The organism is Pseudomonas sp. TNT2022 ID642 (genome assembly GCF_028656995.1).
In the GTDB taxonomy this organism is placed as follows: domain Bacteria; phylum Pseudomonadota; class Gammaproteobacteria; order Pseudomonadales; family Pseudomonadaceae; genus Aquipseudomonas.
Genome location: NZ_JAMDGW010000008.1, coordinates 1 through 115,343, shown reverse-complemented (window position 1 = coordinate 115,343; position 115,343 = coordinate 1). Strand labels below are relative to the sequence as shown.

Genomic DNA, 115,343 nt, shown 5'->3' with positions numbered 1-115,343 from the left:
AACAGAATGATAGAGCCTCGTCGACAGTGCAGGTCTTTAGGTGTTTTGCTTCCTCTACTAGCTATATTTCCTGATGAAGAGATTCACGCCTTCAAGCATGAGTGATATCCGCTTCCGGTCATTCACCTCATCCCACGTGCCGTGAGCCGCTGCGTTCCGGACTCCACCCCAAGATTCAATATCCTTCACATCCTGCTTGGATATTTTGTCGTCGGTTCGAAGTACCTGGGCATATGTACTGATACTCGGCTTCTTGCCATTTAAATCTATCCCCGCATCCTCCACCCATGTACGTAGGAACTCTTCAAGCGTAGCTCCGACCAACACAGCCGCAGCGGCCGGATGACAGTCATCCCTCGCAAGCAGGGTAGAAGCCTGTGCGAGAAAATCGGACACAACATCGATTTCGGCCTGCCTCTTAGGTGACACGGCACCATGAAGCCCCGCATCAACATAGGCTATGAAGGCAAGGAGAACTTCTCTTGCTCCCTTAGAACCCGTTAAAAAGCCATATCTCTCGAAGGCGTTGACTTGCTTATAGAAGTCGCTTTCCTGCCCAGCGTAAACCCGTAAAAACTCCCGCGCAGCAGAAAGCGCCCCCAGAAAACGTGATTCCCCGTCGACTGCTGGTATTTTGTCCAATAGGTTTATGATCAACCGCGCCTTATCAATCAATTGCTCTGGCGTCATTTACTTCCCTTCCCCAACTTGCGTCTGTTCTTGATCAACGAATGAGATAATCGCGTCAGCAGCGATTTATCAGGACGAAGATACTATATTTACGACGTTCTATAGCAATGGGGAACGTGATAAAGACGTCTCTAACGAACTAGGAGGTGTGGTACATGAATTGCTAACTGCTCAATCTAGGGAAGTATGCACTCTCAAGCAAATGCCCAAAACCCTACCATTTTTTCCTTTTTCCTTTTCCCTTTTCCCTTTCTCTTCATCTGTCGGTGCGACAGGCATCGGCCGATAGCTGCCTGCTGTGGGTAGCTCATGACTAAATTCTTGTATCTCTGTAGTCGGTGCTGCCTTACGTGCCGCGCTCATTGTTGAAACGGGTGAGCAGATCCGTTTCTTTCAGCTCGAAATGCCCCATCAATTGGTAATAGTTGGTCACCGCTCGCTCTAGCAAATCCTTCGCTTCGGACTTCGGCTCAAAATTGACGGTTGAGTCATCGCTACCATTCATGTGTTTTGTCGAGTTCTTCGCATTGTTCATTAGCTTATGGATAGCCTTCTCGGTGGTAGGCTCACCCTCTAGAAACTGCGATATAAGCACAGCACCGTTCTTCATGCTGTTGAATGATGACTCACCACCTTTCGCCTCTACATGCTTGCCCAGTATCTCTTCGGCAGCACCGGCCAAGCATATCGTTGCGAAATACTCTGGTGGCTCACTGAAAAAATGACGCAAGGCGGTATCGAGTAGTTGGGAAGCAATTTCGATTTTTTGCGTGGGGGTAGGCATGTTGATTCACCTAATGGGTTTGGAAGGGAGAGATTAGTTCACAAGTTGAATTTTGTTCTCGGCTGCGGTGTCATTGGATAAATGAACATCTGTGATTTCTCAACCGCAATCGGCAGGTCGCTATTGAGACGCGTCGCATAGAGCTTCTGCATGCAGATAATTCCAGCCTATGTTCAATCGGCTCCCACACCTGGCTCAGGTGTGGGGGCCTTTTTTTGGCAGTGTGGAAACCAGTCCCCCCCTGGCTGGCTTACCACTCCATGACCTTCTGGCGTCGCTGAAAGCGGTGGCCTGAGCGGGTTCAGTGTAGAGCTGTAACCGGTGACAGCTTCAAGGCCATTTGCAACATCCCCACCACGTCGGGTCCGTCTTCATTGATCCACGTCCCATAGTGCTGACGGATCATGTTGCCGTTGGTATGGCCCATCTGTTCGGCGATCCAGTCGATCGACGCCACTCCGGTGGTCAGCAACTGACTGGCGTAGGTGTGCCGGCACTGTCCGGGTCCCCGATAGCGAACGCCGGCGGCGAGCAAATGCGCCTTGAAGAAGCGATCGCGCACCACGAAGTCGTTGGCGTGCGGCAAACCGCTTTTGGTGTTCAGGAACACGAAGTGCAGCTTGTGTTTTCGCACCGTCTTGTTGTCCCGCTCGACCACGTCCACGGTTTCCGCTTTGCGTCTGCGGGTCAACGCATCGATCTTCTGCAGGGCGTCCCAAGCCGGGGCCAGCAGGCGAACTCGGCGCGTCGATCGGCGAGTTTTCGTCACCCGGTAGGCGCCGCGTACCTTGGACCGGCGAAAGGTCACCGTGCCTTGCGCCAGGTCGACATCCTCCCAGGACGAGACGGTGGGTGGTGTGAAAAAGATCGAGGCGTTGGGCGCGCTCAAGCTGATGTCGGGTGGATCCGCGAGCCTGGCGGCGGTGGACAATCTGCATCAGGCGACCGTGCGGGATCTGAATTTGGTTGTGGGTCAGAAGTACAACGCCATGGTGGGTGGGAATCTGCAGGAACGAATTGAGGGTTTACGCCACAGCGTGGCGGGAGTGAGTCAGAGTTTGCAAGCACCGAAAAATTGGATCGGCTCAAAGGACGTAAACTTATTCAAGGTTGTGTGTGAGACGCTTGAACTACTGCGGGAAATGAATGCTCAGCTTGCGGCTCACAACATGTTTCGACTACTCCGCCGGGGAATGCAGGTGTGTTCGTTGCCGCGGCAGTTACGGCAACGCAGCTTGGAACGAAACTGAAACTAATAACGCACTAGCAATGTATCTAAACTGAGCGCTAAAGGCCGCTTCCGGCCTTTAGCGGACCGTTCCCCAGTGTCTTAGCAGGCCTCCGTTGAGGCTTGGAGGTATCTAGTAAATCTGGGGCGACTCAACAAAAGGCTTTATTTGGTGCTTTCTATTATGCCGCGAGCGCGCCTCCAAGAATCCCAGTAGACGGTTTTGCGCATAATTTTATTATCGATGTAGTCTATTACCTCTTGATAAAGCTCACGAATATCCTCAACAGAAGCGGAATCCACTAATTGGGCCTGGGTCCAGCGCGAAAGCGCATCAATTTGAGTAGGTGTTGTTTCAACCAATACCCCATCAGCCTTAGGATTGCCGAGAAACAGAAAGGGAAGAAGTATAAAATTTGGGCTTGTTGCTATGTGTTGAAATAATTTTCTCGCACGAAGTTTTGTATCATGTTTGAGCAGCAGTGGTTTGAAAATGTCTTGAACGCAGAGGATGTACCTTCTGTTGCCGAGTCGAAATGACACCGCTCCTGCCAAGGCAGTTGCGAGTGCACTTTCATCCCAGAGTTCTTGGGGTTCAGTCCGCAATCTATAATGGCTTCGAAGACGGAATCGTTCATTTTGCTCGCGCTGGAATCTCGCTCCCATTGACTCTTCGCACGCGAGTGCTGGCAATGTATCGTAAATTTCATTCGAGCCGATGATTTTTACTGTTCTACTAGGATTGTTACTCCACTCATTCAGTATGATACTTAAAGTTCGGCCGTATCCTGCATCGTCGATAAACAAATCATAGGCCCCGGTGTCCTCTTCTTGATTTGACTGTCTTACGCCGATAGTCCAGTCAGAGCGATTGAAAAGATCTCTAATTGTTTTATCTCCAGTCTTGCAGTCGAGCCATTCATTGTCTAATTTTTTGGATAGAGCAGCCCATTCTCCTTGGAAGACGAGGCTCATGCTTTTCAGGAAGTGCGAGTAAGTAGCGCGTTTATCTTTGTCGTCTAAAAGCCTACAATTTTCCATATCATTCAAATCATCCTTCACCGCATATTGGAGGCAGTCCAGTACCGCTTGCTCGATCGACTCGCGCGCGCTTGATGAAGCTTTGTCACGGTTAAAGTTTAGCCACTCACCGGCTTTGCCCGACATTAAGTCAACAGCGACCCAAACGTTAGGTAAATAAATGTCTTTCGTTTCGAATTCTTGCCCGCGATAAAAAGTCATTATTCCTCGAGGATGGCGAGCGGTTAGAGTTGGCTCATACGAAATTTTCGCTTGAACTTGCTCTGTTTTTATATATTTCCATTCTTCAGCATATGGCTCCTCAGTTTCACTAGAGAGGGCTTCGATCTCAAAGTTCTCTGCTGAGGTACCCATCACTCCTCGAATTGGGATGAGTGACTGCCTACCAAATTTAGATATTTCATCCGCTAGTTTAGCGGCCTCGTATGGAAAACTTTGGTGAAGAATAGGGTCCATTTGACGAACTATTTGAGCGGAAATTGACTCGCTATCTCTACCCTCAGACCAAGTTTGAGCAAATACATCGAGTTCAAATTGGAGGGTGAAAGTTGTACCGTAAGCGCACGTTATGTCATCCTCTAACTTACGGAGTATCACCATGCCTTCTTCGGGACCGGTAGGGCTAAACATCTTCACATCGAAGATCTCATTGGTCAGCAGACTTTTTGTAAGAATAGATACTTCGTTGCAGAGCATGAAAACGCTTTGTAGGCCGATGCCAAACGTCCCGGACGGCTTCATCCATTCGGGCATTTGACTTATCTCAAGCTGACGAGTTTTGTTGTTCTGGGAGCCGCCGATTCTGAGAATGTGTTCAAGATCACTGCGGCTAATACCCGTGCCTTGGTCTTTAATAGTGAGAGTCCAGTAAGACTTCTTATTATAATCGATATTTGCATTGGCTGACTCTATTAGCTCGGCGCTGATAGGGAAGTCACGGAGTAGAGCGTTAATTTCTTTCGTGTCAGGAGAATTCCAGTATTCTGGATCGTATTTTTTTCTATTAATAAGCCAGATTCTTAATAGTGTGGCATCAACCGCATTCTGTAAAAGCTCTCGCACACAGGCAAAATGGCTTTCGTAAAGATTATTTCCTTGCAGCAGCTCAATAGCCTTGTGAGCATCGACTGAAAAAGCCGGGCGCTCCCCAGCTTTTAATATTTGTAAATTTCCGCCAAGGCGAACAGAAACGGGCCCAAGCATAGGTAAAAGCCCAAGTTCGCGGTTCGGCACAATATCGCGCCAGTGCGCCATTTGATCCTGAACTTCTTGTTTTAGCCAGCCAAACCAGCGAAAGGCTTCCAGGTATCCATCTATAGTCTCGCACTCGGCTATTACCTCTATGCGCTCTTTATCTATTCGCAGATGGCGCATGCCAGCGTGCTTATCTTCATGTGCTTTGCTGACTTTAGATCGACCTTCGCCTGCTATCCTTTGCATAACAGGACAGAATCTGTTGTCATCTAAATCTAGAAGATCGCCCATGCGAAGCAAGCAGGCAACGAATCTTGGATGGCAATCATCCTGTGCTAATCCAGCTTCTCTAAAAGGGAGGCCACCTTCAAAAACTATCTCATTGAAGGGCGCTCCATGCATTTGGCAAATTCGGCCCAGCAACTTGAAAAGACGGGCTGGAATTAATTCAGTTCGAGGTGAGTTAATGCCAACAGTTGTCATCGGGGCGCGAACAATCTTCTCAGCACGCTCCGGATGTTTTCTTCGAAACCACTCTGCCATGAAGTCACGGAATTTTGCAACCATCTCTAGCGGTGTGTTTGATTCGAAAATTACTGTTGGGTTTGACTTCTTCGCAAACGCGCACGCTAACGAATGTAGTTCATGGTTTGGCTGGGAAAGAATGGAGTGAATAAACTCTGGAAAAGCGGGGTCATCTATTGCGTTTTGTAAGTCCTCGTATGGAACCACCATTCCTATATCGTGCCAGTAAGCCGATTCAAGTAACAGCCAAGTATCGGTAGCTGTTAATAGTCTAATATTATTGCCCAGCAATCGCTCAATATTGATAAGAATCTGTTTGCTGTGTGACTCATCATGACGGCTATAATGTGGAAAGAGACTGCCGATCGTTTGGAGTGCTTTAGGTATAAGTTTTTCGTCGAAATCCCACTGACTATATAAAGATCGTAGCGCGGAGTGCTCTTCCGCTTTCATTTTTAAATGTTTTACAAGCAGGTCGGCCATAGCTGATCTCGCAATATTTGAAAGTTTCTCATTGTTTGGTAAAAGAAGCTTGGAAGTTATTCCCTAACTGATAACGGACGGTGTCAATTTTTTAGGGTGGCGGATCGCTCTTTCAAACGGTAGAAAGTTGCCTTCATGAGTGAAGCATTTAATTGCTCCAGTTCCTGCTCGATTAGACTAAGGTCAGAAACTGTGTAGCCTGTTGAGGTGTTTTTGGCAAACTCGTTGGCTAAAGTTATGATGAGCTTAAACCTTTCCTCATCGGGGGTTGTAGATTCTGATAACTCGACATATTTTGTCGAGAATTCAAAGTAGTCCGTAGCGTGGATCGTAAAAAGAGTGTGAGTTATTCCCCCTTTTTTTGCCCAAACGTCGTGCTGTACTCGGTTCCGCTTCAATCTAGACGTGTCAAAGCAATCCAAAATTTCTAAAATTGAATCTACTTCGTGCTGATTCAAGTGTTCGGTTGCAAGTTTTCTCATTGCGCTAGCAGTTTTTGCAGCATTATTGTATTTTTTGAGGCGGGTTCGGGATTCCACGAGGGTCGTGTTCAAAAGAACAGCAAATAAACAGTATAAGCTGACTTCTGTTTGTGCCCACAGCGCAGCAATTAGCCCAATTTTCTCAGCGAATTTTGGAGAGTCTTGCATTATATGAGGACCAACTTCCAATAAAAGACTTCCGTCTTGGTCGCGTACTCTAATACCGAATTTTTCCTTTTTCATTTATATCCTTTGATTAGAAAGTATAAGTTTTATTTCATTGAGACTAGCTGAATTGCCTCGAAGTGGATAGTGGCTTAGTAGTACGTCCTCGGGATGAGCTTTGCCATTCGACCCGCGATCACTCCAGTCTATCTGACGCGATCACTCAAAGAGAGGGGCGCAGTCCGCTCTTGGCCGAAAGCTGCCTACGCCCAAAAAAAGAAATGGAAAAAGCACTTATCCCCCTCCCGCCGACGGGCTTTGCGTCCCTTTTTTGTGCAAAGGTCAGAGCGGTGCAAATACCGGCTCTGGCCAGGCCTGCTGCGGGGGCTGCTGGCGTTGCAGCGATTGCACGCAGTGCAAGGTTTTGCAAAAAAGAGCAAAGGCAGTTGCACTGCGTTACGGAGCGTCGAAGAGTTGGCCTTGGGAGTGACACTCCCGGCGTGCAAGGGCTACGACCTGAAAAACCTACTGCACAGGATATTTTCGTTTTCGGAACTGGTCGCACCAGCTCGGAATCCGACACCGTCCAGTCCGTTTGCAAAACGGCTGAAAGGCCCAGCCTGCTTCGCTCTCCGGCATTTTCTGGTATTGCACAGCGTCACCAGAGATTTGCTTGCTATCAATGCCAATTTGCATGATGTGAAAAACGTCGAAAAGGGACTTCGCCTTGGCCATTTTTCAAACGTGGGCTGGGAAAAAGGTAATTTTGGTAAGCGGGGTATAGAAATGGGCTACAGCCTTTGTGGTGCGTGGCCTTCAGTCATTACCTCAAGAGGTAATTTTAGGTAAGAGTTAGGGTAATAATTTCTGAAGTGCCCCATTTTACTGGGTTTGAGGGCTATCAGGGATTACTCATAGGAAAGGTAATTTTCTAACCTCATACTTACCAAATTATTACCTTTGAGGAATTGTCTCAAAGCCCCGATTTTCAAGGCTTGCAGAGGTAGGCTCACGTCGCATTACCAAAATTACCTTTTCCCCATGGGTCAACATGAAACGTCGAAATGTCTTTCGCGACTCTATTTTACAACCTGGTGCGCAAAACCCATGGGACTGACATGGGACTGAGATTAAAAATCTCGCTCCTCTGCAGCCCTTATAAACCGGGGGAGTGTGCTCAAAAAACCGTAAACGGGTAGTTTCGAATCTCTCCTTCACCGCCACATTCAGTACACAAAACCCCTGATTTCGAAAGAAGTCAGGGGTTTTGTGGTTTCTGGCGTCTGGATTTTATTGGCAGCGGCGTGAAGTCTGCTTTGAGCCATTACAATCGCGAATTTATTCATCCTTATAGGAACGGCATCCATGATCATTTCCACCACGCACGCCATTGAAGGCCGGCAGATCACAGCGTATTTGGACATCGTCAGCGCCGAGTCGGTACAGGGCGTCAATGTGATCCGTGACATGTTCGCCGGTATGCGCGATTTTTTCGGCGGACGTTCACAGACGCTGGAGCGAGCATTGAAGGAGGCGCGTATTCAGGCGACCGAAGAAATCAAGGAGCGCGCCCGTGCTCTGCAGGCTGATGCGGTGGTTGGAGTGGATTTCGAGATCAGCATGCCCGGCGGCAAGGGCGGGATGGTGGTGGTGTTCGCGACGGGGACGGCGGTGAAGTTGCGCTGATTTTCGGTCAATAGGCTTGTGAGCCCATTCAGAGGTTGGATGGGCTGTTTTTGTCGGCGATCAGCCCTGCGACTTGAGGATCACGGTTCATCGGTGTGTTTGATTTTTGCAGTCCATTCGTCGGGCGTCAGCTGATCTGAATTACAAGTCCAGGAATGACCGACTAGTCTCAAAAGCATAGGAGGTCGGTATTTTTTCAGGCAAAAGAGTTTTTGCCGGTATCGGTCTGTTGCGAAGGGGAAAAGATATGACTGGTCCGTATATCGAAGACGATGGCGCTGAATTTTCCTTCAATAACTGTGTACGGTGCGGTCAGACCGAATACCAGTCAGGTTTTGGCGAGGATCCGGTGCAAATCGGCAAGATCAAATCCACGGCACCTAAAGGACCGAAGGCTAAATTCCTGCCCAAAGTCACTGCGCGATCCAGAAAATAATCGTTGTCTGAATAACCCCGTCAATCAGCGGGGTTTTTTATGGCTGAACGTTCGAGGAAATATCTTACGGACGATGTTGTGGCGGATGTCGCGGGATTTCACAAACTTTTCACGTCTGCCGCAGTAGGGTGAAGCCATCCGTTAGAAAGCAAGTCTCCAGCCCGTCTCCCCAGCGGGCTTTTTTTTGCCTGTCATAAAACCTTTTCCAGAATCGCTGTCCAATCGGCGCCGAGTGCGCGAAGCCTCTGATTTCGTCTGGACTTTTTCGCGGCGACGGCATTAAATCCCGGCCCTTTTTGTCATCCCAATTTTTGAGGTTTTCGTCATGCGTTTAACACTGCCCGCTCTGGTTCTTGGGCTTCTGGTTGCTCAAGGTGCAATGGCCGCCGGTGATGGCACCGCTGCGCTGGGCGGTGGTCTGGGTGGCGCACTGGGTAATGTCGTCGGCCAGAAAATGGGCGGCAGCACTGGCGCGGCACTTGGTGCTGGCGTCGCAGGTGCGGCAGGTAGCGCAATGGCGGCGCGCAAGGGTAGCCGGACGAAAGCAGCGATTGGCGGCGGCGTTGGTGCAGCCGGTGGTTCGGTGATTGGCAACAGCCTGGGCGGCAAGACTGGCGCCACGATTGGTGCAGGTCTGGGCGGTGCGGCTGGCGGCGCAGTGGGCAGCAATTTGTCCAAAGGTCACAAGCGTCACTAAGACTGATCGTTTGTCAGAAAAAGCCCGGCTCGATGTCGGGCTTTTTCATGGCTGAACGTTTTCCCCGTTTGCGTCTCCAATCTCACATAGGCCCATGTCTGGGCGGACTGTCCCGCTTCGGGAACTGTGAGGTTCATATGCGCTTGTCATTATCTGCACTGTTTTTCGGTCTGCTGGTCGCCCAAGGGGCGATGGCCGCCGGTGATGGCACCGCCGCTGTGGGTGGCGGCCTGGGTGGCGCACTCGGTAATGTGGTCGGTGGACAACTCGGTGGCAGTACTGGCGCGGCGGTAGGTGCGGGTGTTGGTGGCGCGGCCGGCAGTGCCGTCGGGGCGAATAAGCGCAATCGCACCGAAGCTGCCATTGGCGGTGGTCTCGGCGCGGCGGGTGGCTCGGTCGTCGGCAACAGCCTCGGCGGCTCTACGGGCTCGACCATTGGCGCAGGGTTGGGCGGCGCGGCGGGTGGTGCGGTCGGTAATAACCTCGGTGACGATGGCGGATCTCATTCGGGCGGCGGTCACAAGCACAAGAACAAACATAAAAACCGCCATCATTGATGGAGGGTTAAACGGAAACCCGGCTTTTTGCCGGGTTTTTTGTATTTGCTCGTCGGACTTCGGAACGATTGGCTGTAGGGCTTCTCGAACGTAATACACGCCACCAGATGATGAGGTTTGCCATGACTCCTGAAACCGAAGGCAAGGAAGAGAAGGGTTCGAGTGGACTGCCGTTTATCAATGATCCGGGGAATGAAGATCCTGGGTCGTTGATGGATGATGCGACGGTGCCGTTGAATGATTCGGATGAGGCGGATATGGAGTATGAAGAGGATGAGCAGTGATCGGATGTTTGAGAAGATCTGAGCGTCTGAATCCGGTTTTTAAGGGCCTGAGTTCAACAGGTCCTACAAATTTGTTAGCGACTAAAAACGGCTGCCCGCCAGTCATTGAACTGGTGAGCGAGTCTAGGTATAGGCGTTTTTTTTAGTGCTAACAATGTGAGATCTCGGATTTAGAGAATTCCAAATTGTCTAGAATCATGATGAGCAACTGGATGTCGAACTGTTCTCTATTTCTATATAAATTTTTTATGATGCCTCACGGTAACAGAGCACCAGTCGCTCAATACCTTTTAGAAAGGTAACTCTGTTAAATATACGCTAGGTTCTCGCAGTCTTAATGATGATGTGGTAAACGTTACTTTCGAGGTGCTTGATACTGCTGAAATCAGATACGTGTCTCCAATTGGTTGTATGGATAGACTTAAGTTTTGTTGAGTTGGAATATTGGATGTCGTCAACTCTCTGATTTCACCGCATGTTATTCCGATTCGGCAAGCATTGTATCCTATGGACTCCCACTTTTTCGGAGGAGTGTCGGGCATTTCTCTAATATCAAATGCCAAGGTCAATGTTGAAAGGTTGTTGTCCATATTTAAAGCGAATAGCTTGATCTCCCCAACGGGTATATTTCTGCTGAATACCATATTGAAGAGTTTGCTTCCTTCTATTTCATTCCAGTATTTCATGGTCATTCCTTGAATGGATAATGATCGTTCGTATTTTTTACTTTGCCATTGCGTGTGTCATGCGCGGGTCGTATGTTTATGTGAGGACCTTGATCTCCTCGATTATTTATATCTCCATATTTATGTCCCGCTGAGTGGTCTTGGAGTGTCAATATAAAACCATCCTCTCGGGTGAATCTATATTCTCTGGTTATAATCGGCTTTCCACTGCTGTCTAATATATTATTTCCTTTTCTATCCGTCATGTTGACATAGGTGAATTGCTTCTGCATGCCACTCACCTCATCAGTTTGAATGTCAGGCTGTTGCCCTTTCGGTATTCCTGCATCAACTTTTGCCTGCCTGAATGCACCGCGCCTGGAAACCTGTGGAAGCTCAACTTCATCAGGTTTTGGACAATTAATTGATTTTCGACCTTTGGGTGGACAATTGGAATTCAACCCCAACGGATCCACCCACCCCGTCGGATTCGGCACGTACTGGTACTGATTCAACCCACCGGCCAACTTGATCGGATCCGGCGTCAGATACCGCCCCAGCCGCGGGTCGTAGTACCGGTGCCGGTTGTAATGCAGCCCGCTTTCCGCATCGAAATACTGCCCCTGAAAGCGCAGCGGCTGGTTCAGGTAGTCGTCGCCGGCCAGGGTCAGCGCGGCGACTTTGCCGTAGGCGTCGTATTGCGCGGACCAAACGATGTCGCCGCTGTAGTCGGTGAGTTCCTGCGGGGTGCCGAGGTGGTCGAGTTGGTAGTAGAAGGGGCAGGCTTTTTTTGGGCCTTTGCCGTCGAGCAGGGCCAGCGGGCGGAAGGTGCCGGGTTCGTAGACGTAGCTGCGGTATTCGTTTTCGCTGCTTTCGGCGACGAGGTGGTCGCCTTGCCAGAAGAATTCGGTGGTTTGGCCATTGACGGTTTTGCTGATGCGTCGGCCGAAGGCGTCGTAGCGATAGCTGGCGGTCTGGCCGTCGGGGCGGGTCAGGCCGATCAGGCGGTGTTGGCTGTCGTAGCGGTATTCGGTGACCAGTGTCTGCGCGCGGCCACGGCGTTCGCGGATCAGGTTGCCGAAGGCGTCGTAGTCGTAGTGGCGGTCGCCCTGCATCAGCAAGCGGTTGCCTTTGATCTGACTCGGGCCGGGGCGGTCCTGCATCAGCAGGTTGCCGGCCGGGTCGTGGGCGAAGCTTTCCGGCAGTTCGTCGCGTGAGTGACGAACGCGGATCAGGCGATCGAGGGCGTCGTAGCCGTAGGTGCGTTGGCCGTGGCGGCTGTCGGCGATGTGCGCGAGATTGCCGTTGGCGCTGTAGGCATAATCGCGGCGGTACAGCGCATCGCGCTGATGGCCTACGGCGTGGGCGAGTAATCGTCCTTGATCATCGTAGGTATATTCGCTGAGCAGCAGGCCCTGCTGACGTTGTTGTTCGCGCCCGGATTGGTAGACATGACGAGTCAGCGGCGCGCCGTTGAGGTCGATGCCGCTCAGCGCGCCACCCTTGGCGTGGTGGTAGTCGAGCAGGCTGTTGTCAGGGAGGCGCATGCGCTTGAGCTGGCCGCAGGCGTCGTAGCGGTAACGCAGGGTGCCCCAGCCCTGATGCTCGGTGATCAGCCGATCCTGGCGGTCGTACTCGAAGGCCAGCGGGTGTTGTTGGCCGTCGTCGACACCAATCAGACGGCCGAGGCGGTCGTATTGGTAGGTGACCTTGAGGCCGTCGGGCAGGGTCTTGATTAACAGGCGCCCGGCAGCATCTCTTGCATATCCAGTAATCAGCGTCGAGCCGTCATCACCGAACTCGGTCTTCTCCAGCAGATGGCCGTTGAGGTCATAGGCGTACGCGGTGCGCCGGCCGTCAAAACCGACCTCCTGGCGAATCAACCCGGTCGGCGTGTAGTCCAGCCGATACTTTTCCCCGGATTCGTTTTCGATCTCGGTGAGCAGCAGTTGCGCATGGTCGTAGCGATACTGAACTCGCGTGCCGTCGGGGTTGATCCGCCGCGAGACCAGGTGCAGGTCATCATCGTATTCGTAGCGGGTGATGCGCCCCAGCTCATCGCGCTCGGCGGTGACCTGACCGTAGGCGCCGTAGCTGTAGGCGCGGGTGCTGCCGGTAGGAAATGTCGTCTGAATCAGTCGGCCAACGGCGTCCCAGTGCTGACGGGTGACTGCACCGTGTTCGTCCGCAGCCGTGGTCCGGCGCCCCAGCGCGTCGTAGGAAAAACGCCGTACGCCACCGTCGGGCAGGGTTTCCTCGGTCAACTGGCCGAGGCTGTTCCAGACCAGTCGATGCCGACTGCTGTCCGGATAACGGATCGACAGCAACTGTCCACGGGTGTCGTAGTAGTAATGCGTAACCTGGCCGTCCGGGTCGACCGCTTCGGTGACATCGCCCTCGGCATTGCGCCGGTAGATCCATACCGCGTCACCGCGAGAGCGTTTATGCAGGAAACCGTTGCGATACTCGTAGGACGTTGGCGCGTCAGCCGGCGGAATCAGCGCCACCAGCCGTCCGACCTCGTCGTAGCGGTATTCGGTGACCGCGCCTAACGCATCCTGCTCGGCGATCAAGCGACCCGATGAGTCATAGGCCTTGAGCTGCTCGCTACCATCCGCCGAGACTTTACGCACTAGCCGCGCCCGTTCGTCGTGGACGTAGGTTTCTTCGGTGCCATCGACGTAATGCACCGCGACACTGCCGTCGTCGTTCCAGACGTAACGCGTGTCCATCTGCGAAAACGACGCCCAGTGGCGCACGCAGCGCGCGGCTTTCCCCGAACGCTCCCACTCCCAGAAGAAACTCGCGCCACCGGCCAGCTGCCGCTGCAGGATTACGTGAGCGTCGTCGTAGTCGTAACGCTCGCTGTCACCGACGGCGTTGCTGGCTTCGATCAGGTGCCGATAAGCGTCGTAGCGGTAACTGATCAGCGCCTGTTCGGTACTCCAGGCACCGTCGCGAAACACCTGGTAATCCACACCGAGCAACTGCGCGCGGTCATAGCGCAACAGCAGCGAACGCCCGGCGCCGTTGTCCAGTCGCTGCACCCGGTCAGAGCGATCGCGCTGCACCGTCAGACGATTGCCATAGGCATCGCTGATCGCCGTCAGCCGTCCTGCGCGAAAGTGATAGAACCGCGCCGTTTCCCCGGCCAGCGCGAGGATCAGTTCTTCCGGCTCATCACCCAGAAAGATCGCCGCCCGCGACAGGCTGTTGTGAATCGCCGGTCGTTCAACGCTCGGCAACGGAAAACGGGTACGCCGGTTTTCGTGATCGACCCAAACCACCTCATCAGCGAAAAACTCCAGCCGATGCGCCAGCGAATGACTCCAGCCAAACCCCAACCCAACATCGATCTCGGCGGCGCTGGAGCGATACAACCGCGTGAACTCAAACGGCAACACGCCATCGAGCACCGCATCGCTCAGGGTCAGCAGTTCTTCACCGGTGACCATCGATACCGGACAGCCATTGGTGCAGGTGAAGGGCACGCAATCGGCGCTGTCGCCGTTGGGGTTTTTCGCCTGATCCGGCGAGTCGTCGTGCGGCTCATGCCGTTCCAGCCGGCTCGAACCGCCAGGCTTGTCCCGCACAACAGGTGCCGGATTCGGCACCGTCAACACCAGCGAGTCGGCCTGACGAATGTTCAGCGGTATCGACGGTGTCGGTTTCAACTCAACGTCACGCGCGTGAAACATCAGCGGCTTCAACGCGCCCGCGTGTTTGTTCAGTTCCGGCGCTGACGTTAATTCCGCCAGCCGCAACGCCGACGCCGCCAGCCATTCCCGCGCGCGTGGTGACTTGACCTTCGCCAGCACTTTGCTGCTCAGGCGCACCGGCACGCCGATGCCACCCGACAACCCCATCAGCAGAAAACTGACCAGCAGCTCGGCCCGAACCTCGGCCACCACTTCGGCCAGATACTGCGGCGGCAGCATCTTCAGCCAACTGGTAAACGCGGCCATATGAATGAACAGCAGCGGTTCGTCACTGAGGATCAGCAAGCCGTCGGCGATGGCCTCGCTGGAGGCATTCAACAACGCCTCAAGCTCGGCCTCGCTGAGGTACTCCAGCAATTTTTCGCTGTTGGCCTGCAGGTCGGCGAGGAGGGCGAATACTTGTTTGATGTCGTCCCAAACGCCATTCAGTGCTTTCTCGAATCCACGCCAGTCGGCCTGCTGCAACTGACCGTACCGGTCAAGAAACCCGGCGCTGGAAAACTCCGTCCACTGCGGCTGGAATTCGCGCCATTCCCCGCGCAGCCAGCCTTCCAGGCCTGCAATGACACCCTCATAAGAGGCATACAGAGCACGTACATGGTCGGTGGACACATCGGGAAAGAAGGTGATGCGATAACGCTGGCCCCGATCGCAGTCGGTCACTTGCAGAATGCCGCTGGGGCCGATGGTGTGGTGCAGCGGTTCGCCGAAAGTCAGCACACCGCCGACATCGGCAATCACCGGTTCAAGGGTTACCGGGGTGTTGCCGATCGGCACAAACCGCGCGGCCTCGAACATGTGCACCAGCGTCAGCGACCCGCTGGCCGAGCACATGACCACCGATGAACTGAGCGGTTGGCGCGACTTGATCGGCGCGCTGAGGCGCACGTCGTTACCGACGGTGAAGACCTGCTCGACATCCAGCGCGGTGCCTGTCCAGAACTGCTCGGCCCAGGCGTCGTAGTGGTTCAGACACAGGCGGAATTCGCGGATCAGGTGTTCGAAGTCTGGCTCGTCCGGATTCAAAGCAGCAACAACGAGCAGGCCGATGCTGTTGTTCAGGGCCAGCAGCCGATCGGTTGGAAGCATTCGCAGTCTCTCGCGCACATCAAAAAGGTGCGCGGACTTTGCGGGGGATCAATCAGGAAAGAAGTCGGGCGAGTAGGCAATGCCTGTAGGATGTTTCGCTGAATTGTTGCGAGTCGTTCATCGCTGCAATGGACATTGCCCGTTGCTCAATGTCCGTCACGCTCGTTATGCTGCTGAACCCTTTAATCAGATCCGCGTAGCGGCGCCAACTGTGCCGCCCGGGATGTCTTTGTTAACGGATCCGATGATGAATGCACCGCTGAAGGCGTTCGGCCCGATCAAGGCCGTGATTTTCGATATGGACGGTTTGCTGCTGGACACCGAGGGCATTTATACCGAGGTCACCTCGCTGATTGCCCAGCGTTACGGACGCACCTTCGACTGGAGCGTCAAGCAGAACATCATTGGTCGCGGGGCCAACGATCTGGCCAATTACGTGGTGCAGGCACTGGATCTGCCGATCACCGCCGAAGAGTTTCTGGTGATCCGCGAGCCACTGATGCGCGAGCGTTTTCCCACCGCACAAGCGATGCCGGGGGCCGAGGAACTGATCCGCCATCTCAAGGCGCACAACATCCCGATTGCTGTTGGCACCAGTTCCTCGCGTCAATCGTTCGGCCAGAAAACCACGCTGCACCGCGACTGGTTCGCGCTGTTCGATTTCATTGTGACGGCGGACGATCCGGAAGTCGGCGCGGCCAAACCGGCGCCGGATATTTTCCTCACCGCTGCCCGGCGCCTGGGCGTGGCACCTGAGGATTGCCTGGTGTTCGAGGATTCGCCGTTCGGTGTGACCGCAGCGAAAGCCGCAGGCATGACGGCTATTGCCATCCCCGATGCCGCCATGGCCGATGAAAAGTACGCACACGCTGACGGGATTCTTCGTACGCTGAAAGCGTTCACTCCAAGTGCTTGCGGCTTGCCGGCGCTGGAATGGGCTTGAATATTTGACATAAAAAACGCCGCCCCTCTGTAACAAGAGGGGCGGCGTTTTTCGTTCGGGCGACGCGGAGAAATCAGGCGCCGAAACCACCGTCGATGGTCAGGCTGGCACCGGTGATGTAACCGGCTTCCGGGCCTGCCAGATAGGCGACGAAACTAGCGATTTCTTCGGCTTTACCGTAACGACCGACGGCCATCAGCGGAATCAGGCTTTCGGCGAAATCACCGTGCGCCGGGTTCATGTCAGTGTCGACCGGGCCAGGTTGCACGTTGTTGATGGTGATGCCGCGTGGGCCAAGGTCGCGGGCCAGACCTTTGGTCAAGCCGACCAGCGCCGATTTGCTCATCGCATACACGCCGCCACCGGCAAAGGGCATGCGGTCGGCGTTGGTGCTGCCGATGTTGATGATCCGCGAACCTTCGCCCATGTGTTTGGCGGCTTCCTGCGAGGCGATGAACACGCTGCGAATATTGATCGCTACGGTCTGGTCGAAGTCTTCGAGTTTGAAGTCTTCCAGTGGAGCAACGGCCAGCACACCAGCGTTGTTGACCAGAATGTCGAGGCGGCCAAAGGCTTCGACGGTGGAGCTGACGGCGTGGCGGATGGCGGCGGCATCGGCGCTGTCGGCCTTGATCGCCAGGGCTTTGCCGCCGGTGGCGGTGATGCTGTTCTGCAACTCTTCGGCTTTCGCGGCGGAGCTGACGTAAGTGAAGGCTACTGCAGCGCCTTCAGCGGCCAGACGTTTGACGATGGCTGCGCCGATACCACGGGAACCGCCTTGAATCAGAGCGACTTTGCCGCCGAGGTGTTGAGTGGTCATGTTCGATCTCCAGAATGTTCAAGGCGGGAATGCCTTGGTGTTGGTAGCGAGTATCGGCGTGGTATCGACAACTGTGTAGACCATGATTGCTATAGTCTGTGTAAACCAGAAGTTTATAGTGACGATCATGGAAACCTTCAGCAGCATTGAATGCTTCGTGCGCAGCGCCGAAGTCGGCAGCTTTGCCGAGGCCGCACGACGCTTGAGTCTGACCCCGGCAGCCGTCGGCAAAAGTGTGGCCAAACTCGAGGTTCGGCTCGGCGTACGGCTGTTCCAGCGTAGTACACGCAGCCTGACACTGACTGAGGCCGGACAACTGTTTCTGGATCAAGTCAGCGGTAGCCTGACCACCATTCAAAATGCCGTGGCCAATCTCTCCAGTGTCGAAGGGCTGCCCGCGGGAACGCTGAAAGTCAGCATGGGCGCAGCATTTGGCTGTCTGCATATCGTGCCGATGCTCGGTGAGTTCCTACGACGATATCCGGCGATCAATCCGGACTGGCATTTCGATAATCGACAGGTCGATCTGATCGCCCAGGGCTTTGATGCGGCCATCGGTGGCGGCTTCGAACTGCCGCAAGGCGTGATCGCACGCAAGTTGAGCCCGGCGCACCGGATATTGGTCGCGTCTACCGACTATTTACAGGCCAATCCGCCGATCATCGAGCCGGATGACCTTAATCATCACGACGGCATTCTGATTCGCTCGCCGCAAACCGGACGCGTGCGTTCCTGGCAATTGACCGGACGCAATCCACAGAACTGTCAGCCGTTGATGCTCAAGGCGCGGATGACCATGAGTGATTCGGAGGCCGCTTGCAGGACGGCGGCGCAAGGCTTGGGAATTGCGCTGGTGAGTATGCCGTTTGCGGTGGGGTACTTGGAGGCGGGGACGTTGCAGCGGGTGTTGCCGGACTGGTTTGTCGATGATGGCAACATCTCGATCTATTACGCCGAACATAAGTTGTTGCCGGGCAAGACGCGGGCGTTTGTCGATTATGTGATTGAGCAGTTTGCGGAGGAGGGGTTGGCGCGGCGGTTCAGTGCTATCTGAGCAAGGTATCAGACCGAGGTGTGGCCTTCGCGAGCAGGCTCGCTCCCACATTTGGAATGCATTTCCCCTGTGGGAGCGAGCCTGCTCGCGAATGGGGCGACTCGGTTTCCGAGGATGACCTCAGCGGGCGAACCGCCCCGGCCAGCCAATGATGTTCTTCGGCCGTGGCGTTGCATAAGTCCGCACTTTCGACGTCGACAAGCGCAAGCGTACCAGCGATTCCGCAATCGTCACCGCCGCCGTCACCCCATCCACCACCGGCACGCCGGTACGTCGACGAATCTGTTCATCCAGCCCGGCCATGCCGCCGCAACCCAGGCAGATCACCTCGGCTTTGTCCTGCGTCACCGCCAGTTCCGCCTGATGCACGATCGCTTCCAGGGCGCGTTGTGGTTCGTGCTCCAGCTCTAGAACGGCCAGACCACTGGCCCGAACTGAAGCACACCGATCCCACAGACCGGACAATTTCAGCCGATCCTCAATTAACGGCACGGTGCGATCCAGCGTGGTCACCACCGAATAGGCATGGCCGAGAAACATCGCCGTACTCGCTGCTGCATCGGTGATATCCACCACCGGCACATTGAGCAATTCCTGCAAACCTTCACGACCATGCTCGCCGTAACCGGCCTGAATCACCGCATCGAACGGCTGATCGTAGGACATCACCCGATCCATCACCGCAATGGCCGCCAGATAACTTTCGAAGTTGCCTTCAATCGAGTCGGCACCGAAGTACGGTGTCAAACCGACGATTTCGGTACCGGGTGACGCAACAGCCTGCGCCGAACGGGCGATAGCCTCGGTGATGGATTCGGTGGTGTTGACGTTGACCACGAGAATACGCATGGGGAAATCCTTATAGCGGGCAGTTCTGCGGCCCGCAGTCCGGGCCGCGAGGAAGTTAATGGCAGACGTTGTCGACAGCGATCGATTCGCCGCTGATGTCGGCGTAGTGCGCATGGCGTTTGGCAATGATCAGGTAGAGCATTCCGGCGATCCCGGCGCCGATCAGCCAGGAGAACGGCGAGACGCTGTGGAAACCCGGCACGAGCGCCAGGACGATGGCGATCAGCGCCGCAGGAATAAATGCCGCCACCGCACGGAAATTCACCCCACGGCTGTAGTAATAAGCGCCGTCGGGATCTTCGCTGTAGAGCTGCGGGACGTTGATCCGGCCTTTGCGGATCAGCCAGTAGTCGACCATGATCACCCCGTACAACGGGCCGAGCAGGGCGCCGAGGCCGGACAGGAAGTACACGATCACCAGCGGGCTGTTGTAGAGATTCCACGGCAGAATCAGCACGGCGATGGTCGCGCTGATCAGTCCGGCGCGGCGGAACGTCAGGTACTTCGGCGCCAGGTTGCTCAGCACGAATGCTGGCGCGACGAAGTTGGCCATGATGTTTACCGCAACGGTGACGATCAGGAACGCCAGGCAACCGAGCACCAGGAAGAAGGTGTTAGGAATCGAGGCGATGATCTCGGTCGGGCTTTCGATGATCCGGCCATTGATCTGAAATTGCGCACCGCACAGCAGTACGGTAATCGCAGCGAATACCAGAATATTCACCGGCAAACCCCAGAAGTTTCCTACCTTGATGGTCTTGCGGCACGGCGATGAGCGGGCGAAGTCGCAGAAATTCAGAATCAACGTGCCGTAGATCGCCAGCCACAACGCGCCGCCGGCAAAGATGTTGCGCCACATCTCGCCACCGGTCAGCGGCTCGCGAGTCGACCAGGCGATGGTCGCGTTGGCCTGGAAGTACATCCACCCAGCGAGTGCCGCAACCGTCAGCAAAATCACCGGCCCGGCAAACGCTTCGTAACGGCGCACCATTTCCATGCCGTAGGCGAGAATCGCCAGTTGCACGAACCAGATCGCCACGAAGCACACCCAGCCCAAGGTCGACAGACCGAGAATCGAGTTGTGGTCGTATTCGGCGAAGCCCGGATGCACGGCGGTGAGCAGTACACGGAAAACCACCGACGCCAGGTATGTCTGAATCCCAAACCAGGCAATGGCGATAACCGCCCGGATCAGTGCAGGAATTTGCGCGCCGTGGATGCCGAAACTGATCCGGCTGATGACAGGAAACGGCACTCCGGTTTTCTGTCCCATGTAACCGGACAGGTTCATGAAGAAATACACCAGTGCCGCGCCGATCCCCAGCGACAGCAGAATCTGCCAGCCACCCAGGCCCAGGGCGTACAGGCCAATGGCGAACGAGTAGTTGGCGATGTTATGCACATCATTCGTCCATAGGGCGAAGATGCTGTATTTGCCCCAGCGCCGACCTTCGGCCTTGGTTGGCGCCAGGTCGCTGTTGTGCAGTCGCGAACTCAGTTGTAACGGCTCGGTCAGCCCGTCATGCGGCAACGGTTGATCGAGGGCAGAGGCGGGCAGATTCAGCGCGATGTTATTGGAGAGACTTGTACGCATTCCGGCAGGCTCCTGATGTTCAGGGCCGCGATGACTGTGCATGAGCCGTCAGGCTCGACAAATCTTCGTCGCGGCCAGCAAACATCACTGGTTACGGGGCATCTGCAGCCTGTACGGGATAGGGCGCTTCAGGCTTGCGGATCGAAAGTGTTTATGTTTTGCAGTTTTGTATACAAAACATGTATGCACTAAAGCCAGATTTGTGCCAGTTGCGGATCTATGCGCGGCCGTGTTCATTTCGAAAAGTTATCGATGAAAGCTAAGTGGTTGAAAATAATTGGTTAAAAATTGACCGTTCGAACAGGTATTTATTTTTTGCGAGGGATTTTGATGGCGAGCGGAGGTGAGTGGTTTTTGGCAGGGATGTAACTTTTCAGGGCGCCGAAACAAAAAAGTGCACACATAAATGGCACCGATGGTGACATTCCTGTGTACACATTTATTGAGTCGCTAGTGACCTTTGTAGGAGTGAGCCTGCTCGCGATAGCGGTATATCAGCCAAAAAATTCATCGACTGAGACACCGCTATCGCGAGCAGGCTCACTCCTACAGGGGGGAAATCAGCGCGGCAGGGAGTTAGGCCTTGCTGATGATATTCCCGGCATGCAGCCCGCATTCTTTCTGCGTCGCTTCTTCCCACCACCAGCGGCCTTCGCGCTCGTGCTGATTCGGCAGGACAGGGCGGGTGCACGGTTCGCAGCCGATACTGATAAAGCCGCGCTCATGCAGGCTGTTGTACGGCAACTCGAGCATGCGGATGTAACCCCAGATCTCTTCGCTGGTCATCTGCGCCAACGGGTTGAACTTGTACAGGGTGCGCTCGGGGGTGGAGAACGCAGTATCGATTTCCATCACGGCTACAGCACTGCGGGTGCCCGGGCTCTGGTCGCGGCGCTGGCCGGTGGCCCAGGCTTTGACGCTGGACAGTTTGCGGCGTAGCGGTTCGATCTTGCGGATGCCGCAGCATTCGCCGTGGCCGTCCTTGTAGAAACTGAACAGGCCTTTTTCCTTCACGAACGGTTCCAGTTTCGTGTAGTCCGGCGACACCAGCTCGATGTCGATCTTGTAGTGCTCGCGCACCTGATCGATGAAGCGGTAGGTCTCCGGGTGCAGACGGCCGGTGTCGAGGCTGAACACCTTGACGTTCTTGTTGAGCTTCCAGGCCATGTCCACCAGCACCACATCCTCGGCGCCGCTGAAAGATATCCACAAGTCATCGCCGAACTCGGCAAACGCGAGTTTGAGAATGTCTTGCGCGGATTTGTTGGCATAGGTCGTGGCGAGTTCCACGACGTCGAACGTTGCACTCATCAGGGCGGCTTCCTACAGGTCGGTGGCGCTGGGCGCTCTATATGGGGCCGATGGTAACAAAAAGCTGCGAGGCTCGGGGCGCGCTGTGCGTTGCGCGCCTGCTTTTGAGTCGCTAGAGTTCGGCATCGCTCGACTCAAATAATCAATACAAACGGGAGTGTCTTGTGGAAATTGCTTGCCTGGATCTTGAAGGGGTGCTGGTGCCGGAAATCTGGATCGCCTTCGCCGAAAAAACCGGAATCGAATCCCTCAAGGCCACCACTCGGGACATTCCCGATTACGACGTGCTGATGAAGCAGCGTCTGCGCATCCTCGATGAGCACGGCTTGAAGCTGTCGGACATTCAGGAAGTGATCGCGACGCTCAAGCCGCTTGATGGCGCGGTGGAGTTCGTCAACTGGCTGCGTGAGCGCTTTCAGGTGGTGATTCTGTCGGATACGTTCTATGAATTTTCCCAGCCGCTGATGCGCCAGTTGGGCTTCCCGACCTTGCTGTGCCATCGCCTGATCACTGACGAAACCGGGCGAGTGACCAGCTATCAGTTACGTCAGAAAGATCCGAAGCGTCAGTCGGTTCTGGCGTTCAAGAGCCTGTATTACCGGGTGATTGCGGCAGGGGATTCGTATAACGACACGACGATGCTGGGCGAGGCGGATGCCGGGATTCTGTTTCATGCGCCGGAGAATGTGATTCGCGAGTTTCCGCAGTTCCCGGCGGTGCATACCTTTGCCGAGTTGAAGCAGGAGTTCATCAAAGCTTCTAACAGAGAATTGAGTTTGTAATGAATACCCCTGTAGGAGCTGCCGAAGGCTGCGATCTTTTGATCTGGTTTTTCAGGATCAAGATCAAAAGATCGCAGCCTTCGGCAGCTCCTACACGGGTTGTGTCATTCAGAGGTTTTGCAGGGTGTCGAGGAGGATTCTGACTTTGGTAATCGACTCCTGATACTCAGCCTGCCAGTCCGAATCCGCAACAATCCCGCCGCCACCCCAGCAGCACACCTGACCATCCTTGACCAGCAGACTGCGAATTGCGATGGAGCTGTCCATCTCGCCGCGCACGTCCAGATACAGCAATGAACCGCAATACAAACCGCGCCGGGTCGGTTCCAGCTCATCAATGATCTGCATCGCGCGAATCTTCGGCGCGCCGGTGATCGAACCGCCGGGGAAACTGCCGGCAATCAAATCCAGTGCATCGCGATCCTTGGCCAGTTCACCGGTGACGCTGCTGACCAGGTGATGCACGTTCGGATAGCTTTCCAGGCTGAACAGCTCGGGCACTCGTACCGAACCGATGCGGCAAGTGCGCCCGAGGTCGTTGCGCAACAGGTCGACGATCATCAGGTTTTCCGCGCGATCCTTGGGGCTGGCCAGCAGTTCGGCGGCGTTGGCGGCGTCTTCGGCTGGGGTCAGGCCGCGCGGGCGGGTGCCTTTGATCGGGCGGGTTTCCACCTGGCGTTCGCTGACTTTGACGAAGCGCTCCGGCGACAGGCTCAACACCGCGCCGCCGTCGGGCAGGCTCTGGAAACCGGAGAACGGCGTCGGGCAGGCTTCACGCAATTTGCAGTACGCCAGCCACGGATCGCCCTGACACGAAGCGCGGAAGCGCTGGGCAAAGTTGACCTGATAGCAGTCGCCGGCCTGGATGTAATGCTGAATACGTTCGAAGGCCTGACGGTAATCGTCGGCCGAGAGGTCAGCGGTCATCGGGGCGTTCAGTTTGAACGGTGTCAGCGCGTCAGCCTGCGGCTGAGTAAACAAGGCAATCAGGCGTTGTTTTTCGCCGTCTATCACGGACGGATGGAAGACCAATTGGCTGGTGGCCATCTGGTGATCACTGATCAGCGCCCAGGCGTACAGGCCAAAACGTGCATCTGGCAATTGCAGATCATCGCGGGCCTGGCTCGGTAGGTTTTCCAGGTGCCGACCGAAATCGTAGCTCAGGTAACCGATCAAACCTCCAGCGAATGGAAGCTCGAAACTCGTTGGCAAATCAGCCTCACCGAGGCGATTCAGATTGTCGCGCAGTCGTTGCAGGAAATGGCTGCCGCTCTCGTCCGGCAACACCGCCAGTTGTTCCAGCGGCCAAGCGCTGAGCAGGTCATAACGGCCACGGTCGGCACTCGGCCGGCCGCTGTCGAGCAGCACGGCGCCGGGGGCGTTGCGGATGGCCGCGAAGTAGTCGGCGGGATTGGCGCGGTAGGGCAGCGGGTGTACGGAACAGGTCAACATGGGCGGGGCAGATCGGCCGTTGAGGCGGGGAGGGGATTGTAGTCCTCTCCGATGCCAGATCAAAGTCAAAAGCCTCCCCCTCACCCCAACCCTCTCCCCCAAGGGGGCGAGGGGGAAAGGGAGCAGATCGGGGGCTTTTCAAAACTTGGGTTCGGCTCGATATCTTGGGGGAGGGAGCCGATCTTCATGCTTTTCAAGGCTTGAGTTCGACTCAAGACGTTCAGGTCGGCGTACCTCCAACATCCACCTCGGTCAGTCCCCTCTCCCCCCGGGAGAGGGCTAGGGTGAGGGGCTTTTAGCTTTTCAGCTCTTGAGCTATTAGCCCTCAACCGCAGGAATATGCCCAAACATTTCCTGGGTAAACGCCACGCGCTCTTCAACCGTCTCCGTCACCCCACGCGCCTTCAGCTCTTCCAGCCTCGCTTCCACCGCATGGGTACGCAACGTCAGCCCACAGTCATTGGCAATCTGAATATTCAGCCCCGGCCGCGCATTCAACTCCAGAATCAGCGGCCCTTTCTCCTGATCGAGCACCATGTCCACACCGATGTAACCCAACCCGCACAGCTCATAACAGCCCGCCGCGAGTTTCATGAAACCGTCCCAGTAGGGCAGTTGCACGCCGTCCACCGCGTTGGTGGTGTCGGGGTGTTTGGTGATGATGTTGTTCAGCCAGGTGCCGCGCAGGGTCAAACCGGTGGCCAGGTCGACGCCGACGCCGATGGCGCCCTGGTGCAGGTTGGCCTTGCCGCCGGACTGCCGGGTCGGCAGGCGCAGCATCGCCATCACCGGATAACCCATCAGCACGATGATGCGAATGTCCGGCACGCCCTCGTAGCTGATGCTTTTGAAGATCTGGTCCGGGGTCACCCGGTATTCGATCAGCGCGCGATCACGATGGCCGCCCAGCGAATACAGACCAGTGAGGATGCTCGAGATGTGATGCTCAAGCTCTTCGTGGGCAAGGATCTTGCCCGACACCGTGCGATAGCGACCCTCGAAACGGTCGGCGATGACAATGATGCCGTCACCGCCAGCGCCCTGGGCCGGTTTGATCACGAAGTCGCTGCGCCCGCCGATGATCTCGCCGAGCTTGTCGATTTCCTTTTCGGTGGAAATCACGCCATACAACTCCGGCACGTGAATGCCGGCCTTGATGGCGCGCTCCTTGGTGATGATCTTGTCATCGACGATCGGGTATAGGCTGCGCTTGTTGTACTTGAGCACGTAGTCGGCGTTACGCCGATTGATGCCCATGATGCCCCGCGCCTCGAGGGCCTTCCAGGTCTTCCAGAAACCGAACATCAGGCGTCAGCCTTCTTCAGGAAAGCCTTGAAACGCACCAGCTCAGTCAGGCGGTAGCCGCGATAACGACCCATCGCCAGCATGAAACCGACCAGAATCAGCAGGATCGCCGGGAAGGTGAACACGAAGTAGACCAGCTCCGGCACGGTCATGATCAGATGCGCCAGAGAAGCGGCGAACAGCGTGCCGATCGCGACTTTCATCGCATGGCTGGCACCGCGCTCTTCCCAAGTGATCGACAGGCGTTCGATGGTCATGGTCAGAATCACCATCGGGAACAGCGCAACAGACAAGCCGCGCTCCAGACCGAGCTTATGACTGAACAGACTGATCGCCGCGATCAACACCACGACAAAGGTCAGCACCACCGAGAGTCGCGGCAGCATTTGCAGCTTGAGGTGTTCCAGGTACGAACGTAGCGACAGACCCAACGCCGTGATTACGGTAAACAGCAGAATGCCGAAGCCCAGCTGCGTTTCACGGAAGGCGAGGGCGATCAGCACCGGGGTGAACGTGCCGAGGGTCTGCAGGCCGATCAGGTTACGCAGGATCAGAATCACCAGAACGCCGATCGGGATCATCACCATGATCATGAAGGTCTGCTGGGTCTGCAGCGGCAAGCCGTACAGCGAGTACTCGAGGAAATTGGCGTCGGTGTTTTCATCGGTCAGTTTGGCCAGACGAATCGCGTTCATCTCGCTGTTGTTCAGGCTGAAGGTCACGTTGGCTTTTTTGCCGCCGTCGACGGTGATCAGGTTTTCATCGCCGGTCCACCACAGCAGACGGTCGGTCGGCAGGCCTTGTTCGCCGGTTTCCGGGTTGAAGTACAGCCAGTCGTTACCGTTGAAGCTGCGCAACCACAGTTCAGGCATTTGCGGCTGATCGGCGACGAGGCGGATGGTGTGGACTTTTTCCACCGGCACGTGGGCGATGGACAGCAGCAGTTCGACGATTTTGGCTTTGTGCGCGGTCGACGGATCGCCGGCCAGCAGCAGTTTTACGTTGTCGTCGTTGAGGTTGTTAACGCGTTTGATCGCTTCGCCGATGAAGGTTTCGACGTCGGCCGAATGCTGGCGAATCGGCGCGAGCAGGGCTTCGGCGGCGATTTTCTCAGGGCCTTCGATGGCGATGCTGTCGCGGAAGGTCGGGCCTTTGATCTTGGATTTTTCGGCGGTGTAACGCTTGGTCAGCACCAAGCGGTAATAAAGGGTCTGGTTGCCCTTGGCACGGCGCGCCGACCAGGTGACCTTGCGGTTGCCGTCGACGCGGTTCACAGCGACGCCGTAGTTATTGGAGATAAAACTCTCGTTGAGGCTGACGTAATCGCGGCTCAACGGTGGCACGAACATCTGGATCTTCACCGGATCCTTGGTGCTGGCGACGAACTCGACCTTGGCGTCGATGTTCCACAAGTCGTCGGTGGCGTCTTCGGTCACCGGGATGCCGAGCACGAAAATCTGATAGGCCGTAACCGAAACGCCCAGCAGCACCAGAATGGTGATCAGGATTTTCAGGTGGAAGGTTAGAGAACGCATGGAAATTACTCGGCGGTATGAGCGGCGATGGTGCAGGCGGGTTTGCCGGCAGCGTATTTAAGACTGGGGTCGACCAGTGCGTCGAAGCGTTTCAGCGCCTCGGAGCCGATCAAAAGCGGGTATTGGAACGCACTTCGGTCGGTCAGGTTCACTTCGATGCTGCGCATCGCTGATCCCATGCAGATATCCAGCTCGATCACCGGACGGGCGGTGTACTTCTTGCCTTCCTCCGGGTCGTAGTCGCCGGCGCGGCGCTTGATCTTGCTGACCCGCGCCAGCGGCCGTTCGATCGGGTGCGAATGCGCGGCGTCGATGGCCAGGTAGAAACGCACCCAGGACTCACCGTTGCGTTTAAAGCGTTTGATGTCGCGGGCACTCAGCGAGGCGGTTTTCGCGCCGGTGTCGAGTTTCGCCGCGACTTCCAGATTGATGCCATCAAGCGAAGCGTATTCGTTGAGGCCGTACACGGTTTTTTCCCCCGCGGCGGCGAGGCCGGGCAGGCAAAACAGGGCAAAAAATGTGGGAAAAGGCTTGAGTCTCATAAATCCTGGTGCGCAGCGTTCCGTTTTCGGTTCAGGCCCTTGGCAAAACTTGCGCAAGGCCCTTCGTGTGCCTGGCAGCTTTATATGACAAGCCGTACAAATGGCCAGCAAATGCGGGCGGCATTCTAGCACGGTGGGTTTATGGCGCCAGCGCTTGGGCGGGTCTATAGAAGATCAAAAGATCGCAGCCTTCGGCAGCTCCTACATTGGATTTGCGTGCGCCCTGTAGGAGCTGCCGAAGGCTGCGATCTTTTAAGGTTATTAGACGATTGTCGACAATGTCTATTTATCCTTTGACTGATGAAGGCGAATTGGCTAGTTTTTGCCGCACTGGTTTTAAAGGTGTCGACAATCATGCTGGATCAACTCGATCCCCCGGTCATCAGCGGCGACGATTCCGAGACGCTTTCGGAAAACGTCTTCCGGCGCATTCAGGCGGCCATCGTCAAAGGCGAGATCGCCCCAGGCAGCAAGATCTCCGAGCCGGAGCTGGCGCGCACCTACGGCATCAGCCGCGGGCCATTGCGTGAGGCCATCCATCGGCTCGAAGGCCAGCGTCTGTTGGTGCGTGTACCGCACGTCGGCGCGCGCGTGGTCTCACTCAGCCATGCTGAACTGCTCGAACTCTACGAAATCCGCGAATCCCTCGAAGGCATGGCCTGCCGCCTGGCGGCCGAACGCATGAGCGTCGAAGAAATCGACGAGTTGCGCCGGGTGCTGGAAACCCACGAGCGCGACGCCGCGTTTCAGGCCGGTGTCGGCTACTACCAGCAGGAAGGCGATTTCGACTTCCACTACCGGATCATCCAGGGCAGCGGCAACCGCACGCTGACGCAGATGCTCTGCGGCGAGCTGTATCAACTGGTGCGCATGTACCGCATCCAGTTCTCGACCACGCCGAACCGCCCACGCCAGGCCTTTGCCGAACACCACCGGATTCTCGATGCCATCGCCGACCGTGACGGCGAGCTCGCGGAATTGTTGATGCGCCGTCACATCGGCGCCTCGAAACGCAACATCGCCCGTCATTACCAGGACGGCGCCCACAATAAGACAGCCACTGAACGAGGTGAGTCATGAGTTCCAAGCACAGCACTCCAGGCCAGCGTTTCCGCGATGCGGTCGCCAGCGAGCATCCATTGCAGGTGGTCGGCGCGATCAACGCCAACCACGCGCTGCTGGCCAAGCGCGCCGGTTTCAAGGCGATCTACCTGTCCGGTGGCGGGGTTGCCGCAGGCTCGCTCGGCGTGCCGGACCTGGGCATCACCGGTCTGGATGACGTGTTGACCGACGTGCGCCGCATCACCGACGTTTGCGATCTGCCGCTGCTGGTCGACGTCGACACCGGTTTTGGTTCGTCGGCGTTCAACGTTGCGCGCACGGTCAAGTCGATGATCAAGTTCGGCGCGGCGGCGATCCACATTGAGGATCAGGTCGGCGCCAAGCGCTGCGGCCACCGTCCGAATAAAGAGATCGTCAGCCAGCAGGAAATGGTCGACCGCATCAAAGCCGCCGTCGATGCCCGCACCGATGACAGCTTCGTGATCATGGCGCGTACCGATGCGCTGGCGGTGGAAGGTCTGGAATCGGCACTCGATCGCGCAGCAGCGTGCATCGAGGCCGGCGCCGACATGATCTTCCCGGAAGCCATCACCGAACTGGAGATGTACAAGCTGTTTGCCAACCGCGTGAAAGCGCCGATCCTGGCCAACATCACCGAGTTCGGCGCGACGCCGCTGTACACCACCGAGCAACTGGCCGGCGCCGACGTGTCGCTGGTGCTCTATCCACTGTCGGCGTTCCGCGCGATGAACAAGGCTGCCGAAAACGTCTACACCGCGATCCGCCGCGACGGCACGCAGCAGAATGTCATCGACACCATGCAGACTCGCATGGAGCTTTACGATCGCATCGATTACCACACCTTCGAGCAGAAGCTCGATGCGTTGTTTGCCGCGAAAAAATGAAGATCAAAAGATCGCAGCCTGCGGCAGCTCCTACATGAACCGCATTCCCCTGTAGGAGCTGTCGAGTGCAACGAGGCTGCGATCTTTTCGCCACACTCCCTAACAAATTCAAGATTGGAGATAGAAATGGCCGAAGCAAAAGTACTCAGTGGCGCCGGGCTCCGTGGCCAGGTTGCCGGGCAAACCGCACTGTCCACCGTGGGCCAGGCCGGTGCCGGACTGACCTATCGCGGCTACGACGTGCGCGAACTGGCGGCAGACGCACAATTTGAAGAGGTCGCCTACCTGCTGCTCTACGGCGAGCTGCCGACCCAGGCACAACTCGACGAATACCAAGTCAAACTGAGCAAGCTGCGCGACCTGCCGCAAGCGCTGAAAGAAGTGCTCGAACGCATCCCCGCCGACGCCCACCCGATGGACGTGATGCGCACCGGTTGCTCGTTCCTCGGCAACCTCGAACCGGAGAAAGACTTCTCCGAGCAGCGCGACAAGACTGACCGCTTGCTGGCCGCGTTCCCGGCGATCATGTGCTACTGGTATCGCTTCAGCCACGACGGCAAACGCATCAATTGCGTCAGCGACGAGCCGACCATCGGCGGTCACTTCCTGCACCTGCTGCACGACAAGAAGCCAAGCGAACTGCACGTCAAAGTGATGAACGTTTCGCTGATCCTTTACGCCGAGCACGAATTCAACGCCTCGACCTTCACCGCACGGGTTTGCGCATCGACCCTGTCCGATCTGTATTCCTGCGTAACGGCCGCTATTGGTTCGCTGCGCGGCCCGTTGCACGGCGGCGCCAACGAAGCGGCGATGGAAATGATCGAGCGCTTCTCCTCGCCGGAAGAGGCGATCAAAGGCACCCTCGGCATGCTCGAGCGCAAGGACAAGATCATGGGCTTCGGCCACGCGATCTATAAGGACAGCGACCCGCGCAACGAGGTGATCAAAGGCTGGTCGAAAAAACTCGCGGACGAGGTCGGTGACAAGGTGTTGTTTCCGGTTTCCGAAGCCATCGACAAGACCATGTGGGAGCAGAAAAAACTCTTCCCCAACGCCGATTTCTACCATGCCTCGGCGTACCACTTCATGGGCATCCCGACCAAGCTGTTCACACCGATCTTTGTCTGCTCGCGCCTGACCGGCTGGGCCGCGCATGTGTTCGAACAGCGTGCCAACAACCGCATCATCCGTCCGAGCGCCGAATATATCGGCGTTGAACAGCGCAAGTTCGTGCCAATCGAACGTCGCTGAAATGGTGGGCTGACCCGATCCCGAAAGCCACCGCAAAACCCTGTAGGAGTGAGCCTGCTCGCGATGACGGACTGACATTCAACATTGATGTCGACTGATCTACCGCTATCGCGAGCAGGCTCACTCCTACAAGGGGCGTTGTGAATTTTGAGGTCGGTGTCTGGCCCCACCCTTTGCAACCACCGTGACCCGAGTCCTGACCCGATGAACACAGAATTCCGCAAAACCCTGCCCGGCAGCCCTCTGGATTATTTCGACGCCCGCGCGGCGGTCGAGGCGATTCAGCCCGGCAGTTACGACACCCTGCCGTACACCTCCCGCGTGCTGGCGGAAAACCTCGTGCGTCGCTGCGACCCGGCCACGCTCACCGATTCCCTCAAGCAACTGATCGAACGCAAACGCGATCTCGACTTCCCGTGGTTTCCGGCCCGCGTGGTGTGCCACGACATTCTCGGCCAGACCGCGCTGGTCGACCTCGCCGGCCTGCGCGACGCCATCGCTTTGCAGGGCGGCGACCCGGCGCAGGTCAACCCGGTGGTGCCGACGCAATTGATCGTCGACCACTCGCTGGCGGTGGAAGCGGGCGGTTTCGACAAACAGGCGTTCGAGAAAAACCGCGCCATCGAAGACCGTCGCAACGAAGACCGTTTCCACTTCATCAACTGGACCAAAAAGGCTTTCAAGAACGTTGATGTGATCCCGCCGGGCAACGGCATCATGCACCAGATCAACCTGGAGAAAATGTCTCCGGTGATCCAGGTGCGTGAGGGCGTGGCATTCCCTGATACCTGTGTCGGTACCGATAGTCATACGCCGCATGTCGATGCTTTGGGCGTGATCGCGATTGGCGTCGGCGGCCTCGAAGCCGAGAGCGTGATGCTCGGTCGCGCGTCGTGGATGCGTCTGCCGGAGAGCGTCGGCGTCGAACTGACCGGCAAGCTGCAACCGGGCATCACCGCCACCGACATGGTGCTGGCGCTGACCGAATACCTGCGCAAACAAAAAGTCGTCGGCGCCTGGCTGGAGTTCTTCGGCGAAGGTGCGGCGGCGCTGACCCTCGGCGACCGCGCGACCATCTCCAACATGGCCCCGGAATACGGCGCCACGGCGGCGATGTTCTACATCGACCAACAAACCATCGATTACCTGAAACTCACCGGTCGCGAAGACCAGCAAGTGCAGTTGGTCGAGCAATACGCCAAGCTCACCGGCCTGTGGTCCGACAGTTTGAAAGGCGCGCAATACGAGCGCGGTCTGACTTTCGATCTGTCGTCTGTGGTGCGCAACATGGCCGGCCCAAGCAATCCGCACGCCCGCGTCGCGGTATCCGATCTGGCGGCCAAAGGCATCTCCGGCCAATGGGATGACGTGCCGGGGCAAATGCCCGACGGCGCGGTGATCATCGCTGCCATCACCAGTTGCACCAACACCAGCAACCCGCGCAACGTCATCGCCGCCGGCCTGCTGGCACGCAACGCCAACAAGCTCGGCCTGACCCGCAAGCCGTGGGTGAAATCCTCGCTGGCGCCAGGCTCGAAAACCGTGGCGCTGTACCTCGACGAAGCAGGGCTGACCACTGAGCTGGAACAGCTCGGTTTCGGCGTCGTCGCCTTCGCCTGCACTACTTGCAACGGCATGTCCGGCGCGCTCGATCCGGTGATCCAGCAAGAGATCATCGACCGCGATCTGTACGCCACCGCTGTGCTCTCGGGCAACCGCAACTTCGATGGCCGCATCCACCCGTACGCCAAACAAGCGTTCCTCGCTTCGCCGCCACTGGTGGTCGCGTACGCCATCGCCGGGACCATCCGTTTCGATATCGAGAAGGACGTGTTGGGCGTGGTCGACGGCAAGGAAATCCGCCTCAAAGACATCTGGCCGAGCGACGAAGAAATCGACGCCGTGGTGAAGTCTTCGGTCAAGCCTGAGCAGTTCCGTCAGGTCTACATTCCGATGTTCGCCGTCCATGAAGACACCGGCCCGAAAGTCACGCCGCTGTACGACTGGCGTGAGATGAGCACCTACATTCGCCGTCCGCCGTATTGGGAAGGCGCGCTGGCCGGCGCACGGCCGCTGAAGGGCATGCGCCCGCTGGCGGTGCTGCCGGACAACATCACCACCGATCACCTGTCGCCTTCGAACGCGATCATGCTCGACAGCGCCGCCGGCGAATACCTGGCGAAAATGGGCCTGCCGGAAGAGGACTTCAACTCGTACGCCACCCACCGTGGCGACCACTTGACCGCACAGCGCGCGACCTTCGCCAACCCGAAACTGTTCAATGAGATGGTCGTGGAAAACGGCAAGGTCAAACAGGGTTCGCTCGCGCGTGTCGAGCCGGAAGGCAAGGTCATGCGCATGTGGGAAGCCATCGAAACCTACATGGAACGCAAGCAGCCGCTGATCATCATTGCCGGCGCCGATTACGGTCAGGGTTCGTCCCGTGACTGGGCGGCGAAAGGCGTGCGTCTGGCCGGTGTCGAGGCGATTGCCGCTGAAGGTTTCGAGCGCATTCACCGCACCAACCTGGTGGGCATGGGCGTGTTGCCGCTGGAGTTCAAGCCGGGCACCGACCGTCACACGCTGGCCATCGACGGCAGCGAAACCTACGACGTGATCGGCGAGCGCAAACCGCGTGCGGACCTGACGCTGGTGATCCATCGCAAGAACGGCGAGCGCGTTGACGTGCCGGTGACTTGCCGTCTGGATACCGCTGAAGAAGTGTCGATCTACGAGGCTGGCGGCGTGTTGCAGCGCTTCGCTCAGGACTTCCTCGAAGAGTCGGCGGTTGCCGTTTAAATCAACTGATGCGGGCATGGGATTTTAAGTCCCATGCTTTCGGTAAGGAGCAATATGGCTCACGCACCACAGATTAAAATCCCCGCCACCTACATGCGCGGCGGCACCAGCAAAGGCGTGTTTTTCAGCCTCAAGGATCTGCCCGAAGCGGCGCAGATTCCAGGCCCGGCTCGCGACGCTTTATTGCTACGCGTGATCGGCAGCCCCGACCCGTACGACAAGCAGATCGACGGCATGGGCGGCGCGACGTCGAGCACCAGCAAAACCGTGATCCTGTCGAAAAGCATCAAGGCTGATCACGACGTCGATTACCTGTTCGGTCAGGTCTCCATCGACAAGCCCTTTGTGGATTGGAGCGGCAACTGCGGCAACCTCTCGGCTGCGGTCGGTTCGTTTGCCATCAGCAACGGTCTGGTCGATGCCTGCCGCATTCCGCACAACGGTGTCGCGGTGGTGCGCGTGTGGCAGGCCAACATCGGCAAAACGATTATTGCCCATGTGCCGATCACCAACGGCGAAGTGCAGGAAACCGGTGATTTCGAACTCGACGGCGTGACTTTTCCGGCGGCCGAAGTGCAGGTTGAATTCATGGACCCGGCGGCGGAAGAAGAGGGCGGCGGTGGTTCGATGTTTCCCACCGGCAACCTCATCGATGAGCTGGAAGTGCCGGGCGTTGGCACCTTCAAGGCGACCATGATCAATGCCGGCATCCCGACGATTTTCGTCAATGCTGAAGACATTGGTTACACCGGCACCGAGTTGCAGAGCGCGATCAACAGCGATCCGAAAGCGTTGCAAATGTTCGAGACGATTCGGGCTTATGGCGCGTTGCGCATGGGCCTGATATCGAATCTGGATGGAGCGGCGAAACGGCAACACACACCGAAAGTTGCGTTTGTTGCCAAGCCTGCGGATTACGTGTCGTCGAGTGGTAAAGCGGTTGGCGCTGGTGACGTGGATTTGCTGGTGCGGGCGTTGTCGATGGGCAAGTTGCATCACGCGATGATGGGCACTGCGGCGGTGGCGATTGGTACTGCGGCGGCCATTTCCGGCACCTTGGTAAACCTTGCGGCCGGTGGCGTTGAACGCAACGCCGTGCGTTTCGGGCATCCGTCCGGGACGTTGCGCGTTGGTGCTGAAGCCAGCCTGGAAAACGGCGAGTGGATCGTCAAAAAAGCCATCATGAGCCGTAGCGCGCGTGTCCTGATGGAGGGTTACGTGCGCATTCCCGGTGACTCTTTCTGATCCGAGATCTTTTACCCTCATCGGAACGCCGCCCGCCCAGCCCTCTCCCAAAGGGAGAGGGGGCCGACCGAGGTGTCTGGGGTTGTACATCGACCTGAAAGACCGAGTCGATTATGGATTCAGGGGGCCGACCGAGGTGTCTGGGGTTGTGCATTGACCAGATCAATTATGGATTCAACGCAGACCGTTCACGTCGGTGAACCTCCACAGCATCCCCCAATCGGTTCCCTCTCCCTCGGGAGAGGGCTAGGGTGAGGGGCCTCCCACTGAAGAAACACAAAATGAGCAGGCACCCCAGACCTGCAATCAACCAGACCAAACCCGCCAAGCCCTGAGGAAGACCGCACCACTCATCATTCCCGCACAGGAGAACCGCAATGAGCGCCAACGTCGACCTGAACAACCGTCCCGACTACGACCATGTCCTGCAGGACATCGCCGATTACGTCCTCACCTTCAAAGCCCCCTCTGCCGAAGCCCTCGACACCGCCCGCAATTGCCTGATGGACACGCTGGGCTGCGGCCTGCTGGCACTGCGTTTCCCCGAATGCACCAAGCACCTCGGCCCGATTGTCGAGGGCACCGTCGTCCCGTTCGGCGCACGCGTTCCCGGCACCTCCTATCGCCTCGACCCGGTCAAAGCCGCGTGGGACATCGGCTGCATCGTCCGCTGGCTCGACTACAACGACACCTGGCTCGCTGCCGAATGGGGCCATCCATCCGACAACCTCGGCGGGATTCTCGCGGTGGCCGATCACCTTTCGCAGAAGCGCGTGGCCAGCGGTGAAGCGCCGCTGACCATTCGCGATGTACTGGAAGCAATGATCATGGCCCACGAGGTACAAGGTGTGATCGCCCTGGAAAACTCCTTCAACCGGGTAGGACTCGATCACGTCATTCTGGTGAAAGTCGCTTCAACGGCGGTCACCGCCAAACTGATGGGCGCCAATCGTGAGCAACTGTTGTCGGCCTTGTCCCATGCGTTCGCCGATGGTCAGGCGTTGCGCACTTATCGGCATGCCCCAAACGCCGGCTCGCGAAAATCCTGGGCAGCAGGGGATGCATCGAGTCGTGGCGTGCGTCTGGCCGATATTGCCATGCGCGGCGAAATGGGCATTCCCGGCGTTCTCACCGCCAAACAATGGGGCTTCTATGACGTGCTGTTCAGCCACACCAACAGCGATCTGGCATTGAAACCGGAGAATAAACGCGCCTTCAGTTTCTCGCGCTCGTTCGGCAGTTACGTGATGGAAAACGTCCTGTTCAAGATCAGTTTCCCCGCCGAATTCCACGCGCAAACCGCCTGTGAAGCGGCGGTGACCTTGCACCCGCAAGTGCGCAATCGTCTGCATGAAATCGACCGCATCGTCATCACCACCCACGAATCGGCGATTCGCATCATTTCCAAGGTCGGGCCGCTGGCCAACGCCGCCGACCGCGACCACTGCATCCAGTACATGACCGCCGTGCCACTGGCGTTCGGCAATCTGGTCGCCGAGCAGTACGAGGACGATTTCCATAAGGCGCATCCGGTCATCGACGTGCTGCGCGAGAAAATGGTCATCATCGAAGAGCCGCGTTTCACTCGCGAATATCTGGAGGCCGACAAACGCTCGATCGCCAACGCCGTGCAGGTTTTTTTCAAGGACGGCAGCAGCACCGACAACGTCGTGGTGGAATACCCGATCGGTCATCGCCGCCGCCGTGTCGAGGGCATTCCATTACTCGAAGACAAGTTCAAGGCCAACCTGGCCACACGTTTCACCGGCCAGCGTAGCGGTGAGATCTTTGCGTTGTGCAAGGATCAGACGCAGCTGGAGTCCACCCCGGTAAACCGTTTCGTCGACCTACTTGTGATCTGACGAAAAACCTGAGCTGCCGCAGGCTGCGATCTTTTGACTTTGATTGTAAAAAACAAGATCAAAAGATCGCAGCCTTCGGCAGCTCCTACACGGACCGCGTACGCCATTTTTCGATGGGCAATTTGGTGATCGCAAAACCGCTCAACAAAATCGCCGAATAGATCATCAGCTCCCGGGACAGGGTTTGTCCCTCGTACCAGGCGCCGATGATCACGGCGAACACCGGGAAAATGATAAACACGAACGACAGAATGATCGGGCTCAAGCGTTTAAGCAGTAAAAAGTAAACGATGAATCCGCCCACCGACGCCACCAGCCCGAGATAAAGCAGGGCGCCCCAGGAACGTGCCGTCACCTGCGCAAACTCCGGGGCTTCAACGCTTAAGCCGACAATAAATAACATCAGCCCGGCGATACCGATCGGCAGGGTGTTGTAGGTGATCACGCTGATCGCGCTGCCATGTTTTTTCGTTACCACGTAACACAGCGCATGCATCACCGCCGCACACAGAATCGCCAACACGCCAAGCCATTCCGCCTGATCCAGATGCAGACCCTGACTGCGAATAATCATGAACAGACTGCCAAAGCCGATCGCGATACCGAGCATCTGCGACGGGTAGATTTTCTCGCGCAGAAACAGCGCGGAAAACAACAGGATAAACACCGGCATGCAGCTGAACAGCAGCGCTGTCAGGCCCGATGACACGTGCATCTCGCCGTAGTTGAGCAGGTAGTAGGGCAGGCTGAAATACGACAGCGTGACGAACACAAAGAACCCGCGACTTTGCTTTGGAAAAAACAGCGGTTCCTTGCGCAACAGCGCGAAGCTCAGGAACAGCGGAAAAGCGATCAGAAACCGCAATCCGGCAGCCGTCAGCGGTGGCACGCTTTCCACCGCAATCTTGATCCCCAGCCACGTCGTGCCCCAACTCAGGCAAACGATCATAAACAGCGTGCTGGTGAGCAATCCGGCGAGCCAGGGTTTGCTGATATTCATCGGTGTGCTGACAGCGGTCGACATGTGGCGTGCTCCGAGCGGTGGAATTGACCTGATCACGTAAACGGTCTATTTCTGATTGAACCTGTTTTCAGCACGCTATTCGGGGCGAGAATGACTGTCAAAGTAAGTATTGCCATGGTGTCAATCCTCCGTGACGGCCTCGCCAATGGCGTCGGCGTGAAGTACAAACGCTTGGCCGATGCGGTCGCACAGGCCATCGACGAAGGTGTGATCGATGCGGGATGCAAGTTGCCGCCCCACCGATTGCTGGCCGACAGTCTGGGCGTGACCATCGGCACCATCAGCCGGGCCTACGGTGAACTGGAGCGTGTAGGACTAGTCGTCGCCCGTGTCGGAGATGGCACCTACGTCTGTCAGCGCGGGATGGAGCGGCCGCAGGACAAAGGCTTTCGTAATGTCAGCGATGAGCCGTCAGCCTGTTTCGACATGAGCCGCAATCAGCCGATTCCCGCACAGGAAGCGGCGTTCATGAGCCAGAGCCTGCAGGAGCTGGCCAGCGATCCGCGGGTGCTGCAGCAGTTGACCGGCTACACCGCTGAAGCCGGGTTGGCGCGGCATCGTGTGGCGGGGGCGGTGTGGTTGCAGCACGAGGCTTTTGTGCCGCACGCCGATCAGGTGTTGTGCGTCAACGGTGGTCAGCATGGTTTGTTGTGCGCGCTGATGGGTTTGCTCAAGGCCGGCGACACCGTTGTGACCGAGCATTTGTCCTACCCCGGATTGATTGGAGTCGCACGTCAGCTCGGGATAAAACTCATTGGCGCGGCGATGGATGACGAAGGACTTGTGCCGTCGGCACTGGAAGAAATCTGCCGTCAGCATCGCGTTTCTGCACTGTATTGCACCCCAACGATCCAGAATCCTACAGCCGCTGTGATGTCGATCCCACGGCGCGAGGCGATTGCCGATATCTGCCGCCAGCACAATCTGTTGATTATCGAAGACGAAGCCCATGCGGTTCTGGATCGTCAGCGCCCGTTGCCGCTGAGTTATTTCGCGCCGGAACGTTCGGTGTTGATCGGCAGCCTGAGCAAGGCTGTTTCGGCGGGTTTGCGCGTCGGTTATCTGCATGCGCCGCAAGCGTTGATCGGGCGTTTGAGCGCCGCCATCCGCGCAACGTGCTGGATGGCCAATCCGTTATCAATGGAAGTGGCGAGCCTGTGGATAGAAAGCGGTATGGCCGAGCGTTTGCTGGACGAGCAGATCAGCGAAATTGCTCGGCGCAAGGCCTTGGTGGGGCCTGTTCTGCAGGGTTTGAATTACAGGACTCACCCTTACAGCCCGCACTTCTGGGTGGAAGTGCCTGAGTTGTGGCGGGCGTCGCAGATTGCGGCGGAGTTGAAGGAGAACAACTATCTGGTGGCCACCGCTGAGGCGTTTGCGGTCGGGCATTTAGCGGTGCCGCAATTTATTCGGGTGAGTGTGTGCAATGCGGTGGGGGATGATCGCTTGTTGCTGGGGGGCTTTGAGGCTCTGGCCAAGGCATTAACAGACACCGTGTAATCGTTCTTCGCGAGCAGGCTCGCTCCCACAAGGGGTTTGGGGTGAATGCAAAATGTGCAAACACCCGAAAACCCTGTGGGAGCGAGCCTGCTCGCGAAGGCGTCAGCCCAGACACCACAAATCTACTTGAACCGCCGCTCCACACCTTTCTCCACCAGAATCTTCGCCGAAATCTCTTCCACCGAAAAATGCGTGGAGTTGATGTTGGGGATGTTCTCGCGGCGGAACAGGTTTTCCACTTCGCGCACTTCGAATTCGCACTGGGCGTAGCTCGAATAACGGCTGTTGGGCTTGCGCTCGTTGCGGATCGCGGTGAGGCGATCCGGGTCGATGGTCAGGCCGAACAGCTTGTGCTGATGGGCGCGCAGGGCCGTCGGCAGGGTCAGGCGCTCCATGTCGTCTTCGGTCAGCGGATAGTTGGCCGCGCGGATGCCGAACTGCATGGCCATGTACAGACACGTCGGCGTTTTGCCGCATCGCGACACGCCCACTAGTATCAAATCGGCTTTGTCGTAATAGTGCGTGCGCGCGCCATCGTCATTGTCGAGGGCGAAGTTCACCGCCTCGATGCGCTCCATGTAATTGGAGTTGTGCCCGATCGAGTGCGACTTGCCGACGGTGTAGGAAGAATGCTCGGTCAGTTCCTGCTCAAGCGGGGCAAGAAAGGTCGAGAAAATGTCGATCATGAAACCATTGGAGGTTGCGAGAATCTCACGGATGTCCTGATTGACGATGGTGTCGAAGATGATCGGGCGAAAGCCGTCGGTTTCGGCGGCTTTGTTGATTTGTTGTACCATGGCCCGCGCTTTATCCACGCTGTCGATGTACGGTCGCGTGAATTTGCTGAAGGTAATGTTTTCGAACTGCGCCAGAAGGCTTTGACCCAGGGTTTCGGCAGTGATGCCGGTGCCATCGGAGATGAAGAAAGCAGATCGTTTCATTTGCACCTTGGGCCTTAAGCTAGTGACGATTCTTGGATATGATAGGCGCGATTTGCCGGCCGCGACTGGCCCGCATTCTCACTTATTTTCCAGGTCCAGGCCATACAACCGGCCAAGGCTCCCCCGGGCCGCCGGTTTCTGAGCTTTTCCAACACAGTTAGTGGAGAGATCACCTTGGTAGAGTACGTAGTTTCCCTCGATAAGCTCGGCAAACACGATGTTGAGCATGTGGGGGGCAAGAACGCATCCCTGGGCGAGATGATCAGTAACCTGGCAGGCGCCGGTGTTTCGGTCCCCGGCGGCTTCGCCACGACGGCTCAGGCTTATCGTGATTTCCTCGAACTGAGCGGCCTCAACGACCAGATCCACCAAGCCCTCGACGCGCTCGACGTTGACGACGTCAACGCCCTGGCCAAGACCGGCGCACAGATCCGTCAATGGATCATGGAAGCCGAATTCCCCGAAAAACTGAATGCCGAGATCCGCACCGCGTTCGCCGCGCTGTCGGCCGGTAACCCTGACGTGGCCGTGGCCGTGCGTTCTTCCGCCACCGCCGAAGACTTGCCGGACGCCTCGTTCGCCGGTCAGCAGGAAACCTTCCTGAACATCCGTGGTGTGGAAAACGTTATCCGCGCCGCCAAAGAGGTGTTCGCTTCGCTGTTCAACGACCGTGCCATTTCCTACCGCGTGCACCAGGGCTTCGACCACAAACTGGTCGCCCTGTCGGCTGGCGTGCAGCGCATGGTGCGTTCGGAAACCGGCACCGCCGGCGTGATGTTCACCCTCGATACCGAATCGGGTTTCCGTGACGTGGTGTTCATCACTGGCGCCTACGGTCTGGGCGAAACCGTCGTACAAGGCGCGGTCAACCCGGATGAGTTCTACGTGCACAAGGGCACGCTGGAGGCCGGTCGTCCGGCGATCCTGCGTCGCAACCTGGGCAGCAAAGCCATCAAAATGATCTACGGCGACGAGGCCAAGGCCGGTCGTTCGGTCAAGACCATCGATGTCGACAAGGCTGATCGTGCACGTTTCTGCCTGTCCGACGCTGAAGTCAGCGAGCTGGCCAAGCAAGCGATGATCATCGAGAAACACTACGGCTGCCCGATGGACATCGAGTGGGCCAAGGACGGTGACGACGGCAAGCTGTACATCGTGCAGGCGCGTCCGGAAACCGTGAAAAGCCGCACCCAGGCCAACGTCATGGAACGTTACCTGCTGAAAGAAACCGGCACCGTGCTGGTGGAAGGTCGTGCGATTGGCCAGCGCATCGGCGCCGGTAAAGTGCGCATCATCAAGGACGTCTCCGAGATGGACAAAGTCCAGCCGGGCGACGTGCTCGTTTCCGACATGACCGACCCGGACTGGGAACCGGTGATGAAGCGCGCCAGCGCCATCGTCACCAACCGTGGCGGGCGTACCTGCCACGCGGCGATCATCGCTCGTGAGCTGGGCATCCCGGCAGTGGTCGGTTGCGGCAACGCCACCCAACTGCTGAAGGATGGCCAGGGCGTGACCGTGTCCTGCGCCGAAGGCGACACCGGTTACATCTTCGAAGGCGAACTGGGCTTCGACATCAAGAAGAACTCCGTCGACGCCATGCCGGAGCTGCCGTTCAAGATCATGATGAACGTCGGCAACCCGGACCGTGCCTTCGACTTCGCGCAACTGCCGAACGCCGGTGTCGGCCTGGCTCGTCTGGAATTCATCATTAACCGCATGATCGGTGTCCACCCGAAAGCGCTGTTGAACTACGACGGTCTGCCACAGGAAATCAAGGACAGCGTCGACAAGCGTATCGCCGGTTACAACGACCCGGTCGACTTCTATGTCGACAAACTGGTGGAAGGCATCAGCACCCTGGCTGCAGCGTTCACGCCGAAAAAAGTCATCGTGCGCCTGTCGGACTTCAAGTCCAACGAATACGCCAACCTGATCGGCGGCAAGCTCTACGAGCCGGAAGAAGAAAACCCGATGCTGGGCTTCCGTGGCGCTTCGCGTTACATCAGCGAATCGTTCCGTGACTGCTTCGAGCTCGAATGCCGCGCGCTGAAACGTGTGCGCAACGAGATGGGCCTGACCAACGTCGAAATCATGGTGCCGTTCGTCCGTACTCTCGGCGAAGCCAGCCAGGTGGTCGATCTGTTGGCCGAAAACGGCTTGAAGCGCGGCGAGAACGGCCTGCGCGTGATCATGATGTGCGAACTGCCATCCAACGCGATCCTTGCTGAAGAATTCCTCGAATTCTTCGACGGCTTCTCGATCGGTTCCAACGACTTGACGCAGCTGACCCTGGGTCTGGACCGCGATTCCGGTATCATCGCGCACCTGTTCGACGAGCGTAATCCGGCGGTCAAGAAGCTTCTGGCCAACGCGATTGCCGCGTGCAACAAGGCCGGCAAGTACATCGGTATCTGCGGTCAGGGTCCTTCGGACCACCCGGATCTGGCCAAGTGGCTGATGGAGCAGGGCATCGAAAGCGTGTCGCTGAACCCGGATACTGTGCTGGAAACCTGGTTCTTCCTCGCCGAAGGTCAGACACCAGCTTAAAGAGTATGTGAACGGCCCGCTTCCCCTGTGGGAGCGAGCCTGCTCCGGGCGGCGTTCCGACGATGGCGGAGCAACATCCGCCATGGATGTTGGCTGATAAGCCGCTTTCGCGAGCAGGCTCGCTCCTACAAGGGCAGGGCTTTGAGATTGAAGTAGGGCGGGCTCCTGTAGATGCCGCCCTTTTTTGTGCAAGAGCATTATGCAAAGCAGCAGCAACCTGTTTCCTGTCGCCCTGATCAGCGCCGAACGGCGCGGCGATCTGAGCGAAGACGTGTATCGACTGAAACCCGGCAACAGTCCCGACTGGTCCGTGGAAATCGCTGTGACCCGCTTGGGCATGGCCGATGACTCGGCGCCTCGCGGTGTGCCGGTGATTTTGCTGCACGGCAGTTTTTCCAATCGACGCTTCTGGTTTTCACCGAAAGGTCTGGGCCTGGGTGCCTATTTGACGCGTCTGGGTTTTGACGTGTGGATCCCCGAGATGCGCGGCCACGGTTTGTCGCAGCGCAATGAGGAATACCGACGCAATCGGGTCGCCGACTATGCCCGTTACGATCTGCCGGCGATTGCCGCGTTCGTGCGAGAGCAGAGCGGGCAGATTCCGCACTGGATCGGCCATTCGCTGGGCGGCATCACCTTGGCCGCCGCGCTCGGTGGTGAGTACCTTGGCGAACCCGCCGTGGCTTCGGCTGCGTTTTTCGGCACACAAGTCAGCCGCACTTACTGGCCGCTGAAAATTCCGCCGGTGGAGTGGAGCGGGCGCTTTATTCTCAAGCGTTTTGCGCAACTGTCGGGTTCGCGCCTCAAGCGTGGACCGGAAGATGAGCCGATCGGTCTGGCACTGGAAAGCATGCGCTGGTACGGCTTGTTCGGCCGGTTTGGCGACAAGGACAAAGATTGGTGGGCGGGGCTGGCCGATGTTCAAGTGCCAGTGCTGGCGGTGACTGCAGCAGGCGATCATCAGGATCCGGCGTGGGCCTGTCGCAAGTTGTTCGAGCAGATCGGCTCCGAGCACAAGCAGTTCATCAATCTGGGCCGCGAGCAGGGCTTCAACGATAATTTCGGCCATGTCGAGATGTTGGTGAGCAAAGCGGCGCAGACTGAGGTGTGGCCGTTGGTGGAGCGCTGGTTGAACGATCAGCACACGCCATTGCTGGGCGAGAAGCCGGATTTGGCTGCTGCGGTCTGAGAGGGAGGCCCTGAAAAGGGCATTTCGTTCGGGTTGGCTTGCGGCTAAGATATGACGCATTGTGCGGTTCTGGTCATTTTTGGTGGCTGTTTAGCTATTACGTTTCAGGGTTTGTTCAGGTTCGTTCAGCGACCATGGGATGGACTAAGGTAAACAGCGACCGCCGGAGATCGTCCCAAAAGAATGCGTCATCCTTGATCGTCTTCCTTGTTACAGGAGTTTTTCGATGAACCATTACCTTACGCCTGACCTGTGCGACGCCTATCCGGAGCTGGTGCAGGTGCTGGAACCGATGTTCAGCAATTTCGGCGGCCGTGATTCGTTCGGTGGTGAAATCGTGACCATCAAATGCTTCGAAGACAACTCGCTGGTCAAGGAACAGGCTGAACTCAAGGGCAACGGCAAGGTGCTGGTGGTCGATGGCGGCGGTTCTCTGCGTCGCGCGCTGTTGGGCGACATGATCGCCGAGAAAGCCGCTAAAAACGGCTGGGAAGGGCTGGTGATCTATGGCTGCATCCGTGACGTCGATGTGATTGCCCAGACCGATCTGGGCGTGCAGGCGTTGGCCAGCCATCCGATGAAAACCGAAAAACGTGGTATCGGCGACCTCAACGTCCCGGTGACTTTCGCCGGTGTGACGTTCCACCCGGGCCAGTACATTTATGCGGACAACAACGGCGTGATCGTCTCGCCGAGTCCGCTGAAGATGCCTGAATAAGATTTTCGACAAAGGGATGCGGATGTTCGAGGAAGAAAACGCGCAATGGGGGCTGGTGCATGCCCTGGTGCTGGACGGAAAAGGCGGTGCGCGTTCGATAGCCCGGACTGAGCTCGACGATTTGCAGCTGCAGGCCCATGAAAGCCTGTGGCTGCATTGGGATCGCAGCCATCCGCAAACGCAGACCTGGCTGCGCAAATCCAGCGGTCTCAATGAATTCACCTGCGATCTGCTGCTGGAAGAGAACACTCGACCGCGCCTGTTGCCGTTGCCGGATGCCGAGTTGCTGCTGTTTCTGCGTGGGGTCAATCTCAATCCGGGTGCCGAGCCGGAAGACATGGTCTCGGTGCGGATTTTCGCTTCAGCTCAGCGGGTGATTTCCCTGCGTTTGCGTCCATTGCGCGCCACCGATGAATTACTGGTGCAATTGGCGGACGGCAAAGGTCCGAAAACGGCCTCTGAACTCATCCTCTATCTGGCGCAGTTCCTCACCAACAAGGTGCAGGATCTGGTCACTTGCCTCTCGGAAATCGCCGATGAGGAAGAAGAAAAAATGGATGCCGACGAACGGTATACCCCCGAGCATGGCGCCATTCTGCACATCCGCCGCCGGGCCGCTGGGTTGAAGCGTTTTCTTGCGCCGCAGCGGGATATTTTCGGGCAACTGACGCGGATAAAACTGCCGTGGTTTGTCGATGACGATGCCGATTACTGGAACGAATTGAACAACAGCCTGACCCGCTATCTCGAAGAACTCGAATTGACCCGAGAGCGCGTGGGGCTTGTGCTGGAGGCTGAAGACCGGCGCCTGAGCGAGCGCATGAATCGCACGATGTACCGCTTCGGGATCATCACCTGCATCTTTTTGCCGATGAGTTTCATCACCGGTCTGCTGGGCATCAACGTTGGCGGAATTCCATTCTCCAGCAGCCCTTATGGGTTCCTGATCGCCTGCTTGACGGTGCTCGCCCTGGCCTTCGGTCAGTGGTGGTTATTCCGTCGTTTGCGCTGGGTCTGACGATGGCGCATGTGACCCGACCAAATCTGCCCGCGTCTTTCACAGACATCACGAGAGGTGCGTATGCACGATCCGTTTGAACAGTCTTTGCGCGACATGCTCAACGCTTCGCCGTCCAGCCGCGACGACGATGCCTGTCTGGGCCGCGTACTCAAAACCGCCAACCGCCAGGTCGGCGCCGGTGATCTGTTCAGCCTGCTGGGCCGCTGGCTGCCCGCGCTGATGATCGCCCTGAATAACGGATCGGCCCATGTCTCGCCGGTTTCCCGTCTTCGTAAACCTACCGCTCGCACTGCTGATAAGGCTGATTGAATATGGAACTCGACCTCTGGACTCAGAGCCTCGTCACTGCAATGACTGCGTTGTGGACCAAAGTAGCCAACTTCATCCCGAACCTGTTCGGCGCACTGGTCGTGCTGCTGTTGGGTTTCGTCGTGGCCAAGCTGCTCGATACCTTGCTCTCCAAGCTGCTCGCCAAACTCGGCCTTGATCGCCTGATGGGTGGCACCGGCCTGACTAAATTGATGTCGCGGGCGGGGCTGCAAGTCCCGATTTCGACCCTGATCGGCAAAATCGTTTACTGGTTCGTTCTGCTGATTTTTCTGGTTTCTGCAGCAGAATCTCTTGGCCTTGAGCGAGTTTCGGCTACGCTGGATATGTTGGCGCTCTATTTGCCGAAAGTATTCGGCGCGGCGTTGGTGTTGCTGGTAGGTGTTTTGCTCGCGCAACTGGCCAACGGCCTGGTGCGCGGGGCGGCAGAAGGCGTGGGCCTGGACTACGCTTCGGGGCTTGGGCGAATTGCTCAGGGGCTGGTGATCATCATCAGCATCTCGGTCGCGATCAGTCAGCTTGAGGTCAAGACCGACCTGCTGAACCATGTGATTGTCATCGTTTTGATTACCGTTGGTCTGGCCGTTGCGCTGGCCATGGGTTTGGGAAGCCGGGAAATTGCCGGTCAGATTCTTGCGGGAATCTATGTGCGTGAGTTGTATCAGGTTGGGCAACAAGTGCGTGTTGGCGAGGTCGAAGGCCAGATCGAAGAGATCGGCACGGTTAAAACCACATTGCTGACCGATGAGGGTGAGCTAGTCTCTCTTTCCAATCGGATCCTGCTGGAACAGCATGTGAGTAGCCGCTAATCCGGCAAACCCTGCTAATGTATGCCGCCGCAAAATGCCAGCTGATGCTGGTTGCGGTGGACATTGACCTGACTGTCGGCACGACTTGTTTTGAATAAAGCCCAAACGCTATCCACGCGCTACGACCCCCGCGAGCTCTCTGATGAGGAGTTGGTCGCGCGCTCGCATACCGAGCTTTTTCACGTAACGCGCGCCTATGAAGAACTGATGCGGCGTTACCAGCGAACATTATTTAACGTTTGTGCGAGATATCTTGGGAACGATCGCGACGCAGACGATGTCTGTCAGGAAGTCATGTTGAAGGTGCTGTATGGCCTGAAGAACTTCGAGGGGAAATCGAAGTTCAAAACGTGGCTCTACAGCATCACGTACAACGAATGTATTACGCAGTATCGGAAGGAACGGCGAAAGCGTCGCTTGATGGACGCATTGAGTCTTGACCCCCTCGAGGAAGCGTCCGAAGAAAAGGCGCCGAAACCCGAGGAGAAGGGCGGACTTGATCGCTGGCTGGTGTATGTGAACCCGATTGACCGCGAAATTCTGGTGCTTCGATTTGTCGCAGAGCTGGAATTTCAGGAGATCGCAGACATCATGCACATGGGTTTGAGTGCGACAAAAATGCGTTACAAACGTGCTCTAGATAAATTGCGTGAGAAATTTGCAGGCATTGCTGAAACTTAGTTCAGCGCAAATATCTCTTACGTGTAGGCAAGTTCTGATAGACTTGCCGCCGAGTTGTCCCCCGGTTTGCGGGACTGCTTCACAATCACCAGATGGGGATTTAACGGATGAAACTGAAAAACACCTTGGGCTTGGCCATTGGTTCTCTGATTGCCGCCACTTCGTTCGGCGCTCTGGCACAAGGCCAAGGCGCAGTTGAAATCGAAGGCTTCGCAAAGAAAGAACAATTCGACAGCGCTCGTAACTTCAAGAACAACGGCAACCTGTTCGGCGGTTCGATCGGTTACTTCCTGACCGACGACGTTGAACTGCGTCTGGGCTACGACGAAGTGCACAACGTACGTTCCGACGACGGTCGTAACATCAAGGGCGCGAACACCGCTCTGGACGCTCTGTACCACTTCAACAACCCAGGCGACATGCTGCGTCCATACGTATCGGCTGGTTTCTCCGATCAGAGCATCGGTCAGAACGGTTCCGGCGGTCGTGACCGCTCCACCTTCGCCAACCTGGGCGCTGGTGCCAAGCTGTACTTCACCGAGAACTTCTACGCCCGTGCTGGCGTTGAAGCTCAATACAACATCGACCAGGGCGACACCGAGTGGGCTCCTAGCGTTGGTATCGGTGTGAACTTCGGTGGCGGCTCCAAGCCTGCTGCTGCTCCAGTTCCAGCACCAGCTGAAGTCTGCTCCGACAGCGACAACGATGGCGTTTGCGACAACGTTGACAAGTGCCCGGACACCCCAGCCAACGTAACTGTTGACGCTGACGGCTGCCCAGCAGTTGCTGAAGTTGTTCGTGTTGAGCTGGACGTTAAGTTCGACTTCGACAAGTCGGTTGTGAAGCCAAACAGCTACGGCGACATCAAGAACCTGGCTGACTTCATGAAGCAGTACCCATCCACCACCACTACTGTTGAAGGTCACACTGACTCCGTCGGTCCTGACGCTTACAACCAGAAACTGTCCGAGCGTCGTGCAAACGCCGTTAAGCAAGTTCTGACCAACCAGTACGGTGTTGAATCGTCCCGCGTTCAGTCTGTTGGCTACGGCGAATCCCGCCCAGTTGCTGACAACAAAACTGAAGCTGGCCGCGCTGTAAACCGTCGCGTAGAAGCGCAGGTTGAAGCTCAAGCTAAGTAATTAGCTGCCGCTCTGAGAAAAGCCCGGCTTAGGCCGGGCTTTTCTTTGCCTGCGATTTGGCTTTGAAGCTTTAAAAGATCGCAGCCTTCGGCAGCTCCTACATGAAATCTGCATACGTCCTATAGGAGCTGCCGCAGGCTGCGATCTTTTGATCTTCACCAGCCGCCGCCACCGCACCAATCACCAGAATCGCCGGGCTCTTCAATCCGAAAATTCCTGCGTCATCGCTCATGCTCATCAGATCACTCCGGCATTCGCGCTGCTCAGGCAATGACGCATTCTCGATCATGGCCACCGGCGTATCCGCCGCCATCCCGCCCGCCAACAATTGATCGCGAATCTCGCCGAGCTTGGCAACACCCATATAAACCACCAGCGTTGTGCCGCCCTGCGCCAGTGCCTGCCAGTTCAACTGGCTGTCATCCTGAGTATGCGCAGTCACCAGCGTCACCCCGCGCGCCACACCGCGTAACGTCAGCGGAATATCGCACTGCGTTGCCCCGGCCAGCCCGGCGGTGATGCCGTTCACCAGCTCCACCTCGACCCCGCGCTCACGCAGCCACTGCGCCTCTTCACCGCCCCGGCCGAAAATGCATGGATCGCCGCCCTTGAGCCGCACCACACACTTGCCGTGGCGGGCATAGCGCAGCATCAGCCGATGGATAAAGGCCTGCGGTGTCGAACGACAACCGCCGCGTTTACCCACGGCAATGATGCGTGCGCCAGGGCAGTGTTCCAGCACCGCGTCATTGACCAGATCGTCGATCAGCACCACATCGGCCTCGCGCAAGGCGCGCACCGCTTTGAGGGTCAGCAGTTCCGGATCGCCGGGGCCCGCGCCTACCAGCCAGACTTTTGCATTCATGCTGCTTTCCTCATCAGATGATGGCGACCGGCTGCAACTCGGCAGCCAGCAAACGCTTTATTTCCGGGACGCACGAGCCGCATTGCGTGCCGCAGCCCAAATTGTTTTTCAAACCCTGCAGATCCAGACCTTGGCGGATGCCTGCGCAGACTGTGTTGAGGCTGACGTTGTTGCAGTTGCACAGGGTTTTATCCGCGCTGGCCTGCACACCGACGCTGCCCGGTGGCGCACTCATCGGCGCCAGCAACCAGCGCCGCAGTTGTTCGTCGGCCCGGCCCTCCAGCCACAGGCCTTGCAGCCAATGCTGCGCGAGGGTTTCGCCGGCCAGGCGAATCGCGGTGATACGTCCGTTTTCAATGCGTACGCGCTTGCCGATAGCCCGACGTGGATCGTCGTAAGCCAGTACCGGGCCGTCGATCAGTGACAGGCAATGATCGATTTCACTGAGCAATTGCGCATCCGGTGCCTCGCTGCTCGCTGCGCGTATCAGCAGCGCCGACCGCTCACGTCCGACAAGGCTGATACTCACGTAGGAAAATGCCTCACATAGCGGTCGTAGCGTCTCGAAATGCCGTTGAACATCGCCCTCGATCAGTGCGAAAAGCTGCCACGGTAGATTGACCGGCTCCAGGCGCACACCGCTGTGTTTGAGTTCCGGTTGTTTCGACAACGGATCGAAGGCCGGCAGGGTCAGGCTGTTCACGCCGCCCTTGAGAAACCGGTCACCCCAGTGCATAGGTAGAAACGCTTGTCCCGGACGTACGCTGTCATCACTACCGACAGCAACAATTACTGCGCCGCGACGACTTTTCAGATTGACCAGATCGCCCGGCTGCAAACGGTGCCGGCGCATTTCGTCTGGATGCAGACTCAACACCGCTTCGCTGACATGCCCGAACAGTTGCGCCGCCGTGCCGGTGCGGCTCATACCGTGCCATTGATCGCGCAAGCGGCCAGTGATCAATGTCAGCGGAAAGCGTGCATCACGCTGTTCTTTGGCGGCGCGGTAAGGGTCGGCAATGAAATGAGCGCGGCCAGTGGACGTAGGAAAAATACCGTCCCCGTACAGTCGTGGTGTTCCTACGCGGGCGCCGACGGGGAAGGGCCATTGCTGCGGTCCGATCTCGTCGATCAGCGCATGACTGATCCCGGACATATCCAGATCGCGGCCATGCGTCAGCCCTTTGAACTCATCGAACAACTGCGCAGGTTGGCTGAACGCAAACAGGCTCGGTTCAACGGGACGCAGACGTTTCTCCAGACGCTGCGCGAAATCTACCGTAATCGCCCAATCCGGCCGCGCCTCACCCGGTGGGAGGATGGCTTTGCGTACGTGGGAAATGCGTCGCTCGGAGTTGGTTACCGAGCCTTCCTTCTCGCCCCAACTGGCAGCAGGCAGCAGTAGATCTGCGAACGCAGCGGTTTCGGTGGTGCGAAAAGCCTCCTGCAACACCACAAACGGGCAAGCTTCCAGTGCCGCGCGCACCGAGTTCTGATCCGGCATCGATTGCGCAGGGTTGGTGCAGGCAATCCACAACGCCTTGATCTTGCCGCTGCGCACTTGCTCGAACAGTTCGATGGCGCTGAGACCAGTGCTTTCCGGCAGTTGATCCACACCCCAATAAGCCGCCACTTCGGCGCGGTGTTCAGGGTTGGCCGCGTCACGATGACCCGGCAACAGATTCGACAAACTACCGGTTTCGCGTCCGCCCATGGCATTTGGCTGACCGGTGAGAGAGAAAGGTCCTGCACCCGGACGGCCAATTTGCCCGGTGGCCAGGTGCAGATTGATCAGCGCACTGTTCTTCGCGCTGCCAGCGCTGGACTGGTTCAAACCCATGCACCACAGCGACAGAAAACTTCGCGAAGTGCCCACCCATTCGGCGCACTGCTGCAATTGTTCGACGCTGATCCCGCACAGTTGCGAAACCATTTGCGGGGTGTAATCACGCACCAGATTCTTCAGTTCGGCCAAACCCTCGGTGTGGGCCTTGATGAAGTCGCGGTCGATCCAGTCTTCCCACAACAACAGATGCAAAATCCCATGGAACAAAGCGACATCGGTGCCGGGCAGAATCGCCAGATGCAGATCGGCGAGGTCGCAGGTGTCGGTGCGCCGAGGATCAATGACGATGACTTTCATCTGTGGGCGACGGGACTTCGCCTCTTCCAGTCGACGGAAAAGTACCGGATGGGCGTAGGCCATGTTACTGCCGACGATCATTACGCAATCGCTGAGTTCCAGATCCTCATAGCTGCACGGCGGGGCGTCGGCGCCGAGGCTGCGCTTGTAGCCGACCACTGCCGAGGACATGCACAGGCGTGAATTGCTGTCGATGTTGTTGGTGCCGACCAGCGCCCGCGCGAGTTTGTTGAAGGCGTAGTAGTCCTCGGTCAGCAACTGTCCGGAGATATAGAACGCCACGCTGTCCGGGCCGTGTTCGGCGATGGTTTCGGCGAACACGTTGGCGGCATGTTCCAGCGCAGTGTCCCAATCCGTGCGGCTGCGCGCCAGGCCTTTGCCCAAACGCAGTTCCGGGTACAGCGCGCGGGCCGCGAGGTCGCCGGTCAGGTGCAGGGTCGAGCCTTTGCTGCACAGTTTGCCGAAGTTGGCCGGGTGCGCCGGATCGCCGCTGACGCCGAGGATGCGCTCGCCGTCATGCTCGATCAGCACGCCGCAGCCGACCCCGCAATAACAGCAGGTCGAGGCGGTCGTCTGGCGGTTCATCAGATGGCGTCCCGCAGGGCCAGTTGCACACGACCGTTTTCGACCCGCGCCGGGTGATGGTGCGCGCAACCGATGTCAGGCGCCTGCGCTTCGCCAGATTCAAGGTCGATTTGCCAATTGTGCAGCGGACAGGCCACGCGTTTGCCGTAGATCAAGCCTTGCGACAGTGGTCCACCCTTGTGCGGGCAGCGGTCGTCGAGGGCGAAAACTTCGTCGTCGCTCGTACGAAAAATCGCAATGTCACCTTTCGGCCCGGCAATGATTCGCGAACCGAGGGCATTGATCTCGTCGAGGGCGCAGATATCGAGCCAGTTCATGCCAGCACCTCCAGATTTTTCACGGGGATTACGTCGAATTCTTTCTTCAATTGCGGCTGCGCCAGACGTTCTTTCCACGGGTCTTGTTCGAACGACAGGGAGAATTGCAGGCGCTCGTTCAGGGCTTTGCGGCGTTCCGGGTCTTCCAGCACGGCTTTTTTGATGTGCTCCATGCCGACCCGTTGCAGGTAGTGCACGGTACGTTCGAGGTAGAAGGCTTCTTCGCGATACAGCTGCAGGAATGCGCCGTTGTATTCGCGCACTTCTTCGGCGGTTTTCAGCTTGACGAAGAATTCGGCGACTTCGGTTTTGATCCCGCCGTTACCGCCGATGTACATCTCCCAACCGGAGTCGACACCGATGATTCCTACGTCTTTGATCCCCGCTTCCGAGCAGTTGCGTGGGCATCCGGAGACAGCCAGTTTTACTTTGTGCGGCGACCACATGTTGAACAGGTCGTGCTCGAGCTCGATGCCCAGTTGCGTCGAGTTCTGCGTGCCGAAGCGGCAGAACTCGCTACCGACGCAGGTTTTCACAGTGCGGATGGATTTGCCGTAGGCGTGGCCGGAGGGCATGTCGAGATCCTTCCAGACGCCAGGCAGATCCTGCTTCTTGATGCCGAGCAAATCGATGCGCTGACCGCCGGTGACCTTGACCATCGGCACCTGATATTTGTCGGCCACGTCGGCAATTCGCCGCAGTTCCGAAGGATTGGTCACGCCGCCCCACATCCGTGGTACCACCGAGTAAGTGCCGTCCTTCTGGATGTTGGCGTGCGCACGCTCGTTGATCAGGCGCGATTGCGGATCGTCCTTGGCTTCGCCGGGCCAAGTGGAAATCAGATAATAGTTGAGAGCCGGGCGGCACGTTGCGCAACCATTCGGCGTGCGCCAGTTGAGGTAGCTCATGGTGCCGGCGATGGTCAGCAGATGCTGCTCGCGAATGGCTTGGCGAATCTGCCCGTGGTTGAGATCGCTGCAACCGCAGATGGCTTTTTCGCTTTTCGGTTTGACGTCGGCCGCGCCGCCGACGGTGTTGATCAGGATCTGCTCGACCAGCCCGGCGCAAGAGCCGCAGGAGCTGGCCGCTTTGGTGTGTTTCTTCACCTCGTCGACGCTGAACAGGCCGTGTTCCTGAATGGCTTTGACGATGGTGCCTTTGCACACGCCGTTGCAGCCGCAGACTTCGGCGGTGTCGGCCATGACCATGGCTTTGTCCTGGCCCTGATGTCCTACGTCGCCCAAAGCGTTTTCGCCAAACATCAGGTGATCGCGGATCTCGCCGATGGCGTGATTCTCACGAATCTGGCGGAAATACCAACCACCATCGGCCGTATCGCCGTACAGACAGGCGCCGACCAGCACGTCATCCTTGATCACCAGTTTTTTGTACACGCCGCCAATCGGGTCGGAGAGGGTGATGGTTTCCGTGCCTTCGCCGCCCATGAAATCGCCGGCAGAAAACAGATCGATGCCGGTGACTTTCAATTTGGTCGAGGTAACCGAACCCTGATACCGAGCGAAGCCCAGTTGTGCGAGGTGGTTGGCGCAGACCTTGGCCTGCTCGAACAATGGCGCGACCAGACCGTAGGCAATGCCACGGTGGCTGGCGCACTCGCCGATGGCGTAGATGCGCGGATCGTAGGTTTGCAGGGTGTCGTTGACCAGGATGCCGCGATTGCACGGGATGCCGGCCTTTTCCGCCAATTCGGTGTTAGGACGAATACCGGCGGCCATTACCACCAGATCAGCGGGGATGATGTCGCCATTCTTGAATTGCACCGAGCCGACCCGGCCATTGCCGGCGTCGTGCAAGGCCTGGGTCTGCTCGCACAGACGGAAGTGCAGGCCACGGGATTCGAGGGCGCTTTGCAGCAGTTGTCCGCTGGTTTTGTCCAGTTGCCGTTCCAGCAGCCATTCGCCTATGTGCACTACAGTGACGTGCATGCCGCGCAGCATCAGGCCGTTGGCGGCTTCGAGACCGAGCAGACCACCGCCGATGACCACCGCGTGTTTGTGGGTTTTCGCGGTGTCGATCATCGCTTGGGTGTCGGCGATGTCGCGATAACCGATCACGCCGTGCAGGGTGTTGCCGGGGATTGGCAGGATGAACGGCGTCGAGCCGGTGGCGATCAGCAGGCGATCATATTCGGCTTCGGTGCCATCCTCGGCGATCACGCGGCGTTTGACCCGGTCGATCTGCACCACTTTGCGGTTGAGCAGCAACTTGATGTGGTTTTCCAGGTACCAGTCGAGGTCGTTGAGCACGATCTCCTCGAAGGTCTGCTCACCGGCCAGCACCGGTGAGAGCAGGATGCGGTTGTAGTTGGTGTGCGGTTCGGCGCCGAAGACGGTGATGTCGTACAGCTCGTTGCTCAGCTTGAGCAGTTCTTCGAGGGTGCGGACCCCGGCCATGCCATTGCCGATCATCACCAGTTTGAGTTTTTTCATCAGGTTCTCCGGGGAGCTGCGGCTGGCCTCTTGTGGGCAGTCAGGCCTTGCTCGAGAAATTTTGCGCAAACAAAAAAAGGCGTCCCGCTAGTTGCCTAGCGAGGACGCCTTTGTCCTGGTCCCGTTCTCTCGGGAAGCGCAGCCTTCGTCGTTGAAGGTTGGGCTTTATGTGTGTGTTGAGTGAGGTAATGCAGTGGTTGTGCCAAGTGGGGGAATGGCGTGTTTATTGGGCGGGAGCGGTTATTGACGGGGATTTTTTGCACCGAATCGACGCGGGTTGCTCGTTCGTGGGGCATTCAGGCAGACAGAATTGTTGTGATTGGGCTGGCCTCTTCGCGAGCCTGCTCGCGAATGACGCGACGCGGTCTCAGCCGTGAAACAACAAAACCAGCAGCACCAGATTCCCCAGCAGCGCCACGATCGCCATCGTCCGCCACACCTTCAACGGCTCACGCTCCAATAACGGTCTGGGCCGTACACTCAAACTCCGCCGCTCGCCCTGTTCCAACACCAACAACCATTCCTCAGCCGTTTCAAACCGTTGTTGCGGATCCGCCGCCACACCACGCTCCAGACTCTGCGCCAGCCATTCCGGCAGATCCGGCCGATAGCGACTGGCGCTCACCGGCAGACCAAAGCGCGGTCGCTGAAACGCTTCGATCTCGCCGTAGGGAAAATGCCCGGTGAGCAGGAAATACAGGGTCACGCCGGCCGCATACAAATCCTGCGACACACTTGGCGGATCACCGCGAAATGCTTCCGGGGCGATGTAACTGGGTGTCCCGGGTAGCGTCGACGGCGCGTCTTCGGACAGTCCCGGACAATATGCCAAGCCAAAATCCAGCAGACGCAATTCGCCGTCGTCGCCCACGTGCAGATTTTCCGGTTTGATGTCCCGGTGCAGGATCTGCCGCCGATGCAGCAACCCGACCGCACGCAACAGGCGCTCGGCGATGTCCTGCCACTGTGCCAACGGCAATGGGCCTGACAGTTGAAACAGCTGTGCCAGCGTCGCTCCGGAATATTCCCGCATCACGTAGTACAAATGCTGACGCTGCTGGCACGCATGGACTTCAGGAAAGTGCCGGCCGGCTACGCGTTTGAGGAACCATTCCTCGGACAGCAGTGCTTGCCCGGCGTGGGAATCATCGGCGGAACGCGTGGGTAGGGTTTTCAGAAGCCACGTCTGACCTTGTCCATCAAGCACCCGATACAGCAGCGATTGCTGGCTCTGAGCGACAACGTCCAGCACTTGCCAGCCTTCGAACGACTGCCCGGGTTTCAACGGTGGCGGCAGGGGCCATTGCTGCAGATGAATCAGTGCATCGCCGATACTCGTCTCACCGACAGCATCGACCCGCACCAGCAATGCACTGGCATTGTCCTGACTCCCCGCCAGATGCGCGGCATTGACCAGCGTCTGCGCGGCGCTGTGCAGATCCGGCTGATCACGCAGAATCGCCGCAATCGCGGTATCGCCCAGCGTTGACCAGACTCCGTCGCTGAGCAGCACAAAGCTTTCGCCTTCACGCAGTTCACCGTCGAGGAAATCCAGCACCAGATGCTGATCCAGCCCTAGCGCACGCTTGAGCACATGCTGCATGCCCGGCTGATCCCAGACATGATCCTCCGAGATCCGCTGCAAACTATCGTCGTGCCAGCTATACACCCGGCAATCGCCGACGTGGGCGAGGGTAAAACGCCGACCACGCATGACCAAGGCGCTGACCGTGGTGAGCAACGGTTGCCCACCACCGTTGGCCTGCAACCAGCGGTTTTGCGCAAGCAGCAGGCGATCCAGCGCCTGCGCCACACTCCAGGTTTCCGGCGTGGCGTAGTAGTCGAGCGCCAGGGCTTGCAAGGTCGAACGCGCAGCGAGGCCGCCATCGGCGCATTGGCTGACGCCGTCGGCGATGGCGAACAGATAACCTTTGCTCGCCGCCAGTGCCGGAGCCGGTGTCACCGAACGCAAAGCATCCTGATTCTCCGCGCGCGGACCGGTGGCGCTGGCTTCGGCAAAACTCAGTTGCAGGGCCATCGACGCTTCAGACCCGCGCCGCCGTCACTGCCGCTGAACCCCAGGTGGTTCTCCAGCGACGCTTGACGCCGTGCAGGCCAAACCATGCCAACACGCCGAGGCTGGCGAACAACCACAGGGCCAGTTGATAGCTGCCGGTGCTCTGTTTGATCGCGCCCATGCCGGCGGCCAAGGCAAAACCGCCGATGCCGCCGGCCATACCGATCAGCCCGGTCATCACGCCGATTTCCAGACGAAAACGCTGCGGCACCAGTTGGAAAACCGCACCATTGCCTGCCCCTAAACCGAGCATCGTGCAGACGAAAAGCGCCAGTGCCGCGTAGGAACTTGGCAGGTTGAAGCCGACGGCCGCGATGCACACGGCAGCGACGGTGTACATCGCCAGCAATGTGCGAATGCCACCGAAGCGATCCGCCAGCGCGCCACCCAGTGGTCGCATCAAACTGCCGCCGAACACGCAGGCGGCGGTGTAGTAACCGGCGGTCACCGGGCTCAAGCCGTACTGATCGTTGAAGTAGCCGGGCAGGGCGCTGGCCAGACCGATGAAGCCGCCGAAGGTGACGCTGTAGAAGAACATGAACCACCAGCTGTCACGGTCGCCCAAGGCTTTGAAGTAGTCGGCCATGGCTTTGGCTTTCGGCCGCTCAGGGGCGTTTTTTGCCAGCCAGGCGAACAGCACCAGGGTCAGGATCAGCGGGATCAGGGCGAAACCGAAGACATTGCTCCAGCCGAACGCGGCGGCGAGCACTGGTGCAAGCAGTGCGGCGAACACGGTGCCGGAGTTGCCCGCACCGGCAATGCCCATGGCTTTGCCCTGATGCTGCGGCGGGTACCATTGCGAGGCCAAGGGCAGGGCGACGGCGAACGAAGCGCCAGCCATGCCGAGGAACAGGCCGAGGATCAGCGCCTGTTCATAACTGTGGATGCCGAGTTTCCAGGCGCCGAACAGTGCGCAGATCACGATGACCTGACCGATCAGCCCGGCGGTTTTCGGCGACAGTCGATCGGCGAGCATGCCCATCACGAAGCGCAGTACGGCGCCGGCGAGGATCGGCGTGGCGACAACGAGGCCGCGTTGCTGCGTGGTTAGCTGCAGGTCGGCGGCAATCTGCACCGCCAGCGGGCCGAGCAGGTACCAGACCATGAAGCTCAGGTCGAAATAGAGGAAGGCCGCGAACAGGGTCGGGGTGTGGCCGGATTTCCAGAAGCTTGAATTCATCGCGCACCTCAGCTGAAAAGAGTCTCGAAAGGAGTCATGCAACAGCAGGTGGGGCGCCGCCACGGCCGCACCACCGGCCCCGGGCTGTGGGGCCAAAACGCAAAAACGCCGCTACCTGATGCGCCTGTTGGGCGAACGGGTGAGCGACGTCTTTGTCGTAGGTGGGGCAACCGCCGTTGGTTACCTGTGCGTTTTACGTAGCGAGATTTGTGCCAACAGCCGGAAAATCAAAAGCCCCTCACCCTAGCCCTCCCGAAACGTCGGACCGCCCAGAGGGAGAGGGGACTGATTGGGGGATGCTCGAGAAGTACGCCGACCTGTGATTTTCTGCTGTGAATCCATAATCGACTCGGTCTTTCAGGTCGATGTTTGACGCCAGACACCTAGGTCGGTCCCCTCTCCCTCCGGGAGAGGGCTAGGGTGAGGGGCTTTTCAAGCGCTCAGAGCATTTCAGCCAAGCAACTCACTCATGGCAATGATCTGCTCCGCCACCTGAATCAGCTTCTGCTGCCGGCTCATCGCCTGGCGCCGCATCAGGGTGTAAGCCTCTTCCTCGTTGCAATCCTTCATCTTCATCAATAACCCCTTGGCCAGCTCAATGCGCTTACGCTCAGCCAATTGCAGATCACGCGCCTGCAACTGCGCACGCAAGGCCTGATCACTCTCGAAACGCGCCATCGCCACATCGAGAATCGGCTGCAAACGCTGGGCGTGAATGCCTTCGACGATGTAGGCGCTGACCCCGGACTTGATCGCCTGGCGCATCACTCCCGGATCATGCTCATCGGTAAACATCACGATTGGCCGTGGCTGGTCGCGGCTGACCAGCACCACTTGCTCCATGACATCGCGGCTCGGTGACTCGGTATCGATCAGAATTACGTCCGGGCGCACCGTTTCGACGCGCGCGGGCAGGTCGATGGTCAGGCCGGACTCGTCGATCACCTCGAAACCGGCCTCGGTCAACGCAGCCTTCAGGCGCCCGACTTTTTTCGCTGTGTCATTGATCAGCAGAATGCGCAACATATTCGCGGTCTCCTGTCAGCGGCGGGCGAGAAGGGGAGCGTCGTCGTTCAACGCATGCAGCTTGAAACTGCGCGCGTAGCCGGCCGGGTCGCTGCCGTCCCAGACTTTGCCGTCGAGCAACTGGCTGCTGCGCATGTCGGTGCCCCACGCCGCCACGCCGACAGCGGTCGCGGCATCGCGATACAGATCGAGTTGCTGAACCTGACGGGCGACGGCGAGGTAATCCGGGTCTTCGCGCAGCAAGCCCCAGCGGCGGAACTGGGTCATGAACCACATACCGTCCGACAGATACGGCAGATTCACTTCGCCGTTACCGTGAAAGCGCAGCGCGTGCGGATCCTGCCAGCGATTGCCGAGGCCATCGGCATAATCACCGAGAAAACGCGGTTCTATGCAGGAAAGCGGCGCGTCCAGATACTCCGGCGCACTGAGCAACTGCGCGGTGCTGCGACGATTTTCCGGGCTCTCTTCGATAAAGCGGCTGGCTTCAAGGATCGCCATCACCAGCGCCCGCGCCGTGTTCGGGTATTGCTCGACAAATTCACGAGTGCAGCCGAGGACTTTTTCCGGGTGATCGGGCCAGATGGTCTGGCTGGTCGCCAGGGTGAAACCGAGGTCCTGCTGCACCGCGCTCGCGGCCCAAGGCTCGCCGACGCAAAACCCATCGATGCGCCCGGCTTGCAGGTGCGCAACCATTTGCGGCGGCGGCACCACCACACTGTCGACATCCTGCAATGGATGAATGCCCTGACTCGCCAGCCAGTAATACAGCCACATCGCATGAGTGCCAGTGGGAAAAGTCTGGGCGAAGGTGAGTTTTGCGCGGCTTTGGTGCACGTGCCGGTCCAGTGCTTCAGGACTGCTCACGCCGAGGTTTTGCAGGTCGTGGGACAGGTTGAGACTTTGACCGTTCTGGTTCAGCCCCATCAACACCGCCATGTCGCTCGACGCCACGCCGCCGATGCCCAGGTGCACGGCGTAGATCAGGCCGTACAGACTGTGCGCAGCATCCAGTTCACCGCTGACCAGTTTGTCGCGCAAATTGGCCCAGGATGTCTGGCGCTTGAGGTTCAGCGTCAATCCGTAAGGCTGAGCGAAGCCCTGTGTCGCGGCGACGACAACCGATGCGCAGTCGCTCAACGCCATGAAACCGAGGTTGATTGCAGTCTTTTCCGGGGCATCGCTGCCATTGACCCAAGCCAGCGGCCCTACCGAAGGTTCATTCATACACCGCCACCTCGAAAAAAAGCGCCGCCGCGGACTTTGCGCAGGCAAAACCCGGGACGACGCCATTGTCCTTGCCCGCGTGCCGTCATTGGCCTGCGCGCTGATAGCAAGGAAGGTGCAAGGCATATGCCACTGACAGTGATTTGCGCATGCGCCTCGCGCGGTAGGTCGATGCCCGGCTATAATCGCCGCCTCTTTTCGCCGCCCGAGTCATCGCCGCCCATGTATTCCCTGGCCCGTCAGCTGTTGTTCAAACTTTCCCCGGAAACCTCCCACGATCTGTCGCTGGATCTGATCGGCGCGGGTGGGCGTTTGGGCTTAAACGGCTTGCTGTGCAAGGCGCCGGCGAAGAAGCCGGTGACGGTCATGGGCCTGGAGTTTCCGAACCCGGTGGGTCTGGCGGCCGGTCTGGACAAGAACGGCGCGGCCATCGATGGCTTCGCGCAACTGGGTTTCGGTTTTGTCGAAATCGGCACGGTGACCCCGCGTCCGCAGCCGGGCAACCCGAAACCACGAATCTTCCGCCTGCCGGAAGCCGAGGCGATCATCAACCGCATGGGCTTCAACAACCTCGGTGTCGATAACCTGTTGGCGCGTGTGGCGGCGGCTAAGTACAAAGGCGTGCTGGGCATCAACATCGGCAAGAACTTCGATACCCCGGTTGAACGCGCGGTCGACGATTATCTGATCTGCCTGGACAAGGTTTACGCCCACGCCAGCTACGTGACAGTCAACGTCAGTTCGCCGAACACCCCGGGCCTGCGCAGCCTGCAGTTCGGCGACTCGCTCAAGCAATTGCTCGCCGATCTGGCCGCGCGCCGCGCTGAACTGGCCCTGCGTCATGGCAAACATGTGCCGTTGGCGATCAAGATCGCGCCGGACATGACCGATGAAGAAACCGCGCAGGTGGCTCAGGCGTTGATCGAAACCGGCATGGACGCGGTGATCGCGACCAACACCACCCTGAGTCGTGTCGGCGTTGAAGGCATGGAGCATGGCGACGAGGCGGGAGGTTTGTCCGGCGCGCCGGTGCGGGAGAAGAGCACCAATACCGTGAAGGTGCTGGCCGGTGAATTGGCTGGGCGTTTGCCGATCATCGCGGCGGGCGGGATTACTGAAGGCAAGCATGCTGCCGAGAAGATTCTCGCGGGTGCGAGTCTGGTGCAGATTTATTCGGGCTTCATCTATAAGGGCCCGGCGCTGATCCGTGAATCGGTAGACGCAATCGCCGCCCTGCGCAAATAACCCAACCCGATACGGTCAATGTAGGAGCTGCCGAAGGCTCGGGCCGCGTTCGGACGATCTTTTGATCTTGATTCTAAAAAACAAGATCAAAAGATCGCAGCCTTCGGCAGCTCCTACAGGGGTAGTTGCCCGCCAATCGAAAGGTGGGTGACAGTCGAGTTTTCGGGCATAAAAAAGGGCTCCTCGAAGGAGCCCCTGGGCCGCAGCCCGCCGTCCGGGAAGGACGTGCATGGTAAGTCGTTACAAATTCAGATTGTCGTGTCGGAATTAATGCCCTGTGTCAGCCGACGGCGTGAAGTTCGTTGAGTCTGTGGATTCCCGCAGTGCCGGTCATACCGTCCCAGTTGTCGCCGCGTCCTTCTCGCCAGCCGTTAATCCAGGCTTGACGTACCGACGGTAGAGTAAATGGGCAAAGCTCACGGGATTTGCCACCAACGCCATATTGATATCCGCGCAAAAATGCTCTTTCCAACGGATCACGCTTAAGTCTTCTCATAGGGTGTTTCCCTCACTTGTTGACTGTTTGTGTCGCGTTGACCTCAACCGAGGTCGGGCAGAAAACAACCTGCCATGGTGCGGCTCGCTGCCGGCGTGGCGAGCCAAGGTGTTGACGCCGTTGCGACGTCAACCTGTGTTCAGTTCTAACCAATGAGTCACACCGAGGGAATGATCGTTTTGTCATAAGGACGTAACGAAATTAGTGCTACAGCCATAAGTAACGACGGTTTTCATGCACGGTTTTTCAGCAAACCCCGGTATGATCGGCCCCGCGCTGGATGATGGGGTTAATTCTTTAGTGAGAATGACCCACGTTTGCGCTGGGGTATAAAGCGACGAAGGGTCGCTTTAAGACTTTTTGTTTCATCAACTTTTTTATCTGTCCCGGCATCTAAGCTCTTTTAACCCGAGCAGCGGGGATGGAACGGCACACCTTCGTGCCACGCGGGCGTTCTTTTAGAAAAGCGCCTGATTGAAAACCGGATCGGCAATGCGTTGCCGATTCACTAGCCAAAGGCTCTGGAAATACCATGTCCGACCGTTTCGAACTCTTCCTCACTTGCCCTAAAGGCCTTGAAGGCCTGCTCATCGAGGAAGCCGTCGGGCTTGGCCTTGAAGACGCGCGCGAGCACACTTCCGCCGTGCGTGGCATGGCGACCATGGAAACCGCTTATCGCCTGTGCCTCTGGTCGCGTCTGGCCAACCGCGTGTTGCTGGTGCTCAAGCGCTTCCCGATGAAGGACGCCGAAGATCTGTATCACGGCGTGCTCGACATCGAGTGGCAGGATCACATGCTCAGCGACGGCACTCTGGCCGTTGAATTCAGCGGCCACGGTTCCGGCATCGACAACACCCACTTCGGCGCCTTGAAAGTCAAAGACGCCATCGTCGACAAGCTGCGCACCCCACAGGGCGACCGTCCGTCGATCGACAAGCTCAACCCGGACCTGCGCATTCACCTGCGTCTGGATCGCGGCGAAGCGATTCTCTCCCTCGACCTCTCCGGCCACAGCCTGCATCAGCGCGGTTACCGTCTGCAGCAGGGCGCGGCACCGCTGAAGGAAAACCTCGCGGCAGCCATCCTGATCCGTTCCGGCTGGCCGCGCATTGCTGCCGAAGGCGGCGCGCTGGCTGACCCGATGTGCGGTGTTGGTACGTTCCTCGTCGAAGCCGGCATGATTGCCGCCGACATGGCGCCGAACCTGCGCCGTGAGCAGTGGGGCTTTACCGCGTGGCTCGGTCACGTGCCGGCACTGTGGAAAAAACTCCATGAAGAGGCCGTCGAGCGTGCCGCTGCCGGTCTGGCCAAGCCACCGTTGTGGATTCGTGGCTACGAAGCTGATCCGCGTCTGATTCAGCCGGGCCGCAACAACGTTGAGCGTGCCGGCCTGAGCGAGTGGATCAAGATCTACCAGGGCGAAGTCGCGACCTTCGAGCCGCGTCCGGACCAGAACCAGAAAGGTCTGGTGATCTGCAACCCGCCGTACGGCGAGCGTCTCGGTGACGAAGCCAGCCTGTTGTATCTCTACCAGAACCTCGGCGAGCGTCTGCGTCAGGCCTGCCTGAACTGGGAAGCGGCGGTATTCACCGGCGCACCGGATCTGGGCAAGCGCATGGGTATCCGCAGCCACAAACAGTATTCGTTCTGGAACGGCGCGCTGCCGTGCAAACTGCTGTTGATCAAAGTGCTGCCGGATCAGTTCGTCACCGGCGAGCGTCGTACCCCGGAACAGCGTCAGGCCGAGCGCGAGCAAGCGGCTTACGACCAGACCCCGGACGAGCCGCAAGAGCGCAAGTTCAACAAGAACGGCAACCCGATCAAACCGACGCCGGCCCCGGCACCGGTGATCGAGCAACCGCGCTTGAGCGAAGGCGGGCAGATGTTTGCCAACCGCCTGCAGAAAAACCTCAAGGCGATGGGCAAGTGGGTCAAGCGCGAAGGCATCGATTGCTACCGCGTCTACGATGCCGACATGCCTGAGTACGCGATGGCCATCGACCTGTACCACGATTGGGTGCACGTCCAGGAATACGCCGCACCGAAGTCGATCGACCCGGAAAAAGCCTCGGCGCGCATGTTCGATGCCTTGGCCGCCATTCCGCAGGCGCTGAACGTCGACAAGAGCCGCGTGGTGGTCAAACGCCGCGAACGTCAGAGCGGCACCAAGCAGTACGAGCGTCAGGCTGCGCAAGGCAAGTTCAATGAAGTCAGCGAGGGCGGCGTGAAGTTGCTGGTCAACCTCACCGACTACCTCGACACCGGTCTGTTCCTCGACCACCGCCCGATGCGCATGCGCATTCAGAAAGAGGCCGCCGGCAAGCGCTTCCTCAATCTGTTCTGCTACACCGCGACCGCCAGCGTGCACGCGGCCAAGGGCGGCGCGCGCAGCACCACCAGCGTCGACCTGTCGAAGACTTACCTCGACTGGGCACGCCGCAACCTGTCGCTGAACGGCTACTCGGACAAGAACCGTCTGGAGCAGGGCGATGTGATGGCGTGGCTGGAAAGCAGCCGTGATGAGTACGACCTGATCTTTATCGATCCGCCGACCTTCTCCAACTCCAAGCGCATGGAAGGCATCTTCGACGTGCAACGTGATCAGGTGCAGTTGATCGACCTGGCCATGGCCCGTCTGGCAAGCGGTGGCGTGCTGTATTTCTCCAACAACTTCCGCAAGTTCCAGTTGGAAGAAAACCTCGCCGAGCGTTACGCGGTCGAGGAAATCAGCGCGCAGACCATTGATCCGGATTTCGCCCGTAACACCAAGATCCACCGCGCCTGGAAAATCACGGCTCGTTGACGCTTTGCGCAATTGGATCCACAGAGCCTTGATTTTTAAAGGCTCCGTGGATCTGCCCGCGCTAGCTAAATTAGTGGCTAATAGCTATAACTCACACACGGTCAATGGGGTTTTCCCGTAAATGCTGGCGTAGTGTGAGTTGTCTTTATGTCGTTGCACCCCGTGCGCCCAAAGATTCTGGGTTTCATCAGTGAAGACGTCTCGGCCTGGCTGGTCGCGCTGCTGGTATTGCTCGCCGGCGGGATTCTCACGGGGCTGCTCGCCTGGGCCACCCTCAATCAGTTCCAGCAACAGACCCGTCAGCGTTTCCAATTGCTGGCCAACGAACGTTACACCCGCATCGAAGAACGCTTTCAGGATCAGGAGCAACGCCTCGACGGCCTGCGCCGCTTCTTCGCCAACTCCGAATCGGTGTCCCGCACCGAATTCGACGGTTACACCCAACCCTTATTGATGCGTACCCAGGCTTATTCGTTTGCCCTCAAGGTCAATGGAGCCGAGCGCGCCGCATTCGAGCAGCGGGTGCGTGACGAAGGTCTGAGCAACTTTTCCCTCCGAGAATTGAATGCTCAGGGCGAGCTGCAACTGGCTGGCGTGCGCGATGAATACGTGCCGGTGCTCTATAGCCAGACGCAAAGTCGGCTCGGCTCACCGTTAGGCTATGACCTGCTCGCGCAACCTTTGCGTCGCGACACCCTGCAACGTGCCGACAAACGCGGCGGGCTGGCGGTGTCGCAACCGATGCACCTGGTCAGCATTGAGCCGTCCTACGCGCGCGGTGTGCTGCTGGTGGCGCCGGTGAGCCGCAGTGGCGAACGCCAATCCTTTGGCTACGTGATGGCGGTGATCAGCATGCGTCAGTTGCTGGCCGACGGTTTGCCGGACGCTTTCCATGACTATCTGTCGGTGCGCATTCTCGACATGTCGACCAATGATCAGCACGAAGTGTTGTTCGAGTCGACCAACGATCCGGCACCGAGCGACCTGTCGGCCACGCGGTTACTGCGCATGGCTGATCACGACTATCAGGTCGATATTCTGCCGAGCGACGCCTTCGCGCAGGCCAATCATTCGTCGGTCGGCAGCGTGATCATTCTGGGCAGCTTGCTCAGTTTGCTGCTCAGCGCCTTGCTCTACGTGTTGGTCAGTCAACGTCAGCGCGCCTTGCGCATGGTCGAGCTGCGCACGCAGGAGTTACATGCCAGCGAACAGGAACTGCGCGGCACCCACGGTCAATTGCGCGGCGTGCTGAATGCGGCGACGCAGGTGGCGATCATCGCCACCGACCTGCGCGGGGTGATCAACACCTTCAACCCCGGTGCCGAACAAATGCTCGGCTACAGCAGCGCCGATGTCGTCGGGCACATGACCCTGGAAAACCTGCACCTGCCCCGCGAGTTGACGGCCCGCGCCTCCGAGTTGAGTGCGCGCTACGGCAAAAGCATCCCGACCTGCCACGCGATGCTGGTCGAGGGCGGCGAAGTCGGCGGCCACGAGGCCCGCGAGTGGACGCTGGTGCGCAGCGATGGCAGCCATATTCCGGTGAACATGCTCGCCACGCCGGTGCTCGATGAGCAGGGGTTGTGGGTCGGGCACCTGGCGATCTGCATCGACATCACCGAGCGCAAGCGCGTGCACGAGGTGTTGGCGGCGCGGGATGTCTTGCTGAAGAAGCTCAGCGCGCATGTGCCCGGCGGCATTTATCAATTCAAGATGGAGTTCGATGGGCGCTTCAGTGTGATCTACGCCAGCGACGGCATCCGCGAGATCTACGAACTGGAGCCGGACGTGCTGCTGTTCAACGCCGAGGCGATCTTCACGCGTATTCATCCACAGGACGTTACTCGTGTGCGCTCTTCGATTCGCGCCTCGGCTGACAGCCTCAGCCCGTGGCGCGAGGAATACCGCGTGCAGCTGCCCGAACGCGGTCTGCGCTGGGTGCGCGGCGAGGCGACGCCGGAAGAGCTGCCGGGCGGTGGGGTGCTGTGGCACGGCTATATCTCGGACATTTCCGACCTCAAGCGCGTGGAAGAAGAACTGCGCGCGCTGTCGGTGACCGATTCGCTGACCGGCATCCATAACCGCCGTTACTTCCAGGAACGCCTGACCACGGAAATGGCCCGGGTCGAGCGCGGTGGCGGTGAGTTATCGGTGATCATGCTCGACATCGACCACTTCAAACGCATCAACGATCAGTATGGCCACGCTGTCGGCGATCGTGTGCTGCAAGCGGTGTGCGAGCGGATCGGCCATCGTTTGCGGCGCACCGATGTGTTCTGTCGCTTGGGTGGCGAGGAATTCATGGTGCTGTGCCCCGACATCGACGGCGAGCACGCGTACATGCTGGCGGTTGAGTTGTGGCAGGGTTTGCGCAGTGCGCCGGTGGATGTGGTCGGCGTGGTGACTGCGAGTTTCGGGATCGCCAGTTGGCGACCGGGGGAGGGCGCGGATGCACTGTTGCTGAGGGCGGATTCGGGTGTGTATATGGCGAAGCAGCGCGGGCGTGATCGGGTCGAGCAGATGAGCTGACTTCAATACGCCGCAACCCCTGTGGGAGCTGGCTTGCCAGCGATAGCGTCATTTCAGTCAGCATATTCAGTGGCTGACATTCCGCAATCGCTGGCAAGCCAGCTCCCACAGGGTTTTGTGCTGTTGCCTGAACGGCGTTACAGGACCGAAGCGGTCTGCGCCAGTTTCGGCTGCTTGTACAGATCCAGCAGCACCTGATCCAGCACCGACGATGCACCAAACGGCGCCTTGTCGTTGAGGATCGCCACCACCGCCCAGGTATTGCCATTCACATCACGGCTGAAACCGGCGATCGCGCGTACGGTGTTCAGGGTGCCGGTCTTGACGTGCGCCTCACCGCGCATCGCCGTGGTCTTCAGACGCTTGCGCATGGTGCCGTCGGTGCCGGCGATCGGCAGCGAGCTGATGTACTCGGCAGCATACGGGCTGTGCCAGGCGGCTTGCAGCATGCTCGCCATTTCACGGGCGCTGACACGTTCTGCGCGAGACAAACCGGAGCCGTTCTCCATCACCAGGTGCGGCGCAGTGATGCCTTTCTTCGCCATCCACTGACGCACTACGCGCTGCGCAGCCTTGGCGTCGTCCCCGTCGGCGTCGTTGCGGAATTTCTGGCCAAGGCTGAGGAACAGTTGCTGGGCCATGGTGTTGTTACTGTATTTGTTGATGTCGCGGATGATTTCCGCCAGATCCGGCGAGTAGGCACGCGCGAGCAGTTTGGCGTTGCCCGGTGTCGAGGCCAGACGATCCTTGCCTTGAATGCTGCCACCCAGTTCCTTCCAGATCGCGCGCACGGCGCCGGCGGTGTAGGTCGCGTGGTCGAGCAGCGACAGATAAGTCTGCGAACTGCAACCTTCGCCCAACTGGCCGGCCACGGTCACGGTCACGCTGCCATCGGCCTGCGGCACCGGGTTGTAGCGCACGCCGCCGGTGCATTGTTTGGAAGGCAGCGCTTTGACAGTGTTTTCGATGCGCACGCTGGCAATCGGCGGCTCAACCGAGATCAGCACCCGGCCGTTATCGTTACGGGCAACAAAGCGCAGGGCCTTGAGGTTGACCAGCAGCGAATCGGGTTTGACCAGGAACGGTTTGTTCTCGTCATTACCGTCATCGTTGAATTCCGGCAGCACTGGCTGCACGAAGAAGTTGCGGTCGAGGATCAGATCACCGGTGATTTGCGTTACGCCATTGGCGCGCAGGTCGCGCATCAGCAGCCAGAGCTTTTCCATGTTCAGCTTTGGATCACCGCCGCCCTTGAGGTAGAGGTTGCCGTTGAGGATGCCGCCGTTCAGGTCGCCGTCGGTGTAGAACTCGGTTTTCCACTGATGATTGGGGCCGAGCATTTCCAGCGCTGCGTAGGTGGTCACCAGTTTCATCGTCGAGGCCGGGTTGACCGACACGTCGGCGTTGAACACGGTCGGCGTGCCCGGGCCGTCGAGCGGCACCATCACCAGCGACAGGGCGCTGGGCTGCAATTTGCTCGCCTTGAGGGCTTTTTCAACGTTGGGAGTGAGGGAAGTATTGATAGTGGCAGCAGAAACAGGCAGAGCCAGCGGCAGAAGAAGGCCGGCGAGAAGAAGAGGACGCAACGATTTGATCATATGAAATAAAACCCTACAGTCGAGGGGAAAATAACGAGGACATGGATGAAAAAGCCCTCAGCGGTCATGAAAGTGTCGGCATTATGCCCCAAGGTGTTACAGCTTGTGCCTTGTCGGGGCCGGCCAATACGTTATTTTTTTACAGGCGGTCGGCTTCAGGGGCCAGAGAGTCGGGCAATCGACCGCTTAAACTGGTAAAGTGCCGGCCGTTAATACTTAAGAGGATTGTTCCAATGGCGACTAACCGTTCCCAGCGTCTGCGCAAAAAACTGTGCGTTGATGAATTTCAAGAGCTGGGTTTCGAGCTGAACCTGGACTTCAAAGAAGACTTGTCCGACGAAGCCATTGACGCTTTCCTCGAAGCCTTCATCAAAGAAGCCATGGAAGCCAATGGTCTGGGTTATGTTGGCGGCGACGACTTCGGTCTGGTTTGCCTGCAGAAGCGTGGCTCGGTCAACGAAGAGCAGCGCGCTGCCGTTGAAGCCTGGCTGAAAACCCGCTCCGAGCTGACCAAGTATGAAGTCAGCCCGTTGCTGGACGTTTGGTATCCGGAAAAGCCGATCAATCCGGTTGCGTGATACTGAAAAAAACGGCGACCCTCGGGTCGCCGTTTTTTTTCGTCTGGTGTTTGGGTGTTCGGTTTGGGATTTGTGGTGAGGCTACCCCTCACCCCAGCCCTCTCCCGAAGGAGAGGGGGCCGATTTACAGGCTGTTCAAAACCTGATTCGACTCGGTATCACGTGTCGCTATAACTCCCGCATACAACACGGTCAGTCCCCTCTCCCCCTGGGAGAGGGTTAGGGTGAGGGGCTTTTGACCTCAGGCTTTACGCCAATTCAAAATCACCAAGGTCAAAACCCCCGCAACAATCCCCCAAAATGCCGAACCAATGGAAAACAGCGTCAACCCCGACGCCGTGACCATAAAGGTAATCAACGCCGCCTCCCGTTCCTTCACCTCGGCCATGGCAATGCTCAAACCATTAATGATCGAACCAAACAGCGCCAGCGCGGCAATCGACAGCACCAGTTCCTTCGGCAGCGCGGCAAACAACGCCGCCAATGTGGCGCCGAACACCCCGGCAATCCCGTAGAAAATTCCGCACCAGACCGCCGCGGTGTAGCGCTTGTTGCGATCTTCATGGGCGTGCGGCCCGGTGCAGATCGCTGCGCTGATGGCGGCGAGGTTGATGCCGTGGGAGCCGAACGGCGCCAGCAATAGTGAAGCGATGCCCGTGGTGGTGATCAGCGGCGAAGCCGGGACGTTGTAACCGTCGGCGCGCAGGACGGCGATGCCGGGCATGTTCTGCGAGGTCATCGCCACCACAAACAATGGAATGCCGATGCTGATCGTCGCCGCCAGCGAAAAGTGCGGCGTGGTCCACACCGGCGTCGCCACTTCCAGATGGAAACCGCTGAAATCCAGCAAACCCATGAACCCCGACAGCGCGGTGCCGATCAGTAATGCGGCGAGCACGGCATAACGCGGCGACAGGCGTTTGACTACTAAATAGGTGAAGAACATCCCCAGTACCAGCCCGGTACGGTGCTGCGCGGCGACGAAGATTTCGCTGCCGATCTTGAACAGAATGCCCGCCAGCAATGCTGCCGCCAGTGAAGCCGGGATCTTTTTCACCAGCCGTTCGAAGCTGCCGGTCAGCCCGCAAATGGTCACCAGCACGGCGCAGGTGATGTAGGCGCCAATGGCCTCGCCATAACTGACGCCGCCGAGGCTGGTGATCAGCAACGCTGCGCCCGGTGTCGACCAAGCGATGGTGATTGGCGTGCGATAACGCAGCGACAGGCCGATCGAACACACCGCCATGCCGATCGAGATCGCCCAGATCCACGAAGAAATCTGCCCGCTGGTCAGGCCCGCCGCTTGCCCGGCCTGGAACATCAGCACCAGTGAGCTGGTGTAGCCGGTCATCATCGCGATGAAACCGGCGACGATGGCTGACGGCGAAGTGTCGGCCAAGGGGCGCAGTTGAGTGTGGGTGGCGTCGTTCATGACGGCGGTGTTCCTTATACCAATGAAGATGTCCGCCATGACGCAAACCCTTGTAGGAGTTGCCGAAGGCTGCGATCTGTTGATCTTGCTTCTCAAAATCAAAGTCAAAAGATCGCAGCCTTCGGCAGCTCCTACAGGGGAGGCGGTGTTCTGGCGGCGGATTCTGCGAACAAGCCTAAACTCAATCGTAACGGATCGTTGCAATACAGCCGAAGTCACAAACAGCCGTACAGTCGTGTTGCCACCTTCCATTGTGTACAATCGCGCTGTTTTTTACGCGATACTTGCCAGCGACCTACTGTGCCGTATTACAGTCACGGTCTATTCGCCGCAGTTCTCCCGACTCGAGTGCCCATGAACGAACAGTTGCAACCCCTCAAGAAACAACCGCGAGCAGGCAAAGCCGGCCGCAGCGGAACCCAGGACGATATTGTCTACGCGCATATCTTCGAGGCCATCCTCGAACAGCGTCTGGCGCCCGGCACAAAATTGAGCGAAGAAGCGCTGGGGGAAATCTTTGGGGTCAGCCGCACCATCATTCGCCGCGCGCTCTCGCGTCTGGCCCATGAAGGCGTGGTGCTGTTGCGGCCGAACCGTGGCGCCGTGGTTGCAAGCCCCAGCGTTGAAGAAGCACGTCAGGTGTTCCTCGCCCGCCGTCTGGTCGAACGCGCGATCACAGAGCTGGCCGTGCAACACGCCACCGCCGAGCAGATCGCCGAATTGCGGCAGATGGTCAACGACGAGCGCGACAGCTTCTCCCGTGGCGATCGCGGCGCCGGCATTCGTCTGTCGGGCGAATTCCACCTGAAACTGGCGGAAGCGGCGATGAACGCTCCGTTGATCAGCTTCCAGCGCAGCCTGGTTTCGCAGACGTCGCTGATCATTGCCCAGTATGAAAGCGGCAACCGCTCGCACTGCTCGTACGACGAACACACCCAGTTGATCGACGCGATAGAGAAGCGCGACGGCGAGTTGGCGGTGAATCTGATGATGCATCACATGGATCACATCGACAGCAAGCTCAACCTCGACGAGGAAGGCGCGTCGGATGATCTGCATGCGGTGTTCTCGCATTTGTTGCAGACCAAGAAGCCGGGGCGTCCAGCGGCCAAGCTCTAACTAACCAATAGAAAAATCCCCCGCAGCTGAAAAGTTGCGGGGGATTTTTTGTGCCTGCCTGATCGTTCCCACGCTCTGCGTGGTAATGCCTCTGGGGACGCTCCGCGTCCAGTGACGCGGAGCGTCACGGGCTGCATTCCCACGCAGAGCGTGGGAACGATCATGGGGCGGGGAAACTCAGCGCTGATGCACCAGTGCACCCGCCGCATACGTCTGCTGCACCGTGCGGTCATCGCCCAGCGTCATCAACACAAACAACGTCTCGGCAATGTTATTGGCCTGCTTCAAGCGATAGCTGAGCAGCGGCGTAGCGTTGTAATCCAGCACCAGGAAGTCAGCATCAGAACCCGGTTGCAGGTTGCCGATCTTGTCTTCCAGACGCAGCGCCCGTGCGCCACCCAGAGTCGCCAGGTACAACGACTTGAACGGACTCAGTCGCGCACCTTGCAGTTGCATCACTTTGTACGCTTCGTTAAGTGTTTGCAGCAGCGAGAAACTGGTGCCGCCACCGACGTCAGTGCCCAGACCGACATTGAGTTTGTGCTTTTCGGCCATCGGCAAGTTGAACAGACCGCTACCGAGGAAGAGGTTTGACGTCGGGCAGAACGAGATCGCCGAGCCGGTTTCCGCCAGGCGCGCGCATTCGTCGTCGCACAGGTGCACGCCGTGGGCGAATACCGAGCGCTCGCCGAGCAGTTGGTAGTGATCGTAAACGTCGAGGTAGCCCTTGCGCTCCGGGAACAGCTCCTTGACCCACTCGATTTCCTTGAGGTTCTCGCTGATGTGGGTCTGCATGTACAGATCCGGGTATTCGGTCAGCAGTTGCCCGGCGAGGGTCAGTTGTTCCGGGGTGCTGGTCGGTGCGAAGCGCGGGGTGACCGCATAGTGCAGACGACCCTTGCCGTGCCAGCGTTCGATCAGCGCCTTGCTGTCGACGTAGCTCGATTCGGCGGTATCAGTCAGATAGTCCGGGGCGTTGCGGTCCATCATCACCTTGCCGGCGATCATGCGCAGGTCGAGCTTCTCGGCCGCTTCGAAAAACGAGTTCACCGACTGCGGATGCACGCTGCCGAACACCAGCGCAGTGGTGGTGCCGTTGCGCAGCAGCTCCTTGACGAAAATGTCAGCGACTTCGTCGGCGTGAGTCTTGTCGCCGAACTGGCTTTCGCACGGGAAGGTGTAGGTGTTGAGCCAGTCGAGCAGTTGCTCGCCGTAGGCGCCGACCATGCCGGTTTGCGGAAAGTGGATGTGGGTGTCGATGAAGCCCGGGGTGATCAACGCGTCCTGGTAATGCTCGATTTCGATGTCCGCCGGCAGGGTCGGCAACAATTCGCTGGCGTGGCCGAGGGCGCTGATCTTGCCGCCATCGACCACCAGCAGGCCGTCCTCGAAATATTCGTAGGAGGCTTCGATCCCGACTTCGGCGGGGTCGGCGATGCTGTGCAGGATGGCGGCGCGGTAGGCTTTGCGAGTCAGAGGCATGAGGGTTCTCTAATCAGTTTGAGGCTTTGAGTTTGGTCGCCTGACTGCGCCGCGAAACCGGCAGCAGTTTGGCAATCGGTTCGGCGCTGGCAGTCTGCTGGCCGAAGTTGGCGTTGTAGGTGGCGATGATTTCGCCGGCGATGGAGATGGCGATTTCCACAGGCAGTTTGCCTTTGACCTCGCCGATGCCCATCGGGCAGCGCATGCGTTGCACGACGCCGCTGTCGAAACCGCGATCACGCAAACGGTGTTCGAACTTCGCCCGTTTGGTCTTCGAACCGATCAGGCCGAAGTAGGCGAAGTCATTGCGCTTGAGGATCGCAGCCGTGAGTTCAAGGTCGAGCTGATGGTTGTGGGTCATGACGATGCAGTAGCTGCCAGCGGGCAGCTCATCGATTTCATCCACAGGCTCTTCGGCGACGATTTTACGCACGCCGTGGGGGATGTGTTCGGGGAATTCGGCCTCGCGCGAATCGATCCAGCGCACCCGGCAGGGCAGGCTGGCGAGCAATGGCACCAAGGCGCGGCCAACGTGACCGGCACCGAACACAGCGATCTGCGCCTGCACCTGGCCCATCGGTTCGAACAGCAACACGGTGGCGCCGCCGCAGCACTGGCCCAGGCTGGCGCCGAGACTGAAGCGCTCCAGATGGGTGTCCTGCTTGCCGCTGGCGAGTATCTCGCGGGCGATCTGCATGGCTTTGTATTCCAGATGCCCGCCACCGATGGTGTCGAAGCTCTGGTTCGCGCTGATAACCATTTTCGAGCCGGCGTTGCGTGGCGTCGAGCCGAGTTCTTCGATGATCGTCACCAGCACACAGGGCTCGCCCTGGTTCTGCAGGTCGGCGAGGGCGTCGATCCAGTTGTACATAGTTCACCCCTACAACATCGTTGTCTGTTCGGGCCTCATCGCTGGCAAGCCAGCTCCCACAGGATCTGCGGTGTAACGCATATCGGTTAAACACCACAAAAACCTGTGGGAGCTGGCTTGCCAGCGATTGGCCGCGCCTCGGTCGTTAGAGCGGAGCCAATTCGGTTTCAGCCTCGACCGCTTTCACAGTCTTGAGCTGACGCATCTGCTCACACCCCCACAACACGCGCTCCGGTGTCGCCGGCGCATCGATCTGCGGCTGATGCTGGTAATCACCGAGGCTCGCCACCGCATCCTTGATCGCGCACCACGACGCAATCCCGAGCATGAACGGCGGTTCACCAACAGCCTTGGAATGGAACACCGTGTCTTCCGGGTTCTTGCGGTTTTCCACCAGTTTCACGCGCAGGTCGAGCGGCATGTCCGCCACCGCCGGGATCTTGTAGCTGGCCGGGCCGTTGGTCATCAGCTTGCCTTTGTTGTTCCAGACCAGCTCTTCCATGGTCAGCCAGCCCATGCCCTGGATGAAGCCACCCTCGACCTGACCGATGTCGATCGACGGGTTCAGCGAGGCGCCGACATCGTGAAGAATGTCGGTACGCAGCATCTTGTACTCGCCGGTCAGGGTGTCGACGATCACTTCGCAGCACGCCGCGCCGAAGGCGAAGTAGTAGAACGGACGGCCACGCGCCTGGCTGCGGTCGTAGTAGATTTTCGGGGTCTTGTAGAACCCGGTGCTCGACAGCGACACCTGATTGAAATACGCCTGCTGGATCAGCGCTTCAAAGGTCAGGATATGGTCGCGAACGCGCACGTGACCGTTGTGGAATTCGACGTCTTCTTCAGTGACTTTGTAGTGACGCGCAGCGAATTCGATCAGGCGTTTCTTGATGATTTCCGCCGCGTTCTGCGCCGCTTTACCGTTCAGGTCAGCACCGCTGGACGCCGCTGTTGGCGAGGTGTTGGGCACTTTGTCGGTGTTGGTCGCGGTGATCTGCACGCGGTCGATTTCCACCTGGAACACTTCGGCCACGACCTGCGCGACTTTGGTGTTCAGGCCTTGGCCCATTTCCGTGCCGCCGTGGTTCAGGTGAATGCTGCCGTCGGTGTAGATGTGGATCAGCGCACCGGCCTGGTTCAAGAAGCTGGCGGTGAAGGAAATGCCGAATTTCACCGGGGTCAGCGCCAGACCTTTTTTCAGGATCGGGCTGTTGGCGTTGTAGCGACGGATCGCTTCGCGGCGTTCGTGATACTGGCTGCTTTCTTCCAGTTCGGCGGTCATTTCCTCGAGCATGTTGTGCTCGACGGTCTGGTAGTAATGGGTGACGTTGCGTTCGGTCTTGCCGTAATAGTTGGCTTTGCGCACGGCCAGCGGATCGAGGTTCAAGTGACGAGCAATCGCGTCCATCACTTCTTCGATCGCGACCATGCCCTGCGGGCCACCGAAACCACGGTAAGCGGTGTTCGACGCGGTGTTGGTCTTGCAGCGGTGACCGTTGATGGTCGCATCGCCCAAGTAGTACGAGTTGTCCGAGTGGAACATCGCCCGATCAACGATCGAGGCGGACAGGTCCGGCGAGCAGCCGCAGTTGCCGGCCAGATCCATGTTGATCCCGTGCAGGCGCCCGGTGCTGTCGAAGCCGACGTCGTACTCGACGTAAAACGGGTGACGCTTGCCGGTCATCAGCATGTCTTCGACGCGCGGCAGGCGCATCTTCGTTGGTTGGCCGGTGAGGTGCGCAACCACCGCGCACAGGCACGCCGGGCTGGCCGCCTGGGTTTCCTTGCCGCCGAAACCACCGCCCATGCGGCGCATGTCGACGACGATTTTGTTCATCGACACGTCGAGCACTTCGGCGACCAATTTCTGCACTTCGGTCGGGTTCTGCGTCGAGCAGTAGACGATCATGCCGCCGTCTTCGGTCGGCATCACCGAGGAGATTTGCGTTTCCAGATAGAAGTGTTCCTGGCCGCCGATGTGCAGCGTGCCTTGAATGCGGTGTTCAGCGGTGGCGAGCGCAGAAGCCGAATCGCCGCGCTGGTGGGTGTGGCTGTCGAGCACGAAGTGGCGTTTGCGCAGCGCTTCAACCACGTCGAGCACAGGTTCGAGATCTTCGTATTCGATGATCGCGGCCATCGCGGCTTTGCGCGCGGTTTCCAGGTCTTTCGCCGCGACGGCGAGCACCGGTTGACCGACGAATTGCACGTCATCGATGGCCAGCAGCGGGTCGCCCGGCATCAGCGGGCCGATGTCTTTCAGACCCGGCACGTCTTCGTGGGTGATGGCGATGCGTACGCCTTCGAAGGCATAGCACGGCGAGGTATCGATGCTGATGATTTTCGCGTGGGCGCGGTCCGACATGCGTGCGTACAGATGCAACTGGTTCGGAAACTCCAAACGGTCATCGATGTACTGCGCTTCACCGGACACGTGCTTGGCGGCGCTGTCGTGCTTGACGCTGCGGCCGACACCGGAGGTCAGATCCTTGGCGAACAATTCAGCCAGTTCAGCCTGGGTTTTTTCTACGCCGTGATGGTTAGACATAAGCGGTCACCCGAGTCTCGATGTGCGGTGTTTGCAGTTCGATGAAGTATTTGCGCAGCAGGTTCTGCGCACTGAGCAGGCGATATTCCTTGCTGGCGCGGAAGTCCGAGAGCGGCGTGAAGTCTTCGGCGAGTGCGGCGCAAGCGCGTTCGACCACGGTGTTGTTGAACGGCGCACCGATCAGCGCGGCCTCGCAGTGGGCGGCGCGTTTCGGGATCGCGGCCATGCCGCCAAACGCCATGCGCGCATCGGTGATCACACCGTTTTCGACGCGCAGGTTGAACGCGGCGCAGACGGCGGAGATGTCATCGTCCAGACGCTTTGAGACTTTGTAGGCGCGGAACAACTGCTCGGCGCTGGCGCGCGGCACGATGATCTTCTCGATGAATTCACTTTCCTGACGGGCCGTGACTTTGTAATCGATGAAGTAATCGTCGAGGTTCAGGGTGCGGCGGGTTTCGCCTTTGCACAGCACGACCTGCGCGCCGAGGGCGATCAGCAGCGGTGGCGAGTCACCGATCGGCGAGGCGTTGCCGATGTTGCCGCCGAGGGTGCCCTGGTTGCGGATTTGCAGGGAAGCGAAGCGGTGCAGCAGTTCGCCGAAGTCCGGGTACTCGGCGTTCAACGCTTCGTAGCAGTCGGAGAGGGCGGTGGCGGCGCCGATTTCGATGCGGTCTTCGAAGGTGTCGATACGCTTCATTTCCGCGACGTTGCCGACGTAGATCATCACCGGCAGGGTGCGGTGAAATTGGGTGACTTCCAGTGCCAGGTCGGTGCCACCTGCCAATAGGCGTGCTTGTGGATAAGCGTCGTAGAGATCGGCCAGATCAGCGACGGTCAGCGGCACCAGGCAGCGCTTGTCGCCGCTGTTGAGTTCGCCGATATCGGTCGGGGCGATGGCTTTCAGGCGCGCGATGGTGTCTGCTTCGCGGGCATCGAACTGATCTGGTTGCTTGCCGCAGCAGGATTGCTCGGCAGCCGCCAGAATCGGCCGGTAGCCGGTGCAGCGGCAGAGGTTGCCGGCCAGCGCTTCGTGGGCCTTGGCCTGATCCGGTGCATCGCTGTTCTTTTGCAGGGCGAACAGCGACATGACGAAACCGGGGGTGCAGAAACCGCACTGCGAGCCGTGGCACTCGACCATGGCTTTCTGCACGCTGTGCAGTTCGCCTTGGTGTTTGAGGTCTTCGACGCTGATCAATTGTTTGCCGTGCAGCGACGACACAAAGGTCAGGCACGAATTGAGGCTGCGATAGCGAATGTGTTCGCGGCCAGCGTCATCCGTTTGCAACTCGCCGACAACTACGGTGCAGGCGCCGCAGTCACCGCTGGCGCAACCTTCTTTGGTGCCGGACTTGCACACGTGTTCACGCAGGTAATTGAGCACAGTCAGATTCGGGTCCAGGGCGTGCTCGCTACGGAGTTCCTGGTTAAGTAAAAACTGGATCACGGAAGGCCTCGCAGACTCATTATTGTTGTTAACCGACGTGAACCGAATTTAGCAGGTCTGACTTTTCGGTCAATGGTTTTCTGACTTAAAGGTCAGGAAAAAGCATTTCGTCGATCGACAACGTGTCTATTCAGTATTGACCCTCAATGGATCTCCTGCTTTTTTGCGGGAATCGTGCCAAAAACCGCTGAGTGGGCACTCCGCCATGACCGTGCATTTGCGCTACACTGCGCCGCTTGTGCAGATCGATAGAGTTTGAAGGACAACCATGACGTTCAAGGCGCCGGACAGCCTCGCCGAGCAAATCGCTCACCACCTCGCCGAACGCATCATTCGTGGCGAAATGAAGCCGGGAGAGCGCATCCAGGAACAGAAGGTCACGCTGGCGCTCAATGTCAGCCGCGGTTCTGTCCGCGAAGCCTTGCTGATCCTCGAGCGCCGTCACCTGATCGCGATCCTGCCGCGTCGTGGTGCGCACGTCACCGAACTGACGCCGCACAAGGTGCAGAGCCTGTGCACGCTGATGAGCGAGTTGTACATCCTGCTCGGCAACTCGGTGGCCAATGGCTGGCAAGTGCAGTCGGACATGGCGCCGTTCGTGCAGATCCAGCAGCGCCTGACCGCCAGCTACGAGCGTCAGGACATCCGCAGCTTCGTCGATGACAGCTTCGCCGTGATGCGCGCCGCCTATCCGTTCGCCAACAACCCGTACCTGCAAGAGACCGTCGAGAATCTGCAGCCGGCCATGAGCCGTGCGTACTTCCTCGCCCTCGAACAGCGCAAGGCTTCAATGAGCGAGTTCCTCGAACTGTTCGAACGCTTGCTCGCCGCCGTACTCGCCCGTGATTTGCCGCAGATCCGCATCGTGCTGACGGCTTACGCCCAGCGCAGCAGCGATCTGGTGGTTTCCGCCCTGACGGTTGCCTAAGCGTGCGGCTCAAGTGCATCAAACTGGCGGGATTCAAATCCTTTGTCGACCCGACCACGGTGAACTTCCCCAGTAACATGGCGGCAGTCGTAGGGCCGAACGGTTGCGGCAAGTCGAACATCATCGACGCCGTACGCTGGGTGATGGGCGAGAGTTCGGCGAAGAACCTCCGTGGCGAGTCGATGACCGACGTCATCTTCAACGGCTCGACCAGCCGTAAACCGGTGAGTCAGGCCAGTATCGAACTGGTCTTCGACAACTCCGACGGTACCTTGCTGGGCGAATACGCGGCCTACGCGGAAATCTCGATTCGCCGCAAAGTCACCCGCGACAGCCAGACCACGTATTACCTCAACGGCACCAAATGCCGTCGTCGCGACATCACCGATATCTTCCTCGGCACCGGTCTCGGCCCGCGCAGTTATTCGATCATCGAGCAGGGGATGATCTCCAAGCTGATCGAATCCAAACCCGAAGACCTGCGTAACTTCATCGAAGAAGCGGCCGGCATCTCGAAATATAAAGAGCGCCGCCGCGAGACTGAAAACCGTATCCGCCGCACTCACGAAAACCTCGCGCGTCTGACAGACCTGCGCGACGAGCTGGAGCGGCAGCTCGAACGCCTGCACCGTCAGGCCGAAGCGGCGAAGAAGTATCAGGAATTCAAAGCCGAAGAGCGTCAGCTCAAGGCGCAACTGTCGGCCTTGCGCTGGCAGGATCTCAACGATCAGGTCGGCCAGCGCGAGTCGATCATCGGCACTCAGGAAATCAGTTTCGAAGCCTTGGTCGCCGAGCAGCGCAATGCCGACGCGGCCATCGAACGCTTGCGTGACGGGCACCATGACCTGTCCGAACGTTTCAATCTGGTGCAGGGGCGCTTCTATTCGGTCGGCGGCGACATCGCCCGGGTCGAGCAGAGCATCCAGCACGGCCAACAGCGTTTGCGGCAGTTGCAGGACGACTTGAAAGAAGCCGAGCGCGCCCGCCTCGAAACTGAATCGCATCTGGGCCACGACCGCACCTTGCTGCTGACCCTCGGCGAAGAGCTGGACATGCTCACCCCTGAGCAGGAAGTCACCAGCGCTGCCGCTGAAGAAGCCGCTGCTGCGCTGGAAGATTCCGAATCGGTCATGCACGGCTGGCAGGAGCAGTGGGACGCCTTCAACCTGACCTCCGCCGAACCGCGCCGTCAGGCCGAAGTGCAGCAGTCGCGCATCCAGCAGCTGGAAACCAGCATGGAGCGTCTCGCCGATCGGCAAAAACGTCTCGGCGAAGAGCGCGCGTTGCTCTCGGCTGACCCGGAAGACGCGGCGATCATGGAGCTCAACGAGCAGCTCGCCGAGTCCGAAGCGACCCTCGAAGATTTGCAGACCAGCGAAGAAGCGCAGGTCGAAAAACTCGAACAGCTGCGTCAGGAATTGCAGCAAGCGTTGACTGCGCAGCAGCAGGCGCAGGGCGACTTGCAGCGGCTCAATGGTCGCCTCGCGTCCCTCGAAGCGTTGCAGCAAGCGGCGCTCGATCCGGGCACCGGCACCGCCGAATGGCTGAAGGAACACAACCTCGCCGAGCGCCCGCGTCTGGCTGAGGGCTTGAAGGTTGAGGCGGGTTGGGAGCTGGCGGTGGAAACCGTGCTCGGCGCCGATCTGCAAGCGGTGCTGGTCGACGATTTCAGCGGCTTCGATTTGTCCGGATTCACCCAGGGCGATTTGCGCCTGCTCAGCCCGGCCAGCGATGGCGTGCGCGTGGCGGGCAGTTTGCTCGACAAGGTTGATGCGCAGATCGATCTGTCGCCATGGCTGGGTCAGGTCAAACCGGTCGACAGCCTTGAGCAGGCGTTGGCCTTGCGCGGACAGTTGAGCGCTGGCGAGAGTTTGATCAGCCGCGACGGTTACTGGGTCGGCCGGCATTTCCTGCGCGTGCGTCGGGCCAGCGAAGCGGAAAGCGGCATGCTCGCCCGTGGCCAGGAAATCGAAGCGCTGCATCTCGAGCGGGAAGAAAAAGAAGCCACGGTCGAGGCCATGGAAACTCGTCTGCAAACCCTGCGCGCGCAACAGCGTCAGCAGGAAAACGGCCGCGAGCATTTGCGCCGTTTGCTGCAAGACGAAGCGCGTCAGCAGGGCGAATTGAAAGCACAGCTGTCCGCCGGCAAAGCCAAGGCCGAACAGTTGACGCTGCGTCGTACCCGTCTTGATGAGGAGCTGGTCGAACTCGGCGAACAGCGCGAGCTCGAGCACGAACAGATCGGCGAAGCGCGCATGCAATTGCAGGACGCGCTGGATGCCATGGCGCTGGATACCGAGCAGCGTGAGTTGCTGCTGGCCCAACGCGACAGCCTGCGCGAACGCCTCGACCGTGTGCGTCAGGAAGCGCGGCAGCACAAGGATCATGCGCATCAATTGGCCGTGCGTCTTGGCTCGTTACGCGCGCAGCACGACTCTACGCGCCAGGCCCTTGAGCGTCTGGAAATGCAGGCCGAGCGTCTGACGGAAAAACGCGAACAGTTGAGTCTGAATCTGGAGGAGGGCGAGGCACCGCTGGAAGAGCTGCGCCTGAAACTCGAAGAGCTGCTCGACAAGCGCATGACCGTCGACGAAGAACTCAAGACTGCGCAGATCGCCCTCGAAGATGCCGACCGCGAATTGCGCGACGCGGAAAAACGCCGAACTCAGGCCGAGCAGCAATCGCAGCTGATACGCGGCCAGCTCGAACAGCAGCGCATGGAATGGCAAGCCCTGACCGTGCGCCGCAAGGCTCTACAGGATCAATTACTCGAGGACGGCTACGATCTCAACGGCGTGCTCGCGACATTAACCGCGCAAGCCAGTGAACGCGAAGCCGAAGAAGAACTCGAACGCATCAATGCGCGGATTCAGCGCCTGGGTGCGATCAACCTCGCGGCCATCGATGAATACACGCAACAGTCCGAGCGTAAACGTTATCTGGATGCGCAGGACGCCGATCTGGTCGAAGCACTGGAGACGCTGGAAAACGTTATCCGCAAGATCGACAAGGAAACCCGCAACCGCTTCAAAGATACCTTTGATCAGATCAATGGCGGTTTACAGGCGCTTTTCCCGAAAGTTTTCGGTGGCGGGCGCGCGTATTTGGAACTGACGGGCGAAGATCTACTCGATACAGGGGTAACGATCATGGCGCAACCGCCAGGGAAGAAGAACAGCACCATCCATTTGCTCTCCGGCGGGGAAAAAGCCCTGACCGCGCTGGCACTGGTGTTTGCCATCTTCAAGTTGAACCCGGCGCCGTTCTGCATGCTCGATGAGGTTGACGCGCCACTGGATGACGCTAACGTTGGACGCTACGCACGCTTGGTCAAAGAGATGTCGCAGACCGTGCAGTTCATCTATATCACCCACAACAAGATCGCCATGGAAATGGCCGAGCAGTTGATGGGCGTAACGATGCATGAACCGGGTTGTTCGCGACTGGTAGCCGTGGATGTCGAGGAGGCGATGGCGATGGTGGACGCCTGAGTCAGCGTGGTGTCGGAAAGGTAATTTGGTGTTGTAGGACTTTTTTACCGGGTTCGACTTGCTGGCCAATCGACATATTCGCGCAAGCCAATGAGACAGACGGTGTAAAGTTGTCTTTGGTCGTGCTAGTTTAATGTCAATTTTTCGTATACGTGGGCAAAACGCCTGTCAGAACATAGAGTTGGCGCCACGTTTTAAAGCGGTTTGCACAATGTAAACCCCTTATTTTTCAGCATTTTTTATAGAGGCACGGGATTACATGGAAATCGGTCTGCGCGAGTGGCTGATCGTCATCGGCATCATTGTGATAGCCGGTATTCTTTTCGATGGCTGGCGCCGTATGCGCGGCGGCAAGGGAAAACTGAAATTCCGTCTTGACCGAAGTCTGTCCAACCTGCCGGACGAGGACACCAGCGCTGAGCTGTTGGGCCCGGCCCGCGTTCTGGACAACCATAAAGAACCACAGCTGGACGAACACGATCTGCCGTCGGTGAGCATGCCGGCCCGCGAAGCACGCGAGCCTCGCGAATCCGGCTCGAAACGTGGCAAGCGTGGCAGCAATGGTCCGGCGCAGGGCGACCTGAACCTCGACCTGGATCTGGACGGCGGCCCGAGCTTCAGCAGCCGTGATGACGATTTCGCCGAAGACACCAAGCCTTCGCCAGCGGTGGTCGACAAAGACCAGCCACAAGCCGAAGAAGTGCTGGTGATCAGCGTGATCTGCCGCGACGCTGCCGGCTTCAAAGGCCCGGCGCTGTTGCAGAACATTCTCGAAAGCGGTCTGCGTTTTGGCGAGATGGATATTTTCCACCGCCACGAAAGCATGGCCGGCAACGGTGAAGTGCTGTTCTCCATGGCCAACGCGGTCAAACCGGGCATCTTCGATCTGGACGACATCGACCATTTCAGCACCCCGGCGGTGAGCTTCTTCCTCGGCCTGCCAGGCCCGCGTCATCCGAAGCAAGCCTTCGACGTGATGGTGGCTGCAGCCCGCAAGCTGTCGCAGGAACTGAATGGTGAATTGAAAGATGACCAGCGCAGTGTTCTGACCGCACAAACGATTGAGCACTACCGTCAGCGCATCGTTGAATTCGAACGTCGCGCCCTGACCCAGAAGCGCTAAGGCCAAGATCAAAAGATCGCAGCCTCGTTTCACTCGACAGCTCCTACAGGATTGCGATGTCTGTAGGAGCTGCCGAAGGCTGCGATCTTTTGCTTCTGCTGCCACAGATAGATGAATTAGAGCAGCCTCGGCTGCTCTTTTGCTTTATGAGAGAACACCATGACCGCCGCCAAAAACCGCATTCTAGAGCTACGCGCTGAGCTCGATCAGCACAACTACCGTTACCACGTCCTCGACGAGCCGAGCATTCCGGACGCCGAGTACGACCGGTTGTTCCACGAGCTCAAGGCACTGGAAGCGGCCAACCCGGAGCTGATCACCAGCGACTCGCCGACCCAGCGCGTCGGCAGCGTAGCGCTGACCGCGTTCACTCAGGTGCGTCACGAAGTGCCGATGCTCAGCCTCGGTAACGCCTTCGAAGAAACCGACATGCGCGAATTCGATCGCCGCGTCACCGAAGGTCTGGACCTGCCGGCCGGTGATCTGTTCGGCGGCGGCGCGGCGGTGGAATACAGCTGCGAACCGAAACTCGATGGCCTGGCGGTCAGTCTGCTTTATGAGAACGGCGTGCTGGTACGCGGCGCCACGCGCGGCGACGGCACTACCGGCGAAGACATCAGCGTCAACGTGCGCACCGTGCGCAACATTCCGCTGAAGCTGCACGGCGAAGGCTGGCCGGCGACCCTGGAAGTGCGCGGTGAAGTGTTCATGTCCAAGGCCGGTTTCGAGCGGCTCAACGCCTCGCAGCTGGAAGTCGGCGGCAAGACTTTCGCCAACCCGCGCAACGCTGCCGCCGGCAGTTTGCGTCAGCTCGATTCGAAGATCACCGCCAACCGTCCGCTGGAATTCTGCTGCTATGGCATCGGCCAGGTTTCCCACGACATTTCCGATACGCACATCGGCAACCTCAAGCAGTTGCAGCAGTGGGGCATGCCGATCAGTCACGAACTGAAATTGGCCAAGGGCATCGGCGAATGCCTGGACTACTACCGCGACATCGGCGAGCGCCGTAACTCGCTGGCCTATGAAATCGATGGCGTGGTGTTCAAGGTCAACAGCATTGCCGATCAGCGCGAACTGGGCTTCCGCGCCCGCGAACCGCGTTGGGCGATCGCGCATAAATTCCCGGCGATGGAAGAGCTCACCGAATTGCTCGACGTCGAGTTTCAGGTTGGCCGTACTGGCGCCGTGACGCCCGTGGCGCGCCTGAAACCGGTCAAGGTTGCCGGCGTCACCGTGGCCAACGCCACGCTGCACAACATGGACGAAGTCGCGCGTCTGGGTCTGATGATCGGCGACACCGTGATCATCCGCCGTGCCGGTGATGTGATTCCGCAAGTGGTGCAAGTGGTCATGGATCGCCGTCCGGAAAACGCGCGCGCGGTGCAGATTCCCCAGAGTTGCCCGGTGTGCGGTTCGCACGTCGAGCGTACGCAACTGATCAAGCGCAGCAAGGGCAAGGAAACCGTCAGCGAAGGCGCGGTGTATCGCTGTGTCGGCCGTCTGGCCTGTGGCGCGCAACTGAAGCAGGCGATTATTCATTTCGTCTCGCGTCGCGCGATGGATATCGAAGGCTTGGGCGACAAGAGTGTCGAGCAACTGGTTGATGAGGGTCTGGTCAGTTCGCCGGCGGATCTGTATGCGCTGAAGTTTGACGACATCGTTGATCTGGAAGGTTTTGCCGAAGTCTCCAGCAACAAGCTGCTCGCGGCCATCGAAGACAGCAAGAAACCGGGGCTGGCGCGTTTCATTTATGCGCTGGGCATTCCCGATGTCGGCGAGGAGACGGCCAAGGTGCTGGCGCGCTCGCTGGGTTCGCTGGAGCGCGTGCAGCAGGCGCTGCCGCAAGTGCTGACCTATCTGCCGGATGTCGGGCTGGAAGTGGCGCACGAGATTCACAGCTTCTTTGAAGATGCGCATAACCAGCAGGTGATTACCGAACTGCTGGGGCATGGTTTGCAGATTCAGGATCAGGGTGAGCTGGGCGCCGAGTTTGCCGCCAGCACCACATTGGGTGGCTTCCTCGACAAGCTGCACATTCCTTCGGTCGGCCCCGGTGGCGCGCAGAAACTGGCGGACAAGTTCGGCTCGCTGGAAGCGGTGATGAATGCTGACTGGCTGGACATGCGTCAGGCCTTGCCGGAGAAGCAGGCCAATTCGGTTCGCGAGTTTTTTGCCGTTCCGGAGCATCGTCAGTTAGCCGAAGAGTCCGAAAAACAACTGCGCGATTTCGGCATGCACTGGCAGAGCGAGAAGAAAGTCGTCGAAGGTTTGCCGCTGTCCGGCGAGACCTGGGTGCTGACTGGCAAAGTTGAATTGATGAGCCGTGATGTCGCCAAGGAACACCTGGAAAGCCTTGGCGCCAAGGTTGCCGGTTCAGTGTCGGCGAAGACTCATTGCGTGGTCGCAGGCCCCGGTGCCGGCTCCAAATTGACCAAGGCCAATGAGCTGGGCGTGAAGGTGATGGACGAAGAAACCTTTATCGCCTTCCTCAAAACCCACGGTGTCGCTGTTTAAGATCAAAAGATCGCAGCCTGCGGCAGCTCCTACAGGGCTAGTGTTCCACCACGATAGCGCGGGTGTTCACTGATCTCCTGTAGGAGCTGCCGCAGGCTGCGATCATTTGATTTTCCCACGCAGAGCGTTGGAACGATCAGCTCGCAAGAATGATCTAGTCTTGGCAAGCCCCAGGGAGAGATCGCCATGCACCGTTTTTTCGAGCAGCTCAGTTCCCGCATCATCGCGCCGTTCATGGGCGAATCCTCACGCAACAGCAAAGTCTGGCCGTGCCGCTGCGGCCAGTCGCTGTTCTTTCGCAACAGCCAGTGCCTGGCCTGTAATGCCTTGCTTGGTTATCAGCCCGAAGAAAGTCGCCTGACCTCGCTGCAACCGGGGCCATACGCGGGCACCTGGACGCTCGACGCCGATCCCGACTCGGGATTGTTCCGCCGCTGCGCCAACCTCGACACAGCCGCCGCGTGCAACTGGCTGCTGCCGGCCAATGATCACGACAGCCTGTGCATCGCTTGCAGCCTTAACCGCACCATTCCTGACTTGTCTGATCCAGACAACCCTGAGCGCTGGCGCAAAGTCGAAATTGCCAAGCGGCGTCTCGTCGCGCAATTGATTACCCTCGGCTTACAGGTCATCCCGAAAACCGTGGATGAAGACACCGGCCTCGCCTTCGATTTCATCGGCGTCGACCTCGAAGGCAATGCGCCGATGACCGGCCACGCCAACGGCCTGATCACCCTCGACATCAAGGAAGCCGACGACGCCCACCGCGAGCAGGTGAGGGCGGCAATGCACGAGCCCTATCGCACGTTGCTCGGGCATTTTCGTCATGAGGTTGGCCACTATTACTGGGATCGACTGATCGCCAACGGCCCATGGCTCGGATCGTTTCGCAACCTGTTCGGCGACGAGCGCGCCAGTTACGCCGAAGCGCTCGATCGCCACTACCAACAGGGCGCACCGCTGGACTGGCCGCAGCACTACGTCAGCGCCTACGCAACGATGCACCCGTGGGAAGACTGGGCGGAAACCTGGGCGCATTACCTGCACATGATGGACGCCGTGGACACCGCGCTGGGCTTCGGCATGAGCGCGCGGGAAATGGATTTCGACTACCAGCCGTTTCCGACCAGCACGCTGTACGACCCGGAGCATCCCGGTGGCGAGGCGTTTCTGTCGTTCGTCAACGCGTGGATCGAACTGGCCGGGATGCTCAATGAGCTGTCACGCAGCATGGGTCAGCCGGATTTCTACCCGTTCGTGCTCCCGGCCCCGGCGATTGCCAAGCTGCACTTCATTCATCTGGTGATCCAGCAGGCAGGGGGCAAGGCGGATGAGGTTCTGGCCCTGTAGGAGCTGCCACAGGCTGCGATCTTTATGTCCTTGAACCCGTTCATATTTTTAATCTGCAACCAACGGTTGTAACTTCGTCTCAGATAGGTACAATGGCGCGGCTCGCCGACAGGCAAGCGTCGTTATGGTGACCCCATCGGTCCCCCCGCAACGATTACCCGTGAACCTGGTCAGAGCCGGAAGGCAGCAGCCACAGCGGGAACATTGTGTGCCGGGGTGTGGCTGGTGGGGTTACCACCTTAACGAACAATAGAACGCTTCAACCAGAACTGCATGGGTTTCGCCCACTGTGGTTTTTTTGTGCCTGCGATTTACCAAACCGACACATATTCCCCCTATTGAAGATGACCCTGTGGGAGCTGGCTTGCCAGCGATAGCGGTGTGTCAGGTTCATCTATTTGACTGAAAATCTGCAATCGCTGGCAAGCCAGCTCCCACAAGGTTATGGGGTGTTGTCGGAGTGGCCGGTATAGAGCCGGATAATCTCATCAATCTCCCCCGACATTTTCATCCGCAGCAATGTGCGCAATATCCGCTGCACCGGCACCTTCGGATCATTCCTCACATAGCAACCCACTTTCTGCTCCTGCAAAACCGCCACCCCTTGCAACTGTTGCTCAGGGAGCAGGCGCTGGTTAAACCAGTCCAGCGTCCACTGATTACTCACCGCATAGCGATAACGCCCGGCCAGCAGTTTCTCCAGCACCTGCTCCTGATTGCGCGCATCTTCACGTTGCAGCAGATCAGCATCAAACAGCGGTTGCAGGGTAGGGTAGGTGTAGCCCAGGACGGTGCCGATGGATTGGCGGGGCAGGTGCGTGGGGTCTGCGCTGGTCGGCTGATCCTTGCGACTGATCAGCAGATCACGCTGAAACAGCAGCGGGATGCTCCAGATGTAATCCCCCGACTGATTCGGCAGCCACGACTGTGCGGCATAGCAGCGCACATCGATCTCACCGTGCTCCATAGACGTCTGCACGCGGGCGCGGGGCAGGACGTGAAACTCGGCCGGTACGCCGACCTGCGTGGCCAGGCTGAGCATCAGGTCGTAAAGAATGCCTTGCGTCGGTCGGCCGCGTTCGTATTGCACCATCGGCATCGCCCAGCTGTCAGGCATGGCGAAGCGCAACGGGGTTTCCGCTGCCGTCACGTTCAGGCTGATTCCCAGCAACGCCCCCACGGCCCACCGCATAAACGCTCCGGTAATTCCCGATCCCGAGCCGATAAAAGCCTCTGCTCATGCAGCTTAGCCATATTAGACGAGGACACCGGATGCAATTTTGCCCTTGCTCCGCTAGCATTAGCCGCTTCAGCTTCCTTCGTTGCGACGGTTTTCGATGAGTTATCAGGTTCTTGCACGTAAATGGCGTCCGCGCTCGTTCCGCGAAATGGTCGGCCAGACCCATGTGCTCAAGGCTCTGATCAATGCCTTGGACAGCCAGCGGCTGCACCACGCGTACCTGTTTACCGGTACGCGCGGGGTGGGTAAAACCACGATTGCGCGGATCATTGCCAAATGCCTGAACTGTGAGACAGGTATCACTTCCAGCCCGTGCGGCGAGTGCTCGGTATGCCGTGAGATCGACGAAGGCCGTTTCGTCGACCTGATCGAGATCGACGCCGCGAGCCGCACCAAGGTCGAAGACACCCGCGAGCTGCTCGACAACGTGCAGTACGCGCCGAGCCGTGGGCGCTTCAAGGTCTACCTGATCGACGAAGTGCACATGCTTTCCAGCCATTCCTTCAATGCGCTGCTGAAAACCCTCGAAGAGCCACCGCCATACGTCAAGTTCATCCTCGCGACCACTGACCCGCAGAAACTACCGGCAACGATTTTGTCGCGCTGCCTGCAGTTCTCGCTGAAGAACATGACGCCGGAGCGCGTGGTCGAGCATTTGACCCACGTCCTGACCGCCGAAAACGTGCCATTCGAAGACGATGCACTGTGGTTGCTCGGTCGCGCCGCTGACGGTTCGATGCGGGACGCCATGAGCCTGACCGATCAGGCGATTGCTTTCGGTGAAGGCAAGGTGCTCGCTACCGACGTGCGAGCGATGCTCGGCACGCTGGATCACGGTCAGGTCTATGACGTGTTGCATTCGTTGATCGAAGGTGACGCCAAGGCGTTGCTCGAAGCCGTGCGTCACCTGGCTGAACAAGGCCCGGACTGGAACGGCGTGCTCTCGGAAATTCTCAACGTGCTGCACCGCGTGGCCATCGCTCAGGCGTTGCCGGAAGGTGTCGACAACGGGCACGGCGATCGCGATCGCGTGTTGGCATTGGCGCAGGCCTTGCCGGCCGAAGATGTGCAGTTCTATTACCAGATGGGGTTGATCGGTCGTCGCGATTTGCCGCTGGCGCCGGATCCGCGCGGTGGTTTCGAAATGGTCCTGCTGCGGATGCTGGCCTTCCGGCCGGCAGATACCGCGGACGCCCCGAGGCAACCGCTAAAGCCAGTGGGGATCAGCCAGGCCACAGTTGATTCCGCAAACTCCGTGGCTGCCGCGCCTAAACCTGCGCCGGTAGTCGCTGCGGCTGTTGCGCCGACGCCTGCTGCAGCGCCTGCGCCAGTGGCTGCATCTGCACCGGCTCCCGAGCCGGCGCCGGTTGCTCCGGTTGCCGCGCCAGAACCTGAGCCAGCGCCTGTCGTCGCTGAAGAAGTCGTCGACCTGCCGTGGAATGACCCGGTGGAACCCGAGGCCGAGCCCGAACCTGCACAGCAACCCGCCGTCGAGCCGGTACTGGAAACCACCGCCGAGCAACCCGAGTTGCCGCCGATGCCGCTGCCGACTCCGGACAGCGTCGTTCCGGAGGCCCCTGAGTGGGCCGCCGCGCCGATCCCCGAGCCGTCAGTCGCCGACGTCGATGCCGCTACCCCGGGTATGGACATGGACGATGAGCCGCCGCTGGATGAGGATTACATCGAGCCGGACATGGACTCGGCGTACAGCTATCTCGACGAACTGGCCAGTGAGCACGCCGCCGAGCCGGCCCCGGAACCCGAGCCAGAGCCTGCTGCCGCGCCGGCCACCGGTCTGGCGTTGCAATGGCTGGAGCTGTTCCCGAAACTGCCGATCTCCGGCATGACCGGCAGCATCGCCGCCAACTGCACGTTGATCGCCGTCGATGGCGACCATTGGCTGATGCACCTCGACCCGGCGCACAGCGCACTGTTCAACGCCACGCAGCAGCGGCGTCTGAACGATGCGTTGAACCAGTTCCACGGTCGCACGCTGACCCTGACCATCGAGCTGATCAAGCCCGAGCAGGAAACCCCGGCCCAGGCCGCGTCCCGCCGCCGGGCCAACCGTCAGCGCGAGGCGGAGGAGTCGATCCACGGTGATCCGTTCATCCAGCAGATGGTTCAGCAGTTCGGCGCGGTGGTGCGACACGATACTATTGAACCTGTCGATGCCTTGGTCGCCCAAGGCTAATAACTGAAGGTGCCCGACCTCGCTGGCCGGGCGCCGTTTTGATCCAAGTACTTTTGAGGTGATTCCCATGATGAAAGGTGGCATGGCCGGCCTGATGAAGCAGGCGCAGCAGATGCAGGAAAAAATGGCCAAGATGCAGGAAGAACTGGCCAACGCCGAAGTCACCGGTAAGGCCGGCGGCGATATGGTCACCGTGGTGATGACCGGTCGTCACGACGTCAAAAGCGTGAGCATCGACCCAAGCCTGGTCGAAGGCATGAGCGAAGATGACAAAGAGATGCTGGAAGCGGTTATCGCCTCTGCCGTCAACGACGCTGTGCGCAAGATCGAAAAGAACAGCCAGGACAAAATGGGCAACATGACCGCCGGCATGAACCTGCCAGCGGGTATGAAACTGCCATTCTGATTCGCCATTCGGCGGCAGATGAGCTACACAAAATGCCAGGCCTTGCGCCTGGCATTTTTGTTTCTGCTTCATTAACACCGCACCCTGTAGGAGCTGTCGAGTGAAACGAGGCTGCGATCTTTTGATTCTGTTGTTTTGCAAGCAAGATCAAAAGATCGCAGCGTTCCGCAGCTCCTACATGAATGTGGTGCGTGCGAAACATCGAACGCCCCATCGCCTCAACGGTCTGCTCCCTATACCCGCTGAATTCACTATTCACAGGAGACGCTGACATGTCCGATCCTCTCACCCTCAATCAACGTTTCGTCCTCGCCTCACGCCCGGTCGGTGCGCCGACCCCGGAAAACTTCCGCCTCGAACGCGAAGCGCTGCCGGATCTGGCGGACGGCGAGGTACTGCTGAAAACCCTCTATCTGTCCCTCGATCCCTACATGCGCGGACGCATGAGCGATGCACCGTCCTACGCTGCCCCGGTACAAATCGGCGAAGTGATGACCGGCGGCGCGGTCAGCCGTGTCGAAGATTCGCGTCATCCAAAATTCCATAAAGGTGATCTGGTGGTCGGTGCCACCGGTTGGCAGAGCCACAGCATCAGCGACGGGCGCAACATCATTCCGATCCCGGCCGGGCTGCCAAGTCCGTCAATGGCGCTGGGTGTGTTGGGCATGCCGGGCATGACCGCGTACATGGGCTTGATGGACATCGGTCAGCCGCAAGAAGGTGAAACCCTGGTCGTGGCCGCTGCATCCGGCGCGGTGGGTTCGGTGGTCGGCCAAGTGGCGAAGATCAAAGGCCTGCGCGCGGTCGGTGTGGCCGGCGGTGCCGACAAATGCAAATACGTGGTCGAAGAGCTGGGTTTCGATGCCTGCATCGATCACAAGGCTGCGGATTTTGCTGAACAGTTGGCCAAAGCCTGCCCCGATGGCATCGACATCTATTACGAGAACGTCGGCGGTCATGTGTTCGATGCCGTGGTGCCGCTGCTCAACGCCAAGGCGCGTATCCCGCTGTGTGGCCTTATCGCCGGTTACAACGCCTCCGAAGCGCCGCAAGGCCCGGATCGCCTGCCGATGCTGCAACGCACACTATTGACCAAGCGCGTGCGCATTCAGGGCTTCATCGTGTTCGACGACTACGGCGATCGTCAGCCGGAATTCATCAGCCACATGGTGCCGTGGGTGCGCGACGGCAAGGTAAAATTCCGCGAGGACGTGGTCGACGGCCTGGAGCAGGCGCCTGAGGCGTTTATCGGGTTACTGGAGGGGCGCAACTTCGGCAAACTGGTGGTGAAGGTCGCCCAGGACTGAGTATTTGACGCTGGCCAGAGGCGCGGGTATAAACCGCGTCTCGTTGTTTTGTCGGACTTTTTACCCATGAGCTTCAGCCCTTTGATTCGCCAACTGATCGACGCTCTGCGCACTCTGCCGGGCGTGGGTCAGAAAACCGCCCAGCGCATGGCGTTGCAGATGCTTGAGCGTGACCGCAGCGGCGGCTTGCGCTTGGCCCAGGCCCTCAGCCAGGCCATGGAAGGGGTCGGTCACTGCCGCCAGTGCCGCACGCTGACCGAAGACGATCTGTGCCCGCAATGCGCCGATACCCGCCGTGACGACACGTTGCTCTGCGTGGTGGAAGGGCCGATGGATGTGTATGCGGTCGAGCAGACTGGATTCCGTGGTCGCTACTTTGTGCTCAAGGGGCATTTGTCGCCGCTCGATGGCCTGGGGCCGGAGGCGATCGGCATTCCGCAGTTGATGACGCGGATCGAAGAGGCCGGGACGTTTACCGAAGTTATTCTCGCGACTAACCCGACCGTGGAAGGTGAGGCGACGGCGCATTACATCGCGCAGTTGCTGAGCAACAAAGGCCTGATCGCTTCGCGGATCGCTCACGGCGTGCCGTTGGGTGGTGAGCTGGAACTGGTGGATGGCGGCACGCTGGCGCATTCGTTTGCCGGGCGTAAACCGATTTCTCTCTGATAAAAATCAAAAGATCGCAGCCTTCGGCAGCTCCTACATTGGAAATACGCGTTTCCCTGTAGGAGCTGCCGAAGGCTGCGATCTTTTGATCTTCTGCATCTTGTAAACCAAGCAAGCGCTCGGTTAAGTTCGGCGAACCCTTCCGTGGAGCTCGCCCATGCCTGCCTTTCAGGAATACTTCGACCCCAGCCACCAATTGGTCCGCGACAGCGTCAGACGTTTCGTCGAACGCGAGATCCTGCCGGACGTCGACGAATGGGAAGAAGCCGAAAGCTTCCCCCGCGAGCTGTACCTGAAGGCCGGCGCGGCAGGCATCCTTGGCATCGGTTACCCGGAAACGCTGGGAGGCAGCCATGAAGGCGATCTGTTCGCCAAGGTCGCCGCCAGTGAGGAGTTGATGCGTTGCGGCTCTGGCGGCCTGGTAGCGGGGCTGGGATCGCTGGATATCGGCCTGCCACCGATCGTCAAATGGGCGCGTCCCGAAGTTCGCGAGCGCGTCGTGCCGCAAGTGCTCAGCGGCGAAAAGATCAGCGCACTGGCGATCACCGAACCCGGCGGCGGCTCCGACGTCGCCAACCTGCAAACCCGCGCCGTGCGCGACGGCGATGTCTATCGTGTCAACGGCAGCAAAACCTTTATCACCAGTGGCGTGCGCGCCGATTTCTACACCGTTGCAGTGCGCACTGGTGCGCCGGGTTTCGGTGGCATCAGCCTGTTGTTGATCGAGAAGGGTACGCCGGGCTTCACCGTTGGCCGGCAGTTGAAGAAAATGGGCTGGTGGGCGTCGGACACGGCTGAATTGTTCTTCGACGACTGCCATGTACCTGTGGGCAATCTGATCGGCGCGGAGAACATGGGCTTCGCCTGCATCATGGGTAACTTTCAAAGCGAACGGCTGGCGTTGGCGTTGATGGCCAACATGACTTCACAGCTAGCGCTGGAAGAGAGTCTGAAATGGGCGCGCGAGCGTGAAGCGTTCGGCAAGCCGATCGGCAAGTTTCAGGTGATCAAGCATCGCCTCGCCGAAATGGCGACTGCGCTGGAGGTTTCACGGGAGTTCACTTACCGGCAAGCGGCGAAGATGGCGGCGGGGCAGAGCGTGATCAAAGAGATTTCGATGGCGAAGAACTTTGCCACGGACACTTCGGACCGGATTACCACGGAGGCGGTGCAGATTCTCGGTGGGTTGGGTTATATGCGCGAGAGTCTGGTGGAGCGGCTGTATCGGGATAACCGCGTTCTGTCGATTGGCGGCGGGACGCGGGAGGTGATGAACGAGATCATCAGCAAGCAGATGGGGCTTTAAAGGCAAAAGATCGCAGCCTTCGGCAGCTCCTACAGGGAAACGCACATTCCAATGTAGGAGCTGCCGAAGGCTGCGATCTTTTGATCTTGATTATTTATCGGTCAACGCAAACTGCGTCAGGCAGAAAGTAGGAATGCCCATGTCCTCAAGACGCTGCGAACCTTGCAGCTCCGGCAAATCAATAATTGCCGCCGCCTCATGCACCCGCGCGCCCATGCGGCGAATCAGGTTGGCCGCCGCAATCAGCGTGCCGCCCGTGGCGATCAAATCATCGAACATCACCACCGAATCGCCTTCGCACAGGCTGTCGGCGTGCACTTCCAGAAACGCTTCGCCGTACTCGGTCGCGTAACCTTCGGCCAATACGTCCGCTGGCAGTTTGCCTTGTTTGCGGAACAGCACCAGCGGCTTGTTCAACTGATACGCCAGCACCGAGCCGATCAGAAAGCCCCGGGCGTCCATCGCGCCGATGTGGGTGAAGTCGGCTTCGACGTAGCGGTGGGCGAAGCTGTCCATCACCAGGCGCAGGGCCGTTGGCGACTGGAACAGCGGGGTGATGTCGCGAAAGATCACACCCGGTTTCGGGAAGTCGATCACAGGGCGGATAAGCGATTTGATGTCGAAGGAGTCGAAGACCATCGTCGAGGTGTCCTGGCAGGGCTGCAAACGGCGCAGTATACCCGCGGCTGAAACGCTTCGCTCAACCGCGGATCGACATTAACCTTCTAGCGAGCCACCGGCCAGCGCGCAGAGCTGGATCGGGTCGAGGATATGAATCTCTTTGCCCTCGGCGGCGATCAGTTCGTTCTGCTGGAAGCGGGTGAACACGCGAGACACGGTTTCCACCGCCAGACCGAGGTAGTTGCCGATTTCATTGCGCGACATGCTCAGGCGGAACTGATTGGCCGAGAAGCCGCGCGCGCGGAAGCGTGCGGAAAGGTTGACGAGGAAGGTAGCGATGCGCTCGTCGGCGGTTTTCTTCGACAGCAGTAACATCATTTGCTGGTCGTCGCGGATTTCCCGGCTCATGACGCGCATCAACTGGCGGCGCAGCTGCGGCAGTTGCAGGGCCAGTTCATCAAGACGTTCAAAAGGGATTTCGCAGACCGAGGTGGTTTCCAGCGCCTGGGCGGAAACCGGGTGTTTCTCGGTGTCCATGCCGGACAGGCCGACCAGTTCGCTCGGCAGGTGGAAACCGGTGAGCTGTTCTTCGCCGCCGTCGCTCAGGCTGAAGGTCTTCAGGGCGCCGGAGCGAACTGCATAAACGGAATCGAACGTGTCGCCCTGACGGAACAGGAACTCGCCTTTTTTTAACGGGCGGCCGCGTTTAACGATTTCGTCCAGCGCATCCATGTCTTCCAGATTCAAAGAAAGTGGCAGGCAGAGAGGGGCCAGGCTGCAATCCTTGCAATGGGCCTGGTTGTGAGCGCGCAGTTTAACTGGCTCGGACATTTCTTAGATCCTTGTGGGAAAACACACATAAGCCGTAAGGGTAACCCACGGGAGGACATTCAGGCCAGTCTGGGGCGACTTTGCCCTACAGCCATAAAGCCACAAGGCCAGCAGCCGATAAACAGGTAACAAAGTGCATACAAGGAACGATTCGATGGCCGCCATTGGCACGCTGGGCCCCGGTAGCAGCGACGTTGTGGCAGTGCCGGACACGTTTAAAACTTCGTCTGGCAATTCACCCGCCCCAGGCTCGACCGAAGAGGCAACCCCGACCTTGGTCGAGGGCGTCAAAGTGTCGCTGTCCGGTGCATCGATCGAGAAAGCCGCCAGTGTCGGTGGCGAAAACAGTGACATCGAAGACAGTGGGTTGCCTGAGAACATCCAGCAATTGCTGAAGATGATCCGCAAACTGCAAAAACAGATCGCCGAGAAAAAGGCGCTTATCGAAGCGATCATGGCCGACAAGCGCCTTTCCAGCGAAGAAAAAATCATCAAGGTTGCCAGCCTGCGCGGCGCCATTGCCGCGTTGAACACCGGTCTGATCACGGCCAATCTTGCCCTGTCCAAAGTGGTCGGGCAGTCGGGCCTGACTGCGGATCAGAATATGAAAGTCGGTTCGCTGCTGGCGAAGAACTAGATCACCCGCGAGAAACGCTGGCGGTTCTGCTGCTCAAGGTAGGCATCAAACACCATGCATACCGAGCGCACCAGCAGACGCCCCGCCGGCAACACGGCGATCCGCTCGCGATCCAACTCAATCAGGCCATCGTTGGCCATGCCTTGCAGTTGCGGCCACAGCGCGCCGAAATAACCCTGAAAATCGATATTGAACTGCTGCTCGATCTCGGCGAATTCCAGGCTGAAATTGCAGATCAATTGCTGGATCACCGCTCGGCGCAAGCGATCATCGGCGTTGCACACCAGACCCCGGCTGGTCGCCAGTTGCGCGGCGGCGAGGGTGTTCTGATAGGCGTTGAGGTCGCTGCTGTTCTGGCAGTACAGGTCGCCGATCTGACTAATGGCCGACACCCCCAGACCAATCAAATCGCAATGGCCGTGGGTGGTGTAACCCTGGAAGTTGCGTTGCAGGGTCTGCTCTTCCTGGGCAATCGCCAGTTCATCGTCGGGCAGGGCGAAGTGATCCATGCCGATGTAACGATAGCCGGCGGCGGTGAGCTGTTCGATGGTGCGTTCGAGCATTTCCAGTTTCTGCGCGGGCGCCGGCAACTCATTGCCATTGATCCGCCGCTGCGGCATGAAACGCTCCGGCAGGTGCGCGTAGTTGAACACCGAGAGCCGGTCCGGTTGCAGGCTGATGACCTCTTCAACGGTGCGGGCGAAGTTTTCCGGGGTCTGCTTGGGCAAGCCGTAAATCAAGTCGATATTGATCGAGCGAAATTGCAGAGTGCGCGCGGCATCGATCACTGCGCGGGTTTCCTCCAGACTTTGCAGGCGATTGACCGCGCGCTGCACCGCCGGATCGAGGTCTTGCAGGCCGATGCTGACCCGGTTGAAACCCAGTTCGCGCAGCAGGCCCATGGTCGACCAGTCGGCTTCACGCGGGTCGATCTCGATGCCGTAATCGCCGGAGTCGTCATCCAGCAGATTGAAATGCTTGCGCAGGTGCGCCATCAACTGACGCAGTTCGTCGTGGCTGAGAAAGGTCGGCGTGCCGCCGCCGAAGTGCAGTTGCTCGACTTTTTGCGCGGGGTCGAGGTGGCAGGCGATCAACTGGATCTCCTGCTCCAGCCGCTGCAGATAGGGCTGAGCGCGGCCGCGATCCTTGGTGATGACCTTGTTGCAGGCGCAGTAGTAGCAAATGTTCGCGCAGAACGGCACATGCACGTACAGCGACAAGGGGCGCAGGGCTTTGCGGCTGTCGCGCAGGGCATGAAACAGGTCGAAGGTGCCGACCTGACTGTGAAATTGCACGGCCGTCGGATAGGAGGTGTAGCGCGGCCCCGCCAGGTCATAGCGGCGGATCAGATCAGAGTCCCAACGAATGGCGTCGAGCATGCGGGCATTCCCCCGGATAGGCTGGCAGTGTGAGCGAGTCTATCGGGGTGCGGCGATGGGGCTGTTGATTTGCATCAACAGCATAAGATCAAAAGATCGCAGCCTTCGGCAGCTCCTACAGGGAAACGCATTCCAAAGGTAGGAGCTGCCGAAGGCTGCGATCTTTTGATCTTAATGGCCCATGAGCCAATGTTGATGCGGCCCGGGCAATGTCCATATCCCGAACAGGATCACCAGCAATCCACCCGCCATACGCACGCTGCGTTTGCGCAAAATGGCGGTGACGCGTTCTGCCGCAAGGCCCGTGGCGAGCAATACCGGCCAGGTGCCTAGACCAAAAGCGAGCATCAACAACGCACTGTCCAGCGCATTGCCCTGACTCGCCGACCACAGCAACGTGCTGTAAACCAGCCCGCACGGCAGCCAGCCCCACAATGCGCCAAGCAGCAATGCGCGGGGCAAACTCGATACTGGCAACAAGCGATTGGCCACCGGCTGAATGTAACGCCACAGACCGCGCCCGAGGCTTTCAATGCGCGTCAGCCCGCTCCACCATCCGGCCAGATACAAACCCATGGCGATCAGCAACAACCCTGCCAGCACACGCATGAACAATGCGGCTGGGCTGTTCGCGACCGCCCAGCCTGCAAGGCCAATCAGCAATCCGGCGGTGGCATAACTGAGGATCCGTCCCAGGTTGTACGCCAGCAGCAAACGAAAGCGTCGACTGCGCTGTTCCTTGGGAATCGCCAGAGTCAGTGCGCCCATCAAGCCGCCGCACATGCCCAGGCAATGACCGCCACCGAGCAGGCCGAGGATCAATGCCGAGACCAGCAAGGGCGCCAGTTCAAGCATGGGGTGGGGCCTTGTCGTCCGGTTTGTTGGTGTTGGCTTCGTCCACGGCGGCGGTGTGGTTCGGATCCTGATCATCGAACAGGATGCTGTGCGCCGGGCCGTCGAGGTCGTCGTACTGACCGCTGTCCACTGCCCAGAAGAAGATGTAAACGGCGATGGCCACGATCAGCAGGGCGGCCGGGATCATCACGTAGAGAGCTGGCATCTGTACTCCAGGCGCCCGCGCGGCTCAGGCCGGCAGCGGGCGGGTTTGCGATCGGGTGCTGGCGGGCGCCTGACTCGGCAGGCGAGTCAGACGCAAGGCATTGAGCACCACGGTCAACGAACTGATCGACATGCCGACGGCGGCCCACACCGGAGTGATCCAGCCGAGGGCGGCGAACGGCAACATGAGGCCATTGTACAGCGCCGCCCACAGCAGGTTCTCGATGATGACCCGACGGGTGCGCCGCGCGAGGCTGAAGGCTTGGACCAACGCGTCGAGGCGGTTCGACAATAGCACCGCATCGGCGCTGGTTTTCGCCAGATCGGTGGCCGAACCCATGGCCACGCTGATGTCGGCCGCCGCGAGCACCGGCACATCGTTGACGCCGTCGCCGAGCATCAGCACTTTGCGACCTTCCTTGTGCAGTTGTTGCAAGACTTGCAGTTTGTCGTCCGGACGCAAACCGCCGCGAGCTTCATCGATGCCCAGTTCCGCCGCCACACTGGCGACCATCGGCGAGCTGTCGCCGGACAACAACAGCGTACGCCAGCCACGAGCCTTGCACGCAGCGAGCAAGGCTGGTGCGTCGTCACGCAGGCGATCGTCGAGGACGAACCACGCCAGTGGCCCTTGAGTGTCGCCGAGCAGCAACCATTGGCCGGCCTCGTCCGGCATCGACGGTGTTGCAGCGCCGCTGAGGGCGCAGACAAATTCCGCCTGGCCGATGCGCAAACGCTGCCCACCCACCAAGCCTTCAAGGCCAAGCCCCGGCGTGCTGTGGACCTCTTCAGCGGCCAGCGGGGCACGGCCGAAAGCGCGGGCAATCGGGTGTTCCGAACGGTTTTCCAGCGCGGCGGCGAGGCTCAGGCATTCATCGCTGTCGCGCGCGCCGAGTGGACGAATCGAGCGCAGCACCAGTCGGCCTTCGGTGAGGGTGCCGGTCTTGTCGAAGATCACTGTGTCGATCTGATTCAAACCTTCCAGCACATGGCCGCGCGTCAGCAGCAAACCGAGTTTGTGCAGGGTGCCGGTGGCGGCGGTGAGGGCGGTCGGCGTTGCCAGCGACAGCGCGCACGGGCAGGTGGCAACCAGCATGGCGAGGACAATCCAGAATGCTCGCGACGAATCCAGCTCCCACCAGAGCAGGCCGATGGCGGCCGCCGCGATCAGCGATAACAGCAAAAACCATTGCGCGGCACGGTCGGCGATTTCTGCCAGTCGCGGTTTTTCTGCCTGGGCGCGGTCGAGCAAGCGAACGATGGCGGACAGGCGCGTGTCTTGTCCCAGCGCCTGAACTTCCACGGTCAGCGCGCCTTCAACATTGAGCGTGCCGGCGGTGACCGAATCGCCCGGCATGCGCGGTTGCGGCAGGTATTCACCGGTGAGCAGCGATTCGTCGATGCTCGACTGGCCGTCGATGATTTTGCCATCCGCCGGCAGAATCGAGCCGGCCTGCACCAGAATCCGCTCGCCGAGACGCAGCTCGCTGAGCAGGATGCGTTCGCTCTGGCCGGCTGCATCAAGACGCAGGCAAGAGGCAGGCAACAGATTGACCAATTGCGCGGTGGCGGCGGCCGTGCGTTCGCGGGCACGACGTTCGAGATAGCGGCCGGCGAGCAGGAACAACGCAAACATCCCGACCGCATCGAAATACAGCTCGCCAACGCCGGTGATCGAGGTCCAGATCCCGGCAATGTAGGCACTGCCGATCGCCAGCGACACCGAAACATCCATGGTCAGGTGGCGCGTGCGCAGATCGCGCATGGCGCCTTTGAAGAACGGCGCGCAGCTGTAGAACACGATCGGTGTGGTCAGGAACAGGGCGACCCAGCGCAGAATCGTATGCAGCTCGGGGCTGAGGTCGATGTTGAATTCCGGCCAGGTGGCCATCGTCGCCATCATTGCCTGAAACCACAGCAGGCCGGCGACGCCGAGCTGGCGCAAAGCGAGGCGGTTTTCGCTGGCCAGCTGTTCGCTGGCGCGATCGGCCTGATACGGGTGGGCGGCGTAGCCGATGTGGCGCAGTTCGGCGAGCACTTGGCTCAGCGGCAATTGCGCATCGGCCCAGCGTACGTGCAAACGATGGTTGGACAGGTTCAGCCGCGCCTCGGCCACGGCAGGCAGCGTGCGCAGGTGTTTTTCGATCAGCCAGCCACACGCGGCGCAACTGATGCCTTCCATCAACAGGGTGGTTTCGGCCAGTTCGCCTTCGTGGCGGACGAAGGGTTGCTGGACATCGGCGCGGTCGTACAGCGCCAGTTCGTCGGTCAGTTGCACCGGCAATGCTTCGGGGTTGGCCGAGGCTTCGCTGCGGTGTTGGTAGTAGCTTTCCAGACCTCCGGCGACGATGGCTTCGGCCACGGCCTGACAGCCCGGGCAGCAGAACTCGCGGGACTCCCCGAGTACGACAGCGGTGAAGCGGCTGCCGGACGGGACGGGCAGGGCGCAGTGGTAGCAGGGCAGTGGGGTGGTCATGGCATCGTTGAGGGGGTAAGCCCTTGCATTGGGGTTGTCCGCTTGCCCTCACCCCAGCCCTCTCCCGGAGGGAGAGGGAGCCGATCGGTGTGAGCCTGGATTTTCACTGTCATACACAAAACGTGCAAACGCTCGAGATCAGCCCCCTCTCCCGGAGGGAGAAAGAGCCGATCGGTGTGAGCCTGAAAACAGGCTCAGTCGCCTGGATTTTCACTGTCATACACAAAACGTGCAAACGCTCGAGATCAGTTCCCTCTCCTGGGGGAGAGGGCTAGGGTGAGGGGGCTTTTGAAGTTGTTTACTTCTTCAAGTCTTCGGCACCTTGCAGCGGTTCATCACCCAGCAGCAGATCCTTGTCATGGCTGACCAGTTCTTCTTCGAACATGCGCCACACATGGTCATCCTGACTGCCGAGCAATTCAACAAACCGGCGACCTTCAACCTTGTCACCCAATTGCCCAATGTAGCGGCCCGTTTCAGTCTCGCTGCGAGTCAGGACGATCTTGCGATCCTTCTCCGGCTGCGTCGGCGAGATCAAATTCAATTCCAGCGTCTTCGGTTGGCTGTCACCGCTCAAGCGCAGATCGACCTCGCCAGTGACGCCATCAAGATGCACAGCCGCGCGCATCTTCAGATTCTGCGCCAACAACTCACGGTCCAGCGAACGGTTGATGCCTTTACCGGCCTCGTAGTAGTTGTCGTTGACCAGGTTGTCCGGGTTGTTCACCGCGATGGTCACCATGGACAGGGTCAGGGTCACCGAACAGGCCAGAATCCCGATGATGATCCATGGCCAAAGGTGCTTGTACCAGGGACTTGCGGCGTTTGCTGCGGGCATGTTCAGTTCTCTCAACGGATTTGTGGGCCGATGAATCGGCTCTTGGCTTCAACGTGGACGCTGTCGTCATCGGCATCCTTGAGGAGGAATTTCACCTCGTTGGTGCTCGATGGCAGTTGTTCCGGTGCGCTCGACAACTCGACCGGCATGCTGACGATATCGCCTGCCGCGACCTTGATCTCGCGTTTGCCTTGCAGGCGCAGGTCCGGCAAACCGCTGGCTTCCAGCACGTAGGTGTGGTCGCGCTGATCCTTGTTCATGATCTTCAGGCTGTAGACGTTTTCGATCCGGCCTTCGGCGTTCTCGCGGTACAGCACGCGGTCCTTGCTGACGTCGAAACCGACCAGCGAGCGCATGAAAAATGCGGTGACCAGCAGGCTGATCATCGCCAGCAACACCACGGCGTAGCCGATCAGGCGTGGCCGCAGTTTATGGGTTTTCTGCCCGGACAGGTTGTGTTCGGTGGTGTAGCTGATCAGTCCGCGCGGGTAGTCCATTTTGTCCATGATGCTGTCGCAGGCGTCGATGCACGCGGCGCAGCCGATGCACTCGATTTGCAGGCCGTCGCGGATGTCGATGCCGGTCGGGCAGACCTGAACGCACATCGTGCAATCGATGCAATCGCCCAGGCCCTGAGCCTTGTAATCGATACCTTTCTTGCGCGGGCCACGGCTTTCACCGCGACGCGGGTCGTAGGAAACAATCAGCGTGTCCTTGTCGAACATCACGCTCTGGAATCGTGCATAAGGACACATGTAGATGCACACCTGCTCGCGCAACCAACCGGCGTTACCGTAAGTGGCGAGGGTGAAGAAACCGACCCAGAAATACGACCAGCCATCGGCCTGGCCGGTGAAGAACTCGAAGACCAGTTCGCGAATCGGCGAGAAGTAGCCGACGAAGGTCATGCCAGTGACGAAACCAATCAACAGCCACAGCGCGTGCTTGGCGGCTTTACGCAGAAACTTGTTGCCGCTCATCGGCGCCTTGTCGAGCTTGATGCGCTGGTTGCGGTCGCCCTCAGTGACCTTCTCGCACCACATGAAAATCCACGTCCACACGCTTTGCGGGCAGGTGTAACCGCACCAGACGCGCCCGGCATACACAGTGATGAAGAACAGGCCGAAGGCGGCAATGATCAACAGGCCTGACAGCAGAATGAAATCCTGTGGCCAGAAGGTCGCGCCGAAAATGAAGAACTTGCGCTCCGGCAGGTTCCACCACACAGCTTGGTGGCCGCCCCAGTTCAGCCATACCGTTCCGAAATACAGCAGGAACAATGCCGCGCCGCCCATCATCCGCAGATTGCGGAACAGGCCGGTAAAAGCGCGGGTGTAGATTTTTTCTCGTGAGGCGTAAAGATCAACGCTGTTGTTCGCGTTTTTGCTCGGTGGTGTGACGTCGTGTACCGGAATCTGGTTGCTCATCATTGCATCCCACGGCAGTGGAAAAATGCCTCGGTCGATACGTGCCGACCGCGGTCAGAAAGGGCGTTGCAGTGGCGCAATGATACGCCTGTCGCTCTAGATCAAGGGTGCGACCTTTGGTCGCGTTGGGTAAAAATCGTTAATGGTGTAGCGAATGCAGCAAAGCATGATGCAGGTCAATTGACTTGTTGAGTATGGACGCTTTTGGCGTGGCGGCTAATCCATTGCATCAGGGGATGATCGTTTCGATGCCATTGCCATCGCAAGCTTAAAAAAATCAACCGACTTGAGGGGGCAGGGACGGTGCGATCTTCAGGTTTCAATTGCAGTAGTTGCCGCATGAGTGTTTAAAACTGAACTTCAAACGTGCCGCAGGTTCACTGCGACTGAAATATATCTACTTGATTGTTCTTGGTTTGCGCTTTGAGGTTTTCTGTTTTTTCGAATAAGTTCTGTTTTCGTGAAATGTTATTCGCGTGCAATTGATTAATTTAAATGGAATTTCAAGAATGGCTTTTAATAAGTTGGCAGGTGTTGTGCTGAGTGTTTGTTTGTTGACTTCGGTCTCTTCCGCTCAGGCTGTAACGGGCATCCCGAAACACATGGTTTTTGCGTCAGATACGCAATACCCGTGGACAGACAAGACAGATAGCCGGGAACCCGAATCCGATTCGGAATTCGATATTCGCTCGAAGTGGCTGGTTGATACTCAGCTTGAAAGTATTGCCGATTTCAGAAATCAGCATGGCTCACAAGCCCAGGTGCCAGTGATGATCAACGGCGATATAACCGCTTTTGGCCATGGGTGGCAGCGGTCGTTCATGAAGGATTTACTGGATAAGCACTTCAAGGGTGATTATCTCTACGGCTTGGGTAATCACGATTATGAAAACAATGTTGATGATTGTTTTAGTAATAGCTGTGCGGCGGGAAGTATCGTCGAGTTTAAAGAACATCATGAAGGCAAAGTCGACAGCTTTGATCTGAAAATCACCAGTGGTTTTTTGAGTAAAACCTATTCGGGCAGTCTCGCCTATTCAAAAAATATCGGTGAAGTGCATATGGTTCAACTCAATAACGAACCGACTTACACTACCCGGATTTCTCACCCGCTGAACCCGACGACGTTTGAAATCAACGATGCACTGGACTGGCTCGAAACGGACCTCAGACTGGCGCGAGCCTCGGGTTATGCCATCATCATCAATATGCACAAACCTTTGAAACACAAAGGTACCCGGGCGCAACAAAAACGTTTCTACGACATGATCAACAAGTATCAAGTCACGGCAATTTTTGCCGGTCATTTGCATACCGAAGGAGGTGACATGTATTGGGAGGGGAGCGTGCCGATGTATCTGAGTGGCAGTACGTCTCAGCAAACGTATCTGATTGCGAGCTTCACCGAGGATCGCAAGCGGCTGGAAATTTCCTTGGTGGAGAACAACCAGTGGCAGAACCGTAAGCTGATCGATACAGCGACGGTGCATTCAATCTTTGCCAGACGCCCATGAAAAAAGCCCCTGCCCGTGATCTGGCGGGGGCTTTTTACCATCAGTTATTGGCAGCGAGCCATGGGTTGATCAGATGAACGCCGCTGAGTTGAAAATCCGCAACGTTACGGGTGACCAGGGTCAGGCCATGTACAAGTGCGGTGGCGGCGATCAAGGCGTCGCATTCATTGCTGCGATCAGGGACGTGCAACTGAGCGCATCGAGTGGCGACGACGGTATCGACCGAGAGGATCCTTCCCGAGAATGCTGGTTTGACGTGACGCTCGAGCCAATGACGCAGCATCCCTCCTTGCGGTGGGTCGCGGCGTTCAATGCGCAAAATTCCGGTTTCCAACTCCAGTATGGTGATTGCAGACAGGTACAGGCTGGCCGGGACGACGCTGTTTGCCCATGTCACCACTTGCGGGTCGGCTTGGGGTTTTCGCAGTTCGGAAACCACATTGGTATCAAGTAGAAACATCAAGACAGATCCACGCTACGAGGGGAGATGACGGCGCGCTCGGGTTCGAATTCGATGTCAGGCGCATTCGGCATGACCAGAAGATCGACGATGCTGGTCTGGCTACCGGTCAGTTTCTGGTACTCCTCGATGCTCAGCAGCACATGGGCAGGCTTGCCACGATCGGTAATGACGACCGGACCCTGATGCGTGGCTTTTTTGGCAGCACTGGTGTCCTGGTTGAATTCGCGGCTGGAAATGGTCGTGATGGCCATGATTTTCGGCCTCCAGTGATTCGAGTGTAGAAACGTTACTACCTGGGAGTTTGCGCGGCAATCGAAAAGGTGGATTGCGGACGATCGGTTTATCACTGTCATAACGGCACCGGCGAAAGCGCCCCTGCCAAACGGCAGAGGCGCAGGGTATTGGGCAAATGTTCGCTGTGTTTTGCTGCCCCGTGTCAGGGCAATCGCCCGCCGCCGAGACCGTCCAGACCGCCTCCGTTGCCTGGATGGCTCACGGTGTCGGGCGATGCTGAGCGTGCGGGCGCCTCAGGCGTTTTTACCGGCGTCACTTGGTGATCAGGGCGGGGCTGCAAACGTTTTGGCAGTGTGTTTTCGTCATTTTTTGACATGTAGGCTTCATCCTTGAAGGTTGACCCGATGCTGCTCATCGGGGTGGGAAAAACCTACAGGGGACTCCTGTTCAGGTCTATTGAGCAAACGTTTCAAGGCATGAAAAAAAAGGCCCCGCCAATCAACATTGGCGGAGCCTTTTTTGTTTCAAGCGTTGGCCTTATTCGGCGTTCGCCTCCGGTGCTTTTTCACCGTGGGACAGGCTGTAAACATACGCCGCCAGCAGGTGCACCTTGTCGTTGCCTTGCAATTGTTCCTGCGCCGGCATCTGGCCCTGACGGCCGTAACGGATGGTCTGCTGCAGCTGCGCGAAGCTCGAACCGTAGATGAACGCACCCGGGTGGGTCAGGTCAGGCGCGCCCATGGCGGGTGTGCCCTTGCCGGCCGGTCCGTGGCAGGCCACGCAGTTGGCGGCGAACAGTTTGCCACCGTTGGCCGGATCAGCCTTGGTGCCTTCCGGCAGTTTGCGCCCATCCAGGTTGGTCACGACAAACGCTGCCACGTCGGCAACGCCTTGCTCACCGATGACTTCAGCCCAGGCCGGCATCACTGCGTGACGACCGCCCATGATGGTGGTCTTGATGGTTTCCGGCTCGCCGCCCCAGCGCCAGTCGGCGTCGGTCAGGTTAGGGAAACCGTAGGCGCCCTTGGCGTCGGAACCGTGGCACACCGAGCAGTTGGAGGCGAACAGACGGCCACCCATTTTCAGTGCTTGCGGATCCTTGGCCACTTCTTCGATCGGCATGGCGGCAAACTTGGCGAAGATCGGACCGAATTTGGCGTCCGAGCGAGCCATTTCCTTTTCCCACTCGTGCACGCCGGTCCAGCCGGTCTGGCCGTTGGCGAACGCGGTCTGCTTGTCGTTGTCAAGGTAGTTGTAGCCCGGCAGCAGGCCTTTCCAGTTGCCCAGACCCGGGTATAGCACCAGGTAACCCAGGGCAAAAATGATGGTGCCGACAAACAGCATGAACCACCATTTCGGCAGTGGGTTGTCGTACTCCTCGATCCCGTCGAAGGAGTGCCCGACCGTCTCGTCCGTCTGTTCGCTGCGCTGGCCCTTGCGGGTCGACAGCAGCAGCCAGGTCAGCGCGAAGATCGTACCGAGACTGAGGACTGTGACGTACAGACTCCAGAATGTAGTCATTCTTTGTTACTCCTAGAAGCTTGCTCGACGTGCTTGATGGCTTCGGGATCATCCGCAAAAGGCAACAAGGTCGCGTCTTCAAACTCCGACTTGCGCTTGGGGCTGAACACCCACAGCGCCAGACCGATGAAGGCCACCATCACAACAACGGTGCCCAGGCCACGAATCATCCCGATATCCATCCAGATCACCGTTTGCTTTTGATGATGGTGCCCAGGCCTTGCAGATAGGCCACCAGCGCGTCCATTTCGGTTTTGCCCTTCACGGCATCCTGAGCACCGGCGATGTCTTCGTCGGTGTAAGGGACGCCGAGGGTGCGCAAAACCTCCATTTTCTTGGCGGTTTCCTTGCCGTCGAGCTTGTTTTCCACGAGGAACGGGTAAGCCGGCATTTTCGACTCAGGCACCACGTTGCGCGGGTTGTACAAGTGCGCACGTTGCCAGTCATCGGAGTAACGACCACCGACGCGAGCCAGATCCGGACCGGTACGTTTGGAACCCCACAGGAACGGGTGATCCCAGACGCTTTCACCGGCGACCGAGTAGTGGCCATAGCGTTCGGTTTCGGCGCGGAACGGTCGGATCATCTGCGAGTGGCAGCCGACACAGCCGTTGGCGATGTAAACGTCGCGGCCTTCCAGTTCCAGTGCCGAACGCGGCTTCATGCCTTCGACCGGCTTGTTGGTGACGTCCTGGAAAAACAGCGGAACGATTTGGGTCAGGCCGCCAACGCTGACGGCGATGACCATGAAGAAGGCCAGCAGGCCAATATTCTTCTCGACAGCTTCATGCTTCATCAGTGAGCTCCAACGACAGCGATCTGGGCAGCGGCTTCAGCTTCAACCGGGTTCGAGGCGCGCACGGTGCGCCACACGTTGTAAGCCATCAGGAACATGCCGCTGGCGAAGAATGCACCGCCCAGCGCACGGACGATGTAGCCCGGGTGGCTGGCTTGCAGCGCTTCAACGAACGAGTAGGTGAGGGTGCCGTCGTCGTTGATTGCACGCCACATCAGGCCCTGAGTGATGCCGTTGACCCACATCGACGCGATGTACAGCACGGTGCCGATGGTCGCGAGCCAGAAGTGCGCGTTGATCAGGCCAACGCTGTGCATCTGCGCACGGCCGAACAGACGCGGGATCATGTGGTAGATCGCGCCGATCGAGATCATTGCCACCCAGCCGAGAGCGCCGGCGTGTACGTGGCCGATGGTCCAGTCGGTGTAGTGCGAGAGCGAGTTGACGGTCTTGATCGCCATCATCGGACCTTCGAAGGTCGACATGCCGTAGAACGCCAGCGAGACCACGAGGAAACGCAGGATCGGGTCGGTGCGCAGCTTATGCCAGGCGCCCGACAGGGTCATCATGCCGTTGATCATGCCGCCCCAGCTTGGCGCCAGGAGGATGATCGACATCGCCATGCCCAGCGATTGTGCCCAATCCGGCAGGGCGGTGTAGTGCAGGTGGTGCGGGCCGGCCCAGATGTACAGGGTGATCAGTGCCCAGAAGTGCACGATCGACAGGCGATAGGAGTAGATCGGACGCTCGGCCTGTTTCGGCACGAAGTAATACATCATCCCGAGGAACCCGGTGGTCAGGAAGAAGCCCACCGCGTTGTGGCCGTACCACCACTGGATCATCGCATCGGTCGCGCCCGAGTAGGCGGAGTAGGACTTGAACAGGTTCACCGGCAGCGACATGTGGTTGACGATGTGCAGCATCGCCGTGACGACGATGAACGCACCGTAGAACCAGTTACCCACGTAGATGTGCTTGGTTTTGCGCTTGGTGATGGTGCCGAAGAACACCAGACCGTAGGTGACCCAGACAATGGCCAGCAAAATGGCGATCGGCCATTCCAGTTCCGCGTATTCCTTGGTGGTGGTGTAACCCAGCGGCAAGGTAATGATCGCGCCAACGATGACCGCTTGCCAGCCCCAGAAGGTGAAGGCCGCGAGGCTGTCGGAGATCAGTCGCGTCTGGCAGGTTCGCTGCACGACATAGTAGGAAGTGGCAAATAGTGCACAACCACCGAAGGCGAAAATCACCAGGTTTGTGTGCAACGGGCGCAGGCGTCCAAAGCTCGTCCACGGCAGACCGAAGTTCAATTCCGGCCAGACCAGTTGCGAGGCGATGAAGACACCGAGCCCCATGCCAAGGATCCCCCAGACCACCGTCATGATGGCGAACTGGCGGACTACCTTATAGTTATAAGCAGTCGGACTGATTGCTGTGCTCATTCTAAGGTTCCACGGTTTGGGTATTTTATTAGGATTAAAATCGGCCGCAAGTATGCAGAGAGCAGGGGGTCATTGCAACGCGCCATGACCTGGGTCAATGCTTTCCAACGCTGATTCTGCGGCCTTTCCATGCGCCGCGTAAGGACAAAATCGGCCTCGGACAAAATGTCGCAGCGAACGAAAAAAGCGAGGGGTTCAGGTCACTTGTAACGAGGTATGTTCGAACGGCCAGTTCGGCTGATGAATGGCAATCGGCGCGACAGCCGGTATCTACCGGCCTTTGCGGCGAGTCTGTCAGCCAATTCATCGAACACATCGCTCGGGGGTCGACCTGGAACCGGCACGGGCCAGTCCGCATCGAGCAAGCGTAGACCCGAATCCGGGGAACCGAAAGGTGAGGGTGTGAAGGGGTGCGACAATGCGTCGCAAAGGGGCAGGATGCTGCCGCACCGAGAAAGGTGCGGCAGAGGTGTACGCAATGATTACTTTTTGTTGTCTTCAGTAATCAGTTTTTCTGTATGCAATCCGTGCGACAGACTGTACACATAAGCGGCGAGCAATTGCACTTTGTCGTTGCCCAACAGCTCGTTCTGCGCCGGCATATGACCCTGACGACCATGACGAATGGTCTGTTCCAGTTGCGTCAGGCTGGTGCCGTAGATAAACCCGGCCGGGTGCGTCAGATTCGGCGCACCCATGGCTTCAGTGCCGTGGCCGGTTGCCCCATGACAGGCTACGCACGTGGTGCTGAACGCCTGCTGTCCGGCTTGCAGGTCGGCCTTGCTGTCGGCGGGCAATGGCAGACCGGCCAGCTCGTGACGCACATACGCGGCAACGTTCTTCACCCCGGCCTCGCCGAGCACTTCGCCCCAGGCTGGCATCGCCGCCATCCGGCCACCCATGATGGTGGTCTTGATGGTGTCGGCGTCACCGCCCCAGCGCCAGTCGCTGTCAGCGAGGTTAGGGAAACCGAACGCACCTTTGGCGTCAGAACCGTGGCACACCGAGCAGTTGGAGGCGAACAAGCGGCCACCCATTTTCAGCGCCTGCGGATCCTTCGCCACTTCTTCCACCGGCATGGCGGCGAACTTGGCGAAGATCGGGCCGAACTTGGCATCAGCCTTGTTCATTTCCTTTTCCCACTCGTGCACACCGGTCCAGCCATCCTCGTAACCCGGCAGGATGCCTTTCCAGTTGCCCAGGCCCGGATAGAGGATCAGATAACCCACGGAAAACACCAGCGTGCCGGCGAACAGCATGAACCACCACTGCGGCAGCGGGTTGTCGTACTCCTCGATGCCGTCGAAGCTGTGGCCCATGGTCTGGTCGACGCTGCCCTTGGTTTCGCCCCGGCGGGTGCCGATCAGCAGCCACGTCAGGCCGATCAGGCTGCCGATGGTCAGTACGCAGATCCACGTACTCCAGAAGGTGGTCATGGCCGGGTACTCCTTGTTTCAGGTGCTTGGGTAGTGTCGGGTTGCGGTTCATCGGCGAACGGCAGCAGACGTGCTTCGGCAAACTCCGGGGTGCGCTTGCGGTTGAATACCCAAAGCGTTAAACCGACGAAGGCGACGAACACCACGACCGTGCCGAGGCCGCGAATCAGGCCTGCACTCATTTCAATGATCATCGTGCTCACCTCTTGCTCTTGATCGCAGTGCCGAGCACTTGCAGGTAAGAAACGAGGGCGTCCATTTCGGTCTTGCCCTTGAGGCTGGCCACCGCGCCGCTGATGTCGTCGTCGGTATACGGCACGCCGAGGGTGCGCATGGTCTTGAGCTTGGTTTCGGTGTGGCTGCTGTCGACCGCTTGCGTAACCAGCCACGGGTAGGCCGGCATTTTCGATTCCGGTACGACGTTGCGCGGGTTGTACAAGTGCGCGCGGTGCCAGTCATCCGAGTAACGCGCGCCGACCCGGGCCAGATCCGGACCGGTACGTTTCGACCCCCACAGGAACGGGTGATCCCAAACGCTTTCGCCCGCAACCGAGTAGTGGCCGTAGCGCTCGGTTTCGGCGCGGAACGGGCGGATCATCTGCGAGTGGCAACCGACGCAGCCTTCGCGGATGTAGATGTCGCGGCCTTCCAGTTGCAGCGCGGTGTAGGGCTTCATGCCTTCCACCGGTTTGTTGGTGACGTCCTGGAAGAACAGCGGGACGATCTGGGTCAGGCCGCCGATGCTCACGGCGAACACCATGAGCAACATCAACAGGCCGACGTTCTTTTCAATCGTTTCGTGTTTCATGGCGGACTCCTCAGGCCATCTGCGCGGCAGCGACGACGTCAGCAGGCTGCGAGGCCCGCACGGTGCGCCAGGTGTTGTAAGCCATCAGGAACATGCCGCTGAGGAAGATCGCCCCACCAATCAGCCGCACGATGAAGCCTGGGTGGCTGGCCACCAGGGTTTCGACGAAGGAGTAGGTCAGCGTGCCGTCCTCGTTCACCGCGCGCCACATCAGGCCCTGGGCGATGCCGTTGACCCACATCGAAGCGATGTAGAGCACGGTGCCGATGGTCGCGAGCCAGAAGTGCGCGTTGATCAAGCCGACGCTGTGCATCTGCGCCTTGCCGAAGATTTTCGGGATCATGTGGTACAGCGCGCCGATGGAAATCATCGCCACCCAGCCGAGGGCGCCGGCGTGTACGTGGCCGATGGTCCAGTCGGTGTAGTGGGAGAGGGCGTTGACGGTTTTGATCGCCATCATCGGACCTTCGAAGGTCGACATGCCGTAGAACGCCAGCGAGACCACGAGGAAGCGCAGGATCGGGTCGCTGCGCAACTTATGCCAGGCGCCCGAGAGGGTCATCATGCCGTTGATCATGCCGCCCCAGCTCGGTGCCAGCAGGATCAGCGACATCACCATGCCCAGCGACTGCGCCCAGTCCGGCAGCGCGGTGTAGTGCAAGTGGTGCGGGCCGGCCCAGATGTACAGGGTGATCAGCGCCCAGAAGTGCACGATCGACAGACGATACGAATACACCGGACGCTCGGCCTGTTTCGGCACGAAGTAGTACATCATCCCGAGGAAACCGGCGGTGAGGAAAAAGCCTACGGCGTTGTGGCCGTACCACCATTGCACCATCGCGTCGGTTGCACCGGCGTACACCGAGTACGACTTGGTGAAACTCACCGGCAACTCAAGGTTGTTGACGATGTGCAGAATCGCCACAGTGATGATGAACGCGCCGAAGAACCAGTTGCCCACATAAATGTGTTTGGTCTTGCGCTGCATGATCGTGCCGAAGAACACGATCGCGTAGGCGACCCAGACGATGGTGATCAGGATGTCGATCGGCCATTCCAGCTCGGCGTATTCCTTGGAGCTGGTGTAACCCAGTGGCAGGCTGATCGCCGCCAGCAGGATCACCAGTTGCCAGCCCCAGAAGCAGAACGCGGCGATTTTCGGCGCAAACAGCTGAGTCTGGCAGGTGCGTTGCACCGAGTAGAACGAACTGGCGAACAGCGCACAGCCACCGAACGCGAAGATCACCGCGTTGGTGTGCAGCGGGCGCAGACGGCCGAAACTGGTCCAGGGCAAATTGAAGTTGAGTTCGGGCCAGACCAATTGGGCCGCGAGAAAAACCCCGAGGCCCATGCCGACGATGCCCCACACCACCGTCATAATGGCGAATTGGCGGACCACCTTGTAGTTGTAGGCGGTACTGATAGAAGTGTTCATGGTTCCCCATCCACGGTTCAGCCGAAGTGAGCGCGCGCAAGACACGCGGCGAATCCTTCGTCTGGAGTTATAGGCAGACTAAAAGCGAGGCAAGCATGGACAAACAGCACAAGGCCAGTATTGACGGGGATCAATGGGCGCAGTGCGTGCGTGATCATGGGTGGCTTTGGGATGGCGCTGAGGGTAAGGCGTTTGCGACCTTGATCCTCGCCCACGGTGCGGGGGCGCCGATGGATAGCGAGTGGATGACAGATATGGCTGGGCGCCTCGCTGCACTGGGCGTGAACGTGTTGCGGTTTGAGTTTCCTTATATGGCGCAGCGGCGGGTGGATGGGGTGAAGCGGCCGCCGAATCCTGCGGGGAAATTGCAGGAATGTTGGCGTGAGGTGTATGGCGAAGTGCGACGTCATGTCGCTGGGGTTTTGGCCGTTGGCGGGAAGTCCATGGGTGGGCGGATGGCGAGTCTATTGGCTGACGAATTGGGTGCCGATGCGTTGGTGTGTTTGGGGTATCCGTTTTATGCAGTGGGGAAGCCGGAGAAGCCGCGGGTTGAGCATTTGGCTGGTTTGAAGACGCGGACGTTGATTGTGCAGGGGGAGCGGGATGCGCTGGGCAATCGGGAGGCGGTTGAGGCGTATACGTTATCGCCGAGTATCAAGGTTTTTTGGCTGGTGGCCGGGGATCATGATTTGAAACCGCTCAAGGCTTCAGGTTTTACCCATGAACAGCATTTGGCCAGTGCTGCGCAGAAAGTAGCCGAGTTTCTCAGCAACTGACCGAGCCGGGCTGAGATTTTGAACTGTATGAAGATCGGCTCCCTTCCCCCTCGCCCCCTTGGGGGCGGTCCGACGTTTCGGGAGGGCTGGGGTGAGGGGGATCGATTTCAGCAACGACATATTTTTTGGGTACATATCCATTCCTGCGGTAACGGCCACTTAG

General features: G+C 58.7%; 92 protein-coding genes, 1 other RNA gene and 2 pseudogenes. 44 read left to right on the top strand and 51 right to left on the bottom strand.

The features are described 5' to 3' along the window. Nucleotides 1-57 precede the first annotated feature (57 nt). The 3 genes and pseudogenes from M5G26_RS10175 to M5G26_RS10165 form a co-directional block, all read right to left on the bottom strand. Complete coding sequence (locus M5G26_RS10175; RefSeq protein WP_273915220.1) at nt 58-690, bottom strand: hypothetical protein; 633 nt, start codon at nt 688-690, stop codon at nt 58-60. Between the two features lie 346 nt (nt 691-1,036). Continuing rightward, nucleotides 1,037-1,474: a hypothetical protein gene (locus tag M5G26_RS10170; RefSeq protein ID WP_273915219.1), complete on the bottom strand. Its 438-nt coding sequence runs from the start codon at nt 1,472-1,474 to the stop codon at nt 1,037-1,039. A gap of 301 nt (nt 1,475-1,775) precedes the next feature. Continuing rightward, nucleotides 1,776-2,315, bottom strand: a pseudogene (locus M5G26_RS10165) (tyrosine-type recombinase/integrase); the annotation flags it as partial. Nucleotide 2,316: 1 nt separating this feature from the next. Here M5G26_RS10165 and M5G26_RS10160 point away from each other — a divergent pair. Beyond that, nucleotides 2,317-2,741: pseudogene (locus M5G26_RS10160) on the top strand (hypothetical protein); the annotation flags it as partial. A gap of 126 nt (nt 2,742-2,867) precedes the next feature. Here M5G26_RS10160 and M5G26_RS10155 read toward each other — a convergent pair. After that, nucleotides 2,868-5,945: an HD domain-containing protein gene (locus M5G26_RS10155; protein ID WP_273915218.1), complete on the bottom strand. Its 3,078-nt coding sequence runs from the start codon at nt 5,943-5,945 to the stop codon at nt 2,868-2,870. Nucleotides 5,946-6,028: 83 nt separating this feature from the next. Further along, complete coding sequence (locus M5G26_RS10150; RefSeq protein ID WP_273915217.1) at nt 6,029-6,670, bottom strand: hypothetical protein; 642 nt, start codon at nt 6,668-6,670, stop codon at nt 6,029-6,031. Nucleotides 6,671-6,763: 93 nt separating this feature from the next. Here M5G26_RS10150 and M5G26_RS10145 point away from each other — a divergent pair, with 93 nt between their 5' ends. The 6 genes from M5G26_RS10145 to M5G26_RS10120 all read left to right on the top strand — a co-directional run bounded on the left by M5G26_RS10145 (nt 6,764) and on the right by M5G26_RS10120 (nt 10,252). Further along, complete coding sequence (locus tag M5G26_RS10145) at nt 6,764-7,441, top strand: hypothetical protein (RefSeq protein ID WP_273915216.1); 678 nt, start codon at nt 6,764-6,766, stop codon at nt 7,439-7,441. Nucleotides 7,442-7,957: 516 nt separating this feature from the next. Then, entirely contained in the window at nt 7,958-8,278 is a 321-nt protein-coding gene (locus tag M5G26_RS10140; protein ID WP_038366885.1) for a YbjQ family protein, read from the top strand. A 247-nt stretch (nt 8,279-8,525) separates the two neighbouring features. Continuing rightward, nucleotides 8,526-8,714, top strand: coding sequence for a hypothetical protein (locus M5G26_RS10135; RefSeq protein ID WP_077571808.1), 189 nt, complete (start codon nt 8,526-8,528; stop codon nt 8,712-8,714). A 325-nt stretch (nt 8,715-9,039) separates the two neighbouring features. Then, on the top strand, nt 9,040-9,411 hold the full coding sequence (locus M5G26_RS10130; RefSeq protein ID WP_150694833.1) for a glycine zipper domain-containing protein: 372 nt from the start codon (nt 9,040-9,042) through the stop codon (nt 9,409-9,411). A 137-nt stretch (nt 9,412-9,548) separates the two neighbouring features. After that, nucleotides 9,549-9,968: a YMGG-like glycine zipper-containing protein gene (locus M5G26_RS10125; protein WP_007914081.1), complete on the top strand. Its 420-nt coding sequence runs from the start codon at nt 9,549-9,551 to the stop codon at nt 9,966-9,968. A gap of 122 nt (nt 9,969-10,090) precedes the next feature. Beyond that, entirely contained in the window at nt 10,091-10,252 is a 162-nt protein-coding gene (locus M5G26_RS10120) for a hypothetical protein (protein ID WP_163019620.1), read from the top strand. A gap of 290 nt (nt 10,253-10,542) precedes the next feature. On the opposite strand, the gene M5G26_RS10115 is transcribed toward M5G26_RS10120, so the two are convergent. Both M5G26_RS10115 and M5G26_RS10110 read right to left on the bottom strand, forming a co-directional pair. Next, nucleotides 10,543-10,938, bottom strand: coding sequence for an Imm50 family immunity protein (locus M5G26_RS10115; RefSeq protein ID WP_273915215.1), 396 nt, complete (start codon nt 10,936-10,938; stop codon nt 10,543-10,545). A gap of 2 nt (nt 10,939-10,940) precedes the next feature. Next, a complete protein-coding gene (locus M5G26_RS10110; RefSeq protein ID WP_273915214.1) occupies nt 10,941-15,725 on the bottom strand; it encodes an RHS repeat-associated core domain-containing protein in 4,785 nt (1,594 codons plus the stop codon). A 247-nt stretch (nt 15,726-15,972) separates the two neighbouring features. Between M5G26_RS10110 and M5G26_RS10105 the strand changes: the two genes are divergently transcribed. Further along, entirely contained in the window at nt 15,973-16,668 is a 696-nt protein-coding gene (locus M5G26_RS10105) for an HAD-IA family hydrolase (protein ID WP_026000652.1), read from the top strand. 73 nt (nt 16,669-16,741) lie between these two features. Here the strand turns inward: M5G26_RS10105 and M5G26_RS10100 are convergent, their stop codons facing one another. After that, a complete protein-coding gene (locus M5G26_RS10100) occupies nt 16,742-17,488 on the bottom strand; it encodes a 3-oxoacyl-ACP reductase family protein (protein ID WP_273915213.1) in 747 nt (248 codons plus the stop codon). A gap of 127 nt (nt 17,489-17,615) precedes the next feature. Here M5G26_RS10100 and M5G26_RS10095 point away from each other — a divergent pair, with 127 nt between their 5' ends. Beyond that, the gene (locus M5G26_RS10095) at nt 17,616-18,542 is read left to right on the top strand and encodes a LysR family transcriptional regulator (RefSeq protein ID WP_273915212.1); all 927 of its coding nucleotides are present in this window, start codon (nt 17,616-17,618) and stop codon (nt 18,540-18,542) included. Between the two features lie 120 nt (nt 18,543-18,662). On the opposite strand, the gene M5G26_RS10090 is transcribed toward M5G26_RS10095, so the two are convergent. From M5G26_RS10090 to M5G26_RS10080, 3 genes are all read right to left on the bottom strand, one after another. Next, nucleotides 18,663-19,391 (bottom strand): aspartate/glutamate racemase family protein, encoded by a 729-nt coding sequence (locus M5G26_RS10090; RefSeq protein ID WP_007916448.1) that lies wholly within the window; start codon nt 19,389-19,391, stop codon nt 18,663-18,665. 55 nt (nt 19,392-19,446) lie between these two features. After that, entirely contained in the window at nt 19,447-20,985 is a 1,539-nt protein-coding gene (locus M5G26_RS10085; protein ID WP_273915211.1) for an NCS1 family nucleobase:cation symporter-1, read from the bottom strand. A 576-nt stretch (nt 20,986-21,561) separates the two neighbouring features. Continuing rightward, a complete protein-coding gene (locus M5G26_RS10080) occupies nt 21,562-22,296 on the bottom strand; it encodes a phosphoadenylyl-sulfate reductase (protein ID WP_077571815.1) in 735 nt (244 codons plus the stop codon). A 164-nt stretch (nt 22,297-22,460) separates the two neighbouring features. On the opposite strand from M5G26_RS10080, the gene thrH reads away from it, so the two are divergent. Next, entirely contained in the window at nt 22,461-23,078 is a 618-nt protein-coding gene (gene thrH, locus M5G26_RS10075; protein ID WP_108226653.1) for a bifunctional phosphoserine phosphatase/homoserine phosphotransferase ThrH, read from the top strand. A 108-nt stretch (nt 23,079-23,186) separates the two neighbouring features. On the opposite strand, the gene pabB is transcribed toward thrH, so the two are convergent. From pabB to rloA, 4 genes are all read right to left on the bottom strand, one after another. Then, on the bottom strand, nt 23,187-24,530 hold the full coding sequence (gene pabB, locus M5G26_RS10070) for an aminodeoxychorismate synthase component I (RefSeq protein ID WP_273915210.1): 1,344 nt from the start codon (nt 24,528-24,530) through the stop codon (nt 23,187-23,189). 318 nt (nt 24,531-24,848) lie between these two features. After that, nucleotides 24,849-25,835, bottom strand: a complete 987-nt coding sequence (locus M5G26_RS10065; protein ID WP_102900792.1) for an alpha-L-glutamate ligase-like protein — start codon at nt 25,833-25,835, stop codon at nt 24,849-24,851. Then, a complete protein-coding gene (gene rloB, locus M5G26_RS10060) occupies nt 25,835-27,370 on the bottom strand; it encodes an osmotic stress tolerance membrane protein RloB (protein ID WP_134175033.1) in 1,536 nt (511 codons plus the stop codon). The genes M5G26_RS10065 and rloB overlap by 1 nt, the downstream gene beginning before the upstream one ends. 5 nt (nt 27,371-27,375) lie before the next feature. Beyond that, nucleotides 27,376-27,912, bottom strand: a complete 537-nt coding sequence (gene rloA, locus M5G26_RS10055; RefSeq protein WP_016983749.1) for a retropepsin-like aspartic peptidase RloA — start codon at nt 27,910-27,912, stop codon at nt 27,376-27,378. 357 nt (nt 27,913-28,269) lie between these two features. On the opposite strand from rloA, the gene M5G26_RS10050 reads away from it, so the two are divergent. The 6 genes from M5G26_RS10050 to prpD all read left to right on the top strand — a co-directional run bounded on the left by M5G26_RS10050 (nt 28,270) and on the right by prpD (nt 37,039). Continuing rightward, on the top strand, nt 28,270-28,992 hold the full coding sequence (locus M5G26_RS10050) for a GntR family transcriptional regulator (protein WP_172828118.1): 723 nt from the start codon (nt 28,270-28,272) through the stop codon (nt 28,990-28,992). Next, a complete protein-coding gene (gene prpB / locus M5G26_RS10045; RefSeq protein ID WP_034152882.1) occupies nt 28,989-29,879 on the top strand; it encodes a methylisocitrate lyase in 891 nt (296 codons plus the stop codon). Before M5G26_RS10050 ends, prpB begins: the two co-directional genes overlap by 4 nt. A gap of 126 nt (nt 29,880-30,005) precedes the next feature. Then, nucleotides 30,006-31,133, top strand: a complete 1,128-nt coding sequence (gene prpC, locus M5G26_RS10040; protein ID WP_273915207.1) for a bifunctional 2-methylcitrate synthase/citrate synthase — start codon at nt 30,006-30,008, stop codon at nt 31,131-31,133. Nucleotides 31,134-31,337: 204 nt separating this feature from the next. Next, entirely contained in the window at nt 31,338-33,932 is a 2,595-nt protein-coding gene (acnD, locus tag M5G26_RS10035) for a Fe/S-dependent 2-methylisocitrate dehydratase AcnD (protein WP_273915206.1), read from the top strand. 54 nt (nt 33,933-33,986) lie between these two features. After that, nucleotides 33,987-35,177: a 2-methylaconitate cis-trans isomerase PrpF gene (prpF, locus tag M5G26_RS10030; RefSeq protein WP_273915205.1), complete on the top strand. Its 1,191-nt coding sequence runs from the start codon at nt 33,987-33,989 to the stop codon at nt 35,175-35,177. 377 nt (nt 35,178-35,554) lie between these two features. Then, nucleotides 35,555-37,039 carry a 2-methylcitrate dehydratase gene (prpD, locus tag M5G26_RS10025; protein ID WP_273915204.1) on the top strand — a complete coding sequence of 495 codons (1,485 nt, stop codon included), beginning with the start codon at nt 35,555-35,557 and terminating at the stop codon, nt 37,037-37,039. Between the two features lie 85 nt (nt 37,040-37,124). On the opposite strand, the gene M5G26_RS10020 is transcribed toward prpD, so the two are convergent. Next, nucleotides 37,125-38,039: a DMT family transporter gene (locus M5G26_RS10020; RefSeq protein WP_191625214.1), complete on the bottom strand. Its 915-nt coding sequence runs from the start codon at nt 38,037-38,039 to the stop codon at nt 37,125-37,127. A gap of 114 nt (nt 38,040-38,153) precedes the next feature. On the opposite strand from M5G26_RS10020, the gene M5G26_RS10015 reads away from it, so the two are divergent. Then, nucleotides 38,154-39,563 (top strand): aminotransferase-like domain-containing protein, encoded by a 1,410-nt coding sequence (locus tag M5G26_RS10015; RefSeq protein ID WP_273915203.1) that lies wholly within the window; start codon nt 38,154-38,156, stop codon nt 39,561-39,563. Between the two features lie 122 nt (nt 39,564-39,685). On the opposite strand, the gene ppsR is transcribed toward M5G26_RS10015, so the two are convergent. Next, the gene (ppsR, locus tag M5G26_RS10010) at nt 39,686-40,504 is read right to left on the bottom strand and encodes a posphoenolpyruvate synthetase regulatory kinase/phosphorylase PpsR (protein WP_007916411.1); all 819 of its coding nucleotides are present in this window, start codon (nt 40,502-40,504) and stop codon (nt 39,686-39,688) included. A gap of 174 nt (nt 40,505-40,678) precedes the next feature. On the opposite strand from ppsR, the gene ppsA reads away from it, so the two are divergent. From ppsA to M5G26_RS09970, 8 genes are all read left to right on the top strand, one after another. After that, entirely contained in the window at nt 40,679-43,054 is a 2,376-nt protein-coding gene (gene ppsA, locus M5G26_RS10005; protein WP_007916410.1) for a phosphoenolpyruvate synthase, read from the top strand. Nucleotides 43,055-43,253: 199 nt separating this feature from the next. Further along, complete coding sequence (locus tag M5G26_RS10000; RefSeq protein WP_150694844.1) at nt 43,254-44,243, top strand: alpha/beta fold hydrolase; 990 nt, start codon at nt 43,254-43,256, stop codon at nt 44,241-44,243. Nucleotides 44,244-44,469: 226 nt separating this feature from the next. Next, nucleotides 44,470-44,961, top strand: coding sequence for a ribonuclease E activity regulator RraA (rraA, locus tag M5G26_RS09995; protein ID WP_034152872.1), 492 nt, complete (start codon nt 44,470-44,472; stop codon nt 44,959-44,961). A 22-nt stretch (nt 44,962-44,983) separates the two neighbouring features. After that, nucleotides 44,984-45,979, top strand: coding sequence for a zinc transporter ZntB (locus tag M5G26_RS09990; protein WP_160057059.1), 996 nt, complete (start codon nt 44,984-44,986; stop codon nt 45,977-45,979). Nucleotides 45,980-46,042: 63 nt separating this feature from the next. Beyond that, nucleotides 46,043-46,291 (top strand): hypothetical protein, encoded by a 249-nt coding sequence (locus tag M5G26_RS09985; protein WP_008076827.1) that lies wholly within the window; start codon nt 46,043-46,045, stop codon nt 46,289-46,291. A 2-nt stretch (nt 46,292-46,293) separates the two neighbouring features. Next, nucleotides 46,294-47,118, top strand: a complete 825-nt coding sequence (locus M5G26_RS09980) for a mechanosensitive ion channel family protein (protein ID WP_007916401.1) — start codon at nt 46,294-46,296, stop codon at nt 47,116-47,118. Between the two features lie 90 nt (nt 47,119-47,208). Beyond that, nucleotides 47,209-47,799, top strand: a complete 591-nt coding sequence (gene sigX, locus M5G26_RS09975) for an RNA polymerase sigma factor SigX (protein ID WP_011333251.1) — start codon at nt 47,209-47,211, stop codon at nt 47,797-47,799. 107 nt (nt 47,800-47,906) lie between these two features. Further along, the gene (locus M5G26_RS09970; RefSeq protein WP_016985589.1) at nt 47,907-48,941 is read left to right on the top strand and encodes an OmpA family protein; all 1,035 of its coding nucleotides are present in this window, start codon (nt 47,907-47,909) and stop codon (nt 48,939-48,941) included. A gap of 97 nt (nt 48,942-49,038) precedes the next feature. Here the strand turns inward: M5G26_RS09970 and cobA are convergent, their stop codons facing one another. From cobA to M5G26_RS09930, 8 genes are all read right to left on the bottom strand, one after another. Then, entirely contained in the window at nt 49,039-49,806 is a 768-nt protein-coding gene (cobA, locus tag M5G26_RS09965; protein ID WP_127926490.1) for a uroporphyrinogen-III C-methyltransferase, read from the bottom strand. Nucleotides 49,807-49,819: 13 nt separating this feature from the next. Beyond that, nucleotides 49,820-52,534: a nitrate reductase gene (locus tag M5G26_RS09960; RefSeq protein WP_273915201.1), complete on the bottom strand. Its 2,715-nt coding sequence runs from the start codon at nt 52,532-52,534 to the stop codon at nt 49,820-49,822. After that, nucleotides 52,534-52,851, bottom strand: a complete 318-nt coding sequence (gene nirD / locus M5G26_RS09955; RefSeq protein ID WP_016985592.1) for a nitrite reductase small subunit NirD — start codon at nt 52,849-52,851, stop codon at nt 52,534-52,536. The genes M5G26_RS09960 and nirD overlap by 1 nt, the downstream gene beginning before the upstream one ends. Further along, nucleotides 52,848-55,301: a nitrite reductase large subunit NirB gene (nirB, locus tag M5G26_RS09950; protein ID WP_273915200.1), complete on the bottom strand. Its 2,454-nt coding sequence runs from the start codon at nt 55,299-55,301 to the stop codon at nt 52,848-52,850. Before nirB ends, nirD begins: the two co-directional genes overlap by 4 nt. 367 nt (nt 55,302-55,668) lie before the next feature. Beyond that, a complete protein-coding gene (locus tag M5G26_RS09945) occupies nt 55,669-57,339 on the bottom strand; it encodes a bifunctional protein-serine/threonine kinase/phosphatase (protein WP_273915199.1) in 1,671 nt (556 codons plus the stop codon). A 7-nt stretch (nt 57,340-57,346) separates the two neighbouring features. After that, the gene (locus M5G26_RS09940) at nt 57,347-58,558 is read right to left on the bottom strand and encodes a nitrate/nitrite transporter (protein ID WP_095047741.1); all 1,212 of its coding nucleotides are present in this window, start codon (nt 58,556-58,558) and stop codon (nt 57,347-57,349) included. A gap of 450 nt (nt 58,559-59,008) precedes the next feature. Next, a complete protein-coding gene (locus M5G26_RS09935; protein WP_038365449.1) occupies nt 59,009-59,584 on the bottom strand; it encodes an ANTAR domain-containing response regulator in 576 nt (191 codons plus the stop codon). A gap of 15 nt (nt 59,585-59,599) precedes the next feature. Continuing rightward, nucleotides 59,600-60,811, bottom strand: coding sequence for a CmpA/NrtA family ABC transporter substrate-binding protein (locus M5G26_RS09930; RefSeq protein WP_273915198.1), 1,212 nt, complete (start codon nt 60,809-60,811; stop codon nt 59,600-59,602). 222 nt (nt 60,812-61,033) lie between these two features. On the opposite strand from M5G26_RS09930, the gene M5G26_RS09925 reads away from it, so the two are divergent. Next, nucleotides 61,034-62,056, top strand: coding sequence for a quinone-dependent dihydroorotate dehydrogenase (locus tag M5G26_RS09925; protein WP_273915197.1), 1,023 nt, complete (start codon nt 61,034-61,036; stop codon nt 62,054-62,056). A 280-nt stretch (nt 62,057-62,336) separates the two neighbouring features. Here the strand turns inward: M5G26_RS09925 and rmf are convergent, their stop codons facing one another. Further along, entirely contained in the window at nt 62,337-62,552 is a 216-nt protein-coding gene (rmf, locus tag M5G26_RS09920) for a ribosome modulation factor (RefSeq protein WP_003223300.1), read from the bottom strand. A gap of 532 nt (nt 62,553-63,084) precedes the next feature. On the opposite strand from rmf, the gene rlmKL reads away from it, so the two are divergent. Together rlmKL and M5G26_RS09910 are read left to right on the top strand one after the other, a co-directional pair. Continuing rightward, a complete protein-coding gene (rlmKL, locus tag M5G26_RS09915) occupies nt 63,085-65,355 on the top strand; it encodes a bifunctional 23S rRNA (guanine(2069)-N(7))-methyltransferase RlmK/23S rRNA (guanine(2445)-N(2))-methyltransferase RlmL (RefSeq protein ID WP_273915196.1) in 2,271 nt (756 codons plus the stop codon). A gap of 147 nt (nt 65,356-65,502) precedes the next feature. Beyond that, entirely contained in the window at nt 65,503-67,884 is a 2,382-nt protein-coding gene (locus M5G26_RS09910) for a sensor domain-containing diguanylate cyclase (RefSeq protein ID WP_273915195.1), read from the top strand. Between the two features lie 137 nt (nt 67,885-68,021). Here the strand turns inward: M5G26_RS09910 and dacB are convergent, their stop codons facing one another. Next, entirely contained in the window at nt 68,022-69,482 is a 1,461-nt protein-coding gene (gene dacB / locus M5G26_RS09905; RefSeq protein ID WP_016985601.1) for a D-alanyl-D-alanine carboxypeptidase/D-alanyl-D-alanine endopeptidase, read from the bottom strand. 233 nt (nt 69,483-69,715) lie between these two features. On the opposite strand from dacB, the gene M5G26_RS09900 reads away from it, so the two are divergent. Beyond that, nucleotides 69,716-70,060 carry a YggL family protein gene (locus M5G26_RS09900; protein WP_273915194.1) on the top strand — a complete coding sequence of 115 codons (345 nt, stop codon included), beginning with the start codon at nt 69,716-69,718 and terminating at the stop codon, nt 70,058-70,060. A gap of 241 nt (nt 70,061-70,301) precedes the next feature. Here M5G26_RS09900 and M5G26_RS09895 read toward each other — a convergent pair whose 3' ends face one another. Next, nucleotides 70,302-71,492 (bottom strand): benzoate/H(+) symporter BenE family transporter, encoded by a 1,191-nt coding sequence (locus M5G26_RS09895; protein ID WP_038365433.1) that lies wholly within the window; start codon nt 71,490-71,492, stop codon nt 70,302-70,304. A 354-nt stretch (nt 71,493-71,846) separates the two neighbouring features. Between M5G26_RS09895 and M5G26_RS09890 the strand changes: the two genes are divergently transcribed. Further along, the gene (locus M5G26_RS09890; protein WP_007918375.1) at nt 71,847-72,611 is read left to right on the top strand and encodes a GntR family transcriptional regulator; all 765 of its coding nucleotides are present in this window, start codon (nt 71,847-71,849) and stop codon (nt 72,609-72,611) included. Nucleotides 72,612-72,788: 177 nt separating this feature from the next. On the opposite strand, the gene guaD is transcribed toward M5G26_RS09890, so the two are convergent. The 4 genes from guaD to xdhA all read right to left on the bottom strand — a co-directional run bounded on the left by guaD (nt 72,789) and on the right by xdhA (nt 78,956). Continuing rightward, nucleotides 72,789-74,093, bottom strand: coding sequence for a guanine deaminase (gene guaD / locus M5G26_RS09885; protein ID WP_273915193.1), 1,305 nt, complete (start codon nt 74,091-74,093; stop codon nt 72,789-72,791). Between the two features lie 13 nt (nt 74,094-74,106). Further along, nucleotides 74,107-74,964 (bottom strand): xanthine dehydrogenase accessory protein XdhC, encoded by an 858-nt coding sequence (gene xdhC, locus M5G26_RS09880; protein WP_273915192.1) that lies wholly within the window; start codon nt 74,962-74,964, stop codon nt 74,107-74,109. Between the two features lie 145 nt (nt 74,965-75,109). Beyond that, nucleotides 75,110-77,509: a xanthine dehydrogenase molybdopterin binding subunit gene (xdhB, locus tag M5G26_RS09875; protein WP_273915191.1), complete on the bottom strand. Its 2,400-nt coding sequence runs from the start codon at nt 77,507-77,509 to the stop codon at nt 75,110-75,112. Beyond that, nucleotides 77,502-78,956 (bottom strand): xanthine dehydrogenase small subunit, encoded by a 1,455-nt coding sequence (gene xdhA, locus M5G26_RS09870; RefSeq protein ID WP_273915190.1) that lies wholly within the window; start codon nt 78,954-78,956, stop codon nt 77,502-77,504. Before xdhA ends, xdhB begins: the two co-directional genes overlap by 8 nt. A gap of 268 nt (nt 78,957-79,224) precedes the next feature. On the opposite strand from xdhA, the gene M5G26_RS09865 reads away from it, so the two are divergent. From M5G26_RS09865 to ffs, 6 genes are all read left to right on the top strand, one after another. After that, nucleotides 79,225-79,884, top strand: coding sequence for a GntR family transcriptional regulator (locus M5G26_RS09865; protein ID WP_134174989.1), 660 nt, complete (start codon nt 79,225-79,227; stop codon nt 79,882-79,884). A 2-nt stretch (nt 79,885-79,886) separates the two neighbouring features. Continuing rightward, the gene (gene smc, locus M5G26_RS09860; RefSeq protein WP_273915189.1) at nt 79,887-83,375 is read left to right on the top strand and encodes a chromosome segregation protein SMC; all 3,489 of its coding nucleotides are present in this window, start codon (nt 79,887-79,889) and stop codon (nt 83,373-83,375) included. Nucleotides 83,376-83,634: 259 nt separating this feature from the next. Beyond that, nucleotides 83,635-84,498 (top strand): cell division protein ZipA, encoded by an 864-nt coding sequence (zipA, locus tag M5G26_RS09855; RefSeq protein ID WP_007916269.1) that lies wholly within the window; start codon nt 83,635-83,637, stop codon nt 84,496-84,498. A gap of 159 nt (nt 84,499-84,657) precedes the next feature. Next, on the top strand, nt 84,658-87,015 hold the full coding sequence (gene ligA / locus M5G26_RS09850; protein WP_273915188.1) for an NAD-dependent DNA ligase LigA: 2,358 nt from the start codon (nt 84,658-84,660) through the stop codon (nt 87,013-87,015). A 186-nt stretch (nt 87,016-87,201) separates the two neighbouring features. Next, on the top strand, nt 87,202-88,365 hold the full coding sequence (locus M5G26_RS09845) for a zinc-binding metallopeptidase family protein (protein ID WP_134174980.1): 1,164 nt from the start codon (nt 87,202-87,204) through the stop codon (nt 88,363-88,365). 134 nt (nt 88,366-88,499) lie between these two features. Then, nucleotides 88,500-88,596, top strand: an RNA gene (gene ffs / locus M5G26_RS09840) — signal recognition particle sRNA small type. A gap of 211 nt (nt 88,597-88,807) precedes the next feature. Here ffs and M5G26_RS09835 read toward each other — a convergent pair. After that, nucleotides 88,808-89,557 (bottom strand): substrate-binding periplasmic protein, encoded by a 750-nt coding sequence (locus M5G26_RS09835; protein ID WP_134174979.1) that lies wholly within the window; start codon nt 89,555-89,557, stop codon nt 88,808-88,810. 145 nt (nt 89,558-89,702) lie between these two features. Here M5G26_RS09835 and dnaX point away from each other — a divergent pair, with 145 nt between their 5' ends. From dnaX to M5G26_RS09810, 5 genes are all read left to right on the top strand, one after another. Further along, a complete protein-coding gene (gene dnaX / locus M5G26_RS09830; RefSeq protein ID WP_273915187.1) occupies nt 89,703-91,799 on the top strand; it encodes a DNA polymerase III subunit gamma/tau in 2,097 nt (698 codons plus the stop codon). Between the two features lie 67 nt (nt 91,800-91,866). Next, a complete protein-coding gene (locus M5G26_RS09825; RefSeq protein ID WP_016984747.1) occupies nt 91,867-92,205 on the top strand; it encodes a YbaB/EbfC family nucleoid-associated protein in 339 nt (112 codons plus the stop codon). Nucleotides 92,206-92,477: 272 nt separating this feature from the next. After that, on the top strand, nt 92,478-93,512 hold the full coding sequence (locus tag M5G26_RS09820; RefSeq protein ID WP_273915186.1) for an NADP-dependent oxidoreductase: 1,035 nt from the start codon (nt 92,478-92,480) through the stop codon (nt 93,510-93,512). Nucleotides 93,513-93,578: 66 nt separating this feature from the next. Then, entirely contained in the window at nt 93,579-94,181 is a 603-nt protein-coding gene (recR, locus tag M5G26_RS09815) for a recombination mediator RecR (protein ID WP_007918335.1), read from the top strand. Between the two features lie 157 nt (nt 94,182-94,338). Further along, the gene (locus tag M5G26_RS09810; protein WP_273915185.1) at nt 94,339-95,487 is read left to right on the top strand and encodes an acyl-CoA dehydrogenase family protein; all 1,149 of its coding nucleotides are present in this window, start codon (nt 94,339-94,341) and stop codon (nt 95,485-95,487) included. A gap of 90 nt (nt 95,488-95,577) precedes the next feature. On the opposite strand, the gene M5G26_RS09805 is transcribed toward M5G26_RS09810, so the two are convergent. Together M5G26_RS09805 and fnr are read right to left on the bottom strand one after the other, a co-directional pair. Then, nucleotides 95,578-96,126, bottom strand: coding sequence for an adenine phosphoribosyltransferase (locus M5G26_RS09805; RefSeq protein ID WP_007918333.1), 549 nt, complete (start codon nt 96,124-96,126; stop codon nt 95,578-95,580). 78 nt (nt 96,127-96,204) lie between these two features. Continuing rightward, complete coding sequence (fnr, locus tag M5G26_RS09800) at nt 96,205-96,939, bottom strand: fumarate/nitrate reduction transcriptional regulator Fnr (protein WP_038365385.1); 735 nt, start codon at nt 96,937-96,939, stop codon at nt 96,205-96,207. A 154-nt stretch (nt 96,940-97,093) separates the two neighbouring features. Between fnr and M5G26_RS09795 the strand changes: the two genes are divergently transcribed. Next, a complete protein-coding gene (locus M5G26_RS09795; RefSeq protein WP_273915184.1) occupies nt 97,094-97,576 on the top strand; it encodes a hypothetical protein in 483 nt (160 codons plus the stop codon). Here M5G26_RS09795 and hemN read toward each other — a convergent pair. From hemN to ccoG, 6 genes are all read right to left on the bottom strand, one after another. Beyond that, nucleotides 97,573-98,955 carry an oxygen-independent coproporphyrinogen III oxidase gene (hemN, locus tag M5G26_RS09790; RefSeq protein WP_273915183.1) on the bottom strand — a complete coding sequence of 461 codons (1,383 nt, stop codon included), beginning with the start codon at nt 98,953-98,955 and terminating at the stop codon, nt 97,573-97,575. The two genes, M5G26_RS09795 and hemN, sit on opposite strands and share 4 nt — an antisense overlap. 171 nt (nt 98,956-99,126) lie before the next feature. Then, the gene (locus M5G26_RS09785; RefSeq protein WP_016984739.1) at nt 99,127-99,810 is read right to left on the bottom strand and encodes a sulfite exporter TauE/SafE family protein; all 684 of its coding nucleotides are present in this window, start codon (nt 99,808-99,810) and stop codon (nt 99,127-99,129) included. Continuing rightward, nucleotides 99,803-100,015, bottom strand: a complete 213-nt coding sequence (gene ccoS / locus M5G26_RS09780; RefSeq protein ID WP_273915182.1) for a cbb3-type cytochrome oxidase assembly protein CcoS — start codon at nt 100,013-100,015, stop codon at nt 99,803-99,805. The genes M5G26_RS09785 and ccoS overlap by 8 nt, the downstream gene beginning before the upstream one ends. Before the next feature lie 24 nt (nt 100,016-100,039). Next, on the bottom strand, nt 100,040-102,490 hold the full coding sequence (locus M5G26_RS09775; protein ID WP_273915181.1) for a heavy metal translocating P-type ATPase: 2,451 nt from the start codon (nt 102,488-102,490) through the stop codon (nt 100,040-100,042). Nucleotides 102,491-102,788: 298 nt separating this feature from the next. Beyond that, entirely contained in the window at nt 102,789-103,328 is a 540-nt protein-coding gene (locus M5G26_RS09770; protein ID WP_016985336.1) for a FixH family protein, read from the bottom strand. Nucleotides 103,329-103,339: 11 nt separating this feature from the next. After that, on the bottom strand, nt 103,340-104,755 hold the full coding sequence (ccoG, locus tag M5G26_RS09765) for a cytochrome c oxidase accessory protein CcoG (RefSeq protein ID WP_122597590.1): 1,416 nt from the start codon (nt 104,753-104,755) through the stop codon (nt 103,340-103,342). A gap of 509 nt (nt 104,756-105,264) precedes the next feature. On the opposite strand from ccoG, the gene M5G26_RS09760 reads away from it, so the two are divergent. After that, the gene (locus M5G26_RS09760; protein ID WP_273915180.1) at nt 105,265-106,269 is read left to right on the top strand and encodes a metallophosphoesterase family protein; all 1,005 of its coding nucleotides are present in this window, start codon (nt 105,265-105,267) and stop codon (nt 106,267-106,269) included. A gap of 40 nt (nt 106,270-106,309) precedes the next feature. On the opposite strand, the gene M5G26_RS09755 is transcribed toward M5G26_RS09760, so the two are convergent. From M5G26_RS09755 to ccoN (M5G26_RS09710), 10 genes are all read right to left on the bottom strand, one after another. Beyond that, complete coding sequence (locus M5G26_RS09755; RefSeq protein ID WP_150694867.1) at nt 106,310-106,729, bottom strand: type II toxin-antitoxin system VapC family toxin; 420 nt, start codon at nt 106,727-106,729, stop codon at nt 106,310-106,312. After that, nucleotides 106,729-106,983, bottom strand: a complete 255-nt coding sequence (locus M5G26_RS09750) for a type II toxin-antitoxin system Phd/YefM family antitoxin (protein WP_273915179.1) — start codon at nt 106,981-106,983, stop codon at nt 106,729-106,731. The genes M5G26_RS09755 and M5G26_RS09750 overlap by 1 nt, the downstream gene beginning before the upstream one ends. A 520-nt stretch (nt 106,984-107,503) precedes the next feature. Next, nucleotides 107,504-108,487 carry a cytochrome-c oxidase, cbb3-type subunit III gene (gene ccoP, locus M5G26_RS09745; RefSeq protein WP_007917163.1) on the bottom strand — a complete coding sequence of 328 codons (984 nt, stop codon included), beginning with the start codon at nt 108,485-108,487 and terminating at the stop codon, nt 107,504-107,506. Continuing rightward, the gene (locus M5G26_RS09740) at nt 108,484-108,669 is read right to left on the bottom strand and encodes a CcoQ/FixQ family Cbb3-type cytochrome c oxidase assembly chaperone (RefSeq protein WP_003175465.1); all 186 of its coding nucleotides are present in this window, start codon (nt 108,667-108,669) and stop codon (nt 108,484-108,486) included. Before M5G26_RS09740 ends, ccoP (M5G26_RS09745) begins: the two co-directional genes overlap by 4 nt. Nucleotides 108,670-108,674: 5 nt before the next feature. Further along, nucleotides 108,675-109,283, bottom strand: coding sequence for a cytochrome-c oxidase, cbb3-type subunit II (gene ccoO, locus M5G26_RS09735; RefSeq protein WP_007917161.1), 609 nt, complete (start codon nt 109,281-109,283; stop codon nt 108,675-108,677). After that, complete coding sequence (gene ccoN / locus M5G26_RS09730) at nt 109,283-110,725, bottom strand: cytochrome-c oxidase, cbb3-type subunit I (RefSeq protein WP_034152833.1); 1,443 nt, start codon at nt 110,723-110,725, stop codon at nt 109,283-109,285. The genes ccoO (M5G26_RS09735) and ccoN (M5G26_RS09730) overlap by 1 nt, the downstream gene beginning before the upstream one ends. Nucleotides 110,726-111,207: 482 nt before the next feature. Next, nucleotides 111,208-112,161, bottom strand: a complete 954-nt coding sequence (ccoP, locus tag M5G26_RS09725; RefSeq protein ID WP_273915177.1) for a cytochrome-c oxidase, cbb3-type subunit III — start codon at nt 112,159-112,161, stop codon at nt 111,208-111,210. Then, nucleotides 112,158-112,355 (bottom strand): cbb3-type cytochrome oxidase subunit 3, encoded by a 198-nt coding sequence (locus M5G26_RS09720; protein WP_038365514.1) that lies wholly within the window; start codon nt 112,353-112,355, stop codon nt 112,158-112,160. The genes ccoP (M5G26_RS09725) and M5G26_RS09720 overlap by 4 nt, the downstream gene beginning before the upstream one ends. A gap of 5 nt (nt 112,356-112,360) precedes the next feature. Further along, nucleotides 112,361-112,969, bottom strand: coding sequence for a cytochrome-c oxidase, cbb3-type subunit II (gene ccoO, locus M5G26_RS09715; RefSeq protein WP_003223389.1), 609 nt, complete (start codon nt 112,967-112,969; stop codon nt 112,361-112,363). Between the two features lie 10 nt (nt 112,970-112,979). Then, complete coding sequence (gene ccoN, locus M5G26_RS09710; RefSeq protein WP_122597583.1) at nt 112,980-114,404, bottom strand: cytochrome-c oxidase, cbb3-type subunit I; 1,425 nt, start codon at nt 114,402-114,404, stop codon at nt 112,980-112,982. Between the two features lie 95 nt (nt 114,405-114,499). Between ccoN (M5G26_RS09710) and M5G26_RS09705 the strand changes: the two genes are divergently transcribed. Beyond that, the gene (locus tag M5G26_RS09705) at nt 114,500-115,180 is read left to right on the top strand and encodes an alpha/beta family hydrolase (RefSeq protein ID WP_273915175.1); all 681 of its coding nucleotides are present in this window, start codon (nt 114,500-114,502) and stop codon (nt 115,178-115,180) included. The last annotated feature ends 163 nt before the right edge of the window (nt 115,181-115,343 follow it).

Excerpts from the sequence above, each read along its gene's own strand:
- M5G26_RS10090 (WP_007916448.1), bottom strand. The coding sequence starts at position 19,391 with ATGCGTATTCTCGTGGTCAACGTCAACACCACCGAATCCATCACCGAG.
- M5G26_RS09805 (WP_007918333.1), bottom strand. The coding sequence starts at position 96,126 with ATGGTCTTCGACTCCTTCGACATCAAATCGCTTATCCGCCCTGTGATC.
- M5G26_RS09895 (WP_038365433.1), bottom strand. The coding sequence starts at position 71,492 with ATGAACGACGCCACCCACACTCAACTGCGCCCCTTGGCCGACACTTCG.
- cobA (WP_127926490.1), bottom strand. The coding sequence starts at position 49,806 with ATGAATGCAAAAGTCTGGCTGGTAGGCGCGGGCCCCGGCGATCCGGAA.
- M5G26_RS09785 (WP_016984739.1), bottom strand. The coding sequence starts at position 99,810 with ATGCTTGAACTGGCGCCCTTGCTGGTCTCGGCATTGATCCTCGGCCTG.
- M5G26_RS10100 (WP_273915213.1), bottom strand. The coding sequence starts at position 17,488 with ATGACCACTCAACACCTCGGCGGCAAAGTCGCTCTGATTCAAGGCGGT.
- M5G26_RS09970 (WP_016985589.1), top strand. The coding sequence starts at position 47,907 with ATGAAACTGAAAAACACCTTGGGCTTGGCCATTGGTTCTCTGATTGCC.
- prpD (WP_273915204.1), top strand. The coding sequence starts at position 35,555 with ATGAGCGCCAACGTCGACCTGAACAACCGTCCCGACTACGACCATGTC.
- M5G26_RS09910 (WP_273915195.1), top strand. The coding sequence starts at position 65,503 with ATGTCGTTGCACCCCGTGCGCCCAAAGATTCTGGGTTTCATCAGTGAA.
- M5G26_RS09980 (WP_007916401.1), top strand. The coding sequence starts at position 46,294 with ATGGAACTCGACCTCTGGACTCAGAGCCTCGTCACTGCAATGACTGCG.
- ccoN (WP_034152833.1), bottom strand. The coding sequence starts at position 110,725 with ATGAGCACAGCAATCAGTCCGACTGCTTATAACTATAAGGTAGTCCGC.
- M5G26_RS10115 (WP_273915215.1), bottom strand. The coding sequence starts at position 10,938 with ATGAAATACTGGAATGAAATAGAAGGAAGCAAACTCTTCAATATGGTA.
- M5G26_RS09925 (WP_273915197.1), top strand. The coding sequence starts at position 61,034 with ATGTATTCCCTGGCCCGTCAGCTGTTGTTCAAACTTTCCCCGGAAACC.
- ppsR (WP_007916411.1), bottom strand. The coding sequence starts at position 40,504 with ATGAAACGATCTGCTTTCTTCATCTCCGATGGCACCGGCATCACTGCC.
- M5G26_RS09720 (WP_038365514.1), bottom strand. The coding sequence starts at position 112,355 with ATGATCATTGAAATGAGTGCAGGCCTGATTCGCGGCCTCGGCACGGTC.
- M5G26_RS10020 (WP_191625214.1), bottom strand. The coding sequence starts at position 38,039 with ATGAATATCAGCAAACCCTGGCTCGCCGGATTGCTCACCAGCACGCTG.
- M5G26_RS10015 (WP_273915203.1), top strand. The coding sequence starts at position 38,154 with ATGACTGTCAAAGTAAGTATTGCCATGGTGTCAATCCTCCGTGACGGC.
- M5G26_RS10125 (WP_007914081.1), top strand. The coding sequence starts at position 9,549 with ATGCGCTTGTCATTATCTGCACTGTTTTTCGGTCTGCTGGTCGCCCAA.
- xdhC (WP_273915192.1), bottom strand. The coding sequence starts at position 74,964 with ATGTACAACTGGATCGACGCCCTCGCCGACCTGCAGAACCAGGGCGAG.
- M5G26_RS09940 (WP_095047741.1), bottom strand. The coding sequence starts at position 58,558 with ATGAATTCAAGCTTCTGGAAATCCGGCCACACCCCGACCCTGTTCGCG.
- rmf (WP_003223300.1), bottom strand. The coding sequence starts at position 62,552 with ATGAGAAGACTTAAGCGTGATCCGTTGGAAAGAGCATTTTTGCGCGGA.
- ccoO (WP_007917161.1), bottom strand. The coding sequence starts at position 109,283 with ATGAAGCATGAAGCTGTCGAGAAGAATATTGGCCTGCTGGCCTTCTTC.
- prpF (WP_273915205.1), top strand. The coding sequence starts at position 33,987 with ATGGCTCACGCACCACAGATTAAAATCCCCGCCACCTACATGCGCGGC.
- M5G26_RS09935 (WP_038365449.1), bottom strand. The coding sequence starts at position 59,584 with ATGTTGCGCATTCTGCTGATCAATGACACAGCGAAAAAAGTCGGGCGC.
- M5G26_RS09770 (WP_016985336.1), bottom strand. The coding sequence starts at position 103,328 with ATGCCCGCAGCAAACGCCGCAAGTCCCTGGTACAAGCACCTTTGGCCA.
- M5G26_RS10135 (WP_077571808.1), top strand. The coding sequence starts at position 8,526 with ATGACTGGTCCGTATATCGAAGACGATGGCGCTGAATTTTCCTTCAAT.
- M5G26_RS10065 (WP_102900792.1), bottom strand. The coding sequence starts at position 25,835 with ATGTTCGGTTTCTGGAAGACCTGGAAGGCCCTCGAGGCGCGGGGCATC.
- M5G26_RS09990 (WP_160057059.1), top strand. The coding sequence starts at position 44,984 with ATGTTCGAGGAAGAAAACGCGCAATGGGGGCTGGTGCATGCCCTGGTG.
- ccoN (WP_122597583.1), bottom strand. The coding sequence starts at position 114,404 with ATGAACACTTCTATCAGTACCGCCTACAACTACAAGGTGGTCCGCCAA.
- M5G26_RS10095 (WP_273915212.1), top strand. The coding sequence starts at position 17,616 with ATGGAAACCTTCAGCAGCATTGAATGCTTCGTGCGCAGCGCCGAAGTC.
- nirD (WP_016985592.1), bottom strand. The coding sequence starts at position 52,851 with ATGAACTGGCTCGATATCTGCGCCCTCGACGAGATCAATGCCCTCGGT.
- M5G26_RS09845 (WP_134174980.1), top strand. The coding sequence starts at position 87,202 with ATGCACCGTTTTTTCGAGCAGCTCAGTTCCCGCATCATCGCGCCGTTC.
- rloA (WP_016983749.1), bottom strand. The coding sequence starts at position 27,912 with ATGAGACTCAAGCCTTTTCCCACATTTTTTGCCCTGTTTTGCCTGCCC.
- M5G26_RS09755 (WP_150694867.1), bottom strand. The coding sequence starts at position 106,729 with ATGTTTCTACTTGATACCAATGTGGTTTCCGAACTGCGAAAACCCCAA.
- M5G26_RS09705 (WP_273915175.1), top strand. The coding sequence starts at position 114,500 with ATGGACAAACAGCACAAGGCCAGTATTGACGGGGATCAATGGGCGCAG.
- M5G26_RS09760 (WP_273915180.1), top strand. The coding sequence starts at position 105,265 with ATGGCTTTTAATAAGTTGGCAGGTGTTGTGCTGAGTGTTTGTTTGTTG.
- ccoP (WP_007917163.1), bottom strand. The coding sequence starts at position 108,487 with ATGACTACATTCTGGAGTCTGTACGTCACAGTCCTCAGTCTCGGTACG.
- M5G26_RS10080 (WP_077571815.1), bottom strand. The coding sequence starts at position 22,296 with ATGAGTGCAACGTTCGACGTCGTGGAACTCGCCACGACCTATGCCAAC.
- M5G26_RS10170 (WP_273915219.1), bottom strand. The coding sequence starts at position 1,474 with ATGCCTACCCCCACGCAAAAAATCGAAATTGCTTCCCAACTACTCGAT.
- M5G26_RS09750 (WP_273915179.1), bottom strand. The coding sequence starts at position 106,983 with ATGGCCATCACGACCATTTCCAGCCGCGAATTCAACCAGGACACCAGT.
- hemN (WP_273915183.1), bottom strand. The coding sequence starts at position 98,955 with ATGCTCGACGCCATTCGTTGGGACTCTGATCTGATCCGCCGCTATGAC.
- rraA (WP_034152872.1), top strand. The coding sequence starts at position 44,470 with ATGAACCATTACCTTACGCCTGACCTGTGCGACGCCTATCCGGAGCTG.
- guaD (WP_273915193.1), bottom strand. The coding sequence starts at position 74,093 with ATGCCTCTGACTCGCAAAGCCTACCGCGCCGCCATCCTGCACAGCATC.
- M5G26_RS10140 (WP_038366885.1), top strand. The coding sequence starts at position 7,958 with ATGATCATTTCCACCACGCACGCCATTGAAGGCCGGCAGATCACAGCG.
- M5G26_RS09985 (WP_008076827.1), top strand. The coding sequence starts at position 46,043 with ATGCACGATCCGTTTGAACAGTCTTTGCGCGACATGCTCAACGCTTCG.
- M5G26_RS10130 (WP_150694833.1), top strand. The coding sequence starts at position 9,040 with ATGCGTTTAACACTGCCCGCTCTGGTTCTTGGGCTTCTGGTTGCTCAA.
- M5G26_RS09835 (WP_134174979.1), bottom strand. The coding sequence starts at position 89,557 with ATGCGGTGGGCCGTGGGGGCGTTGCTGGGAATCAGCCTGAACGTGACG.
- M5G26_RS09825 (WP_016984747.1), top strand. The coding sequence starts at position 91,867 with ATGATGAAAGGTGGCATGGCCGGCCTGATGAAGCAGGCGCAGCAGATG.
- M5G26_RS10105 (WP_026000652.1), top strand. The coding sequence starts at position 15,973 with ATGAATGCACCGCTGAAGGCGTTCGGCCCGATCAAGGCCGTGATTTTC.
- M5G26_RS09810 (WP_273915185.1), top strand. The coding sequence starts at position 94,339 with ATGCCTGCCTTTCAGGAATACTTCGACCCCAGCCACCAATTGGTCCGC.
- M5G26_RS09865 (WP_134174989.1), top strand. The coding sequence starts at position 79,225 with ATGACGTTCAAGGCGCCGGACAGCCTCGCCGAGCAAATCGCTCACCAC.
- M5G26_RS09945 (WP_273915199.1), bottom strand. The coding sequence starts at position 57,339 with ATGGCCCTGCAACTGAGTTTTGCCGAAGCCAGCGCCACCGGTCCGCGC.
- M5G26_RS09960 (WP_273915201.1), bottom strand. The coding sequence starts at position 52,534 with ATGAACCGCCAGACGACCGCCTCGACCTGCTGTTATTGCGGGGTCGGC.
- M5G26_RS10155 (WP_273915218.1), bottom strand. The coding sequence starts at position 5,945 with ATGGCCGACCTGCTTGTAAAACATTTAAAAATGAAAGCGGAAGAGCAC.
- M5G26_RS09890 (WP_007918375.1), top strand. The coding sequence starts at position 71,847 with ATGAACGAACAGTTGCAACCCCTCAAGAAACAACCGCGAGCAGGCAAA.
- M5G26_RS09820 (WP_273915186.1), top strand. The coding sequence starts at position 92,478 with ATGTCCGATCCTCTCACCCTCAATCAACGTTTCGTCCTCGCCTCACGC.
- ccoO (WP_003223389.1), bottom strand. The coding sequence starts at position 112,969 with ATGAAACACGAAACGATTGAAAAGAACGTCGGCCTGTTGATGTTGCTC.
- M5G26_RS10110 (WP_273915214.1), bottom strand. The coding sequence starts at position 15,725 with ATGCTTCCAACCGATCGGCTGCTGGCCCTGAACAACAGCATCGGCCTG.
- ccoG (WP_122597590.1), bottom strand. The coding sequence starts at position 104,755 with ATGAGCAACCAGATTCCGGTACACGACGTCACACCACCGAGCAAAAAC.
- ccoP (WP_273915177.1), bottom strand. The coding sequence starts at position 112,161 with ATGACCACCTTCTGGAGTACGTGGATCTGCGTACTGACCATCGGCAGC.
- rlmKL (WP_273915196.1), top strand. The coding sequence starts at position 63,085 with ATGTCCGACCGTTTCGAACTCTTCCTCACTTGCCCTAAAGGCCTTGAA.
- recR (WP_007918335.1), top strand. The coding sequence starts at position 93,579 with ATGAGCTTCAGCCCTTTGATTCGCCAACTGATCGACGCTCTGCGCACT.
- ligA (WP_273915188.1), top strand. The coding sequence starts at position 84,658 with ATGACCGCCGCCAAAAACCGCATTCTAGAGCTACGCGCTGAGCTCGAT.
- M5G26_RS10085 (WP_273915211.1), bottom strand. The coding sequence starts at position 20,985 with ATGCGTACAAGTCTCTCCAATAACATCGCGCTGAATCTGCCCGCCTCT.
- pabB (WP_273915210.1), bottom strand. The coding sequence starts at position 24,530 with ATGTTGACCTGTTCCGTACACCCGCTGCCCTACCGCGCCAATCCCGCC.
- ccoS (WP_273915182.1), bottom strand. The coding sequence starts at position 100,015 with ATGCCAGCTCTCTACGTGATGATCCCGGCCGCCCTGCTGATCGTGGCC.
- M5G26_RS09930 (WP_273915198.1), bottom strand. The coding sequence starts at position 60,811 with ATGAATGAACCTTCGGTAGGGCCGCTGGCTTGGGTCAATGGCAGCGAT.
- M5G26_RS10120 (WP_163019620.1), top strand. The coding sequence starts at position 10,091 with ATGACTCCTGAAACCGAAGGCAAGGAAGAGAAGGGTTCGAGTGGACTG.
- prpB (WP_034152882.1), top strand. The coding sequence starts at position 28,989 with ATGAGTTCCAAGCACAGCACTCCAGGCCAGCGTTTCCGCGATGCGGTC.
- fnr (WP_038365385.1), bottom strand. The coding sequence starts at position 96,939 with ATGTCCGAGCCAGTTAAACTGCGCGCTCACAACCAGGCCCATTGCAAG.
- rloB (WP_134175033.1), bottom strand. The coding sequence starts at position 27,370 with ATGCGTTCTCTAACCTTCCACCTGAAAATCCTGATCACCATTCTGGTG.
- M5G26_RS10145 (WP_273915216.1), top strand. The coding sequence starts at position 6,764 with ATGAGCTTTGCCATTCGACCCGCGATCACTCCAGTCTATCTGACGCGA.
- nirB (WP_273915200.1), bottom strand. The coding sequence starts at position 55,301 with ATGAAAAAACTCAAACTGGTGATGATCGGCAATGGCATGGCCGGGGTC.
- M5G26_RS10150 (WP_273915217.1), bottom strand. The coding sequence starts at position 6,670 with ATGAAAAAGGAAAAATTCGGTATTAGAGTACGCGACCAAGACGGAAGT.
- acnD (WP_273915206.1), top strand. The coding sequence starts at position 31,338 with ATGAACACAGAATTCCGCAAAACCCTGCCCGGCAGCCCTCTGGATTAT.
- M5G26_RS09900 (WP_273915194.1), top strand. The coding sequence starts at position 69,716 with ATGGCGACTAACCGTTCCCAGCGTCTGCGCAAAAAACTGTGCGTTGAT.
- M5G26_RS10175 (WP_273915220.1), bottom strand. The coding sequence starts at position 690 with ATGACGCCAGAGCAATTGATTGATAAGGCGCGGTTGATCATAAACCTA.
- xdhB (WP_273915191.1), bottom strand. The coding sequence starts at position 77,509 with ATGTCTAACCATCACGGCGTAGAAAAAACCCAGGCTGAACTGGCTGAA.
- dnaX (WP_273915187.1), top strand. The coding sequence starts at position 89,703 with ATGAGTTATCAGGTTCTTGCACGTAAATGGCGTCCGCGCTCGTTCCGC.
- M5G26_RS09795 (WP_273915184.1), top strand. The coding sequence starts at position 97,094 with ATGGCCGCCATTGGCACGCTGGGCCCCGGTAGCAGCGACGTTGTGGCA.
- prpC (WP_273915207.1), top strand. The coding sequence starts at position 30,006 with ATGGCCGAAGCAAAAGTACTCAGTGGCGCCGGGCTCCGTGGCCAGGTT.
- M5G26_RS09740 (WP_003175465.1), bottom strand. The coding sequence starts at position 108,669 with ATGGATATCGGGATGATTCGTGGCCTGGGCACCGTTGTTGTGATGGTG.
- dacB (WP_016985601.1), bottom strand. The coding sequence starts at position 69,482 with ATGATCAAATCGTTGCGTCCTCTTCTTCTCGCCGGCCTTCTTCTGCCG.
- M5G26_RS09775 (WP_273915181.1), bottom strand. The coding sequence starts at position 102,490 with ATGACCACCCCACTGCCCTGCTACCACTGCGCCCTGCCCGTCCCGTCC.
- M5G26_RS10000 (WP_150694844.1), top strand. The coding sequence starts at position 43,254 with ATGCAAAGCAGCAGCAACCTGTTTCCTGTCGCCCTGATCAGCGCCGAA.
- zipA (WP_007916269.1), top strand. The coding sequence starts at position 83,635 with ATGGAAATCGGTCTGCGCGAGTGGCTGATCGTCATCGGCATCATTGTG.